The sequence below is a fragment of the Shewanella abyssi genome (assembly GCF_023284025.1).
Classification (GTDB): domain Bacteria; phylum Pseudomonadota; class Gammaproteobacteria; order Enterobacterales; family Shewanellaceae; genus Shewanella; species Shewanella abyssi.
In genome coordinates this window covers 57,672-167,866 of record NZ_JAKIKR010000003.1, presented here as the reverse complement: position 1 = coordinate 167,866, position 110,195 = coordinate 57,672, and the positions used below count along the sequence as shown (strand labels likewise).

Genomic DNA, 110,195 nt, shown 5'->3' with positions numbered 1-110,195 from the left:
TCTGTAATCGTTAAGCCGCTGCCAGGCTGTTGCTGGATCAAGTTCGTCCAATCCGCATGAGAACGTTTAGCCATATTAACTCCTGATGTAATAGTCAGTTGTTAAGATAGAACTTCAAAGCGGTAAGCTGAAGATGTACTTGGCCGGACGGTTACGGTGTATTCACTTATTCATAAATAAAAAAGTGTTATAAATAATAGTGTTATTTGAATTTTTTGATATGAGTCGACTCACCTAAGCGGAGAAGAGCCGAAAAAGTATCTGAATTTACCTGAAAAGCTCTAATTCGCTCCGACCCCTTTATCTTGATGTTAATCAAGAGTATCTCTTCGATTTGACGTTTAAATAGGTGTCATTTGTTTTTGCTTTTCTCCGTAAACTCTGAGGTTGCAGACTCTATTTGCTTGTTTCAATTAGGGTCTAAGTGAGCAAATGAACATATTCGTTTAGACCCTGTAATCACTTCTGGTTAAATAGCTAACGATTGGTAACAGACTCATAGGCAACTCGTTTAGCGTAATTAAGCGCATCCACAGCTGAAACGTTTATATCTGGTTTAATTCCGGTCTTTTCCCAATTCTGTTTGTTTATACTAATAACCGGTTTTGAAAGCGATATTCTGAAAATAAGTTCAGGGGTGACGGGCTGTACACCAACATAATATCCAGCACCTGCAGTCGTCTCACCAACAATTTCTGCTCTATTATTGGCCTGCATGACCCCCGCAAAAAACTCCGTTGCACTGGCTGATTGACCACTTGTTAGAATCCATATTGGGTAATCTTGTTGAAAGCGTTCATGTTTGGGATTGTTGCTATTTATTACGGAATATAATTGCTGGCCCTTTTGGTCTAACACTTCCCACAATGGCGTTTTATTTGGTAAAAAATAACCGAGTAAATACTGCACTAAATCTGGTGAGCCACCAATGGTATCGCGCAGATCGATAATCATGCCGTCACTTTGCTTTAAAAAGTTAAACGCTGCATCTGCGGTTTCTTTGGCTTTTTCATCAGAATGAAATTTATTGAATTTTAGATAACCAATATTGCCATCTAGGTAGCTAACTTGCTCAAACGCAAAGTTGTAGGTGAGCTTTCCTGTTTTGTGTTTAAGAATGTGAGTCACTTTTTTATTGGGCTTAATAGTGAACATGCTTAAGTGAGCGTCACCAGTAATATTCCGAATTTCTTTGCCAATAATTTCAGCAAAATCTTCGAGAGAATATATTGAGGCATATTGTCCTTGCTCGAACCTTGAAACCACAAATTGTTTGGTACTTGCCACAACTTCTGGTTCGATATAGTGCTGTTGCATAACAGAGAAGGTGTCATCAATTAACGTCCTTATTGCACTTTCAGAGAGGTGAGCTTGTGCAACGCTATGAGCTGGCAGCAGTAAACATAAACAGAGAAGACAGATGAAAGTGAGTGACATAATGAGTTTTGTTTTTAATCGATATCGCATAATAGACCTAAAATAATATTTGTGAGTTTGCGGGCTATCGAGATAGATCCCGCCAATTGAATAAGTCACAAGGAATTAAATTAAGGCGTTAATAAACTTATAGAGTAGGCTGCTTTCCTTCCAGCCGGACAATCTCAACTTGTCGCAAGCAACCTTTAAAAACCAGTCAATGTTGATCGGTACCGTTATTAAATAATCATCAGCATTTAAGAATCGAGCAAAGTGTTGTTCAATTTCGCCCCAGCGGGCAAATTGGCTGCTGTTTTGAAACTGACTTGCAGATGAAGTCGGTTGAGATAATGGACTTGCGTTAAGCGCGGATTCTTCACTGTCGGAAATCAAACTATATGTGTTGTGTTGAAGGCTTTGAGAGGAAACAGAAGTGAAAGAAAAAAGATTAATGGTTAGGCAATACAGCAGGCAACACGTCAGTATTGATGCAGAAAAGATGCTGAGCTTAGTCGTTGCTTTACTGTTGTCGCGATCCATCAGTCCGAAGTAATATCCTTATTATTAGGTGCTTCATTGTGTCAATTAATCCGACGAAATGCCAATTTTATTTAGATTTCTGGGTTTCAATTTCCTACTAGGTTAAATCATAAACCATAAACTGGGTCAGAGTAAAATTTAGCTGCGTTTATAATTCTGTGTCATTTCAAATAATATCAAAAGGCAGGAATGACACATGACTTAACCTTTTGGTTAAGCCTTTCAACCATATTTAGATTAGTTTTTATATGGAAATGGCTATTAACCTGAAGTTGACGAAATTATCTGCCAACTCACTTTGGTCGGATAAGCGGCACCTGTTACCAGGTGCCGCTCTCCTAAGAACCGTACGTGCAACTTTCACTGCATACGGCTCAAGCCTCCACTAAGGCGTACTACGTTACCCGGTAACCACTGGGGTTACCTTTGCAATACTAACTTGAAGCTTTGATACTTTCTGCTCTATGACTTTCCAATCGATGGATTGTCATTGAGGAAAGCAAGGAGAGGCACTAACTTCAGTTGAAGTCATCATTTGCGTTTCTCCATTAACAAAGTTCTTCTAATTTTCTTGCAACGGGAGACCAGCTGGAAGTGGGCTCACTTTCGTGACAGACACAAGTCTGTATCTGCATCATTACAATGCAGCTTTGGCTTTCTCCAGCCTCCTTTACCTGCACCACTATCGGCTATCTTCACAGATAACTTTCCCAACGGGAGCGATTCAGGCTTACCGTGTTCCGTATGAAGCGTAATGTCAGTTTAGATGCCCACTCTAGTGCGGAGAGCTTTATGACCACGAAAGAGCATTGCCCAATCTCTTTCCAGCTCTCGTTGCCTTTTTTGGCCACAGCGTATAAACCACTTCCGCTGCTTCTCATATAACGCACCTTACGTGGATTCACATATGTTCATCATACTGACTCCCTAGCACTTACCCGACTTGTGGTTATCAGGAAGAACGTCCTCTCACGATTCTGTTCCCGTCCAATGGACTTCGTTACATTGTCAGACTCGCTACTTTATTCAGAGTCTTAGGGTCATCTGATGATACAGATGGTTCACTCTTATCGTGGTGAACAACGCTTCATACGACTTCACGTCGCACGGGCATAAATGAGTTTGACGCTTCGATGAACTTGCTAGCAGCTTGTGCGCTGAGTGGCGTGTAAGCTTCTAAATCAGGGATGATTTAGCAGAGCCATCAGGGAAGATTTTACGGCGGCTTGCAAAGACACTAGCGCATTGGCTGCAGATCGTTGACCCTTACTCCAAATACAAAGCAAAGGTCGCTAGACTCCAGTCCAGAAGCGTTACTGGTGTGACGAATTGAATTAGCTATAAGTTGTTTCGGGGCATAAATGCTTTAGCATCTGACCTAAGTGGTTCCAATGACCTGCGGTGGTGCTGCATAAGAATGGGGGAGCGCCATAAGCTTTGTTTTATTAAAAAAATTAAGGCGCTACTTGATAGATCTAGCGTACTCGCTATTCTTTGCTGGAGAACGGGTCACTATCCTGAAAACACCGAGAATATTGAACATAGGTAATCCATTGAAAATAGATAAACTACCCATGAAGATAAAGCGTTCAGCCAGCAGAACCGTTGTCATTTTGCTCTGCTTTTTCACACTTGCTTGTAGTGATGTTCAACAGCAGAGTCAATCCACCGAGTCTGAGCCATCTAAGAAGCAATGCAATAACGCGTGGTTTGAAAAGGTTGAGCAACAAGTTATTACTGGCGATGGCCAAGGTCACGGCCCAGATTTAGGCTCGATAGAGTGGCGCTCAGTGGTGGAGTTTAAGTTAGGCGTTAGAGGCGATGAGTCATTACCTGCTGTCGATTCAGATCCTTGGTGCGCTTATATAGACCAGCATTTTATTAGGTAGCCTAAATTTTGGCAGCCGGGATAGCAGATTAGCGAGATAGTTTGCTGCTTTGCATAAGCTACAATTTCTCCGGCGTTTTGGCCCGTTATTAAATGTATTGTGATCGAGCGGGGGGATTTTGACTTAATACCTGTCACTCCAGCCGTGACATTGACCTTAGATCCCGATTAGAATCTCCAGCAACTTGCGTTATAGAGCAGCCCTTATGATCCAAAAAATAATTCCGACTAATATCATTACTGGCTTTCTTGGTGTCGGTAAGACCTCATTTATTAAAAGTTTGCTGAGTCAAAAACCGGTTGATGAAGTGTGGGCGGTGTTGGTCAATGAATTTGGTGAGATTGGTATTGATGCCGGCCTTTTAGGTAGCGAAACGCAGCAGATACAGATTAAAGAGGTGGCGGGGGGTTGTATGTGCTGCGCTGCTGGGTTACCTATGCAGGTAGCGATTAACCAGTTAATCGCTAAAGCCAAACCCGATAGGTTACTTATCGAACCAACGGGGCTCGGTCATCCTCAAGAGGTGCTTAAGGTGCTCACTCAAACGCATTATCAGCAAGTGTTAGCGATGAAAACATGCATCACCTTAGTGGATGCTAGAAAGCTCAACGACAGTCGCTATACCGAGCATGAGATTTTTAATCAGCAGTTACAAGTGGCAGATCTGGTATTGGCGAGCAAAGCGGATTGTTATGATGAGCCACTTATCGACACATTATCGGACTATATAGCTGCAGTCGATAATGGTGCTTTTGATCATACTCCAGCGAGCAACACAAACCATGACTCAATTAAAAAGAGTCTACGCAAGCATGTCGCTATTGAGCCATGGAGTACTCGACAGGTTAAGCAGTTAATGCCATCAATATTGGCACTGCTTAATCAGCCTCATGTACCGGTAGCAGAGCCGCGGCGACCGCAAAGTGTAAGCATATCTCCCGTCACCATAAAACAGCCAACACGGCTTTTAGATGCTAATTATAGCCCGCTGTTTTCCAAAGAGGTTAAGCCACAGCAAATAGAATTTGATGAACACGGCATTATGTGCAAAACCAAACATGCGGATGGATTTTACAGTTGTGGCTGGGTGTTTGATTTAAGTTATGAGTTCGACTTTGATAAGTTGTTGCACTTAATAAAAGGTTTAGAGGTTATGCGCCTAAAAGCGGTGATGATCACCGAAGAGGGCATTGCTGGGTTTAATGCTGTGGAGTCAGAATTGTCAATCGTTGAACTAGACGATGCGCTGGATTCAAGAATTGAATTGCTATCAATGTCAAAAATTGACCGTGAGGTTATCGAACAGGCACTCGTATCCACTTGTTCACGTCTTGGGTAACAAGGACCTCTGGATATTGCTTTTACTGGCAATGGCTATATCTGCTCAAGTGAAGTGCGTAAATGCTCTTATCAGCGAGGGTAAATGGGTATTAACTTGTTAATTTATTGTTTTATGAGAATTAGCTGTAAAAATAACCATCAAAAATGTAGAGTGCGAAAAGGAATCGTTATCGATGAATAGCATTGCCATTTTTTTGGGTGATGGCAAGTTTACGATATGAAGTTTTATAAAACAGGATGTTAAAAATGAAATTATTTCCCAAAGCAATATTGATAACGGCATTGTCTGTTTCAATGTTTACGCTAAGTCCGTTATCAGCCTCTGAATTTGGCGATACTTACAAAGCCTACACCGCCGCGGTCGCTGCAGATAACAGTGCTGATATTGAGTTATATGCAGTTAAAGCTTATGAGTTAGGAAAAGCTAAGTTTGGAGCCGATAGCCTTGATACCGCTGTGCTAGCGCTAAATGCGGGAAGTGCATTACTTGATAATACTCCTAAAAATACTTATGCCGAAGAAAGTGCAGCAAAGGCGAAGAAGCTCAAGTTGCAGGCATTTGAGTTGTATCAAGCCGCGCTAGTGATTTATAGCAAAAGTTATGCTGATGATGCGGTTGAGCTGATTGACCCTTTGATGGGGTTAGCTGATTCCAGCAGTAAACAGGACGCCAGAGAGTACTTGGATGATGCGTTAGATATTGCAGAAAAGTCAGACAATGCAATGCTTGTGGCTGATACACAGATGGCCTATTTTAAAATGCTATCAGCTAGCCGCTATTACACCCGCACCGTACGTAATCATGGGCTAGATGCCTATGAAACTTACCAGACGTTACTGCCCGAAAACTCAATGAAACGGGTATTGGCTGCGTTTACCGTGGGTTCGATTGAGTATGCGGAGAAACATTTCGATAAAGCGGAAACAGCATTACTCTATGTGATAAAACAGTTTGAAGCTTTGGAGTTTGATCACCCTTACTTGCTCGCGGCACATGCCAAATTGGTTGAGATTTATGAAATTCAAGGCGAAAGTGACAAGTCAACTCAGCACTGTATGGCTATTGGTAGTATGACGCCTTGGTCTGACGCACAAGAGCAAACGCCACTATTTAGAGTTCATCCTGTGTATCCGATGTCATACTTGCAGAGAAGAAAGGAGGGCTGGAGTCAAGTTAGCTTTACTGTTAATGAAATGGGCTTTGTGGTTAATCCGGTCATTCTCGCTTCAAAAGGTGGCTCAGGTTTTAACAAGGCGTCACTTGAAGCGTTAAAGAAGTGGCGTTACGCGCCTAAGTTTGTCGATGGAAAAGCTGTTTCTGCGGACTCGACGGTGCAGTTAGATTACACGATGCAGTAATTACAAATCGTGTAAAAAAATGAGGTGACTCAAAAAGAGCACCTCATTTTTTACAGATAACTATTTAACTAGATAACTAGGTTAGATACACGTTCAAACTACAGGCACCATGTGCACCAACCACCAGTGCTTGTTCAATATCCGCCGTCTTTGAAGGCCCTGCGATATAGGTTCCAAACTCGCCAGGTGCTAATGTGATTAAATTAGCCGCTTGATGCATATTGGCGACAATGCTTTTAGCCTCGATGACCAGCAATAGATTCTCACAAATGAAGGGGGTCACTCGGTGGCCAAGGTTTTTGTTATTCACCCAGATAGCACCATTTTCTGCCACTCCTACATCGCCAGGGATCACGGCATAGTCGATGTCTCTTAGCTCGTGAGCTGTCGCAGTGACTTCTCGGTTACCTTTAATGCCGTCAACCATAGAGATAACTTGCATACCTTGCGCGATATGCTTATCGATGGTGGCTTGCAAGTTAGCGAGCCCACCATCACGGTGCAGCGTACCTGCAACCGTAGTTAGATTCGCCTCGAACTGACCGACTAAATCATCTATGCGTGGTGCAATATCAAAACATGGCATAGGTTGTGGTTCAATCGCTACACTTTTTAGCGCATTAAAAATTTCTTGTTTGCTAGACATGCTATTAACCTCTGTTTTTCTTAAACCAAGCTTCAAAACTGGAGTTTGGTGCTACGGGTAGCTCGCGATATTTACCCCATGCGCCAGAGAAAGGCTTCAATAAACTGCCGGGGAGCATTCTTAACGCGGTTCTGGCTATTGCCATTGAGCAGTTGAGTGCCGTTTCGCTGGCCATAAACTTACCGACTAATGGCATGTAATTGGATTTACCGTAGGGCAATTTACCTGCTTCAGCTTTGAGTCTTCTATGGTGGTGGATAATCTTGTCTAACGGCACTTTTGTTGGGCAAACGTAAGAACAACTACCACACAAGGTACATGCCCAGGCGATAGAGTTGGTGTCATCATGTTGAGCCCCAACCGCGATACCGATAGGGCCTGGGATGGTGTAGTTGTAGCTATAGCCACCTGAACGGCGGTAAACCGGGCAAGTATTTAAACAACCACCACAGCGAATACATTTTAGTGATTCAGCAAGGATCTTATCTTTTAGCATGTCGGTACGGCCATTATCGACAATAATCACATGCATCTCACCACCGTCCTGCGGACCGCGGTAGAAAGAGCTGTAGGTAGTGATAGGTTGGCCGGTGGCGTTTCTTGCTAAGGTGCGTAGCAATACCGCAGCACTATCAAGATCGGGCACGACTTTATCAATTCCCATTGAGTGCAACTGCAACTTAGGTAAGTTTGCGCCCATATCGGCATTGCCTTCGTTGGTGCACACCACGACGGCGCCTTTGTCAGCAATCGCCATATTCACACCGGTCATTGCCGCATCGGCAGACAGAAACTGTTCACGCAGATGGCGACGAGCGGCACGGGTTAAGTAGAGTGGATCAGAGGCGCCAGCATCAGTGCCAAGCTTTTCATGGAATAAGTCACCCACTTCCTCTTTCTTCATATGGATAGCCGGTACCACAATGTGCGATGGTGGCATCTTGGCAAGCTGAATAATGCGCTCGCCTAAGTCGGTATCAATAACTTCTATACCACGCTCTTCCAAATAGGGATTCATGTGGCACTCTTCGGTGAGCATCGACTTAGATTTTACTATCTTCTTTACCTGATGCTTTGCCAAGATCTCATGCACAATGCGGTTATGCTCTGCGCCATCTTTAGCCCAGTGCACGCTAATATTATTCTTAATACAGTTTTGTTCAAACTTTTCTAAATAATCGGCCAAATGGCTTAGCGTATGCAGTTTCATCTCTGAGCCAATTTGGCGTAACTGTTCCCATTCTGGAATGCTTCCAGCGGCACGGTCGCGTTTTTCGCGCAGTGCCCATAGTGCTTTCGAGTGCCAATCAACGCGAGATTCATCTCTACAGAATATCTCCGCTTTATGGGCATGAACGTTGGATGTTGAAGTCGACATATCTGCTCCTAAAGTGCTGCGTTAATGATTTGCGCTATGTGGCGAGTTTCTATCGGTAATTTTTGGCGTCTGACCATACCGTCGATATGCAGTAAGCAAGAGGGATCGAATCCAACGGCATATTTGGCACCCGTTGCGGCGTGGGCTTGTGCTTTGTCTTTACCCATTTTGGCCGATACTGCACCTTCATCAACGGCAAAGGTGCCCCCAAATCCACAGCATTCGTCCGGTTTATCGGGATAGACAATATCGATTTCAGGAATAGCAGCAAGCACAGCTTCAAACTTGTTCATCCGTGGTCCCATCTGCTCGCTTGGCGTGGCCAAATCTAGCATGCGAATACCATGACAACTCATCTGTAGGCTGATTTTGTGCGGGAATGGCTTACTAAAAGCTGGGATCGGTGCAACGTCGTGTAAAAACTCAGTCAACTCATATAATTTTTCAATTACGGCTTGCGCTTCTGGGCTATCGTCGAACTCGTGAAAATTCTCTTTAGCGGCCACTAAGCATGATGCAGCAGGGCAGACGATGGCATCGCATTCAACACCCTTAAAGGCATTGAGCAGTTTTAATGTGGTTTTCTTGGCTTCGTTAAAACAGCCTGAGTTAGTCATTGGTTGGCCACAGCAGGTTTGACCTGCAGGCAAGATGACTTGGTGACCGAGCTTCTCTAGTAGTTCAAGTGTAGCGATCCCGACTTCTGGGACCATTTGATTGACTAGACACGGAATGAAAAGCGCTATCTTCATTGTGCATTCTCTTCTATTTGCTGACATTATTAGTGATTTAAGAGCCGTAAAAAGTCTGCAAGAAGCGGACGTTAATATAGACTCAATATTCGCTTTATATTTTTCTCACCGGCACAATATAGGCTTATAACCTTGTAAAAAGTAGTGCTAATTTAGCAAATAAGATTAACTATTTTTGCAAAAATGAAAATAGTGTAGGTACCTGTATAATAAGGCTATATTGAGTTAAAGCTCTAATCTTGAATAGGTAATGGATTAAAAGTGAATAGGGGGTAGGGGGCTTATATGTTGATGAAAAAGAAAACAATTCGGGGTAAAGGTTACCCCGAATTTTATAGGGTGTGCTTAACTATTTGCGAGCTGAGTGAGTCTGTATTAAACGCTCTCGAGCTGAAAGTATCCAAATTAGCATTGCTGGTGCTGACTCATTTACACATTCTAGCGACTACACTCCTCCAGCAGATAAGCAAGGTGACGATACGACACACCGCTATGCTGAGTTAAACCCACTTCGCACATACGGTTAGCGTAATAGCCCTCTTGCACATCAACTGGAATAAGTTTTTTGATGTTACGCAGTGCGCTGGCGTTAATTTCAGGTTTATAAAGCCCTTTCTCACCGGCATAGCCACAACAATCGACTCCCGCAGGTCGAATGACTTGGCTACTACATGCCTCGGCAATCGCTTCCATCTTAGCTTCAATCTTCATCTTACGAGCGCTGCAACCTAAATGAAGCGCAACTGCTGGTTTTTTACGGGTAATTGTTAGCTTATCGAGCAATTTATCATGGATGAAATCGACCATATCGACAATTTCAACCTTGTCAGCTAACGATGTGTCATCTGCAAGTGTACGGTAGGTACAAGACAAGGCATCGATAATGACTGGCAGCTTGCCGTCTTGGGACATGGCTGCAACCGCTGCTATGAGCTCTTTGCGTTTAGCGTCGGCATTGTTAAAGTCACCTTTTGATTCCCACATTTGGCCGCAACATAAGTCGCGGGTTTTCTCTGGGGTAATGACGTTATAGCCAGAACGCTCAAGTAAGGTGACCACGACCTCTGGCAGGGTTCTATTGTCAGGGTCTTTCGGGGTCGGACCAAAGGTACGTCCGCCACAGGCTGGGAAGTAGACCACGGTTTCCTGCCCAGGTATGGGTGCCGATAATTTAGGTAACTTGCCGCCTTTAGGGAAGTCAGGGTTCCAGTAAGGCACTTCTTTGCTCACCACTCTACCCGCTTTCATAATGGCGCCTGTGATACCACTGCCGGTGATTTTATGAAGGGTGCTGAGAGCATCGAACCCGGTGCTGATGACTTGGTTCACGACGCCAAAATGGTTAGCTTGGAAGTCGAGTACCTTTTGCTCCGTGGTACTGATGTATGGCGTTCTAAGCTTACGCACTAGCTGGCCCATACTGGTGTCTACTGGGCAAGCTATGGTACACAGCTGACAAGCGACGCAAGTATCGACCACATCGTATTTTGCTGCTGCACGCATCTCGCTCGGAGCTTGTTTGTCGCCAGATTGCTCAAGGCGTTCAATTTCACGCAGGGTCGCAATACGTTGGCGTGGTGACATGCTTAAGGCTGATGTTGGGCAGGTCTTCTCGCAGAAACCACACTCAATACACTTATCGATAAAGTCATCAACGACAGGGCATGGCTTAATGTTCTTAACGTGAACTTGGCTGTCGTCGTTGAGAATAACGCCCGGATTTAACAGGCCTTCTGGGTCAAATATGTGTTTAATGCGCTTCATTAAGGTGTAGGCATCGCTGCCCCATTCCATCTCAACAAACGGTGCCACAGCACGTCCGGTGCCGTGTTCAGCCTTCATTGAACCATCGTACTTGTTGATCACCATCTCGGCGACATCTTGCATAAAGGCATGGAAGCGCTCGATATCTGCCTGAGTGTTGAATGTTGGCGTGATAATGAAGTGGAAGTTACCCGCTAACGCATGGCCATAGATAACGCCTTCTGGGTAGTTATGCTTAGTAAATAGTTCAGTCAGGTCGTTGGCCGCTTCAGCAAGATGTTTAAGCTCAAAGGCGACATCTTCAATAATAACCGTGGTACCTTTAGGGCGCTCACCACCAATAATCGGGAATAGTCCCGAACGCATTGCCCAGTATTGACTAAATACTGCAGGGTCATCACTGAAGGCAATAGGACGCTCCGTTTCAATGTGAGCTAACTTGGCAATAACATCCTGAGTATAGCCTTCAAGAGTGTCTTTATCGTTAGCACGAGACTCAATCAACAGTATCGATGCGCCTTCAGGAAGCTCGGATAGCCACAGTGGCATCCCCGCTTTACCTGTTACCGCTTTGATTGATGCCCAGTCGAGTAACTCGGCTGCAGCAACACTGTTACCGACCAAAGGCGGGATCGACTTTGCAGCATCTTCCATATTGAAAAATACTGCCATGGCTGAGGCCTTAAAGCGTGCTTCATCAACAGTGTTGTAGGTGACCTCTTCAACAAAGGCTAATGTGCCTTCAGCGCCCACAATGAGGTGGTTGATAAGCTCAAACGGATCGTTAAAGTCAACCAATGCATTAAGGCTATAACCGGTGGTGTTCTTGATGGAAAACTTCTTGCGAATGCGATCGGCGAGGGTTTGATTACTCAGGGTCATCTCCGCCAGGTCGAGCAATGACTTGATAAGCTCAGGATGTGATTGAGTAAACGCGGCTTTTGAAGTTTCACAACCGGTATCGAGCTCAGTGCCATCGGCAAATAATAGCTTTGCCGAGGCGATGGTTTGATAGCTGTTTTGCGCTGTACCGCAGCACATACCAGAGGCGTTGTTGGATACGATGCCGCCAATCATTGCAGCGGCAAGTGTGGCCGGATCTGGACCGATTTTTTTATTGAACGGTTTTAAGGCAGCGTTGGCATCAGCGCCAATGACAGCAGTGCCTAAGGTAATTTGGCTGGCATCATCGCTGACGATTAAGGTTCTAAAACCATCGTGGCCTAAGATAAGCAGAATACCTTCTCCAATTGCTTGCCCTGACAGGCTAGTGCCTGCCGCTCTAAATGTGACTGGCGCGCCATAGGTACGGGCGATAGCAAGCGTGCGTTTTGCTTGCTCTAAGGTATCGGCATGAACGACTATTTCTGGCACGATACGGAAATAACTTGCGTCAGTGGACCAAGCAAAGCGGCGCACAGGATCGTTAGTGGCGGCATCTTCACCAATTTGCTTACGTAAATCTCTTAATAAAGCTTCATAATTGACCGACATTGATTTATCTCTAAACACTTGCTTGAGCGAATAAAGCCGCAGCAGACGCGGCTTTTCGATATTATTATTCTATTTTCTCTTGCGAACCGTTAACTTTAGCTGAGATTAAAAGCCATCCCAAATTGCGGCGATGGTGCCTGCGACTAAAGCATAGCCCAGCGCAGCCGGCATAGAGGCCAAGCTTGACCTGTTATCTGCAGAGTTTAGGACGGAATCACCATAGGTGCAGAGATCCACTGTCAAGGGTATTGCTGTTAAATCACAGGGAATGGGGAATGAGTCAAGGTCAGCAGCAATACCGTTGACCTTGGCTTTAGCGACCGCGAGCGTTAAAAGAGTTTGCTACCCCAACCTAATTTAGACCGCAATACGTGGAAGTAGTTGTGTCCCTTAGGGTGGATAAGTCTTAGGGTATCTGGGCTGCGTTTAATGATAATCTCATCGCCAGGCAGGACTGACAGATTGACGTGGCCGTCACAACTGACCTCTAAATTATCGCCATTGTGAGGCGATACAACCAGCTTAATGATGCTACAGGAATCGACCACAATCGGTCTGCAAGAAAGCGTGTGTGGGAACATAGGGACTAAGATAATAGCTTCCAGATTGGGGGTGAGAATAGCCCCTCCCGCAGATAACGAGTATGCTGTAGAGCCAGTAGGTGTTGATACGATCATCCCATCGGCGCGTTGGCTATACATAAATTGTTCGTCGATATAGACTTCAAACTCAATCATGTGAGCGATTTTACCGGGGTGGAGAACCGCCTCATTAACCGCAGTGTTGCACGACTTTAACTCGCCATGACGATGAACTTCTGCTTCGAGTAAAAAACGCTGTTCAGTATTAAACTCCCCCTCCAGTACTTTCGAGAGCGCTTCTTCAAAAGAATCAGGGGGTAAATCAGTCAGGAACCCCAAGTTACCGCGGTTGACGCCGATGACTGCGATATCAAATCTCGCCAGTACTCGGGCAGCACCCAGCATATTACCGTCACCGCCGACCACAATGGCTAAATCACATTGGGCACCAATTTCTAATAGATCGACCGAACGCGTATGTGAGCCAATGTCGGCGGCAACACGCTCCTCAACCAAGACGCTATAGTCTTGCATTGTTAACCAGTGGTGCAATCTCTTTAGGGTGAGATTGGTTCCATCATGGTTAGGTTTACCAATAAGTCCGATAGTGTGAAAGCTATTGCTCATATTTGTGTCAGATCCGGCATTAGGCCTTGAAACCTTAAAATTGATCCCCATAATATGCCCAGAGCATGCAGAAACAAAGCATTTTTAGCTGGAGCAAAAATGAGCAACGAAACAAATAAAGCACAAGATAACCAAATTGACGAGCAAGTTGAAACAATTGTTGAGGGCGAGTTACTAAGCGAAGCTAGTGACGAAGTCTCTTTAATGGATGAACTGACTCAAGCAAACTTTCGCGTTGAAGAGTTAGAGAAAGCGTTGCAAGAAGCACAATCAACAGTGGCCTCACAAAAAGACTCAGTGATCCGAGCTGCAGCCGAAGTCGACAATATTCGCCGCCGCGCCGCCATTGATGTTGAAAAAGCACGTAAGTTTGCACTTGAAAAATTTGCTAACGAGCTACTTCCTGTATTAGACAATATGGAGCGTGCGCTTCAAGGTTCTGACGCAGAAGCTGAAGCGACCAAAGCGATTTATCAAGGTGTTGAACTCACTGCAAAGAGCTTTGTGAGTGCGGTTGAGAAATTTGGACTGACGCAAGTTGATCCACAAGGTGAAACCTTTAATCCTGAACTTCATCAGGCTATCGGTATGCAGCCAAGCACAGATTTCCCTGCCAATACGGTAATGATGGTAATGCAGAAAGGTTATACCCTTAACGAGCGTCTACTACGCCCGGCAATGGTGATGGTTTCTCAGGGTTAATTCTGATAGTTATACTTTGAAACAAGCTTTTAAACTAAAAAGGACTGCCAATGCAGTCCTTTTTTATATGGGTAAGATAATTGTTTTAGCTAGATTTACCTTAGGCTAGATAGTCTTCAATCTGCCTTTGAATACCCGCGGCATCAAGTCCAAGCTCACTGATGATCTCATCTGGTGCGCCGTGCTTAATAAATTCATCGGGCAGGCCAATCTGCAATACCGGTTTTGGCAGCTTGAGTGTTTGCAGTAACTCAAGTACGCCAGAGCCAGCACCGCCCATAATGGCGTTCTCTTCAACTGTGACTAATACGTCATGGCTTTGAGCCAACTCTTTGACCAAATCCACATCCAGCGGTTTAACAAAACGCATGTCAGCAACGGTGGCATCGAGTGCTTCAGCGGCGACCAAGCTATTGGCGAGTGTGGTACCAAAGTTGAGGATGGCAACCTTTTGGCCACGGCGCTTTATTAAGCCTTTACCAATGGGCACAGCCGTCATGGTTTCAACTTGTTTTGCGCCAGTGGCGCTGCCACGAGGGTAGCGCACTGCTGTCGGCCCCGCTTTATAGCAATAACCGGTGTAGAGCATCTGTCGACATTCATTCTCATCAGACGGCGTCATAATCACCATATTGGGCACTGCTCGCATAAAGCTCAAGTCGAATGCACCTTGGTGAGTAGGGCCATCGGCGCCAACGATACCGCCGCGATCGATTGCAAACACAACCGGCAGCTTTTGCAGCGCCACATCATGAATGAGTTGATCGTAACCACGTTGTAAGAACGTTGAATAGATAGCAACAACAGGCGCGAAACCTTCACAGGCAAAGCCTGCGGCCAATGTCACTGCATGTTGCTCGGCGATGGCTGCATCAAAATACTGATTCGGGAAACGCTGTGAAAACTCAACCATACCCGAGCCTTCGCGCATGGCAGGGGTGATAGCAAGTAGCTTTTCATCTTTGTCAGCGATATCACAAAGCCATTTACCGAACACCTGTGAAAAGGTTGGGTCACTGGGTTTGCTTTTTGGTTTTTCAAAGGTCGATGGATCAAACTTTGGCACCGCATGCCAGCCGATAGGATCTTTCTCTGCCGGCTCATAACCACGACCTTTTTTAGTCATGATATGTAAAATCTGTGGCCCTCTGAGATTACGCATATTACGCAGGGTCTCAACCAATGCATCAACATCATGGCCATCAATAGGACCAATATAGTTAAAGCCTAGCTCTTCAAACATGGTGCCGGGAACAACCATGCCTTTAAGATGTTCTTCGGTGCGTTTAGCCATCTCTTTAATAACAGGCATGCCTTCGAGCACTTTTTTACTGCTTTCACGAATGGTGGTGTAGAACCGACCCGACATAAGCTGCGCAAGGTGGTTGTTGAGTGCGCCAACGTTTTCAGAGATAGACATCTCATTATCATTGAGGATCACCAACATATCCTTGTGCAGATCACCTGCATGGTTCATGGCTTCAAACACCATGCCACCGGTCATGGCGCCATCTCCAATAACAGAAACCACTTTACGACCCGCTTGCTCTTTATCAGCAGCAACTGCCATCGCGAGTGCTGCACTGACAGAGGTACCTGAATGGCCTACGCTGAAGGTGTCATATTCACTCTCTTCACGCCAAGGGAAGGGGTGGATGCCCCCTTTTTGGCGGATGGTGTGCATTCTTTCACGGCGACCCGTCAAAATTTTATGGGGGTAAGCCTGGTGGCCAACATCCCAAATTAATCGGTCAAATGGCGTGTTATAGACATAGTGAATCGCCACCGTCAGCTCGACGGTGCCTAGTCCTGAGGCGAAATGGCCACTTGATTTACCCACTGACTTCAAAAGGAAACCTCTAAGTTCATTTGCCAGTTGTGGCAAAACGGCTTGAGGGAGCTGTCTTAGCTCATCAGGGGTGTTTGCCTGTGCAAGCACAGGAAATTGAGAAATATCAAAACTCATATCGAGATTCTTTGTCTCTTTATTAAACTCTTCGCTCAATGATATAACGGGCGAATTCGGCAATTAACTGGCTATTGTATGGTAATTTAGCCAGCGCTGATAGTGCGTCCTCAATCAAACTGCTAGCAGTTTTTTGGGCGCCCTCTAAACCAAGCAACTTGGGATAAGTGCTCTTATTTGAATCTGTGTCAGAACCTTGAGGCTTTCCAAGCTCTTCGGTACTGGCAATAATATCTAATACATCGTCTTGCACTTGAAATGCGAGGCCTATAGCATCGGCAAAATCAAGCAATGCCTGTCGCTCTTCATCATTAATTTTTGCGGCGATAATGGCAAATTCAACGGCGCAACGGATCAATGCGCCTGTTTTAAGCTTATGCAGCTGAATAAGCGTTGCCAGCTCAATCTGTTTATCAGTGGCAGTTAAATCCATCGCTTGGCCACCACACATGCCACTATACCCAGAGGCGTTCGCTAAGGCTTTAACCATGGCTAAATTCTGTGATGGGGTAATGTTTTCAATAGGTTCACTGATGATTTCAAACGCAAGAGCTTGCAGCGCATCACCCGCTAAAATAGCCGTTGCTTCATCATAGGCAATATGTACCGTTGGCTGACCACGACGCAGTGCGTCATCATCCATCGCGGGTAGATCGTCATGAATGAGAGAGTAAGCATGAACACATTCGATTGCCGCTGCACAGGAATCTAGGGTTTCAAGCTTAACCTTTAGCATATCGCCGATAGCGTAAACGAGGAATGGCCTAATACGCTTGCCACCAATTAACGCGCCATGTTTCATTGCCGCTTTTAATTGGGGATCGATATCCGCTAGTGCATCTATGTGAGATGAAAGTTGAAGATTAATGCGCTCTTGGTATAGGGCAAGTGACTCTGCTAACAATTACTCACCCTCTATGTCATAAGGCTTCAAGGTGTCGACACCCTCATCTGTCATTAGCACAGCCACTTTCTGCTGTGCGTTTTCAAGTTTACTTTGGCTATTTCTGACCAGCTTAATTCCACGTTCGAACTGTTTTAACGCATCATCGAGGGACACGTCGCCGTGCTCTAGGTCTGCAACGATTTTTTCTAACTCGGAAAGTGATTCTTCAAAAGAGAGGTTTTCAGGTTTTTTTGCCACGATGATCATTCCTAGAATTAAGCGATACACAAAGTATATCAGCAGGGCACAAGGGTCAAATTAAGCCGTTGAGTATTTGCACAAAAGCACGCTTTCGAGCATAAATTATCCACTCGACTCGTTATAGCGACAGGTTATTTATGCTGTTGGGCTCTATTTTAACGGAAATAGCATAACAATTGCGGGAAATATCACTCAAGAGATCTTAACTTTGGTCGCTATATTAGGTGTAATTATGAAAATGTGTGTGCTATTTAGCCGTTTGCTTAGTAGATGCTTGCTGTCACGAAGACGGCGTAATATTGTCGCTAGGTTTCTAGTAGACTAGCGTTTGAGTATTTAACCTAAATTCAGGTTAAATAATGTGGGCAGCATGCGATTGCCGTTGTTTAGCGATATAGATGGGTATTTGAGGAGCGGTTTTGGATTTAGCAACCCTAATAGGACTGATTGGCGCATTTGCGTTTGTTATCATGGCGATGGCAAGTGGCGGCGGGATCGGTATTTTCATCAATGTTCCTTCAATCTTAATTGTCATGATAGGTTCATTATTTGTGGTGATGATGAAATATAACCTTAAGCAATTTCTTGGCTCTGCCAAAATTGCCGCCAAAGCGTTTATTTTCAAAATTGATAAACCTGAAGAGCTTATTGAACAGTCGATCACTATGGCCGATGCGGCACGTAAAGGTGGTTTCTTGGCGTTGGAAGAGGCCGAAATTAACAACAGCTTTATGCAAAAAGCCATTGATATGTTGGTTGATGGCCACGACGGTGATGTGGTGAGAAGCGCATTAGAAAAAGATATCGCATTGACCGAACAGCGCCACAAAACCGGTATCGGTATTTTTAAATCGATAGGTGATGTTGCACCAGCAATGGGCATGATAGGTACGCTGATTGGACTTGTGGGCATGTTGTCAAATATGGATGATCCAAAATCTATCGGTCCAGCAATGGCGGTCGCCTTACTTACGACGCTTTATGGCGCCGTGGTGGCTAACATGGTAGCGATACCGATTGCTGATAAGCTATCGCTTCGAATGAATGAAGAGATGCTTAACCGTAACTTGATTATGGACGCCGTATTAGCCATTCAAGACGGTCAAAATCCCCGTGTTATCGAAGGCTTCCTTAAGAATTATCTCTCTGAAAAATCTCGTAGCATAAATACCATGGACGGGGCTTAGTTCCATGGCCAAAAAAGTCAAATGTGACTGTCCGCCAGCCGGAGCCCCGCTTTGGCTAGCAACTTTTGCTGACTTAATGTCCTTGCTTATGTGTTTCTTCGTCTTGCTGTTGGCTTTTTCTGAAATGGATGTGATGAAATTTAAGCAGATTGCGGGTTCGATGAAGTATGCATTTGGTGTACAAAATAAAGTTGAAGTGAAAGATATTCCCAAAGGGACCTCGGTCATAGCATTAGAATTTAGACCGGGTCGGCCTGAATCGACGCCAATCGAAATTATCAATCAGCAAACCAACGAGATGACCGAGCCCATGCTAGAGTTTCAAGCGGGCGAAGATGATAGTGCCGGTGGTGTGCAGCAGCAGCGTGGCGAGCAACGTGGAGGCGAATCATCGTCTACGGCACAAGAGCAAGAAGATGCCAAGGCGCAAGCAAAGTCAGCCGCCGACGCACAAAGCGAAGCGACAAAAGCAGCAGCTGCAGCGCAAGATAAAATTAATCAGCAAGTTAAAAAGATGGCTCAAGAACTCAATAAAGAGATCGTTGATGGCGCCATTGAAATTGAGTCGCTAGGGCAACAGATCATTATTCGAATTCGTGAAAAAGGCGCTTTTGCTTCAGGTTCAGGCTTTTTGCAGCCGCGCTTTAAGCCAATCGTTAGGCGTGTGGGTGAGCTGCTAAAAGATGTGCCCGGTATTGTGACGGTGTCGGGGCATACGGATGATTGGAATATCTCTAATGAGTTGTATAGCTCAAACTGGGATCTTTCGAGTAAACGTGCGGTCGCGGTCGCCCACGAGATGATAAAAGTGAACGGCTTTGACCAGCTAAGGCTAAAAGTGGTGGGCATGGCTTCATCTGCGCCGTTAGTTAAAAATAACTCTCAGGCTAATAGAGCGCGTAATCGCCGGGTTGAAATTGCCATCGAGCAAGGTAAGCCTAAAGAGTCTGATGAGATCCAAGTTTCGCAGTAAACTTAGGATATTAGCTAATTTAGTCGTTAAATGGGTAAGCAGCTTAAGGTGCTTACCCGTTTTTCTTTACCTTGTCCTTAATGAAAATTTTGCCCCCAACTCCTCTTATGACAGCGTCTTATCAAGTGTGTACTCACTATTTTTACTTTTTGTCATGACAATGCGTATATGGCTATACGCAATTGTGGCTAGATATTGTTATAATCGACAAATTGCTGTTTAAACTTGTCCCCGCGGAAGATCAATGAAATTTATCGTAAAACTGTTTCCTGAAATCATGATGAAAAGCAAGCCGGTAAGAGTTCGTTTTACCAAAATGCTTGAAACCAACATTCGTAATGTACTTAAAAAAGTAGATGAGTCAGCCAAAGTACAACGCCAATGGGACAAGATCATGGTTATGGTGCCAGATGATAGACCCGATCTGGTTGAAGCCTTTGCTGAACGTTTAGGCTGCATCCCTGGTATTGCACATGTGTTGCAAGTGAAAGTGAGCACCTTTGAATCTGTTGATGATATCTATCAGCAAACATTGGCCGTCTATAAAGACGAGCTTGCTGGCAAGACATTCTGCGTGCGGGTAAAGCGTGTCGGTAAGCATGACTTTAACTCAATTGAAGTCGAACGTTATGTCGGCGGTGGACTCAACCAGTTTACCGAAGCCGCTGGCGTACGCTTGAAAAACCCTGATATGACGGTAAATCTCGAGATTGATAACGAGCAACTTTACCTTGTTGATAAGCGTATCCCTGGCCTTGGTGGTTATCCAATGGCAACGCAAGAAGATGTGTTGTCACTAATCTCTGGTGGCTTTGACTCCGGTGTTTCTAGTTATCAATTCATCAAGCGTGGTTCTCGTACTCATTATTGCTTCTTTAACTTAGGTGGCGATCAACACGAAATTGGCGTTAAGCAAGTGGCTTACCATTTGTGGCAAAAATATGGTGAATCACATAAGGTTAAGTTTATCTCGGTGCCGTTTGATCCTGTCGTACAGGAGATTTTGGAGCGAGTCGACAACGGACAAATGGGCGTTGTACTTAAACGCATGATGATGAGAGCAGCCGCTCGAGTCGCTGCGAAAATGGGGATCCAGGCATTAGTCACGGGCGAAGCGATGGGGCAGGTGTCTAGCCAAACGCTAACCAACCTGAATGTTATTGACCGTTGCACTGAGCAATTAATTTTACGACCACTTATTGCCATGGATAAACAAGATATCATTGATATCAGCCGTAGAATTGGTACCGAAGATTTCGCTAAAACGATCCCTGAGTATTGCGGCGTGATTTCGAATAAGCCAACAGTGAAAGCGGTATTGGCAAAAATTGAAGCTGAAGAAGCTAAGTTCTCAGAAGACTTGCTAGATAGAGTGATTGCAGATGCTGTTGTGATGGACATTAGAGAGATAGCGGCTCAAATGAATACCAAAATAACCGAAGCTGAAACGGTTGCTGCCATCAATGCCGATGAAATTATTATTGATGTGCGCGCACCAGAAGAGGAAGAGAAAGATCCGCTGGCAATTGAGGGTATCGAAATCCAAACCATACCTTTTTATAAGTTAGCGACACAATTTGCCGATCTTAATAAAGAGAAGACCTATTTATTGTATTGCGACCGTGGCGTGATGAGTAAGCTTCAGGCGCTATATCTACAAGAGCAAGGCTACAGTAATGTTAAGGTTTATCGTCCTTAACCATAGCGGCTAGATTGTTCCACGAAAAAAAGCGACTTAAATAGTCGCTTTTTTTGTGGTGATAAATTGAAAGTTTTTCAATAGACGTAAAAAAACCACCTTTGAGCGGTGGTTTTTTATATATTAACAGCAAGACTGAGGCTAGGCTCCGTCTATGGCATGTACTTTAAAGTGCGATTAAAGCGCCAGAGAGCCGCATGCTGCGCTTATTACGGTGTAACCGCTAACTATATCAAGTCAGACGTTAAGGCGTAATAAAGGTATTAGTCAGCTAGCTGAACAGAAGCCGTTTCTTTATCTTGTTGCTTTTGCTCATCGGCAACCAGCATAGTGCTTAACTCTGTCGTTAGCTGTAGCTGCATTAACTCCATGCTTTCTGCAAGGTTAGCCGTTAATGTTGCTTCAAGGTCAGTGGTATCGAGCGTGACTTCATCTGCGCTAACAGTGGCAGAAGCTGATAGAAGAGCGAGAACAAAGACAGATTTTAGGTTTAACATGTTCGATAGCCTCCAGGCTAAAAATTTGGGTTGTTAGACACTCCCCAATTACGTCGTAGAGGTTGTCCAACGAGTATCATTTCGTTGGTGCAAAATTTAACCAAAATCGCTGGCCTTTACAAACGATAAAATGTAACAATACTCATTAGAAAAACTAATCAAAAAGCGGGATCTTGATCACTATGGCTAGACGACTACCCCCCCTTAATGCTGTCAAAGCATTTGAGGCAGCAGCAAGGCATTTGAGCTTTACCCGGGCGGCGGAGGAACTGTTTGTTACTCAGGCGGCAGTAAGTCATCAAATTAAGGCATTAGAAGAGTATTTAGGGTTAAAGTTATTTAGACGTAAAAATCGTTCTTTGTTGTTAACAGAAGAGGGACAAGGATACTTTCTTGATATCAAAGATATCTTTACACAACTCGCCGACGCGACCGAACGTTTACTTGCCAGAAGTGCCATCGGCTCCTTGACTGTAGCCACTTCGCCGAGTTTTGCGATTCAATGGTTAGTGCCTCGGCTCGCAAAGTTTACCGAGAAGAATCCCGATATTGATGTGCGAATTAAGGCCGTTGATAATGAGGATGGCTCGCTAACCGATGACGTTGATGTTGCCATCTATTATGGGCTTGGACACTGGAGTGGAGTGCGGGCAGATAAACTGCGTAATGAGGTGTTAATTCCGGTGTGTTCACCGATGTTACTTAACGGCCCTAAGCCATTAGAAAAGCCCAGTGATTTGAAAAATCATACTCTGTTACATGATTCTAACCGCCAATATTGGCAAGCTTGGTTTAGACAATGTGGAATTACTGATATTAATGTGAATCAAGGCCCCATATTTAGTCACTCTTCACTGGTATTGCAAGCAGCCGCTCATGGGCAAGGTGTGGCGCTAGGCTACAGTGTATTGGCAAGGCCAGACATAAAAGCAGGGCGTTTGGTGTGTCCTTTCCCTGAGGTTCTAGTCAGTAAAAATGCATATTATCTAGTTTGCCAACAAAACCATGCAGAAATCGGTAAAGTCGCAGCCTTCAGAGAGTGGATGTTGGATATGTTTGAAGAGGAGACTCGCAGTGAGCTCCTTAGCGGATAGTTTGAAACAAGCTTATTTAGCGGGCACTCTTACTGAAACGGTGGCTGACATCGCTATTGAGGCTCTCGCATTTGATGCCAGCCAATATCTGCTTGAGCCTTTTAGTATAGAAAGTGACAGTCATTGCGATACCCTCATCGTATTTGCTCACGGTGCTGGCGCTAACATGCATCATGAATTTATGACCACCATGGCAAACGGCCTAGCGCTCGGTAATGCACAAGATCTACGTATTGTACGCTTCAATTTTCCCTACATGCGCGCCAATGCCATTGATGGTAAACGGCGTCCGCCAGACAGAGCGCCCAAACTGATCGCTGATTATGCGTTGCAACTGAGTATTTTAAAGCGCCAGTTTACGCCTCGCAAAATCTATTTGGTGGGTAAGTCGATGGGAGGGCGTATGTCGGCCATTCTGGCTGAAAGCCTCGCTGTTGATGGTGTCGTCTGTTTAGGTTACCCATTTATTCCGTTAAAGGGGGGGGAGCCGCGTTTAGAGCCTATCGAAAAATGCAGCGCACCTTTATTGGTCATCCAAGGTGAAAGAGATAAATTTGGTCACAAAGGCTTGGTTGAGACTTGGCCAGTGATGGACAAGGTACAATTGCATTGGTTAACAGATGGCGATCATAGTTTTAAACCAAGGAAGTCGTCAGGCACCACACTTGGCGCTAACCTAGCGCAAGCTATCTCAGTTATCCAAGCGTTTATTAAACAATAATGCTTTGAGGTGGCAGTAAACTTAATTTTTTTCTCGGCTTTGATGCCGATGAGAATTTGGAGGCTAAATGCGTAATGGTTTTTTATTATTGGCAGCGTTGAGTGGTTTTATGTCGGTTGCGCTGGGCGCTTTTGCTGCCCACGGTCTTAAGAGTGTGACGACCACAGAGATGATCGCTATTTTTAATCTTGGTGTGGAGTATCAGTTCTACCATACGTTTGCGTTAATCGCAGTGGCTTTTGCGGGTCATTGGCTTAAATCGCGTCTGCTTGATTGGGCGGGTTACCTATTTATTGTTGGTACTATGCTATTTTCTGGCTCTTTGTACCTCTATGCATTATTGGGCACAAAGTGGACCGGCCCTATTACGCCATTAGGCGGCGTTTGTTTACTACTCGGGTGGCTACTGATTGCCGTTGCAGTGTGGCGCAATAGAGTTAAAGAGCTCGACTAAACTAGGCATTAACTGCACAGGTAGTACACTAGTGAGCAGTAAAAGTGTAAAATGGCGGGCAGCAATTTTGTTGGCCGCTATTTTTATTTGTTATCTTCAGGAAATTCAATGATAAACCTATTTTTATTTTGCCGTGCTGGTTATGAGAAAGATTGCGCGGCAGAGATCCAAGAGCACGCAGCAGCGCATGATATTGGTGGTTTTGTGAAAACAAACACCAACGACGCTTATGTTATATTTCAGTGCTTCCAAGCTGGCGATGCTGAAATACTGGCGAAGAAGATCAGTTTGGATTCATTAATTTTTGCTAGACAGATGTTTGCTGCAAAAGCACTGTTGAAGGGATTACCTGAGCAAGACCGTATTTCACCGATTGTAGAGGCCCTAGCTGGCATCCAATACGCGGGTGAGTTACGGGTTGAAACACCTGATACTAACGAAGCAAAAGAGCTGTCTAACTTCTGCCGTAAGTTTACCGTGCCATTAAGACAGGCCTTAAGAAAGTCGGGTACCTTACTGGATAAAGAAAACCCTAAGCGGCCAATTATTCATGTCTGTTTTGTAGGGCCAGGACAAGCTTATGTGGGTCTGTCACTTAGTAATAATAGCTCTCCTTACTTTATGGGGATCCCGCGTCTTAGAGTTCCTGCCGATGCGCCAAGCCGTTCTACTTTAAAGCTGGATGAAGCTTTTATTCACTTTATCCCTAAAGAAGAGCACGAGACACGTCTTAGCAGTGGTATGAGAGCGGTTGATCTCGGGGCTTGCCCTGGTGGTTGGACTTATCAGCTTGTAAGGCGTGGTATGTTCGTTGCTGCTGTTGATAATGGCGCAATGGATGAAAAGTTAATGGAAACAGGCCAGGTAAAGCATTACCAAGCTGATGGTTTCCGTTTTGAACCACCAAGAAAAAATATCACTTGGTTGGTCTGCGATATGATTGAGAAACCAGCGAGAGTGGCTGAGCTTATTGAAGCTTGGGCGATTAACGGTTGGTTTAAGGAAGCAATATTTAACTTAAAGCTACCAATGAAGACACGTTATAAAGAGGTGTCGACGATATTGGCCACTATGGAAGAGATTTTGAAAGAGAATGGTATTAAAGACTTTAGCATTGCGGCTAAACACCTTTATCATGACCGTGACGAAGTCACCGTGCATTTGTGCTTAAAGCCGACTTAATCTTGCTAACTCAATCTTAGTTAAGTCAGCTTAATAAAAAAGGCCTCAGGTGTTAAACACTTGGGGCCTTTTTAGTGCGCGATGCGCATGAAAAGTCTATTTATGAAAGACGTTCGATAACCGCTTGTGTGAAGTCAGTAGTACCGTGAGTACCACCCAAATCGCGAGTCGTACGATCGCCTTCTGCAATCACTGCAGTGATTGCGCTACGGATAAGCTCAGCTTTGTCGCTCATGCCTAAGTACTCAAGCATTTGGATAGACGCCAGCACAACCGATGTTGGGTTAGCAAGGTTTTTACCAGCAATATCTGGCGCACTGCCGTGTACTGCTTCGAAGATTGCTGCGTCTTTACCAATGTTGGCACCGGGTGCCATACCAAGACCACCGACAAGACCGGCACAAAGATCTGACAAGATATCACCAAACAAGTTGGTGGTAACAATAACGTCAAAAATTTCAGGGTTCATGACCAGCTTCATGCAAGTTGCGTCAACAATCATCTCTTCAGTGATGATGTCTGGGTAGCGCAGGCTAACTTCGCGCGCCACTTTCAAAAACAGACCTGAAGTTGACTTCATGATGTTAGCTTTATGAACGATAGTAACCTTTTTACGGTTCTCTTTACGCGCTAACTCATAAGCAAAAGTGGCAATTTGTTCTGCACCTTGGCGAGTAATAATACTGGTGGCTGCAGCAGTTTCACCGTCATCAGAAACCGTTTGTCCTAAACCTGAATACATACCTTCGGTGTTTTCACGAACAGTAATGATATCGATGTTGTCATAACGTGCTTGAGTCCCCTTAAAAGACAGCACCGGGCGAACGTTAGCGTATAGGCCAAATTGCTTACGCAGGCTGACGTTAATAGAGGTAAAACCTTCACCAACGGGAGTCGTTAGTGGGCCTTTTAGGGTAATTCGGTTTTTTTCAATCAAATCGAGTGTGCGTTGAGGTACTAGTTCACCGTGCTTTTCGAGCGCAACGAGACCGGCATCTGCAAATTCATACTCAAAATCACAACCCGCTTTATCGAGGATTTTTATTGCTGAGTCGATAATGCTTGGGCCAATCCCATCACCAGGGATCACGGTTATAGTTCTTTTTGTCATTGATAGTCCTACCACGGTTAGGCGTTACTGCAATTGTCCGACCATGTCTTGGGACACGGAAAGTGACTTGGAATTCTTTTCTTTTTGTTCGACGTATTTTAAACACTTTTACACAACTTTCACAGGAAATAGTGAGCAATCTCACGTTTTTTTATGTAGGGTAACTTGCATAAATCAATGCTAATCACGATGATTGATCATCAAAGGTTAAAAAAGTCTACTTTAGTCTAATAACGATATAATAATGAGGAAGACATTGAAGTCATTACCGAGTAAATCATTGCTGTTATTTACAGCGAGTTTATTGCCTGCTAGTTTATTTGCTGCAACCTCACCCATTACCACCGATGATATTATGGGATTTGAATCGCTCAGCAAGCCCGTTATCTCTGATAGCGGTAAAGTGCTGGCAGTGTCAGTCTCACCAGATAGAGGCGATAGCCACGGCCTTGTTAAAAACCTCACTACAAAAAAAGAGTTTAGTGTAAAAGGCGGAACTAAGCCAAAAGTGAGTCACGATGGTCGTTACGTCGCCTTTGCTGATAAAGTCCCTTTATTGGCGTCTGAGATGGCATCTGCTAAGGAAAAGAAGCAGTTAAAACCGGGCATGGTGTTAGTTGACACCAGCACTGGCAGTGAACTTCGTTATGAACGGGTTAAATCATTTGAATTTAACGACACTGGTTCGCATATCGCCATTCGCTATGAAGCGGAAGATAAGAAAAAAGAGACTAAAGCCAAAGATAAGGCTGAAACGAGTAAAAAAGACAGTAAGGTCGATGATTACGATAAAGGCACTACGCTTGAACTGGTATCACTCAACAATCTGAAATCAACAACGTTTAGAGACGTAACAGGGTTTACTTTTGATAAGTCAGGTAAACACTTCGCGTTAGCTATAAATAATATAGCAACAGATAAGCACGAATTAAGGCTGGTTACATTGGCTGACAATACAGCCAAAATTGTACACAGTTTGCAACAACAGCTTGGCTCGTTAGCATTGAGCGATGATGGAAAGTATTTGGGCTTCACCTATGGTGATGCTCAGCAAGCGCCTTTTGGGCGTGAATATTTATTGTCTCTTTTCAATATTGAATCTGGAACAATAACGTTAACAGCAAAATCGAACGATTGGACGTTGAATCGATACGCAAAATTGCGTTTCTCTGATGACAGTCAGCGCTTGTTCTTTGGACGTGTGCCACAAGTTAGCCAACAAATTGAATTGGCAAAAGTAGAGAAAGAAGCCGATCTCTATAATCAAAATATTATCATTGCTGCAAGGGCGTTACGCGTTTGGCACGGTGATGATCCACGTATTAAGCCTCATGAAGTTAAGCAGTATAAGAAAGAACTGAAACGTACATACCTTGCTGTGCTACACGTGGCTGGAAATAACTTGGTTCAGCTTGCAGATCTTCAAGTACCTGACATGAAAGTGGCACAACAAACACGTTATGCACTGGCAAGCTCAGATCTTCCTTATCGAAAGATGATCACTTGGGCTGGCTTTTATCGCGATTTTTACCTAGTTGATCTGAATACCGGCCGCAAAACGCCGCTATTAACCCAGCAAAGTAGCGGTGCGGAACCGGTATTGTCGCCAAAGGAAAAGTTTGTCGCTTACTACTTACACGGAAACGTTTTCTTGTATGAAGTCGCAAAAGGTAGACGGACCAATATCACGAAAAACTTAAGTGTTTCCTTTGCCGATGAAGATCACGATTATCCTTCCAACGCTCCTGGATACGGATTTGGTCCTTGGGTAGCTGATGATTCTGGGCTGTTGTTTTATGATAAATACGATATCTGGCAATTGAACACACTCTCTTTTGACACCTTTAATTTAACCGCGGGTAAAGGGCGTAAAGAGGGGATTCAATATCGTATAGAAGGCTTAGTTAACGATAAAGATTATCCAAGTGTTTTAGCCAATAATGAAAAGGTTCTACTGCAAGGTTATAGTGATATCACCAAAGGTGATGGCTTTTATCAAGCACAGGTCGGTACTGCGGGTGTGACTAAGATTATTGCTGGCGATTACAAATTAAAGGTATTGGCACGTAGTAAAGATGCTGAGACGATGGTGTTTTCTAAAGAGCAATATGATCTATTTCCTGACCTTTATACTGCTGATTATCTATCACCACAAAAGGCGAACCGTCAAACCGATCTTGATGAGCAAAGGCGTGGGTTTAACTGGGGTAAGTCTGAGTTAGTCCATTGGACCAATGGTGATGGAAAGCCGCTTGATGGGGTGTTGATTAAGCCGACTAATTACGTTGAAGGTCAGCGTTACCCTGTGCTGGTTTATTATTATCGCTTTATGAGTGATAGATTGCACGCTTTCCCGCAAATGAAGCTTAATCATCGTCCGAACTTTGCTTGGTTCGCTGATAATGGTTACGTCGTATTTCTGCCTGATATTCGTTTTGAAGTGGGATATCCAGGGGACAGCTCTGTACAAGCATTAACCTCAGGTGTGCAGCACCTGATTGATATCGGTGTTGCTGATCCACAGGGTGTTGGGATCCAAGGCCATTCATGGGCTGGTTACCAAACTGCTTTTGCAGTGACTAAAACTAATATCTTTAAAGCTGCAGTTTCAGGCGCTCCCGTCTCGAATATGACAAGTGCTTATAGTGGTATACGTCATGGCAGTGGTTTAGCAAGACAGTTCCAGTATGAAACAGGTCAAAGTCGCATTGGTGAAAGCTTATTTAAGTCACCTCAGAAGTACATTGAGAATTCGCCTGTGTTTTACGTTGAGCGAATTCAAACGCCAATGATGATCATGTTTGGCGATAAAGATGATGCGGTACCTTGGGAGCAAGGTGTTGAGATGTATTTGGCGATGCGCCGCGCCGGAAAAGATGTGGTGTTCCTCCAGTATCAAGATGAACCACATCATCTTAAAAAATACCCAAATAAACTAGATTACAGTATTCGGATGATGGAATATTTCGATCATTATCTAAAAGGCAAGCCTGCGCCAGAATGGCTAACGCAAGGCGAAGCTTACACTGAGTATAAAAAAGCTGATTAGTGAATAAGCGTGAATAATAATGCCGAGGTAGTTAACTATCTCGGCATTTTTTATGGATATTCATCATCGTTATCTCGTAATGACTTAATGGTGGTCGATTGATCTTGAATATATGTCCTGTTTAAAAATGAATCAACTACTTGTGGGTTAAGTAAAGCCTGATATATTGATTGGGCAAATCTGCATAAGAGAGTGCCCAGATGTCACTCTAAACTACAGGGAAGTAACGATGAAAAATATCACATTGGTCGGTCTTATACTCTGCGCCTCAGGACTGTTAGCGCTGTCTTTTAATGCAAACTCAGGCTTAAAATATCTGGAAGGAGAGCCTGATTGGGAGAGTATCACAGCACAAAATGCGGAGTTGGAAAAACAGCAACTTGAGCTACTGATGAAGCAACTTGAGGAAGAGGAGAGAAGGAAAGAGGAAGAGCGAGAGAGAGACTCAAAAGGCTAACCCGCAGCTCTTCTTTATAACGGTTCTGCCGTGAAAAAAGCAGCTTATTAGCTGCTTTTTGCTTTTCGGTTAACGGCTAGCCATACTGGTTTTCAAAGTAACTTTCGATAATGAGCACTGCAGACATCGCATCGACCTGTCCCTTGGTTAACGCTTTATAACCGCCCATTTCAAACAGTCTTGCTTTGGCATCAGCCGTGGTTAATCGCTCGTCTTGATTTACAACTTTTATACCAAAACGACCATTTAGCCGATTGCCAAATTTCTTTGCTCTAAGGGTGATTTCTTGCTCTGTGCCATCCATATTGAGTGGCAAGCCTACGACAATAAGGTCGGGTTGCCATTCTGTGATGATGTTGCCAATCTCTTCCCACTTAGGAATACCGTCAATGGCTTTGATTGACATTAATGGACGTGCGCTTGCTGTTAGCTCTTGGCCAATCGCAATACCGATACTTTTGGTACCGTAATCAAACCCCAGTACTGTTCGAGAACTCATAGTTAAGCATGTCCTGCTAAATTAGATAGTTGCCAGATATCAAAGCCTAAAGACTCTGCCGCTTGTTGCCAACGCTGCTGGTGTTCTATATCAAACAACAGCGCTGGTGTGGCAGGGACAGATAACCAGGTATTATCAGCCAGTTCTTGCTCTAACTGCCCTCGGCTCCAACCAGCATAACCCAGTGCGATGAGAAACTTATCGGGTGCTTTATCTGAACCTAAACAGCTGAGTACATCTTGTGAGGTGGTTAACATCAGTGAATCGGTAATACTGTCACTGTTGCTCCAACAGTCTTGGTTGGTATGCAGTACAAAGCCGCGCTCAGGGTTTACCGGTCCGCCAACCAGCACCTCTTTTCCTAGCGATGTCACCGGTTGGGGCTCTTCTGCTAGCTCCATCTGCTGGAGTAACTCATCAACCACTATGCCGCTAGGTCTATTAATCATAATCCCCATAGCACCTTTTTCATCGTGCTCACATATATAGATAAGTGAGCGCTCGAAAAAAGTGTCTTTTAATGAAGGCATCGCAATGAGTAAATTGTTTTGTAAGCTATCCATAAAACGTCCTTTGTACTATAGCGTCTATCCGCCGGCGAGCTTGACCGTGTAACCGAGCTTTTCAATAATGGTTTTAAGCTGTTCTCTATTATCAGTCTGAACTTCAACACAAAAGTCTTTAACTGTGCCGCCACAACCGCATTGCTTCTTTAATTTTTGAGCAAGCGCTTTAAGCTCTTTCTCTGGCAGGCCTAGGCCTTTAATGACAGAAACACCTTTGCCTTTTCGGCCCTTACTGTCTTTATGGATCCTGACAATACCATCACCTAAGGGGGCGTTTTTAGGCGCTTTTTCTTCAGAGATTCTGCCACAATCGGTGCTATAAACTAATGAGACATTAGGATCGGATTTCATAAGTATGATTAGTGATTTGTTGATTGTGCTAGTTTAACAAAGATGACGTTGAAGCGGGAGTGGTAAAAGGAGTCTTAGCCAATAACGAGTTTAAAAAGCTCGTTATTGGTAGCGTACTTATTTACTCTTGCCTATAAATACAGTGCTAGTTCTATCAACAATGCGCCAAAGGTTAAACTCGCAATGACGGCTAAGTATCTGTGAAGCTGTGGTAAGGCGACAGCACATGACGTCAACACAAAGCCGATGGCAGTTCCTGCAAACGGCGTAACTGGAGCGCTTATTATGGCCATTACCATCCAAGTTAATATCGTTATGGGTAACATTAACATTGAATGCTGACGGAGCTTATCAAGGAAAGGGGCTGTACTTTCAGCTCGTTCAACAGCTTTTTCTGGGGTTAACAAAAACATAATACTCGCAATCGCGACAGCAGCAATAAACCAAAGCATAATAGAACTCGATAAAGTAATTGATAATCATTATCATTAACTTGATTACTTAAGTCAAGCTGAACAGGGGGAGTATTTTTAAAAATTGAGTTGTAGATTAATAGATTGCTATGTAAGCTTTGTTAAAACAGTGTCGAACGTCGTTAGACGTGGATGGAGATAACATGAATAAGATATTGGTCATTATCGCTGCATTAGCGCTTAGTGCTTGTAGCTCACTTAAAACCAGCTCTGACTATGATCCTAGCGTAAATTTTACAGATGTTAAAACCTATGCTTGGGTAGAGAAAAAGACGCCCAATGCTGCATATCATCTTGATGGCTTAATGGATCAACGCATACGTGCGGCGGTAGATGCTCAACTGCAGCTTAAAGGGCTGAGTATGGTTAGCGCAGATAAAGCGGATGTACTGGTGAACTACCTCACTAAAGTCGACAAGAAGATCAATGTCGATTCGTTCAATACTAACTATGGTTATAACCCCTATTATTATGGTGCCGGCTGGAGCAGAGGCGGAATGGGGATGGGGATGGGTCACACTCAAACGACTGTTCGCGAATATGAAGTTGGAACACTTATTGTGGACTTGGTTGATGCTAAGTCGGCTAAGTTGATGTGGCGCGGTTCAGTGGCAGATACTGTACGCGATAAAGATACTCCAGAAGAGAGAGTGGAAGTTGTTAATGCCGCCATTAGTGCATTATTGCAAAACTACCCCCCGAAACCTGAAAAATAAAAGACTCAGAAACAAACGGCCGCTAGGCCGTTTTTTTATGGCTATTTTTTATATTTACGTTAGAAACAAGTGTAATTGACTCCAGTCTACTAGCATTTCCAGTTATCAGCAGAGCGAACACTCTGAAAATCGCTATTGTTATCAAATTGAAACCTGTTAGGTTGAATATTAAGCGCCATTTTTTTTGTTGTCCTATGCTGAGACTTGTTATCGACTAAGTACGTTGATTTATCGAGATGCTGAATTTGGCATCTCTGTTTGGAGGGGATCTGTTTTATGGAAGCACAATTAGTTGAAATAAAAGATTTTGTGTCTTTTACATTGGCCATTATTGCCTTGTTTATTGGTAAGGCAATTATCTCTCGTTATGAGTTATTACGTAAATACAGTATTCCTGAGCCTGTTGTGGGAGGCTTTGCATGTGCGACAGCGGTTGGTGTTTTGTATTACGCGTTTGATATTCAAATTGAATTTAACCTAGCGGTTAGAGATACCTTATTGCTCTACTTTTTTGCCGGCATTGGCTTGAAAGCGGATTTAGCCACGCTGTTAAAGGGCGGTAAACCGCTACTCATCTTAATAGCACTCGCGAGTGTATTTATCTTTCTGCAGAACTTTACTGGCGTTACGGTCGCCACGCTGTTTGGTTTAGATCCCAAAGCGGGCTTGATGTCAGGTTCTATCGCGCTCATCGGTGGTGTCGGTACCGCAATGGCTTGGACGCCCACTTTTGTTGAAGAGCTAGGCATTGTTAACGCAAGTGAGCTAGGGATAGCATCAAATACTCTAGGGCTTATTTCAGCTTGTGTTATTGGTGGGCCAATTGCCGCTTATTTAATGAAGCGTCACCAAATTAAAGCCAACAATAACGAAGATCTCGATATTGGTGCGAGCCACCAAAGTAACACTGCACATATGAAGGTGGATTACTTTGGCGTATTGCGTGCTTGGCTCTGGCTTAACGTGACCCTGATTATCGGTTATTTCATCGATCTTGCGATGCAGGAAGCCGGACTTAAACTGCCGATGTTTGTCGCGTGTTTACTTGCCGGGATAATTATTGGCAATGTAGGTCGCGCAATATTGAATCGACGTAAGCAAAAAGACCGAACCTACATTGAAGATGCTTCACGTGGTTTATCTTTAATCCAAGATATTTGCCTTGGTATGTTTTTAACCATGGCGTTGATGAGTCTAAAAATCTGGGAGCTTGAAGGCAGTTTATTATACATATCGGTGATTATGGCGTTGCAAGTGTTCCTTTCTGTGGTATTTACCATATTTGTCGTATTTCGTTTTATGGGCAAAGACTATGAAGCGGCAGTGATCTGTTCCGGTTTTGGCGGGGTAACGCTGGGCTCTACAGCAACCGCCATTGTAAATATGACGGCGGTAAGCCAACAGTACGGTGCAGCCCACAGAGCATTTATTATTGTGCCGTTAGTCTGTGGTTTCTTTATCGACATAATCAACGCAATGATTATTAATCTGTTTGTCTATTTCTAACTTGGTGTTACGCGATAAGGGAGCTTTTGCTCCCTTTTTTGTTTTTAAATGAACCTTTTCTAAATACCTGTCGTCTTTATACTAAATGATAGATGGAGTGACACCGAACTTATGCAGCAAGCGCAAGTTGAGTTGTGGGTAATGGAAGCTCAAGCTGGGAGTAAGAAAGCGTTCTCGGCGTTATGTCAGCATTTTTATCCTCGTGCGATAGGGTTTGCTATCAAAATAGCGGGTGATATGAATTTGGCACAGGATGCAGTTCAAGATGCTTTGTTAAAGCTATCCAAAACCATTTATAAGCTTGAAGATCCTGCCACCATTAATGCATGGGTGTTTAAGCTGGTACGTTGGCAAGTGTTGGACCATTTAAAGACCCAAAACCGTTACCAAAGCTTAGATGATTTAAAGGCTAATGAGTGCGAGATTGTTGAGGCTGAACATGGCGATGAAACAAAGGATCTTCAACAGGTGTTAATTATGCTCCCCCCTATAGAAGGACAGGTGTTATATCTGTTCTATTTGGAGCAATTTAGTATAGCGAAAATTTCAAAAATTTTAGAGATCCCCGAAGGCACTGTTAAGTCGCGTTTATTTAGAGCAAGAAAGTTGTTTAAACAGTATTTAGAACAGGAGAAATAGTATGGATATTGATAAAAAAATCCGTGAAGAACTCGCGAGAGAGCAACAGGAACTTAGACAAAATCAAAGGCCTGATGCCTCTTTATTTAGCATGTTAGGCGACGCCTATAAGGGACGGCTAGGCGGTTGGATGGTACTGATGAGTATTATTGCGGTGCTATTAAGTGGCTTAATGCTGTGGTCAGGCTATCAATTCTTTTTTGTGGTTGAAAGCGTGCATGAGCTTATCCGTTGGGGAGTGACCTTGTTGCTAAGCAGTATGATGCAGATTGCGGTCAAGATGTGGACGTTTAACGAGGTTAATCGCAATGCTCTGCAACGGGAAATTAAAAGACTGGAGCTCGCTATTACAATTCAAGGGTCGCGTCAAGATGTGGACGTTTAACGAGGTTAATCGCAATGCTCTGCAACGGGAAATTAAAAGACTGGAGCTTGCTATTACAATTCAAGGGTCGCGATAAGATGTGGACGTTTAACGAGGTTAATCGCAATGCTCTGCAACGGGAAATTAAAAGACTGGAGCTCGCTATTACAATTCAAGGGTCGCGATAAAATGTGGACGTTTAACGAGGTTAATCGCAATGCACTGCAACGGGAAATTAAAAGACTGGAGCTTGCTATTACAATTAAAGGGTCGCAATAGCCTTGGCTAGGGTTCGCTCTGTTGAAACCCTAACGGCTATAAAAGCTCTTTAACGATAAGCTTAAGCAGGTATGTTTCACGCTCTATCGACATGCCTTTTTTAGGACTGTTAGCTATCGTATGCTCATTGTGAGCAATGGCTTGATGAATATTAATCCACAGAGGGCGCATGCCGTTTTGGATCTCATGTTCCTCAAGTCGAGTTTCGCCTAGTTCTGGATGAATGGTGCAAACATAGCAATAGGACTCCATATGCACTAAATCAAAGCCATCCTTGTACCAAGGCCTGAACTCTTCATAGCAGCCGAATTCAGTTAAGATATCGATATGCTGTGCACCCGTTTCCTCTTCGAGCTCTCTGACTAGCCCTTGGCGAAGATCTTCACCCTCATCAACGCCGCCGCCCGGTATGCTGTAATCATGATAACGCTCTGTGTATAGCATTAAGATATTGTCGCCATCAAGAATAATACCGCGCGCGGCTTGGCGATGAAATCGCTTACCCTCAAGAGATGAAAGTTCAGGGTGAATGGTGGATTTTAATAGCTGCATAGATCACTTTGAGTTAGGTTGCTAATACCAATCGTATTAATGTTCGGTAATCGGTAATTGTTAAAATGGACTGGTTACTGTGTTTTTGAATCTTATTTTTGCAAAAGAGTGCAGATGATACCCCGATAAACGATGACTGTAATCTTTAGTGTCATATCAAGTCGTTTCAGTTTTGAGACCGTAGCGCTTGATAGCTTTTTATTATCTGCGCCATCTCACTATTTAGGACTTCATCTTGATGCAGCTTTTTTAATAAACCTGCTTGAATACGTTGATAGTGAGCTAAGGTTTTTTGCAGGTAGCGTTGATCAATTCGGCGAGTTAAATCCCACATTTCATCACCAACTAACGTAACCACTCTTTGGGATTGAGTCGATACATGTAGCACTTCGTAAAAGCGCTGGTTCTCTTCAATAAGCTGTTCGGCGATTAAGCCTAGTTTAAGTGTTGCTAAGGCTTTACGCACCTCAAAGATGTGGTGCACAGGGCAAAGGATAAATTCAAGTGTATGCTGCGGATGCTTTGCCAGTATCGCTTGTACTAGTTCAATTAACAGCTCACCACCCACGCCAGCGATAATGACTAGCTGGATTTGCTCTTTCTCTGCTAAAGGCAACAGCGCCACATCAATGCAGTGAACTTGCCAACGCTTTCCACCATCGTTAACGGCAGGATAAAAGCGTTCAAGCTTGGCTGACACCTGTTGCATTAAATCGGGCACCACATCGACAAAGTGGACTGTGTCAGCGCTATTTTTATCTAATAATTTAGCACCTAGTAAGCCATGGTCGCAGCAGCAATCCCAAATATGGTCATAGCGACTGTGCACCATGGTGGCTATCTTGTTAAGTCGCAGGCTTATCTTCATCTGTTTGAATGGTGTTAGCTTTAAATAATGGGAAAGCATTCTAATCTATCTAGCAGTGATAAAGCTTATAAAGATAGACAATCACAACATGGTTTCATTTTGAACTCTTATCACCTGTTGTTTAGCCATTGAATTAACTGGATATAACTTTTCTGGATTGAGTGCCATATTTAGCATAGCGTTGGCTACACAGGTGCCTGAGATGGGTTGATAATGTTTTAACCGCCCGATAAACAGCGGCGAAACAAGATTGAACACAGATTGACCGAATGATTCAAGCGGGCGACGTTGAGAACGCTGTCCTAAAAGCAGACTCGGTTGGAATAAAATCAATTTAGCGATAGCTTCATCAGCTTGCTCGCTAGAGTCCAAAATAGACGCTAATGCTAATTCGGTTTCACCTTTGATTCGATTATAGAAAGTACTTGATTGAGGATCCGCACCAAGTGCTGTAACAACAAGGTTAGTTTTGGCTTGGCATAATTGAACAAAGTCGATAACTGCGGTTTTATCCACTGCAATAAACGCTTGTTGGCTGCCCGCTTGTTTGATGGTGGTGCCTAAGCAGCAAAAAGCGTGGTCTATCTTTTCGTCCAGCGTAATCGTGGGTAATTGCACTAATTGGCAGCTGACGAATATGACTTCAGTGGCGAGTGATGCTGCATAGGGAGCTTGGCGACGACCGAATACAAAAATCTTGTTGTAGGCCGCTGAATCGATCAGCTTTTGCAGTAGTTGCTGACCAATTAAACCGGTTGCGCCAATGATTGCAGTATTCATCAAGTATCGACTCTATCGTAAATCGTTAGCTTGCAGTGTAGCTGTGAACGGGCTGGATTTAAATCCTTTAATCTTATTTGCATGAGTGCGTCTTATGAGAGTGCATACTAAATGGAGACGAGATCAGCCCTTAAATGTGGATTAAACTGAGGTTAATCCACATCTGCTTTTGCTGGTGTAGAGTTAAATCACCTTAAAGATGTTTTAATTTAGCATTTGCTCTATTGCAGTCAGTCTGGCTATTTCAACAATAGTTCGGCTGGCTTTTTCCATTGATTCGAGACAGACATACTCATGCTTACCATGGAAATTATGTCCGCCAGTGAAGAGGTTTGGACAGGGCAATCCCATGTATGACAGGCGTGAACCATCAGTACCGCCACGGATAGGCTTGATGATGGGTTCAATATCGAGGTTCTTCATCGCTTGCTCAGCAATATCGATAATATGTGGGTGCGGTACTATTTGTTGCTTCATGTTGAGATAGGAGTCTTGTAGCTCTATTGAGAGCTGCCCTATTGGTAAGTCTAGGCTATATTTTTCGACTTTCTCGACCAACCAACGTTTTCTCTGTTCAAAAAGGGTTAAATCAAAGTCGCGGATGATATAGGTTAAGGTCGCTTTTTCGGTTACCCCTTCCATGCCGATAAGATGGAAAAATCCATCATAATCGCAACTAAACTCAGGCGTATCTTTTAATGGCATTTTGGCATGAAAGCGAGCGGCCATTGTTTGGGCATTGATCATCACCCCAAATGCGGTGCCAGGGTGACAATTATTACCCGTTGCGGTGATCACAGCGGTAGCGGCATTAAAGTTCTCATATTCAAGTTCACCAACCTGACCGCCATCGATGGTATAGGCCCATTTTGCGCCAAAGCCTTCGACATCAAAATGGTCAGCACCACGGCCAATCTCTTCATCAGGGGTAAAACAAAGTCTTATTCTACCGTGAGGGATCTCTGGGTGAGTGATGAGGTGATGTAACGCTGTGATTATTTCAGCGATGCCTGCTTTATCGTCACCGCCTAGCAATGTGGTGCCATCAGTGGTGATGAGCGTCTGGCCAATATACTGATTAAGGCTATCAAACTGGCTCGGAGAGAGGACTTCTTCTAGCCCCAGCGCAATATCTTTACCATTATAATTTTCGATGATTTGTGGTGAAACTGCATCACCACTGTAATCAGGTGCTGTATCTAAATGAGCGATAAACCCAATACAAGGTACGTTATCAATAGTTGCCGCTACCGTCGCGGTTAAGTAGCCCTTATCTGAAAGTTGCACTTCATCGAAGCCTAAGCTGACTAGCTCCTGGCGTAGATATTGGGCAAACACAAATTGGTTATGAGTACTTGGAACACTGTGGTGTTGGCCGTCAGACTGAGTGTTAAAACTGACATATTTGAGGAAACGCTCACGTAGATGTTGTTTCATATTCAAGTTTTCTAATAACGAAAAGTGGCCAGAGTCTAACAAGGCACAAAACGAATTCATTAGATATTGATCAAGTTTTGTTGAATTCAGAACTAATTTTACAGGCCGATGGTACTAATAAGGTTAATTTTCAGGTGATGACGTATGTTTAATTTTCCGCTAGATTATTGTTTTTGTTACTGAGTATAGCGTTGAAGCATAGCCATTATCTCATATTAAGCTTAATCATATTTTTTGCAGAATTTCATTGAACTAGTAACACATTACTGTCCATTGCTATTATATTGCCCTTTAGCTGTTTCAAAACTAAAGAAAAGGGCTGTGATGGATATTAGCTGGTGGCAGTTGGCAAGTTTTATGATTATTTTGGTGGTTCCCGTGGCTATCGAACGTTATTTCGAGCTTGGGCTAAGTAAAGACATGCTAAGTGCTGTGGCGCGTATGTTGGTTCAGCTGGTCCTCGTGGGTGTTTATCTGCAATACCTGTTTGAACTGAATAGTTTGTCGGTCAATCTATTATGGTTATCACTGATGTTACTTATTGGTGCCAGCGCCATTGTGAGCAAGGCGAAATTGTCGCGAAAGTTACTCTATTTTCCCGTTTTAGCGGGTTTGTCATTGGGCTTATTTCCGGTGCTTTGGTTGATGATTGTTTACCTGTTAGCGCCTGAACCCCTTTATAGCGCGCAATATTTAATTCCGGCAGCGGGTATGCTGTTAGGTAATTGCTTGAGCGGCAATATTGTTGCTTTGCAGCGTTTGTTTGGTGCTTTTGAAGATAGAAAAGCTGAATATGAGGGGGCATTGGCATTGGGGGCCACTTCTTACCAAGCTGCACGACCTTTTGTCCAATCAGCAATGCAGCAATCTTTCGCGCCAATACTAGCGTCAATGGCGACAACGGGGTTGGTGACGCTGCCAGGGATGATGACTGGGCAGATCCTTGGCGGCGTAGACCCGCTTATTGCTATTAAGTACCAAATCGTTATTTTGGTCGCTATTTTTGTCACCCTGACGGTATCTGTATCGAGTTCCCTGTTATTGACTATCAAAGCAGCCATAACTGCTACTGGACGAGTAAAACACCCTCACTAAGCTAAGCAAAGATGCTTAATATAGTGGCCGCTTACCGTTTTTCAAAGCAAGCTAATATGGAGTGGTCTGCTTTTGCTGGTGGCCGGGTTATCGCTATTAAAAACAAGTGGAGCTTTAGTGAAGGGTTTTAACTAGGCTGCTGAATATCTGAACACAAAAAGTGGTTTAAACAGCCTAACTACTTATCAATCAAGTATAAAATCTATCTTTTACAGCACTATTTCCATATCCAGTTCAATATCAGTGCAACCTTTTTTACAACGGATCCCTGCAACGGTTTCGTCCCGGCCTTTTACTGGTAACTTCATCTCTAATGCTTGCTTGCAAGTCTGACAAAGTACAGTATTTCCCTTGAACACGCGCTTAATCAGGTTCTTTTGCTCATGAAAGGATTTGGCTGTGGTGTCGTTTATTACTGAGAAATCCATCTTTGCCATCGGGTGTCACCTTAAGTGTTCTGTTGATAGTGCTTATTAATGATGAGTATATCTAGGCAATTAGTAATGTGAAAGCTAAAGATACTATTCCTGTCGCCTCTGCATAGCTATTTCTAGGAATGATTCCTATTTCATTATACTAATCTGATAGTTAACCACAAATCTTACGTTTTAGGCTGTAGTTTTTGTCTGTTATATAAAATGATGGCTAGTCATCTATTCTGAATTTTGGCTTTTAAACAATGCTTTACTTCATTGTATGCAATATGCCAAGTGTATTATCTGATTTTTCCGGATGACTCCCAATACGGATTGTAAGATGGTGCGTAATGAGTAATATAGGCGGTAATTTTTGATTGATCTGTAGAGCAAAAGAATAATAATGAACGCTCATAGTACCAAGAATGAATATCTTCCAAGCCTGATAAAAACCTCAGCAATCAGTGCAAAACGCTATGCGACTATTTTGACTATGTTGCTAAGTGAATCGTCGTTAAAGTCGGTTTTACATGCGATTGTACGTCTTATCGAAGAGAAAAATTTTGGTAGTAAAGGCTCCATCTTATTACTCAGTGCTGACGGAAAACGGCTACTAAAAGGGGCTGCACCGAGTATTGCAGATAGTTACAATAGCGCTATTCATGGTATTGAAATAGGCCCAAAAGTAGGCTCTTGTGGTGCGGCTGCTTTTTTGGGGCAAAGGGTCATTGTTGAAGATATAGCAACCCATGAAAACTGGACTCTCTTTAGAGAGCTATCACTGGCGGTGGGTTTAAAATCCTGTTGGTCTGAACCTATTTTCGGTGCAGAAGGTGACGTCTTGGGTACATTTGCGATGTACTACGATGAAGTGAAAAGCCCTCGGGCAGATGACTTAGCATTGATCTCAGAGGCGGCTTTATTAGCCGGTCTAGCGATTGAGCGAGATCGCTCATCAAGATTCCAACGTTTATGTGGTGGAATATTCAGTCAAATGCCTTTAGCGCTGTTGATCACCGATGCGAAGGGGACTGTGCTTGATGCGAATCCCTCTTTTTTCGATATTATGCGTTCTAGCAAATCCGAGCTTGCTGCGTTTGAACCTCATCATGTTTTTGGACAATCCCCATCAATTGACTTAGCGCGTTTATTTGAACAAATAAAAAGTGGTCATGGCTGGCAAGGGGAGTTAATTGGCCGCCGTGCAGATAACGAGTCATTTAATGCCGATGTTAATGTCACAGTATTTAAAGAAGCAGATGACTCTGAGTATTCATATGCGTGGATTTTTGCTGATATTACTGAGAGAAAAACAGCCGCTGACATTATCCATCATCAAGCTAAATTTGACCCTTTGACTGAACTGGCTAATCGACCGCATCTCTTTGAGAAGATAGAGCAACAAATTAATTTGTCCAAATTAGGCTCCAGCGCTGGTTTTAGTTTTATCTTGATGGATTTAGATAATTTTAAACAGATAAATGACAGCTTAGGTCATGAGTTGGGCGATCAAGTGCTCACTCAAGTGGCGGATCGAATCAAAAGCTGCCTTGGTGAGCAAGATATTTTGGGGCGTTTGGGTGGCGATGAGTTTGCCCTCATTATCCCTGACGAAGTGCGCCCTGAAGTGATTTCTAATATCGCTATGCAGTTAAATGAAGTCGTTTCAAAAGAGTACCAGTTGCACAGCCATCAACGAGTATTCACCCAATTGAGTGCCGGCATTGCTTGTTTCCCGCAAGATGCTGGTAACTTAGAGCAACTGTTGAACTGTGCCGATCAAGCGCTGTTTTCTGCTAAGAAGAGTGGCCGCAATCAGTTTCATTTCTTTACTGAGCAGATGCAATTAGATGCTGAGAGAACTGCCGAGCTTTATAATGCACTTAAACTTGCGCTTGACAACAATGCATTTGAACTACATTACCAACCAATAGTGTGTGCCAAGCAACATAAAATTCTGCATGTCGAAGCGCTTGTCCGTTGGCGACATGAAGGCAAGTTAGTTAGGCCTGATGAGTTTATTCCAGCTGCAGAAGCAAGTGGATTAATCATCGAACTTGGCCGTTGGGTACGCTTTGAGGCGATGAAAACTTTGCTTGAACTAGAAGCGCTAGGCTTGGATATAGGGATGTCAATTAACGTATCGACATTTGAGTTTTGCTCCCATGATCTACAAGGTAGTTTGATCAGTTCAATCGTTGATATGGGTAATGAAATATGCCCAAATGGTTTCCCATTCCACAAATTAACCTTGGAGATCACCGAGTCTTTGTTGATGAACGAGCAGGTGCACTTAATCAAATCCTTAAGCCAGTTGCAAGAACTTGGAATTCGAATTGCCATTGATGACTTCGGTACCGGCTATTCATCACTATCCTACTTAAGTGACTTTCCCGTCGAAATTATTAAGATCGATAAAAGCTTTATTCGTGACGTAAATGACAAGAAACAGGCAACTCTGGTGACGGCGATTGTTGCGTTGAGTAGGGCATTGAACTTAAAGGTTACGGTCGAAGGCGTTGAAAGCCATCTGCAACTGGCTTTTGTCAATGAGAAAGAGGTCGACTTTATCCAAGGATACTTCTTTCATAAACCACTAGAAAAACAAACGTTGTTTGAAGTATTGGCTCAGTCTCCTGACACAAACTAAGGGGCATGAGATCATGACTTCGTTGTGCAGCGAGGCAAGCTGTATTTAATCGCTATATATGGCAAGCCATTTTCCCATGTGAACGTTAACGATGACTTACCTCAAATGAAGCCCTGTAACTTTATTGTCTATCCTGCCACAGGGGGAGTTCAGGTTGATGTTAATACAAGCTGAATATTGATGAGCTGCTTCACTTTCATCAAAGCTGTTTTTTAATTCCAATCACGATAGAATAACTTATTAGCGGATAAGCGCGTGTCGCTTATTGATGAGATCTATCTAAAACTTCTTTAGGTAGGCGTTGAATCGAAGAGGCGAATGTGTGAGTGACGGTAATAATGAATTAGGCTTGGCAGCTGCGCCTGCGGAAGTTAAATTGGCGGTGGATCTTATCGTGCTCCTCGAATCAAATAATATTGCACCTGAAGTTGCCTTGGCAGCGTTAAAAATCGTGAGTTCAGATCTCGAAAATAAGCTAAAACCAAAAACTTGATGATATTTATTTTACCTCTTTATTTATAATCCGCGGCTTATGAGAACGTTATGACTATTTCTGTATTAGATATTATTGCCATTATGATCTTTGTTTTTAGTTGGGTAGGCTATGCTCGTTTTGCTAAAGGTAAAGCGAAAACCACCAATTGTATTGCCCGTTGTTTGCATCAGCATCGTATTCACTGGATGTATGAGCTCATCAGCCGCGAGATCAGAGTGGGTGAAGCTGCGTTACTAGCCAACCTTGAACGCAACATCTCATTTTTTGCTTCTACGACCATGTTAGTGCTTGCGGGTGTATTAACCCTCTTTGCTCAGGTGGAACGCTTAGAAGCGGTTATTGCAACCATCCCCTATGCTGCGGATCCCAATCATGCTCTGGTGCAAGTTAAATTGGGAGTGTTAACCTTTATCTTCATCATGGCTTTTTTCCAATTTACTTGGTCGATGCGCCAATATGGATTCCTTAATGTGATGATTGGTGCAGCGCCTTATGATGAAGAGGGGCGTAATGAAAACCTGCGTAGCTATGCAAAACAGATGGCTGTGGTGCAAGACCAAGCCGCTCACTCCTACAATTACGGCTTGCGCTGTTACTATTTTTCCATGGCAGCGCTTTGTTGGTTCTTTCATCCGTTACTGCTTATTGCTGCCAGTATATTTGTCGTCGTGACCTTGTATCGACGTGAATTCAAATCAAAAGCAGTTATTGCGATAACTGCAGGCCAAGAGATCCTGAAAGCGGAGCGTAAGATTAAGTATTCATCGTAATTGGTGTTGCCTGTAGCTGTGCTTCATCTAGCCGTTGCCCAAGTTGAACGTTACTCGGGAGGAGGTTAGACAGCTTGAGTAGTGCGGCAACATTGTCGATGCGTTATGTTTTTCATGGTAACTCGACCTAAATACGGTTCAGCCTGGGCGATGGTTATTTACCAGCTTGTTAATCGTCACTTTCTCATTTTTCTCGGATGTATTACCATTGCCGCCTTTTTGAGTATTCGATTATCAATATTAGGAAGGGCAGTAGATTTTGCAAACATTGGCACAGTTAACTTCAGGCGAACTAAAAGGCACTAAACGACTAACCCTGGCAGAGAACTTAAACGTATTTCCTGAGGCTATTTTTTCACTTGCAGAGACCTTAGAGGTGTTAGACCTTTCGGATAACCTGTTAACTGAACTTCCCAGTGATTTTGCACGTTTACAGCAACTAAAGCTGTTGTTCCTGACCAACAATCAGTTTGAACAGATCCCAGCAGCCATAGCGGCTTGTCCTCGTTTAGAGATGATAAGTTTTAAGTCCAACAAGCTTAAAGCTGTGGCGGCAGGTACATTGCCGCGACAAACTCGCTGGTTAATTTTGACAGATAATCAGATTGAATCGTTACCTGAGGATATGGGATCCTTACATCGATTACAAAAATTGGCACTCGCGGGCAATAAGCTTAGTGCTTTGCCTGTAAGCATGGCCAATTGCAGCAATTTAGAACTAGCACGACTATCCGCCAATAACTTTTCTCAGTTGCCTGATTGGCTATTTCAATTGCCAAAGCTTGCGTGGTTAGCACTTGATGGCAATCCGCTGAGTAGAGAGGGCGTGAGCACAGCGATAAGCTCTGAGCCACCAGTGCAGCAGATGCAATCCGTTGCATTAACAGCTATAGAGCTCGGTCAAGTGATTGGCCAAGGGGCGTCCGGCGTCATTTATAGCGGAAAATGGTTGAAGCAACCCGAGTCACTTTACGGTTCCAGTCGCAATATTGCCGTGAAGCTGTTTAAAGGTGAGGTGACCAGTGATGGTTACCCAGGTGATGAGCTGACGTGTTGTTTACAAGCCGGAAAACATCACAATTTGATTAAAGTGGTTGCTCAAATTAATCAAGCTGAGCAACTTGGGCTGGTGATGGAGCTCATTCCTAGTTCATTTTCTAACCTAGGCTTACCGCCATCGCTGGATACTTGCACTAGAGACACTTTTGTCAAAGGCGAAGAGCTTGGCTTACCACAAGTGTTATCTGTGCTGACTCAAATGGCTGATACCATGACTCATTTACACCGAAATGGCGTAAGTCATGGTGATGTGTATGCGCATAACACGATGATAAATCATCAAGGATCGATGCTCTTCGGTGATTTTGGTGCCTCGTCCAACTTAAATAAGTTGCCTGAGTTACAAAAAGAGGCGATGGAGAGTGTCGAAATTAGGGCGTTTGCTTGCCTTATTGAAGATCTGGTTGAAAACAGATTAGCGCAGCAAGATGACCAGTATCATTTGACTGCTGAATTGAAGCTGCTCAGCCAAGATTGTCTACAGACTGATTTGTCACTTCGGCCACGTTTTAGTGACATTTTCGCATCGCTTAATGCCCTCCAAAATAAGCTGACAGCTACAGTCGTTAGTGATTAGCTAGAGGAGCAAACTGTTTACTCCATAGACTGAATATCGTCTATGGAGTTGCGTCAGAATATATCCCACTATCTATCTCTATCTCTATCTTAATCTCTTCTTTGTTTGTGATGAGCCGTTTTTGAGCTGCTGCGGACCTGTTGTGGGCTCTTCACTTGCTGATGGCTCTTTACTGGTTGATGACTCTTAACCTGTTGATGACTCTTAGCGGGCTGACGGCTCTTCACCTGCTGGTGGCTCTTAGCCTGTTGATGACTCTTAGCGGGCTGAGGCTGACGGCTCTTCACCTGTTGATGGCTCTTTACCTGCTGATGACTCTTAGCGGGCTGACGGCTCTTTACCTGCTGATGGCTCTTAGCTGGCTGATGGCTCTTTACCGGTCTGCCGTTGGCATAGTGAGTATTACGCTGGGCGGGTTGTTGCTTCAGCTTATTGGTAAATTGCATTTCACGGCTTTTATTTACCTGAGCCGTTTTCTGACTTCTAACCACCTTACTGTGAGCTCGGCTCGGGCTATGACTGTTGTATTTGTGTCTCAAGGCAGTATTACTATAAGCCACACCGCGTCTGTGCTGTGGTTTGTGTGCCCAACGCTTGGCGCCGTGACTGGTGACAATCCGGCCATGATGGCGATAGTGGTGTGAATTCTTATGGTGCACCACCACTACACGGTGGTTGTGCCAGCTAAACGCGCTGAAATAGTAGTTAAAACTAATGTGAACGCCGCTATGCCAGTAAAAATGACCATAGCTGGGTCTGACATAACCAGGATACATTGCCCAGTAAACAGGAGGGTAGTTATACCAATACCAATTGCCATAGACGACCCTCGGGTCATAATAGGGCACGTACACCACCTCCTTTGTAACCGGTTCAATAACAATCTGGTTATTGATACGAGTTACCTGCATATTTTCCATATCATCAAGGTTACTAGCATTATCTGCTTGCAAACGCAGTGTTTGAATACTGGCTAGCACCTGAGCCTCATTTTGTAAAAATGCATCGCCGAGTCCTTGAGTCCATTGCAGATCTTCACTCAATTTTTGTAACACGTTAGGAAAAGCGACTAAGGCGGTCACACTCGGATCCCATTGCATCGCTTCAGCTTTGCTGACTTGATTTTCAGTACTCAGTTGCTGATGTTTTTGTTGCCAGCGCTGGGCTTCTACCACTTCTAGAGGGTAGGTCGAGGCAATCAAAATATGGGTGAGCAAACTGTCGGGATAGAGTGCAATTGGCGCTAGCATCTGTGCTAACTCGCCCTCACTCAGTTGAGTTTGTTCCGCACTATTAAAATCTTCTGCGTAGCTGCTCGTTGGCGTTAGCCATTGCAAAATGATAACCAGAGACAAGCAACAGCATTGTTTGAAAATATTCATCTGCTTTCCTATCGATAATTGACGATAGGGTCATTATAGGAAGGCGAAGATGAACAGAAGCTGAAAGCTGAAAAACACAGATTATGGGGTGACGCTTCTATAACCTAGTTGCTTGGGTATAGATTTTTAGTATTTAAAATTAATAGTAAAACAGGCACCACCCAATAGAGGGGATTGAGCAATCGATAGCTCTCCATGGTAGCTGTCGACCAAGTCACGCACTATGGCGAGTCCGATCCCGTGACCCACTTTGTAGGAGTCGGCCCTTATGCCGCGCTCGAATATTTGAGCTTTTAAAGTTTCATCGACGCCGTTACCGTCATCTTCCACTTGCAGCACTAATGTCTCAGCATTTTGAGTGACAGTTAGCAATACCTTGCTTGAGGCCGCTTTACAGGCGTTATCTAGCAGGTTGCCTAGGATCTCAGCAAGGTCTGACTCATCCCCTTTGAAAATGGCGTCACGGTCAACATTTTGCTCAATCGTTATCAGTGGTTGGCAGTATATTTTTGGCAAATTCCGAACCAGTTTATCTGAAATACTGACGACGGGAATACCCAGATGCCAAGCGCTACCAGCGGCTGATTGCGCACGTTTCAGTTGGTGACCAATAATACGGTTAATGTGGCTGACTTGTTCTAACGATTCAGGGCTTAAATCCGCCTGACTTTGGATCACCGCCAGCGGCGTTTTAAGGCTATGGGCCAGATCGGCTAATGCATTGCGATAACGCTTACGCTGGTTTTGTTCGGTGCTGAGCAAGGTGTTGAGTTGCTGGGCTACCGCTTGCAGCTCAGTTGGGTAGTCATCATTAAGTTGATTTGCTTTGCCATTTTCAATGGCGCTCAGTTCGGTCTCTAAGCTCGAAAGAGGCTTTAAGGTCCACCATAGCCACGTCATTTGTATCACTAGTAATAAGCCCATAAGGATCATTAACCAGCGCCAAAGTTGCTGAGTAAATTGGTCTACCTGTAATTGAAACTCCGTTTGATCTTTAATGATATGAATTGTGATCGGGAATTGACTATTGAGATGCTTATCATCATCTGTTGTCCCTGGCAGCTCAAAACTCACACTGAAACTGTATATTAGATTTGGTTGACCATTGAGGGTGATTTCACTGAATTGACCTTGACCTTTTTTCGGCGTTGGCAGCTGATTCGGCAGTTCGATACCCAGCAATGAGTCTGAGCGCCAAACAATTTTTTGTGTGTCCGTTGAGTTGCTATTGAGGTTATTAAGCTGTGTTTGTGGATTTACAACAAACTTAGCATCAAACTCGTTATTACTCTTACCCGTAAGGACGGCAGCATTTGGCGTTGTTATCGTAGCGTAGAGTCCAGATTGAATAACATTAAACTGGTTTTCGAGTAGAACCTCTGGCATTGCAATACCGCTAGCATTAACTTCCGTAACAGCCAAAACGGCATAAACATAGGCTTTGAGTTCATTCATTGATGCGCTTTTTACCTGTTGCTTAAAAGCATCATTGAGAGTGAAACCAATTAGCGGCATCAATATTAAGATAAGCAGCAGCGCACTCACAATAAGTCTAGCTTTGAGTGAGTGCAGGGCTTTTGGCAAAGACCTCATTGAGAGCTTCACTATGATGGTTTTTCTGGTTTTACCAGCGCTTCAAGCTTAGCAAGGCGATACCCTTGCCCCCGCAATGTTTCAATCAGGCCGAGTTTATTGTCTGAGTCGAGCTTTTTGCGTAACCGTCGAATGAAGACCTCAATAACATTGGAGTCGAGATCAAAATCTTGATCATAGATATGCTCAGTGAGTACTGTTTTTGATTTTACTTCGCCAATATGCAGCATTAAGTACTCAAAAAGCTTGTATTCCGAACCACTGAGGTTAATGGTTTCGCCATTTTTAGTCAGTTCTAAGCTGCTGGTGTTGAGTGAAAAAGGACCATTGCAAATGACAGGGCTGGCTTTTCCTGCGCTGCGACGAATGAGGGCTTTAAGCCGCGCAATCAACTCCTGTGGATGGAAAGGTTTAGTGAGGTAATCGTCTGCTCCCGCATCCAACCCCTCTACTTTATCTTGCCAGCTATCGCGAGCGGTTAAGATCAGAATAGGAAACTCAATGGCGAGTTCTCGAAGTTGAGTGATAAGGGCGATACCGTCTATTTTTGGCAAACCTACATCAATAATTGCCGCATCGTAGTTGTACTCTTTTCCTTGAAAAAGCCCAATCTCACCGTCATCAGCGGTATCAACCGTATAGTTTGCCGCGAGCAAATGTTGCTTTAGATTATTTTGCAGTGCGAGATCATCTTCAACCAGTAACAGTCTCATATTCGTTCCTTGTTTGTTGCAGTTAGTTACGGCGAACACTGCCGGTTTTTGCATCGACATTGACGTAAAAAACCACTCCATCTTTTGAAAGTAGTTTGATTCGATAACCAGGATTACCGTTAACACGAGCAGACTTAACGTTGAGGATTTTCCCTGGATATTTTCTTTTAACTAATTGGGCAGCTTGTTGTGGACTACTCACTTTAAGTGACTTGGCGCGATTATTTGTTGCCATCGCCATAGAGGCTATCGAGATACTGGCGTAATGCCCGCCAGCATAGGCGGGTAATGAGCCGAGCATCAGTAGCGGTATTAATATCAACAGTAAAATAGCTTTCATTAAGAGCACCAAAGGGTTGAAGTGTTACCAGTTTAAAAGATCCAGCTAGATTAGTCATCACTCCTGCATCGAGAGGGGATAGGAATAAGTTAGGTATAACGTTTTAAAGATGAACCCAAGCTGAATACAGACAATGGTTGTTGAGTCAGCTAAGTGGCAATTATGGATGTTCAGCTTGTGTTCATTTAGGTTAGACTTTAATGACCTCAACCAAATGAAACGCTTGAGGTGATGATGAGATTACTTACAACTACATCTAAAACTAGAACCCAGACCAAATCACTACAACTGTTATCTTTGCTTTGTGCATGTTTGCTGCCGCTAACTGCTTTAGCGCAGGACGCTAAGCAAATCCACAGCGTATCTGCGGGTTATATACAAGACAAGGTTCAAGCAGTTGATACCGGGCAAAATGCAACGCTATCAGCAGATCAAAGCGAGTTACTCTCTGCTCAACGTTTGCAGGTTAGTCCTAGTTCGCTAGGTCCTAAAACCAGAGACCAAGTCATCCAGTCTCATATCGATAAAGCCCAGAAGGCATTGGTGAAACAACAAATGTCAGCTTCGCCGGCATTATTCGCCAATGGCATCTATCGAGATTTTTATATTTACGATGCTTATAGTCGTTTGTTTGTTGATAATGACCTCGATGGTTTTTATCAAACCTTTAGTGTGACATTCGATGCGGATGTTAGCGGTATATACATTAATGAAAGGGCTGAGGTATTTGCAGAGCTTTACCTCAGTCGCAACGGCGGTCCTTGGGAGCACTATTACACCACCGATGTATTTAGTATTTTCGGTGATGCGACCGATGATGATTTTGAGGTGTTAACAAACTTGGATGTCGGCTTTGCTACCGATCATTACGATGTACTTATTGATCTCTATGAGTACGGCTACGGCGATATTGTGGCAACAGTCAGTTCAAACGAATTTGACAGCCTGTATGCCTTACCGTTAGAAAGTGCCAATTGGGACAGTGATTATATTGAATATGAGGACGATTATGCAGGAAGCTTCTCTTTGTGGGCATTGTTTGCGCTATCGATGGCAGCTTTGCTTCGAAGAAAACGATATAACCGTCTCACTATGACGATAGTGAGCTAATGAAACCTTGCCCAAACATAACCAGTTCAGCACAAAAATACATCAGTAACCCTCAAGGTATATCTGTACTCGCTAAAGGGTAATTTGCTGCGACGGCAGGTCACCCTACTAAAGACTTATCAGATTATGGTTGGTTTATTATCAGTGTAGCGGTTTTCAGTATCGAGGTATTTGTTTAGTTGTTGTTCATCTCTCATGTATCGAGTAAAAAACATCCACGTCGTTACATTTTTAATATGTGACAGAGCTCACCTATCCTATTGCTGCATATGAATTTTGTTATAATTTACTTTGTAAGCTTTTGATTTAAAACCTAACGAAAACAATCACAAACGAATCGGCTTTGTAGTAGTTGTTTAAATGCCTGTTGTAATGGTAATGGTTATCATCTCGCCGCATAATACTTAAGTGGGGTTACTGGATGAAACATTTTCGTTATTCAATGTTAGCAATTGCGTGCGCATCGACATACTTACCGACAATAATTTACGCGGCTGAAACCGCTGAAGCGAATAGTAACATTGAACGGATCACCGTCTATGGCAGACAAAATCAAGTGGTGATGAACTCGGGGTTAGCAACCAAGTCCGATATGTCACTAATGGAAACGCCAGCTGCGGTGGTTATTGTTGATGAAGAACTTATTCAGGCGCAAGGGGTGAGTAACCTCCAGGATTTAGTGCGCAACATCAGCGGCGTTACTCAAGCGGGTAATAACTATGGTATCGGTGACAACTTAGTGATCCGAGGCTTGGGCGCTAATTATACTTACGATGGTATGTATGGTGGTGCAGGACTTGGTAATACTTTTAATCCCACACGTTCGTTGACAAATGTTGAGTCTGTAGAGGTCTTAAAAGGTCCAGCAACAGGCCTTTATGGCATGGGGAGTGCGGGTGGCGTAATTAACCTTATTGAGAAAAAGCCGCAATTTGAGTCCTTAAATGAGTTCACCGCTGAAGTTGGTCAATGGGACACCTATTCATTCGCTGTTGATAGTAGCGGTGGGATCACCGATAACCTAGCCTACCGAGTTGTGGCTAAAAGTGGTCGCAGTGATGGCTACCGTGAGATTGGTACTGATAGAGATGAAATTTACACTTCATTGAAATATATCGTCAGCGATAGCCAAGAGTTAATGTTATCAGCAAGCTACATTAAAGATGCAATTGCAGTTGATTCAATTGGTCACCCGATCCGTATCTTTAACGCTGGATCTGTAGGCGGTAAGGGGGCGGGAGACGTTAGTTGGGAAGATCTGATTAATGACCCGAATAACGCAGGGCTTCAACTAACTGATGCACAACGGCAACAGCTAGCAGATTCGCTTTCAAGTAGTGATGGGCAAACACCCTACGCTTTTGGTAATGCCGGGATTATCTCGCCAATGGCGAAAGATAATGAAGGTGAAGAGTTACGTTTTAAGTTAACCCACAATATCTATTTCAACGATAATCTGTTTTTGAATCAGCAGCTGCAGTACCGTGATTACACCTCAGGTTTTGCTCGTCAAACGGGTGCATATAATTATGTTTATTGGGATCGACGCGACAAGATAAATGAAGAACCACGTGCTCCATTAGTTGAAGATGGTGTGTTATATCCATTTGCTGCGCGTCGACAGGAGTACCGTAAAGTCGCAGCGGAAGAAACATCTTGGCAGTACTTTGCCGATCTGCGCTATGACTTTCAAATAGGCAACATTGATAATGAGTTACTGGTTAATGCTAACTTTGAAGATAGAAATATAGCGTTTAAGCAATACTCTATTTACGATGCTGACAAAGTGATTAAGAACAAAGCGGGTGAGGTTATTTACCAAGGTGCTTTGCCTTATATTTACGATATCCGTAACCCTAATTGGGCTGAAGGTAGCTTTGAAGATCATGATCCATTGATGACCAGTAACTACAACAAAAAGGTCAATGCTTGGGGCGTAGGTCTGCAGCACGTTGGTTATTTAGGATATGGTTTCACCACTCGTATTGGTGTTGCATTTAATGAGATAAAGCAGTCTTATCAACATTTAGGTGTAGACCCACGCTATTCAGCCAGTAAGGCTGAGCCTAGAGCGGAAGCTGATACGACGGATAATGGCGTGACATACAATTTAGGGGTGACTTACATGCCTACAGAAGATCTGTCTTTCTTTGTCAATCACTCAAAGGGTCGTACCGCCTATAGCATCCTCGGCGGTATTGAAGGGACGGGTGAGGATAGAGCCGATTCTGAATCTGTAAGTGATGATTTGGGTATTAGATACAAAGCGTTTGAAGATCAAATGCTGGCGTCATTGGTATTCTTTAAAAGTGCACGAACGAACTTAGCATACTCAAACCCTGATTATGAAGAGGGGGTATCTGCACCAGGCGTCGCTAAAAGTTTCTATAATGGTAAAGAGGAAACCACCGGCGTAGAGCTTGATCTAAATGCACATATCAGTGAGCAATGGATGGTTAACGTTAACGGCGTTTACCAAGATGCACGTGATAAAAAAGATCCTAACAGAAGTCGCTATGATACCCGCCAAAAAGGGGTTCCTTATGTCACCGCAAGCGCATGGGTTACTTATGGTGCAGATTGGTTCTCATTAGAAAGCCCGCTAAATATCAGTTTGGGTGCTAAATACGTTGATGACCGCAGCACCAACTCTGATTCTTTCGGGATCCCAGATGGTTATGTGCCGAGCTACACCGTAGTTGATTCTGCAATTAGCTATGATGTAGAGCATTGGAAAGTGCAGCTTAATGTTAATAACCTCTTCAATGAGGACTATTACAGCAAAGCGATGTTCTTAGGCGGCATGCCAGGGGAGGAGCGTAACGCTAAGCTGTCGTTGACTTACCGCTTGTAGCGCTAAGATCATTATTGAAATGCAGCCTTTTGGCTGCATTTTTGTTTTATAGCTCTTCTCCTCAGTATCTTTATAACCCTTCGCAGAAGGCGTTGTGCAAGCCCACTTCGTTGTCGCGCTAACTTAAAAGGGAATAACCATTTCTATGTTATTGCGCCTAGAATGAACTCACACAATGTCTCTTAAACGAGCATTTTCAAGTAGGATGGGTATATGTTAGCTTAACCTTTCAATAACCACTTGAAATGGAAAGCATCGTGATGACAATATTTTCGAAAAGCCCAATCGCAGTTAGCTTATGCCTTTTGCTCGCAGGGCCATTGAGTGCCAATACTGTTGCTGCGACTTTGAGTGACTCGGTTGATAAAGCGATGCCAAAACTGGAGCAGCTATATCTGCATCTGCATCAAAATCCAGAGCTGTCTTACCAAGAAAAATCCACCAGTGCGCGTATGGCAACAGAACTCGCTGCATTGGGTTTTAAAGTGACTGAGCAGTTTGGTGGTTATGGCGTTGTGGGGATCTATAAAAATGGTGCCGGGCCGACTGTCATGATAAGAGCCGATACCGATGGGCTACCCATCATAGAAGAGACGGGAAAGTCCTACGCTTCGACAGTGACAACGACTGACGCCAGTAATAACACGGTCGGCATTATGCACGGCTGTGGGCATGATATTCATATGACCAGTTTGGTTGGCACTGCACAGCAGTTGGTGGCCAATAAAGCGGACTGGCAAGGCACCTTAATGATGGTTGCACAACCCGCAGAAGAGGTGGGCGGCGGTGCTAAAGCGATGCTGAAACAGGGGCTTTTTACCCAGTTTCCTACACCCGATTATATTATTGACTTACATGTTAGCGCAGGCATCCCTGCTGGAAAGGTTGGAATTGCGCCAGGTTATGCGTTAGCAAATGTCGACTCGGTGGATATTAAAGTCAAAGGTAAGGGCGGGCACGGCGCGTATCCCCATGCAACCAAAGATCCCGTTGTGCTGGCCTCTCGAATGGTACTGGCACTGCAAACTATATCGAGTCGCGAGATCTCACCGCTTGAGCCAAATGTCATTACGGTTGGGTCGATTCATGGTGGCTCAAAGCACAATATTATTTCAGATGAAGTGAAGCTACAGTTAACACTGCGCTCCTACAACCCCGATGTGCGTTTGCAACAAATCGAAGCGCTTAAGCGACTCACAAAAGGGATTGCGATTAGTGCGGGCTTGCCTGATGAGCTTATGCCTGAAGTCTACGTCCACGAAGAGGAAAGAATTCCTTCAACGTATAACGATCCCACTTTAGCGGCGAATGTACAGGCGAGCATTGAGCAGGAGATTGGTGCTGAAAATGTGCTCAAATCTGAGCCTGTGATGGCAGGAGAAGATTTTGGTTTATATGGTCTTACCGCTGAAAAACGTCCTATCACTATCTTTTGGCTTGGCGCTGTTGACCCTGACACGTATCAAGTCAGCTTGGATAAAGGAGAGACATTACCCTCATTGCACTCGAGTCAATTCGCCCCCGATTATCCACTGACTATTAGCACCGGTGTTCGCGCGATGAGCCGCAGTGCGATGAACCTGTTTAAGCAAAAATAAGCGTTAGCGAGTACCTTGTAGTTTATTCTCAACTTTAGTCAGTAACGCCATGGTTTCAGGCTTTAGATCTACAAGGTCTTTTTGAGTCACAATCGCCACTGAACGCTGAATGTTTTTATAAGCTTTCGAGTAGTTATGCTCTAGTATCGCCAGTTCTGCCAAGTTATTTAAGCCAAGGACTTGGCCTGGTTGATAACCGACCATTTGATGATAATCGACAGACAGCTGGTATTGCTGGTTGGCGGCTGCATAGCGGCCCAGCCGCTCGTTAACATTGCCAGCCCAGGCAGCAACATAAGCCAGGTAGAGCCAGTCTTGTGAATTTGCTGCATTGCTACGGCTTTGAGATAAAATGGGTAGCGCGCGGACTAATTCACCCTGCTCAATATAGCTTTTTGCTAATGTGAGTCCTAACCGAGCGGACTCGCGGCGGTTGCCTGCGAGTTCAGCTTGAGTTAGCGCAGTAGATAGTACTTTTTCTGCATCTACAAATTGTTGCTGTTTGAGTAGCATTTCAGCCCATTGTCTTTGGGCGAGAAAATTGTCAGCGTCAGATATTAATAACCGTTTCAGTGTTTCACTGGCAGCGGTAGCTTCACGGTATTGCAGCTGTTTTAAAGCCAAGATTAGCAATGGATTGTCAAAATAGCTGCGACTATTAATATTATTAACGTTGCCCTTAGATTGGGTTCTGTTATTAATAAGCTTAGCTAAATCAATATATAAGGATTCAATATCCTCGGCTTGCATGCTGCCACTTTGTTGCTGGCTCGGGCCGTAAAAATTGTATGCTAGTTGGTAGCGGTTATCATTTTTAGTAATAACGGATCCCACCACTAAAGATGCCCCAGAAAAGGTGAGTAACTTGCTAACCCGTAGTGGGCGCGTATCTTCAATATAACTGGAGTTTTGCAGTAAAAAGCTAATGACATCTTCAACTTGCAGAACAGGAAATGAATTGGAATTATACAGTTGAGCAATAATACTTTCTTGATGGGCGTATTGCTGCCAAAGAGGGGTTGCTGTATCTAATTCGATTTTTACAGGCAGTACAATTATGGCGCCTTTATCTAAAGCCACTTGCTTATTGCTGGGATAAAAAACGAAGCTTAAAACTGCAGCTATCACTAAAGTAGCCACCAAGAGTGGAATTCCTAGCTTACGCTTTTTTAGTGGTGCTTGATTTACAATCATAAATGCCTTTTATTGATTTTATCGCTGTGTCTAGATAGTAAGTTATTGAGTATATCGTTTTAATTAAACAGCTTTAATCTAATGTAATGCAATTTGATTTATATGTCTCTTAGCTTAAATCATTAAAAGCCACCGTATTAATGCCAAGTTTAATTCAAACTATCTAATTTGAGCGCAACTCATCCCGAGTGTAGTCAGTCATGTTCGGTGATATTCCTCAAGAGTCGTAAAAATCGTCACCGGTGTTTTATGTAAAGTAGAGCAGGATAGTTAAGCTGTTGGAAGTTAACTATCCAAAAGGAAATCTTAAGTATTCCAAGGGTTCAGCGGTAACTTATTAGCGTTATTACTGGTTTTGCTCTTTGAATCATGTTGGTCAGTGCGTTTTTTTGCTGGCGCTTTACTTGCGCTGCGTTTAGGTTCGCGCTTGATGCTATCTTTGTTGTTTTCCGTCATTGTTTTGAACTTAGGCTTGAAGTTCAATACTGACACTGGCACCTCTTTGCGAGGCGCAAAGCCGTCAATCTCTCTGCGCTCGATGAGCTGACCAAGTCGACTTTCAATCATGCATAAGTTTTTGAAGTCATCTTTTGAAACCAGAGATACCGCTTCGCCATTGGCACCCGCTCGGCCTGTACGTCCAATACGATGAATATAATCATCGGCTGGGTAGGGCAAGTCATAGTTAATCACCAAGGGTAATTCATCGATATCTAGGCCACGGGCTGCTACGCCAGTGGCGACCAATAAGCCAATTTTGCCGCTTTTAAAGTCAGCCAATATCTTCTCTCGAACCTCTTGGCTTCTGCCACCGTGGATACATTCGGCGGCAATGTCGCGTTTTTCGAGTTGGCTAACGAGCTTCGCAGCGCCTTGCTTGGTTTCGATAAAGATCAGTGCTTGCTGCCAACCGTTTTCTTTAATTAAGTGGCTTAACAGGGCGGACTTCTTATCTTTATCTACTGTGGTTAGCCATTGCTCAATTTTTGGTTTGGAATCTGTATTGGCGATAACCGAAATTTCAACGGGTCTATCGACCGTGGTTTTGGCCAGTGCTTTAACTTGATGTGACAAGGTCGCCGAAAACAGTAGGCTTTGTCTGTCTGTAGGCAACTTGTCCATGATCTTATCGATATCTTCGATAAAGCCCATATCGAGCATTCTATCGGCTTCATCGAGAACCAAAATTTCTAGCTCATCAAAATGAATTGCTCGCTGGGTATACATATCCAGTAATCGACCGGGAGTCGCAACGAGTATGTCTACGCCCTCTAGCAAGCCTTGACGCTGTGGCTCGGCGTCTACGCCGCCATACATCGCCATCGAAGTCAGGTTTAAGTGTTTTCCGTACTGAGTTATATTGGATTCAACCTGCACTGCTAGCTCACGGGTAGGGGTTAGAATTAACGCCCTAATACGTTTTTTACGCTGAGTTTCCGATTGACTGAGTAATTGCAAAATAGGCAGTACAAAGCTGGCTGTTTTACCAGTACCCGTTTGGGCTGCGGCCATTAGATTTCGGCCACTTAAGATCACCGGAATACTCTTAGCTTGGATTGGGGTTGGGGTGGTGTAACCTTGTTCAGTTACAGCGGTAACGATTGGATTGCTTAATCCAAGCTTTGAAAACGGCATGGTGAGTCTCAGTTATCAGTTGGTGATGTTGCTATTGCGGTTAAAGGCGGTGTGTTATCACGGTCGCCAGCTTAGATTATAACAGTATGTCGCTACTCTCGGGTGATATTGTTATCTCAAAAAGGTCACTATTTCATGGTGACCTTACCGCCAACGAATTTATAGGCAGGGGCGCCACGGACTAAGGTATCTCGGGCAAAAACTTGGCCGCATTTAGGGCATGTGCAGGGGACGTTTGTATAGTCGGCCACAATACGTTCTTTAAAGCATTTTATTAGTGCGCCTTTGCCACCCTTTCGGTATTTATAAAGTAACTCTCGACACTTAGCGCAGAATATTTCAACGGTTTGTGTTGGTCCTTTCTTATTTGGTTTTGCCATTCGCCATCTTTGCTGATTAACCTTGCAAGTGATTTTGCCACATAGAATGATAAACGCAGCTATTTATTCGTTTTTATAGGGGCTCAAACTAATTTCAAATGAGTGTTTAACAATTCTGCAACCCAGTTTATGATGGTGTATCGGAGCGTTATTACTACAGGATCGTAATGAAAAAAATAATAAAAATAACAACCGTTGCTTTGCTCTCTATCATATTCATCGCAGCCGTAGGCGTTTACCTATTGCTGTTTATGAGCTTGCCAAAGCTCGATGCTGCCATAGACAGTGATGCTGTCAGCGATAATGTCACTATTGAAAGAGACCGTTTAGGCACTGCGGTGGTGACTGCCAGTAATCGACAAGACGCGGCATACGGCTTAGGTTATGCCCATGGGCAAGACCGATTTTTTCAAATGGATCTGTTAAGGCGTAACTCTGCGGGAGAGCTAGCTGAAATCTTTGGTGAAAAAGCACTTGAGTTGGATAAGAGTCGCCGTTTTCATCAGTTAAGAAAGCGCGCCAATAATATTTTAACAACCCTGCCCAAGGCGCACCTAAAGAGCCTACAAACTTATGCGCGAGGGGTGAATGATGCCATTGCGGCTCAATCGGTTAATGCTTTTGAATATCTTGTGACTGGCGCAAAGCCACGTCCATGGGTGCCCGCTGATAGTTTACTGGTTATCTACAGTATGTATCTAGATCTGCAGGGTAACACCATTAAGCGAGACTTGACCCTCACTTACATACAGTCGATATTTGGCGATGAGATGGTCGCTTTCATCCTGCAACCTAGTCAATATCAGGCGCCATTAGATGGCAGTCTAATCAGCTTGACGCCGCCATCTATCCCTCAGCTGTCACCATTATATATCAGTCAGGCAGTACCAAAAGAGATAGCCGAACCACTGGATATCGGCAGTAACAACTGGGCCGTAACGGGTGAACTAACTAAGAATGGCAATGCCATGTTATCTGATGACATGCATCTGTCTTTTGCTGTGCCTATCATTTGGTACCGCGCTCAGCTTAATTATCAACATAATGGTGACGATGTCAGTATTACTGGAGTGTCACTGCCAGGTGCTCCGGCAATTGTGGTGGGCAGTAATGGCCATGTGGCATGGGGGTTTACTAATGCCTATATTGATACCGCTGATTGGATTGAAATTAGTGATAATACTGCGCTGACCGTTGAGAATGAAGAGATAATGTTGCCGAATTCATCAGTTGACTATAAAATTCTGATGTCTAAATTTGGGCCTGTAAAGGGTACTTTATCGAAGCGCTATGCACTCTCCTGGGTGGGACATCAGGATTACGCTGTTGATATGTCATTAGTCGAGCTTGATAGCATTAAAAATGTGCAACAAGGCATTGCCATTGCCAGCAATATCGGCATACCGGTGCAAAATATGATGTTAGTGGATACCGCCGGTAATGCAGCTTGGAAGCCTGCAGGAGCTTTCCCATCACGAACCAATCCAAGTGACGTAGCAATCGCAGAATCGGACTACCAAGCCGATAACTGGCTTATTGACCAAAATGATTTACCTGAAGTTATTAACCCTGACACCAATCGATTATGGTCAGGCAACTCGCGTGTGGTTTCAACCAAGCAACATAAAGCGTTAGGTGATGGCGGTTATGCTTTGGGTGCCCGTAGTACTCAAATTCGAGACCGACTCTTTGCCGGTAATGACTTTACGGTCGATGATTTTTATCAATTACAATTAGATAATGAAGCACGATTCTTGCTACCTTGGCAGCAACAGTTAATCACGCTGTTAAATACTCAGCCAAAGCGTTTTGCTAAAGATATTGCCTATTTAAATAGTTGGCAAGCCTGCGCTTGTAGTGACTCTGTTGGATACACTTTAGTAAGACAATATAGGCAGCAGCTTATTGATAACACCTTCGCTCCGCTTGAAACTCAGTTGGCGCTGTTGTCTCAGAGTTTATCGCCAGTGAAACGCTATCTAGAGCCTGCAATGTGGCAATTAATCGATGCTCAACCAACATCTTGGTTATCGACAGAATTCTCAAACTGGTCAGCATATATGATCAATATGTATCAACAGAGCAAGCTGCAACTGTTGGCTAAACATAGTAAAAACGGCAATATGGATGACTTAGCGTGGGGGCGTGTTAATCAGCTCAAGATCCAACATCCATTTTCCAAGCAAATCCCGATATTAAGTAGATTACTCGATATGCCTACGGTTACTGGTTTTGGCGATAGCTATATGCCCGCTGTCCAAGGAGCTTCATTTGGAGCCTCTCAGCGATTTATCGTTCAGCCCGGTGATGAAGCCAATGGAGTATTAGCGATTCCTGGTGGTCAATCAGGCCACCCATTATCAAACTTTTACCGTGTTGGCTTTACCGAGTACGCCACGCAGCAACATACACCTCTATTGCCAAGCAAACTACTACACCGAATAGAGATCAGTCCAAAGTGAGTTAAAGGTTAGTGACATTTCAATGATGGAACAAAAATAGGCACATCGGTGTATATACCCATCCTACCTGAAGATGCAGGATTCAGTGGGAGTTTAATGGGCTTGAATCAAGGTCAGTTATTGCTACTGCATAACTGACGTTCACACCATCGCTAGTGCTTGCATTGATTGCAACTAATGGTTGCTCTCTTGGTAAAATCAATAACACAGAGTAAAGCCCATTCTTAATATAAAAAGCATACCCATCAGCGAAGGCGTTGTGCAAGCCCACTTCGTTGTTGCACTCACTTAAAAGGGAATAACCATTTCTACGTTAACGCGCCTAGAATTGAACTCGCACAAAGCCTCTGAAACGAGCCTATTCGAGTAGAATGGGTATATCTTTTTTGTTTCTGCGGTCATCAATGGAGTCAGATAAATTTAATAGCATTAAAAAATCAAAATAAAATGCTGATTATTTGTGCGATAATGGCATATATGGTGCTACATAAAGCCTCAATTGCATAATTATGCTGAATTCGCTTATATTCCGTTATGTTATATCTTATTCTGTTTTTGTGCCCGTTATGTTTAGCACTAAACATAGCGCTTTTTATTTGTTAACATCTGATACAAATAATTACACTTGCGAATAATTACTCAATGATTACGGTTAAATATATTGCCGTGGCCTTAGGGCTACTCAGCTTAACTGCATGTCAAAAGGACCTGACTTTTGAAATAGCTCTCGCAGCTGAGTCAACCCGTTATAGTGAATATACACAACAAGAGTCAGTTGCCTGTGATATTGGTATCTATGCCATCAATGAGATGGATTTTGGTGTTAAAATTGCGCCTGAATTGACCATTTTTACCGAAAACGAACAGTACACCATGAGGATCAAATCATGGGGAGATGACTGGGACTACCTCATTGGTAAAGACGGAGAGAAAGTCAGTAAGCAAGGCTTGTGTTTTAAAGAGATAAACCAAAAATCATTCGCTTGCGACGAAGTACTTTCAGCATTGAGAAATGAACAGTACAGATTGACACTCAATCGCTGTGAAAAACTGGATCAGTCACAACTTGATTGTGAGATTGATGTTGAACTCGCTCATGAAGGTATTCGATTTAAGAAAGAGGACAAGTTGACTCGTATTTAAGCGGGGTAACTTGATGATGTTGTTGCGATGATATCAACTTTCAATCGTTTTTTGAGAGCAACAACATGGTATGCTGTTTATTCGTTTCTCTCTTCATAAATCGTCACCTATAATAGCTTTTATGTCTTTATCAAACTTATCAATAACGTGCTAAAAATTATTCGTCCATTATTTGTTCTCATACTCTCCTTTGTTACTTATGTCACTATCGCTGAAGAAGCTCCTCTGCGGCAAAATAGTTGGGGGCAGTTCATTTTTGAAAATGATGCTTTCGGTGTGCGTGAACCAACCGACGACGGCTACAGTAACGGTGTGGGTTATGCGTGGGGAAAGGCGCCAATCGCCAGTTTTGAAGATATTGATATGCCAGATTGGGTGCGATGGAGTAGCGATTGGACCTATATTAATCAGGGGGGTAAAGGCAACTACACTCTCAGTTATGCCATCGTTCAGGGAATGTTTACCCCATCTGATCTAGAAACGGACCAATTAATCCTTGATGATAGGCCGTACGCTGGCGTGTTACTTTGGCAGGTTAAATTACGCCAGTTCGATAATAACATTGCCACCAGCTTAATGCTTGATGTCGGTGTCGTTGGCCCGGCTTCTTTAGCTGAGCAAACACAAAGTCTCATTCATGGTGTTATTGATGCAAAAAATCCACAAGGCTGGGAGCATCAACTAGAAAACGAAGCTGTATTTCGCATTGAGTCCGAATATTTACGTCGTTTCGCTCAGCTAACGTTATCGGACCAAATTGCAGCTGATCTGAGTTTCTATAGTCAGGCGGGTATTGGTAACTTGCGCAGCGACGCAGGCTTTGGATTAACCTTTAGAGTCGGTAGCGGACTTGATGAAACCTACGCCAGCATCAACCCTACGGCATCCCATAGCGCCAATCCCTACGGCTATATGTCTGATAGAGGGTTTAATTGGATGTTCTATATGTCAGCTTACGGTAGCTACGTATTCAATGACATCTCTATTGATGGCAACACCTTTAAAGATAGTCACTCAGTCGAGCTTATTCATGAACAAGGCCAGCTGAGCATGGGGTTTGCGATGCGTTGGGGCAGTTGGGGCATTCTATTTTCAACACTTCGTGGCAGTCAGCAACATGAGGGGCAAATCTCAGACACTAACTATGGTGCTGCTAGTATTAGTTATCATTATTAGTCTTTCTTTTGAATTGCCAGAGGGATTATCTTTTTACTAAATTAAAGCATAACAGAGGCTGGGCATACTCATATTTATGCCGCTAACATTATTCAGTCTTCATTTGTGAGAGGGAGTTCATTGGCTGTAATCGTGACTTTATAATATTGATTTCTTCCATTTTCTTTTGCTTGGTAAAGCGCCTTATCAGCCATTTCAGTGATCTGTTTTCCTGTGATGCAGCTGTCAGCATTGTCGGAGGCTGTTGGTATAGGGAAAACTTGGCAGACACCAAAGCTCACGCTGACATGATCAGCCACATCAGAGCTAGGGTGAGGCAAGGCTAAGGTTTGCAGTGAATCTAATATTTCTAACAGCTTACGCTCAAGTGCTGCGAAGGGAATATCACTGTAGATCATAATAAACTCTTCACCGCCAAAGCGTGCGCACATATCCTCTGCACGTTTAAAATGTTGCTCCAATAAAGTCGCCACCGCTTTCAACGTTTCATCACCCTTTACGTGACCTAATGTATCGTTATATTGTTTAAAATAATCTATATCCGCCAAGATCAAAGTGAAGCCAATATTTTGCCGCCTTAATAACTGAACCTGACTTTCTAGATGCAATTCAAACGCACGGCGGTTAGCAATTTGGGTTAATTCATCAACATAGACTTGCTGGCTCAACAACGTGTTTTGTCTCTGCACTGTGAGCATAAGTGCATTGAAATGAAAAGATATATTTCTTAGCTCAGCGATAATGTAGTTTTTAGGAAGTTGCTTATATCGCTGCCTTTTATCCATCGCTTTGACATTTTTTGCCAGACGTTGCACTGGGCGAATAATAAACCCAGCGAGCAGAAGGTAAACGGTGACTAATAGGACAATCATCGCAAAAACAAGGCTCAGCAGACCCATTCCCCATATTGAAGGCGGTTTGCTATTGGAATGATACACGGTGACTTTGATCGACGGCTCCCCCTTGGTATTTCTTATGATTCTTTGGCTGAATGGCACTATCTTGGTTAGTTTTATTTCGGCATCTAAATCTTTAATTCCCTCTATTTCACTTTTGCTGTCAATAGGTTCCATAGTCACGGGCGTTGCAGTGAAGAGAGATATTTCGTCGATAAACTCTTGGTCAATAAGTCGAATAAATACTAAAAAGCCATTGGAGGGTAGACTCTTATCAGAAACGAGTATGGGGGTTGAGCTATAAAATGCGGCTCCAGATAGGGTAGAGATAACACCCGTTTTAGGCATCACCTTAGTGCCGTTATAGGGGGTAGCGGTTAATATTTTATTTTCAGGATACTTGTCGAAGCGATATAAATCGAATCGGAGTTCTTGTTGAGTTTTATGGTGATAGCCTTTTGAATATAAGAGAGTAGATTGAGAATCGAATATAAACACAGCGTCTATTTCTAATCGAACGAATGTGTCATTGAGAAAGTTTTCATGCAAGTATTGCTGACTATGGGCGGAGCTTGGTTGTAGTACAAACTCATAGGTTTCATTCCACACCGCATAATCATAGTTAAGCGTAATCATCGGTTTATTCATGCGTTCGAGACCAAAAATTAGGCTACTGGTCTCTCGTTCAGATAGCTTTATCATGGTGTGTTCAAGCTGCGGTATTTGAACCCAAACACGATAACTAAAAACAACCGAAGTGAACACCACCACTATGAGTGCAAATACCCGAACTTGAAGTTGATTGAAGCTTAGTGCTTTCAATTGTTATTAGATGCCTATGTTGCTAGTACTTTTAATGCACTGTACTGGCGATTGTTTTATTTAATTGTAGCAGTGGCTAGATAATTCGTTTGTCTTAAGTTACGGAGTCAAAGTAATTGTAGGGCGCGTTATCAGGCTGATGAACAGAGGTGTTAAGTGATGTTTATCAGTGGTGATGTTTATGTGATAGTGCAGAGTCTTTGGCGGATAAAAGCCGCCAGCAATGGTTAGGGGTTTAACAACATTATAATATTGATACTCAGCAATGACTGAGCGTGTTTAATCGTTAACCTGTTGGATTTTTAGTGAGGTTGTTAATTTTGCAGGCGTTTTTTGGTGGTTGTGCTAGCCTTGAGATGTCAGCGTTATGTTAATGGGTCTGGCCAGTTGTTTACTTTGCTTGGTTAGTCTTTTTTGTTTGTAGGATATTGCGATACATGGAGGTTTTTGTGGGATTTTTATATCAAAGGGATTTGAGATTTTGGCTGAAGGCTGTCTTGGTTTTATTATCATTTTTTGCCAGTCTATTTGTAAACTCTGCATATGCAGGTGCTGATTCACTGGTTTATATTGAAGAACTCAAAGAGGGTGTCGATGATATTCAGGGCTTAAATGGGATCAGTGATGTGACCGTCAGCCCAGATGGGAAATTTGTCTATACCGCATCTCATTCCTCTGCAGCTGTCTCTGTGTTTGCTCGTAATGCTAACACAGGAGAGTTGACCTATAGCAGCACCACCAACGACATTGAGTTTGCTTTTAGTGTTGATGTCAGTCCCGATAATAACAGTGTCTATGTTGCATCACCCGGTGGTGAAGTCCATGCTTTCTCTCGAGATCAAGTCGATGGCTCGTTGACTTTTGTTAATTCACTTGCAGGTACAACGACCGCAGGTTTTGTCTCGGTTAGTGTCAGCCCTAATGGGAAATATGTTTATGGTGTCGGTGGCGCCCCGAGTGGTCTAGTGGTTTTTTCACGTGATCCCGAGACCAGTGCGCTGACATTAATCGAGGATTATATCGATAATGTTGATGCTGATCATTTAGGGCAGTTTTTTAATCCCACCCAGAGCCCAATCAAAAATATCGCTACCAGTGCTGATGGCCAATATCTCTATGTGACCTCAACAAAAGACCACGCGGTATCCTTGTTCAAGCAAGATGAGCTCACTGGCGAACTCAGCATGCAAGCTGGCTATGTCGATGGCGTGGATGGTTTTGAGGGCCTAACAAATGCCTCTTCAGTAAAAATAACGCCAGATGGAAAACACCTGTATGTGAGTGGACAAGGTGCATCTTCAATTGTCATCTTGGATATAGACAGCGTGACGGGTGAGCTCACTTACATCGGTAAAGTGACCAACGGTCTTGATGGGGTAGACTCTATCTCAGGTGCTCGCAGCCTCGCGATTAGCCCCGATGGGCGCTACGTGATAGCGAGTGCAATATCTTCAGACTCCATCACATCATTCTCTCGTGATGCAATAACTGGACTGTTAACTGTTGATACCGTTATTACCAATAGCGATGAAATACCTTTAGTCGCTCCTTCAGGTATGGCCACGGACCCATTGAATCGCCACCTCTATGTTACCAGTCAGAATTCTCACAGTTTATTCGTTTTTTCTTTGCCTACCCCTGCAGTAAAACTTGTCACTAGCAGCGCTATAGCGCAAGTTTCTGGCCCAGCGATTCTCTTAGATAGTCAGCTGGAAGTTGTTGATTCTGATAGCTTAGAGCTAGCTTATGGGACAGTGTCCATTAGCGAAGGTTTTATTGATACCGATGTGCTAGCAGTGCAAGGCCTACCCAGTATTGCAACAAACTATGATGCAGCAACGGGCGTACTCAGCTTAACAGGCAGTGCGCCGCTAGCGGATTACCAGACAGTACTAAGAAGTCTGACGTATCAGGCGGGGGCTGATAGCTCGCTGGCACCGGGAAACTCTTCAACTAGACTGGTTGGGATTGAGGTCTCGGATGGCGAAAATATCAGTGCTAGCGTTATTATTGATATTACAGTACAAAAGCCTAATGGCTTCAATGTGACCTTCGTTGATTGGGATAGCGCTGTACTTAGTTCCCAGCTAATAGCCCTTAACGGTGCAGCGATAGCACCAAATGCCCCCGTGAGACTTGGCTACGGTTTTATAGGCTGGGATGTGGAGTTTGATGATGTTACAGCAAACAAAACCGTTACTGCTCAATACAGTATTAATAGCTATGTCCTCAGTTTTTATAGCGCCGGAGGTTCGTTGATTGCTGATATCAGTTACAGTTTTGCAGCGGTCGTTAGTGCTCCAGCGAGTCCGACTCGCAGTGGTTATGCCTTTACGGGTTGGAGCCCGGTTATCCCAGGCACTATGCCTGCGAGCGATAGCACATTAACCGCCCAGTGGTCAGTCAATAGTTACACCCTGAGCTTTGATAGCGGCGAAGGCTCGCCAGTAACGGCGATTACCGCGGAGTTTGGCACAGCCATTAATGCTCCAGTAGCTCCAACTTGGGAAGGTTACAGCTTTGCTGGTTGGAGCCCGGTTATCCCAGACTCTATGCCTGCGAGCGATAGCACATTAACCGCCCAGTGGTCAGTCAATAGTTACACCTTGAGTTTTGACAGCGGCGAAGGCTCGCCAGTAACGGCGATCACCACAGTGTTTGGGGAGGACATTAATGCTCCAGCGGATCCAACTCGAACAGGTTACAGCTTTGGCGGTTGGAGCCCGGTTATCCCAGGCACTATGCCTGCGGCCAATAGCACATTAACCGCCCAGTGGTCAGTCAATAGTTACACGCTGAGCTTTGATAGCGGCGAAGGCTCGCCAGTAACGGCGATCACCACAGTGTTTGGGGAGGACATTAATGCTCCAGCGGATCCAACTCGAACAGGTTACAGTTTTGCCGGTTGGAGCCCGGTTATCCCAGACTCTATGCCTGCGAGCGATAGCACATTAACCGCCCAGTGGTCAGTCAATAGTTACACCTTGAGTTTTGACAGCGGCGAAGGCTCGCCAGTAACGGCGATCAGCGCTGAGTTTGGGGAAGTCATTAATGCTCCAGCGGATCCAACTTGGGAAGGATACAGCTTTGGCGGTTGGAGCCCGGTTATCCCAGGCTCTATGCCTGCGAGCGATAGCACATTAACCGCCCAGTGGTCAGTCAATAGTTACACCTTGAGTTTTGACAGCGGCGAAGGCTCGCCAGTAACGGCGATCACCGCTGAGTTTGGCGCCGCCATTGATGCTCCCGCAGCTCCAACTTGGGAAGGTTACAGCTTTGCTGGTTGGAGCCCGGTTATCCCAGGCACTATGCCTGCGAGCGATAGCACATTAACCGCCCAGTGGTCAGTCAATAGTTACACCCTGAGTTTTGACAGCGGCGAAGGCTCGCCAGTAACGGCGATTACCGCGGAGTTTGGCACAGCCATTAACGCTCCCGCAGCTCCAACTTGGGAAGGTTACAGCTTTAGCGATTGGAGCCCTGAAATTCCGGCGACGATGCCAGCACAGAATTTACTTGTTAAAGCTGTCTATGAGCAAGTGATGTTGGCCGTCACTGCTACGGTTGAGGGTGAGGCGACAATTAGCCCATCGACTCAGCAAGTGAGTTATGGAAGTGCAGCTATATTTGAACTTAGCTTAGTCAATGTTGATGACATCGTCCTGTTCTCGGGATCCTGCGGCGCAGCTCGCTCTGGTAGCCAAGTTGTGACTGCTGTGGTGAAAGAAAACTGCGTAGTCGCTGTGAATGTTTACCCGACTACTGATGTCGATAAGGAGTCTGATGCTGCATTGGCTAGCAATGATGTAAGCCGTTTCAGCTTTATCAATGGAGCGGGTGACAAGAGTCTCGTCAGCGGCAGCATCCTACGCTCTGGGATCATGTCTGAGCTGACGATGTCCGACATCGATGAGCTGTTAACGGAACAAGGTGATGCAAGCTATCTGTTCAGCGCTCGCCGTACTGGCCGTTATACTTTTGAGTTTGTTGACTCGGTGTCTGGCGAACTGGTGTCTGTGACCTTTGATGTACTACCCTATCTGGCCTTTACATCTAGCCAGCAGCCGACACAGCAGGATACAGAGACGTCGATTCGAGTTTGGTTGAGCGATGAGCCTATTGAATATCCAGTGACTTCGACCGTAATAAAAGAGGGGGTCAGTTCAACGTTACAAAAAGTAGAGCTTACAGCGGATGATCAATTGCTACGTCGTTATACTGTAACGACTTTAGCCTCCGAGGCACAAATTAGCCTGCAGCAGAGCGATATTAGTAATGCCTTGCTTGGCAGCCCAGCAGTACATAAATTGATTGTGCAGCAACAAGCTCCAGCTTTGTCATTAACGGTTAAAGCGACTCAAAATAGTACTGAAACTAAAGTGGTCAGCCAAACTGGCGGCTCAGTCGTTCTCTCTGTCATGGAGCTCAATGGTACAGAGGCTAGTTACAGTTGGTCGTCTTCGAACATCATTTTGCAAGCAATGGGGGAAACTGCCAGCTTTGATCCTTCGCTGTTAGCATTGGGGCGTTACATTATCACCATTGACGCAGAAACCTCTACTGGCCAGGTTGGGCAGTATGAGCTGGCGTTACACGTCATTGAGGATTGCCCCGTTGAAAGTTGTGAAGGTGCTGGATTGAGTGGGATCCCTGATTCAGAAAATAGTTTTTCAGCCACTCCGAACCGCTTGCCCCTTTGTCCTGATGTTGATATCGATAATCGAGTCGGCCAATGTCAGGTGTCAGGCTCTCAGATGATATATGCAGAAGTTCCAAATCTGTATCAGTTAAGTCTGGGAGTTTTGAGCGAAGAGCAGTCTTGGCGCACGGGCCAGTTCGGCCTAGCACTTACAGAGCAGACATTGGCAGATACAGGTTTTAGTCAGCAGGGATTAGTTGTGAACTTTGATGTGTTAGGGCTAGAGCGCCCAGGGGAGTCGGTACCCATTGCGATTCCGCTACTTGACGGAGTCACTATCCCCGCTGATGCCGTATGGCGGAAATACATTCAGCAACAGTGGCAAGACTTTGTAGTGGACAATAAGAACAGTATTAGTAGCGCCCCACGTGATGCCCTTGGTCAATGTCCTGGTGTATCGTCAGACGACTGGACAACAGGGCTGACAGAAGGTCATGGTTGTGTACGTTTAACTATCGAGGATGGCGGACCAAACGATGATGATGGCTTGGCAAATAGCGCGATTCGTGATCCTGGAGTACTAGCAATAATGGTAAATCAAGCTCCTATTGCAAATGCTGATATTGCAGAAACAGATGATAGAACGAGTCTCGTTATCGATGTATTGCTCAATGATACGGATATTGACGGTGATCCCTTGTCTGTCATAGCTGCCAGTGCAGACCAAGGCCAAGTCGTTGTTAATGACGATAATACAATAACTTATTTGCCTAAGAGTGGTTTTGACGGTGTTGATGTTATTAGTTATACCATTAGTGATGGTGAAGGTTTTACTGCTAATGGCGTAGTGAATGTGACAGTCAAAGCTTATCAAAAGGTTGAGGTTATTAATAAAAGTAGTGGCGGTAGTTTGGGGATATATACCCTATTGTTATTAGCCTTACTACTATGCAAAAAAGTGGCTGCATTTCCGTCTGATGCTGGGCGTTATGGACGCAAAAAAATAAAGCAAACAACAATGAGCCTTAAGCTAGTCATCCTCACCTTACTGGGAGTTAGCTGTACCTTTACCACTCAGGCAGAGGACTTCCAAGTCAGTTTATTAGTTGGTCATAGCAAGGTTGATGTATCAACCAATGACTTACAAAAGGACGTTAGTAACGGTGAAGTGAGCTACATTGATAAAAGCAGTACCAGTTGGAGTGCTGAAATGGCTTACTTATTGAGTGCTGACTGGCAGTTGACACTAGGTTATGTCGACTTTGGTGAAGGAGGGGCTCATATAACGGGGGATACCCTAGATACAGAAGCCTATCATGAAGAAGTGGCTAATGTGACGCCGCTATTTCCAGAAGGAGCAATGGCAGGGGCTCGGTATCGATTGCTGTCAAAGGCTGACTGGGATATTCAAGCCGAAGCTGGGGTATTGTACTGGCGTAGCGATATTAGTAGTCGCTCTGGTGATGAGGTATTGCGCAGTCGCAATGACGGCACCGATTGGTATGCAAGTTTGCAAACCAGTTATCAGTTTAGCCCACAATGGGCTGCCACGGCTCGGGTGAGATATTACAATTTACCCTATGAGATCGCTGAGTTCAGCATTGGCGCAACGTTTCGTTTTTAGCTAGAGTATTCGCCTTTAACAAAGCCAATAAGCTGACAGCTATTGGCTTTTTACTTTCAGGTTAACTGGTTTAGAGTCTGTGAATTACGGTGTGGAGATCTCAGGGGTTAAAAATAAAGCATAATCATCGAAACGGATTTCAGCAGTCTGTAGATGCTTAGTGGTGAATTTTGGCGAGTGAATGAGAACTTCTTTGCCGCTGGATAAGTCATACAAGTTTATTGCGATATCGACGGTATCCTTACTCGCTACTTTTGAGGTGAGAACGATCTTTAGCTGGTTAGCAATAATAATTTCGCTTTCTGTTTGATCTTCGCTCAGTATTTTTACATTCGATAACTCGGTACTATTTTCTGCAAATATGAAGTCGATCATAACCGGTTGTGCAGATGCGGGTATGACGATAAACGCTGCTAATATCATTGAGGTAGCGGCTAACAATGCCGCTACTTTTGCCTTGATTGACGGTAGAGCTTTGTTTACCGGAGGCTGAAAATCCACTATTTTCATTTCAAAAACAGAGGCTATTGACTTTACGGACTCCAAAGATGCAGTGCCTGTTTTTTCAATTCGCTGGATTGTTCTTAGGCTAAGCCCTGAGACATTTTCCAAGTGAGATTGGCTCCACGCTCTATTCTGTCTTTGCTCTTTTATAAGGTTGTAATTTACTTGCATGTCCATTTTTCGATTCCTGGTAATTAACTTGAATTTCACAGTCAATATGCGGAGGAATCGCCTGTTTGTATACGTTATCAGTATGACAGTTGTGCGACAAGCCTATGACTTGTATACATAACTGCATTCGAGTGATTTTTTACTTACACTTACTTTGTAGCAGCGAGAGGATTTGTCTTCTTTGTGTAAGTGAAAATGTAAAATAACTAAACTTAGTTTTACCGTATTTCTTATTTTTAATAATGATGTCATAGGGGATCATTCTAGAGACCTTGTAGCCTTCAAAATCGTCCCAAGAAAATTGTTGAATATTTTTGTTATCTTGATAGATAAACTCATTTTCTGTGAGCTTTATAACCTTGTACCCTTGTCGATATATTGCTACCAAATAATGAATCCCCCCAGCGGCTGCTGACAGTATGAAGTAGGAGTCAAACCATTCGTATTCTGCTGGGAAGAGATAAATCATGATGGCGACGACAACCCAGTAGACAATAACACTAACGGTCATGCCATAAAAATGAGCAAAAAAATATTGAAAGCGAGATTGAGTGAATTCCATTTGGCCCTACCTTTATATTGTTTAGTTTAAAAGCGCATTACTTCTATCTACTACAAGTTGATACGATAAATATCGATGTTAAAGCCGCTAAATACGCTAAATACGTTGGGCTCAATAAACTTAAATCTAGCTATGCCTATGATTTTTATAGAGGCTTTGTTGTCACGTTCAACCAGCGCATGAACCGCCACTAGGTTTAATGTGGTTTTAGCAAAACTGAGCACAACAAGTGTCGACTCTATAGCATAACCTGTTCCTTGTTACTGCTGAGCCAGGAGGTAATTAATGTGGAAGAGTTCAGCCCATATACAGCGTGATCATAAAATCGACCATTTAGATTTTCAGCTTGGGTGCTCACGCCCTCTAAGTTAAAACCTAGGCGTTCAGCCACTCTTCGGCTGGCACTATTTTCTGTTGCAGCCATAATTTCAATTTTCTCTAATCCTAGGTCGGTAAAGGCAATATTGATTAGCTTGCTGACGGATTTACTGACGATGCCTTTACCTTGGTATTCAGCGCTGAGCCAGTAGCCTATCTCAGCCTTTTTAAGTGGCTGGTTGATCGCGTTAAGACTCACATTGCCGACGACTTTATCTTCATAAACCATGGCGCAAACTAATGACTTTCCCTCAGCGTAATCGAGCAGAGACTTGGAGATAAAATGACTAAAGAAATCCTCGCTGTCAGCATGGGGCGGCCAAGATAGCCACTGGCTCAAGAGCGCTTTCTCCTTGGATACAATTTCAAAATACCTTTGAGAAAATGATTGCTCAACAAGCGCAAGTACCAAGCCTTTTTCTACTTCCAATGTAAACATGACTCTCCAGACTAAAATAAGTACTAGCTATTAGTTACTAATTATTAATTAGGGCAACCAATACCGATTATCTTTTTATCGTGACGATGAATTCAACCCTAGGGGTCTTCCGCTAAATGGCGTTTTGCTACATCAACCAAACTGGCTTCGTTGTCGATTGTTGTGAGTGTTGAGGCTTTACACATTCCCAGCAACATCTATGAGGTGCACAGCCCAGTACCTGTCCCAAGTTCAAGAAAACTACCCTGTATCTTACTTGCACACAAAGCAGATAGCAGTGATCCAGTATATTCACCCTTAAAGTTACGTAAATACTCTTGTGCGGTATTGGTTTATATTACGGTCTAAACCTAAACTTAAATCGCAGTCTAAACATTCACTTTATATGCCAAGTTATTAGCTTCATCACCTGTTATGCCGCGGAACCCCCAACAATGTTTAGGTTGCTCTTTGATGGTGATTTCAATATCGATTGGCAGGATGTTGGCTTGCGCTTCTATTTGTTTGAACAGTGACTTTATCAGGGCTTTTTTAGTAGCAACCGTTCGGCCTGCCATCATATTGATTTCGATAACAATGTAAGCATCTGAACGTCCACTTGGATAATAGAAGTCAGATTTATCCAATGGTATAAACCTATGCGCTCTCTTATCTTCAGGCATACCTAAAATCGTCTGCATGGATTGGTGGATGGCATTCGACAGTTCAGCTTTTATAGGGGATAAATTTTCTTTAATGCCGTATATGACAATCATGTGGATTCTACCTTAAAGAAATGATGTGGACTCTGGCTAAGCACTACTTTTTGTAGCCTTCAATGAGGCTAATATACTGATTTAACTGATTGGTAAATCCTTGCTTGTTGTGCTTAATCAGCAGTTGGCTATCAGCGCTTAATCGTTCAGGATGTTCAATCCTATCGAGCCAATGCAGGTATAACGTTTTTCTGCCACGATAAAAACTCTGGAAATACGGGTTAGCTATTTTAAATTCACTACCTTGCTTTTGATATACATCAACCCATACAAAGGCACCGTAAAGCTCAACATTGAACAGGCCGATAGCTGCTTCTTCCATTTCATTTTTATAAAGTAACACCTCGCTCTGGCCATCGTTATTAAGATCTTCTAGCACGACAGTGCGCAGCGGCGAACCATCATGATGAGGTGAGCTATGTTGTAACTCATAGCTGAATTGGTGAATCATTGATTGATCCGCCTCTACTGATAGGGATAACAAAATGGAAATGATTATAAAAGCTCTAGCCACAATGACTAACCAGATGACGTTATGTTTGAGAGAGGATCTTGGCTTGCATTTAAACTTGCTTTTTTTACCATCTTTAAGAGCCCTTTGCTATTTATCTAGTATCACTAACCAAGTTAACATCAACAAAGAGCAAATGTTAAGTGATTAATATTAATGATTATTAAATACAGCGTGGCGGTTAAGGTACGCTGCGCCATACATCAGGTGTTTGGCCACATCAACCGCATTACGGTCTTGCTTGTTTTCACAATGAGTTATCTAAATAACTGCCTTTAGCCCATTGGTTGAAGGCGCCTAATGCTGGGGAAGCCCAGATTTGGTAATTCATATCTCGCATGATATGCAGTGGAAGCTAAGCTTAGTGTGTAGCTCAAGGACGAGTAATTGTTTGACGATTTGGTAGTCGATAATATCAAAATGTCTCATGATTATTGACTTATACCATTCACGTAAAAGGAATTTACAATGATTAGGATATTGGTTTTACTGCTCACTTTCCCTATTTTCGCTTTTGCTCTCGATTATGTTGAATATCCAAGATTTGATAGCACTCAGTCGTACCGCAGGGGGGATGTCGTTGCGTATCACAACCACTTATGGGTATCCAAACTCCCAAGTGTTAACCATGAACCGGCTAAAAATTCTTGGCGGTGGGGCCAAGTAGCTCTGACCAACATAGATGAGTGGCGTTATGGCCAGTTATACTTTCTAGGTAATGCGGTGAGCCATCAAGAGAAATTCTATTTCGTCAGAAAGTTTGGGTTTACTAAACCAGAAATGAATAGAGGTGGCTATCAATGGGAGGAGTTTTCTCATCCTGCAATTGGATATGAACTGCCAGATATCGATTATAAGAGTGCGAACTTGGCTGTTGATGGTGTTGACTCTAATTTCAACGGTATCAGGGATGATTATGAAATATTTGTGGTAATGGAGCACACTGATCCTGTCTTACGCCATTTAGGCTTGCAGGCTGCACAACTTTATCGAAAGTTATTTGCTATAGCACGGGTCGATATCGATGAAACCTCTATTCAAGAGTTGGCATTACTTACTGACCAGCTTGTTTCTTTACGTGTTTGCAACCGCCAGAATATTAGAAGTGGGAATTGTTTCAATGGGTATCAGCATAAATATGTAAATACACCAGAGCGCTTTGAGATATTTTTAATGGCTCAAAAGTTGTTATATGAGGTGCTTGGCGACGACTATGAACCCCAAATACCCAGTGAGCCCTGCAAATATATTACAAACATTGGAGGTGAGTAAATATGAAATTTCTAATCCCCCCTGTGTCAGGCTGAAATCACCTAATAAGAGCGGGTTGAAGTGGAATTGTACTCAGTGTGAAAACACCTATCGAGATTCAAACTATATCAAACCCGGTCCGCTAAAAGTAAAATCTATGTACTAACCATTACTCTACACACCTCTAGAAGCTTATCTGCCTTGTGGCGTGCAAGCTTCTAAATCAGGGATGATTTAGCAGAGCCTATAGGGACGTCTATTTTTTGAAGTCAAGAGCCGGCGGCTTGCAAAGGCACTGGCATATAAGCGGCATAACATGAGGGCAAGTTCATGCAAACTCACACAAAAAAGCCACCAGAACCACTTAGTTAAATAAGCAGTGTTCGGTGGCTTTTTCTTAGCTTTTACTTAAAGCTTATCTTTTTCTAAAAATCGCTCAAGGCTGACTCTCAGTTTTTCCTCGAAACTGCCCTTAAGCCATTCTTTGTGTTGGCTTCCAGCGTAGTAATTGAGTCGGTAACTTAACGCCCTGTGAAGTTAAGCTATTAACGCGGTTAAGATACGCTGCGCCATACATCAGGTGCTTGGCTACATCGACGGCATTACGGTCCTGGTAGTTATCTAAGTAACTGCCTTTAGCCCACTGGTTGAATGCGCCGAGTGCCGGACCAGCCCAAATTTGATAATCCATTTCACGGCCGACTTCGCCAGAGTTTGACCAGCGGCTAGAAAGCCCCAGGTACCAGCGGAAGATGAGTGCCATCTTACGCTTAGGGTTACCTGCTGCGCGCTCAATTTGTTTAGGGTCACGCTCGTTAAAGTGGGCGACTGTGCCAGCCCAGATCTCATCAAGAGATGAGCGGAACACTTGCTTCTCTAATTTCTCGCGCTCATCTTTGGGGATGGCTTCGATAGAGTCATAACGGGTGTAGAGTTCATACAGCTTGTTGGCTCGCATAGGGAAAAGCGTACCACGCTTAACTACCTGCAGCTTGACGCCCATCTCGAACATGTCGGCAGCGGGGGCCATGGTCACATCGGCCATCTCAGTGTTTGCCAGTAGCTTGCGGGTGTGCTCACTTGCCCCCGCTTCTACGCAAGCTTGGTTGACTGAACCCGTAACAATGTAAGCCGCGCCCATGTTAAAGGTCGCTAGTGCCGCATCGGGAGTACCAACGCCGCCGCCACAGCCAACACGGATAGGTGTTGGGTACTGATACTTCTCTTGGATCTCTTCTTTAAGCGCTAAAATAGTCGGTAACAAGGTCACTAATGGACGGTTATCGGTATGACCGCCTGAGTCCGCTTCAGCTGTGATGTCATCAGACATAGGCACTGTGAGTGCCAGTTCCATCTGTTCGCTAGTGATTGAACCATCATCGACCAATTTTTGCAGCATTTTGGCTGGCGCTGGCATCATGAATTTTTCAGCCACTTCAGTACGGCTGACTTTGGCAATCACCTTGTTAGCGATAACCACATTGCCATGGCTATCTCGGCTAAGACCTGCGGCACGGTAATAGACGATTTGTGGTGTCAGGCCTAAAAAGGCAGATGCTTCAACGGTGCGCACTTTATGCTTTAAAAATAGCTCAACGCTGCCACGCTCTAACGCTGGCTCACTTGGGCTATGAATAAGGTTAAACATGTAAGGGCCGTTCGGCAGTGCTTTCTGAATACGGTTGATTGCAGCTTCCACACGGCTAGGGATAAGACCTGCTGCGCCAAACGAGCATAGAATGCCTGCTTGTCCAAGTGCGATAACTAACTCTTCAGATGAGATACCGTTAGCCATTGCGCCAGCGTAGTAAGCATACTTTACGCCGTGTACGCGACGAAAATTGCTGTCACCTAGGCTCTCAGTACCAAGGGCAGGAGTGAATGCTGCGACAGGCAGTGCGTTGCTGTTGGCCGCGTGCTCGGAGACTAGATCGGCAGTTTGGGCAATGCCAAAGCCTTTATCACTATGATTGACCACATAGCAGCCACGGCTGAAATCTTTAAGCTGTTGTTCCATAACGGTGGCATCAAAGCTGATATTGGACTCATTTACTGCCCATGGCCACGGAGATAGCATTTCGTTTGTTGTGGTAGGATTCATTATATTTAAGACCCTTAATAATTTATTCTTTTAGTTCAGTGTGAGACTGTTTATGACCGTGCCTTTGCAAGACGTCATCAACTCATCCATGAGGACTTTGCTGAAACATCCATGTTTCAGAAACTTGCACGGCACCAGGTTATAAACAGCCTAAAGTAGCTCTAATCGCTACTCTCTTAATTAATACTCAATTCTTTTAATGACTAAAGCGCTCTCCTTTAGTCATTAACTAAGCAAAAAAGCGTAGCTTTTAGGCTTCTTCGATAGAGATAGCAATATCAAACACTTGGTATATACGCAGGCCATCTTTACTTAGGCTGGCATTACCGGTGATGACTTTCTTACCATCGACATCTTCGATGGAAGTGATGCTGACATCCATAGACATCTGCTTATTTAATGGGTTGATCTGACCACGGTACTTCCATTTGATGTTCGACAAAATTTGACCGAACTTTGGATTTTTAAAGCCGGCACCCAAATCTTTGCTAATCGCATAAGTTTGCATGGTTTCAATAATCGCTTCAACACCTAGTGAGCCAGGCATCACTGGATCTTGATGGAAGTGGAACTGGAAGAACCAATCGCTTGGGTCAATCGTACGCTCAGCGTATAGATAACCTAAACCATCAGTGCCGCCATTATCAACAATCTCGACAGTGTCGATAAAGTTAAGCTGGCCACCGGCCAAACGGTAATGCGGTTGGCTTGCAGGAGCATTGAAGTGACGAGCGCCCTTGTCCAGTAGATTGACCCTAGTGTCAGCGGCAATGCCTTTAGCAACGTGCCAAGGCTGAGTGACTTTACCCTTATCCAGACCGAGCTGATCTTTCAGAGCGTCACCTTTAAAGTAACCGAATACCGCGTTGCCGCGATAGAAGGGTTCACCATCGGTACTGAGCTCGAAGCTGAAGCTTTGGATGATGTTGGTGCCGGCCATTACAGTAGAGAGTAAGCGCGAGTCATTGCGAATGGTTTTACCACGAAGATCGACATCACGCAGTAGCTCGCCGCTGCCATCTAGGTTTCGGAAAAACAGCTCAAGACCTGGGAAACCTAATGTGGTGCCCATGTAACCTGAAATGAAACCGTTAGGTTGCAAGGATATCTCCATCAATATCGAGTATGGCATGGTCGAAGCGTGGTTATTCTTGTCGAAATACCATGCGTCGCTTGGCACTTCGTACTCAGCGATACACGATGAAGGCTTTTTAAATTCGCCGCGTTTACCGTTGACTTCAATGACGCGCGTGGTCACTTGTAGATCGCCGCAGGGAGTACGTGGTGGGATCATACCGCGGTAGATTGAAAACTCTGGGCCGAAGCAGTTTTCAATGTTACCAGTGGCAAACTCAAACATGTGATACGGCGTAAACGGCACTGTATCAGGCACACGGTTTGGATAATCCGGCGTGATAGGCGCTTCTACGTGTGAAATAGGGATAACGCCTTTGTTGGGCTCTTTGCTCAAATCAGGGATTTGTGCCATCAGAGGGGCGTTAATCGATGCCGGCTGGTAAGCTTTAGGAGACGTTGCAGTTGCTTGAGAACTCGTAGACTCATTACTGAGAGACGCCGCAGGCGCTAGCGGGTAGCGAACACACTCCTCTTCCTCTTTGATCATCACGCCTAAGTTTTGGAAATCAACCACGGCCTTGCCGTTTAGCAAAATATCGATATTGGCTTTGGCATAGGGGCGAGGACTAAAACCAATTTCAGTTATTTCCATGCGGTAAGTGAGCATGCCTGATTGTGGCAATACCTGTCCACGACATCGCACTTGTTGCGATGCATTTTCAAGGGGTTGGAAACGACCGTTTTGTGTTTGAGTGTGCATGCCTAAGTGCAGCATGTAGAACTGCAATAGTTGACCACAACCTTCGGCCATCAGTGAGCCAGCCATCACTTGGTCACCTTGGAAATGACAAGGGAAGTACCAATGGTTAGCCTCAAGTTGCTTTTGGCCTTCGATAAGACCTAGGCCCCATGTGCCGCCATTGCGATCAAGCTTACTCACTTGTTCGATCATCAAGAACTTCTCTGATGCGAAACAAAGTGATGGCTGCGGCGCCCCTTTGTGGCTTGGACCAAAACAGCCTTCGATATCGGCAGTTAGTAGCTTATGGATATCACCATAGCTAAAGCTGGTTTTAGGGCAATCTAGTAGCGGGTTGAAGGTCTTCTTCACCACTAAGTAGCGGGCTTTGATCTCATCTTCAGTGTGAATAACGCCTTTGCCGTCAGCCAGCTCTTCATCGGTGAAGAAGCCTGCACAACCACCGTCCATCTTAAGGATCATGGTATCGCCAACAAAACACTCGTAAGAGAAGAAGAACAACAGTGTTTCGCCGTTACGGGCATAGTTGTTGATTTTAATATCATAACGCAGGGTGTCGCCGCCACGTGGCAAGTCGCCAAGGAAGGTGAGGGTACAATCAAGTAGGCGATAAACACGCTCACCCTTGTTTTCAAAGTCGATGCCTAAATAGCTGATCAACATCAAGTCACATTGACCAGATTCTACCGCAACGGCCCATGGGATCTGACCATCGACTAAGTAAGGCGCATCCACGGGGATGTCATATTCAGTGGTCATTGAACAAGGCTTGTACTCGTTCATGGTGGCATTAAGTTTGGTTACGCGTGATACCAATAGGTAATCGGTGGTGGGTAGGCGAACGCGACGGGAATAGCTATCGATGATGGCGTAATCACTGCCAAATACATTGCCAATATCACCTTCAGCATATTCCACAAGATCGGCGTAGTTCCAAATACAAGGCTTAAGCGCAGGGGTCGGAGCAATATAAGGCGCTACGTTGCCATGATCCGGCGCAATAACCGCGACGTTAGCCACGCTTGCAGGCTCTGTAGCTATAACGGCTGGGGCGGTTAACACCGGCGCTGCCGCTTGGTCGGATGCTTGTGCGGTTGCTTGGCCGGTCACTTGTGCCAGTTGCTGCTTTAACAGTGCGTCGGCAACTTGCATTCCCGCAGAACGACTTTTCAGAAAGGCGTGATGCGCTTGATGCGTCAGTTGCTGATTCTGTTGGAATGCGGTTAAGTCAGCTGCAGATCCATCAATTGCGGTGACAGTATTGCTTGCTGCTGGGTTCACTAGAGTCGGTTTAACTTGAGTCGTCATAGATAAAGTGCCTAATGCTTGAGCCGAAACCGCAGCCGTTACTTGAACGGGGGCAGTTGCTGTACTCATAGGTAAGGTAGATTGCTGAGCTGTCTGTTGCGCTCTGGCAATAATAGGTTTGATTGGCAGCTGGCTTACGCTAGAAGCGCTGCCGCTGGCAAATTTGTGCTGAATCGAGGTTAATTCCGCTAACGGCGCATCATAAATATGCTGGTAAATGTCGCGACCACCCAAGGTCACTTGTTTTACCAGCTGATGTTTGGCGTCAGATTTAAGCTCACTAGCCAAACGTAAACCCAGCGCTTGCTGCTCGATATCGCTCTGGCTTAGCAGCAACTGAGAAACTTGATCCTCACTCACGTTGGTCACTAAGGCTTTGCTATTGGAGGCTTTCGTTCGCGATACATTTAATAATCCATGCAGCAAACTTGCCATACCGGCGGCGGCAAAGCAGTGGCCAACACGGCTATCGGCGCTGGTGGCAATTGCGTTAGGGAACGCTTCGCTAAGCAAGTGGCTTGCCGTCTCGGTGGTTAAGCTGCCTGGCGCAATGTTGGTTTCAAGCACATTAACACTGCTGCTATCGGTTGCGGCTTGGCTTAAAAGGGTATCGGTGACCTTAGATAATTGCTGCGCATGACCAAAAGCTAATGCATCAATTTGACCGTAGGCGCGACCGGAGGTGCTTTCATCTTTGACCAAGACAATCGCGCCAGCACCTTCACCCACATTCCAACTGTTCTGGCTTGGGGCTGGGCTATTGGGTGTCATCGCCACTGGGGCGATACTGTTCTTTAAGATCACTTGCTCAAAACTGCCAGACAAGTCCACAGCAGCAATGACCACGGCATCAAGGTTATCTTCAGCAATCAGGTTTTGCGCGACATCAATACAGCGGCTTACCGACTGCTCCGCTGCCGATATGGTAAAGGCTGGACCATTAAAGTCCCACAGCGATGACACGCGAGATGCCATGATGTTGCCAATAAAGCTGGTGTACTGATTCAGTTTTGCAGCATCAAGTACGCTATCCATCGCAATGGCTTCGAGTGCTTGATACTCATCTGCCGTTAAGTTCACGCCAATACCAGCAAGGCTTTGCTGCAGCTGAGTGTGTAAGTTAACGCGGCCACGGAACTGATGCAGTTCAAGCTCGGTTTCCATTGCCACTAATACAGCCACTTTTTGGCCAGGTTTTAGCTTGGCATCACGAATGGCTTCATCGGTGATCCGCATCAACATCAGTTGCTGTGAGATCAAGCGATCATCTTCATTAGGTGGCAGTTTAAAGCGTAAGAAATCCAGCTCGAAATTATCAATATAAGCGCCTTTGGGCGCTGCGTTGAGGCCAAACTGAGCCAATAGTTCTGGGTGTTTTTCCAAACCCTTCCAACGCTTGGTTGGCAGGGCAATAAAGGCATCGCTATTATTAGCAATCGCCGCATCCAGCTGATTAATATTGCTCAGTGGACCAAAGTGCGAGCTTAGACCCACAATTTTAAGCGGCGCTGGTGCTGCTAAACCTGCAAGAGCTGCTTTTAGCTTGGGAGCGTCAGCGGAGGTTGGCGTATACGATTCAAGTAACAGGTGGGCGTTGCAACCACCAAAACCAAATACAGACACACCGGCATGACGGGTTTTAACCCCTGCCGTGGTATTGCTGGCTTTGTCTGGCCAACCTTGGACCAAGCGAGGCAGCGTTGCTTTTCCAAATAGCTTATTAGGCGATGCAATAGCATCGCTAATGTTAATGCTTGGCGGCAATAAGCCCTCTTTCATGGCAAAGATCATCTTCATGATCCCGGGCATTCCCGCCGCGGTGAGCAAATGGCCTAGGTTGGATTTTGCTGAACCGATAAGCGGCGCGCTCGACCCTTGCAGCTTGTCTTCAAAAAAGGTCTCCATTGAGGTGAGCTCAATTTTGTCTCCTAGCGGCGTACCAGTGGCATGACATTCAATCACTTCAATGTCTTTTGGCTCTATATCACTGGCGGCATAGGCACGCTCGAACGCTTTTACCTGACCTTTAGGGTTCGGGCTCAGTACAAACTGGCCTTTACCGTCATTCGATAAACCCACACCACTGACAACGGCGTAGATTTTGTCGTTGTCACGCTCGGCATCCTCAAGACGCTTAAGCACTAATACGCCCGCACCTTCACCGGCGAACAAGCCTTTGCTATCACCATCAAATGGCACGGATACGCCGTGATCTGGGTAGGCATGGAAGATTGAAAACCCCATATTGATGAAGAAGGGATCTGCGCCCGATACTGCGCCCGCGAGCATCACATCCGCTTTGCCCGTGCTTAAGTAATCACAGGCAAGTTTGAGTGAGTAAACTGAACTGGCACAGGCGGCATCAAGGCTGAGCTGGGTGCTGCCAAGGCCTAATGCATCGGCAACCACTTTAGAGGCGTTGTGGGCAATCGCGCCGTTAGCACTCTCAAGCGTTGCTTCGTTATTGGCTCGCGCAGTGGCAGCATTGGTTGGGCTGAGCTTAAAGTTGTTGCTGGCCAATTTATCTTGCAGCGCTTTTTCTACTGCGCTGTGATAAATAGGCAAAAACAGGTCGTTTGAACGCTCTGTCGGAAAAGACAGTGCGCCCATGATAACGCCAGTGCGGCCGAGTAATTCATTGTTATCAAGTGAAATGCCAGCATCTTCGAGGGCTTTACGACTGGTGTCGAGTGCCCATAAAAAACTATGGTCTAAACCTTCTAAGCTATCGGCGGATAGTTTGTAGCCGGCTGAGTCAAAGCTGAAGTTTTCAATGTAGCCGCCTTTATCACAATAAAAACGGTCTGACTGACCTTGCACACCTTGGTAGTCAGCGCTGCTAGCGCCTAACTTTTTGTCGGTCAAGGTGCTGCGAGAATCTCGCTTGTCGAGTAGGTTCTGCCAAAACTGCTGCGGGCTGTTAGCATCTGGGTACAGAGTGGCTAAACCGACGATGGCAATCTTGCTTTGCTTACTCGACGTATTGGGCTTACTCGAAACGTGGTTAGAAGTGTTGTCTGTTACAGACATTAGACTTCCCCTTTGAGTGATGTAGTGTCATAGGACGAAGCGATAGCGTTGCTGCTATCTTGTTGGCCTTGGCCAGACTTGCTATTGGGTCGCTGTTTATTCAATAAGGTGGTGCGGGCTATCTCGCGCGCGAGTCCATCAATAAGCGGTGTGACTGACAGTGGCACGCCATGGCTAATGAGTTGCCCTAGTGCTTTTAGTAAGTTGACCGCATCGCTGCTGCCTTTTGCATTCATTGGCACTGTGCAGCAAGGTGCGTTTTCAAGTAGCGCTGCCGCGTTTTTATCCTGACTATCTTGCTTAGCAATTTTGTCGATTAAGGTGCAGTTTTGTCTGTCTGCCCCAAGCTCAACAAATAGCTTTGCACCTTGACGTTGGGCGCTATGGATAAGCGCGGTAAAGTCCAAGGTATGGCAAAAGGTGTCGGCAATCGATTGGGCGACAACTTGGCTATCGAGTTGATTGCCTAACTTATTAATCGCTTGATGGCGTGGTTCACCACAGAGGTTTGCAGCACTTAAGAATTTAATCCCATTTGGTAGCTCGTCTCGAAGCGGTTGCTGATAGAAGCTAACCACATTGCTATGCTCCTCCATTGCGGGTGGAGTATGCATGGCGGTGACTCGATTAGCAGCAATGCCACGTTTACCCAGTGCAGACAGTAGCGCTCTACACTGGCTTTCGCAGCCAGCGATGACGCAGGTATCACCTTGAATAATCGCAAGGTAAGCGCGCGGGTAATCGACTAGCAAGGCTTTGATAGGCGTTGCAGGGCTGCGGACTACAAAACTGTTCCAGACAATGTCGGGCTCATTATTGCTCAGTTGCCATGCTTGTCTAACGGCGGTCAATTTACCTGAAATCGCAGTGGTAAAGAGGGGATCCGTTTGGGTTTTACTGATCAAGTCATGGGAATTTTTCCACACCCCAAGACTGGCCCACATTGACGCTTCACCCATAGAGTAGCCCAGTGCAAAGTTTGGGCTAACCTTAAATTCTTCGGTTAATAGTTGCGTCAGAATATAACTGCTGCCAACACCTGCAATGGCTAAGTCTCCTAAGTCCATCGCGGCTGCACGCTTGGGATCTAAATGGTAGATCTGCTCAGCTTGCAGCATAGATTTTAGATCGCCTTCACGTTCAAGTTTGGCGTATAGCGCTGGAAAGTATTGATGCAGTTCACTTAACATGTCGGCGTAAACAGTACCGACACCGGGGTAGACAAAGGCGAGGCCCGCTTCGGCTTGATTGCCCAAAGCATGAGCGGTGAAGTAACTGCCGCTTGGGGTTTTATACTGGGTCTGCTCCGCAATGGTTTTAGCCACGGCCGCCTTTAATGCACTCAGTTCAAGCTGCATAGCCTCAACTGAGTTGGCATTGAGCACGGCACAAAGCTGAGCTTTAGTGCTCTTTGTTGTGCTCTTTGTTTTGTACTGCCTTAAATTGCTGACCATCGCTTGCAGCACGCTGATATCACTATTTTCAGAGTGCCCACAGCGTTCAGAGTGTCCAGCTTTCAGTGATTCAAGCTCTGCCGCTAACGCGCTGATCGCTTGGCTAAGCTCTGCTTGGTTGTCACCGCAAAGGATAAACTGCAAACGCTGATGATTAAGCAAAGATTTAGCCGCGATAAAGCCGGTGCCTTGGGCTATCACAAAGCTCACCGATTGCGGACCATTATTAAAGCTAATCGCCGCGACGCGGGCTTGATGATACTCGGTAAACCAATAATGGCTTCTGGCTTGTTTTGGGCTTAATGCCACGCCGTCATTGAGCTCGTCTCGATAGTGTGTGCGACTGGCAAGCTGGCTAATAAGTTGATGCATGGCAGCGAACTGCGCCTTGCTATCAAGGTCATTGTGTTGCTCAAGCTTGCTTAAATGTGCGCTTTCACGCTTTGCCTGGGCGAGTGCACGAGTCAAGCTGCTATCTGCACTGTTGTTGCTGTTGATGCTTGTTCGCTGCATGGCAGTGAGCTGTGCATGAGGATGTATTCTAAGCTGGGCAGCTTTCAACGCGGGCATCATTAACAGAGCATGATCGCGTGTGGTTAGCTGTACCAACTTACCCTCTTCAATAGCGCTAATCGTCCGGTCTAACTGCTTTTCAAAACTGGCATCTTTAAAGTCATCAACGGTTATTTTTACAATACTGTCGACTAACGATACATCTTGTGCTGAACCTAGCTCCTGACGGTTAAGTTCTGGCAACAATGCCGCCAGCTCGTCATTGTTTAACTCTATTGCTGGCAACACCAAAAGTGCGATGCGTAGTGGCATCGCAATTTTGTCTGCGGCAGCCTCAGTCGCTGGGCTTAGTGGTTGAGTTATCACTATTTAGCCTCGCCAAATGTGCTGTCACTAAGAAGCTCGCTGTCACTGGCAAGAGCTGAGTGGGCGATAAACGCATCATTCAGACTCTTACTAATGGTCACTTTTGCCGCGGTCATCTTAGCGCTTAGCTCACCATTTTCATGGTACAGAGCAACGTTAGCCGCTAGCGAACGTGAGCTGGTTTTAACGACATCTAACTTAATAAAGCCGCGCTCACCAAATGCCATTGGACTGTTGACCACAAACTCACCAATTGATGAGGGGAGGCTAGCAGCGCCATGTTTAAGCCTTGCCCAAACTAACATCGCTTGCAGTAACAAGTCTTCAGCAAAGGGCTGGCAGCCACCAACATGCGATTGTGCAACAAACTGACCGCAGTCATTAGCATCAACCGCAGCGATTTTCACTGTGGTGATTAAACTGTTGTCGTCAAATTGCGTTACCGTGTCAATGCCCTGCAAACGTGGTCCATGGAACAGTGTACCGTTTGCATACAGGGTTGCTGCCGATGTTACCGCTTGGCTTGCATCTAACGCATACATAGCTGGCGTTAGCGGCACCGCGCGGACCGATGCAGTGTCAAAGTCGCTGTCACTACTGGCCATTAATGTCGCTTTATATTGCGGGCGACCTTGGCTGCTGATGAGGGCGCTAAGCGTCTTGCCGTCATCTGCTGGCGTTAACGCTAGCGTCATCTCTTGCGGCTCTAAGTCGTCAAATACAATGCCTTTTAGTAATTTGTAATCAATCACTTTTACGCAAGTACCTAACATTTCACTTGCCGCTTCGCGCATCCATTGGATAGCACACACTGTCGGCAGCACAGGGTTACCGCCAATGCGGTGGTCTTGGATAAAGACCAATGCATTGGGGTTAAGGCGACGAGTCAATGTGACTGCGGTTAGCTGACCGTGTCCGATATTTTTTGCATCATGCTGCGAGCGCGATGCAGTTTGCACCTCACCCGCATTAAGCTTTTTTACAGATGCAGCTCCAGTCGCAGCGTCAGCGCCTTGCATAGAGGTACCAACTAACAACTGTGCCCCAGTCTCACTCAGTAGCTGAGTGGCAAACAGTTCTGCGCCGGCTTGCAAAGGAATGACATATACACCGCGGTCGGTGAACATCTTCTTCAATGCAGCGGTGACCATGCCGCCATCCCAAGGGCCCCAGTTAAAGCTCATGACTTTAGCTTGTGGGTTGCGCGCAGTGAACTGCAGTGCCGCCTTGTTAAGGATGTCGTTAGACATGGCGTAATCACTTTGGCCAGTGTTACCGTAAAAACCAGCAGCCGATGAGAACATCGCTAGCAGTTTGATGTTACTCGGCTCAAGTGCTGCAAGCAGTGCCTTAAGGCCATTAACCTTGGTGCCGTAAACGCGTGCTAGCTCTGCCAGTGTTTTGTCTTGAATGTGCTTATCAGCGAGTACACCTGCGCCGTGAATTAGACCGGTGATTTCGCTTGAACGGCCTTTTAGTGCTGTGTTAATTGCAGTGGTATCGGTCACATCCATGCTGACGTATTCAGCCGATGCGCCGACGCTAGCAAAGGCGTCCAATGCAGCGTTAATCTCAATGCTGCTCTGAACAGGCCACACTAGGGCATCAACTTGCTTTGGCGTTGGCTTTTGGCCCGTTGCGATAATATGCGCAATGGCGGCAGATTTAAGCTCGCTGGTTTGCTTACCCGCAGCCCAGCTTGGCAATGCTTGTAATTCACTACGACCGGCTAAGATAAAGTGAGACTGAGTACGACGGGCTAGGGCAAGTGCACATTCGAACGTGACGCCTTTAGCGCCCCCGGTCACCAGTATTTTATCTGAACTGTTTAGCTCTGCTTTAGCCGATTTATTGCTCGCCTCGCCTGCTATTAGAGTTACGCGGCTAATATCACCGTGCTTATCTGTTGCGATACCAACTTCAGGTAACTGGGTATTGGCATCAAAAAGCTCGCTGGTAATAGCATCTGCGAAGTGTGTTGCATCAACATCGGCGGCGATATCTAATGCGCGGCAAAAAACAGTAGGCCATTCGTGACCGAGTGTTTTAGTTAACCCCGCTAACGCGGCTTGGTTAAGCTCTGCTGTTTGTAACGCTTGAGTATTGAGGTAGCCAAAGCCGCCATCAATACGACTGACTGTCACGAAACAACGACGGGCATTGTTATCGACAGTGAGTTTTGGCTGTAACAGTTTTGCCCATAAGAACGCTTGGCTCAGGTGGTTAAAGCTTTGCTCATTTAGGTTAACAGCGTCACCTTGATTACTATCACTGGCTTCTGGCTGTAGGTGAATGAATCCACCGATTGCACCGAGTTGTTGCTCGATTTGTGCAATGACAGCGTTAATGCCGGCTTCGTCAGCCGATGTTGCTTGAAAGCTTGCTACATCGCTTGAAAGCGGTGAATGAGCATTGCCTTCGGCGAGTCGAACAACAGCCACTTTTAGCCCTTGTTTAACCAGTTTCTCTGCTAGTACACCTGCGTTGTGGCCATCATCTGTGATCACTACGTTTGTGTCTGCGGCGAAACAGTTTTCTAGTTTGTCCGCCGCACTAAGCTTTTTTAGCGCCACCTCGCTGTGAGGTGGTAGTTCAACACTTGGCTCAGCAGAGACTGCACTTGTTTGACTCGCTGCAGCTGCACTTGTTGAAAGCTTAGAGCCTTCAGCGGCAGTAGTAGAAAGTCCAGAGCCATCAGCTGCACTTGTAGAAAGCTTAGAGTTCATATAGCTAACGATTTCGCCTAAGGTGCGACACTCCGCTAGATCTTCAGGGTTAAGTTCAGGTAAGCCTGGAAGCTCATCTTGTACCGTGCCTAAAATTTCAACGCGCTTGATAGAGTCGATACCAAGGTCTGCTTCCATATCCATGCTCAGTTCAAGCATCTCAGTCGGGTAGCCAGTCTTGTCTGCAACTACTGACATCATGGTTGCTTGTACCTTCTCGGCACTAAGACCAGTAGAGAGTGAGCCCTCAGCGGCACTTGTAGAAAGTTTAGAGACATCAGCCAGTTTAGAGTTCATGTAAGCTACGATTTCGCCAAGAGTACGACACTCAGCTAGATCTTCAGGGTTGAGTTCAGGTAAGCCTGGAAGCTCATCTTGTACCGTCCCTAAAATTTCAACGCGCTTGATAGAGTCGATACCAAGGTCAGCTTCCATATCCATGCTCAGTTCAAGCATTTCAGTCGGGTAGCCGGTCTTGTCTGCGACCACTGACATCATGGTTGCTTGTACCTTCTCAGCAGAGAGTGAGCCCTCAGCGGCTTGTAAAGGTAAAGAGTCCGTGACGCTTGTGCTTGGTGCTGTAGAATTTCCAGCAGGTAACTTGCTGTTCATGTAAGCCACGATTTCGCCTAACGTGCGACACTCAGCTAGATCTTCAGGGTTGAGTTCAGGTAAGCCTGGAAGCTCATCTTGTACCGTGCCTAAAATTTCAACACGTTTGATAGAGTCGATACCAAGGTCAGCTTCCATATCCATGCTCAGTTCAAGCATCTCAGTTGGGTAACCGGTCTTCTCAGCGACAACAGACATCATGGTCGCCTGTACCTTCTCGGCACTAAGACCAGTAGAGAGTGAGCCCTCAGCGGCTTGTGAAGGTAAAGAGTCTTCAGCGGCACTTGTAGATAGTTGAGAGCCAGCAGCCAGCTTAGAGTTCATGTAAGCCACGATTTCGCCAAGTGTACGGCACTCTGCTAAATCTTCAGGGTTGAGTTCAGGCAAGCTTGGTAGCTCATCCTGCACAGTACCTAAGATCTCAACACGCTTGATAGAATCGATACCTAAATCGGCTTCCATATCCATTTCAAGCTCGAGCATCTCGGTAGGGTAGCCGGTTTTGTCTGCGACCACTGACATCATGGTTGCTTGTACCTTCTCTGCAGAAAGAGTCGCGCTCAAGGCTGTCTCAGCAGAGAGCGAGCCCTCAGCGGCACTTGTATTAGCAGAGCCATCAGCCAGTTTAGAGTTCATGTAAGCCACGATTTCACCAAGTGTACGACACTCAGCTAAATCTTCAGGGTTGAGTTCAGGCAAGCTTGGTAGCTCATCTTGCACTGTACCTAAGATCTCAACACGCTTGATAGAATCGATACCAAGATCGGCTTCCATATCCATTTCAAGCTCGAGCATCTCGGTTGGGTAACCGGTCTTTTCAGCGACAACAGACATCATGGTCGCTTGTACTTTTTCAGCAGAGAGTGAGCCCTCAGCGGCTTGTAAAGGGGCCGCAGCTGCACTATTAATAGTAGAGTCCGTGACGCTTGTGCTTGGTGCTGTAGAATTTCCATCAGCCAGTTTAGAGTTCATATAGCTAACGATTTCACCAAGTGTACGACACTCAGCTAAATCTTCTGGGTTGAGTTCAGGTAAGCTTGGTAGCTCATCCTGCACTGTACCCAAGATCTCAACACGTTTGATAGAATCGATACCTAAATCGGCTTCCATATCCATTTCAAGTTCAAGCATCTCGGTTGGGTAACCGGTCTTTTCTGCCACAACTTCAAGCATGGTCGCTTGTACCTTCTCTGCAGAAAGAGTCGCGCTCAAACCAATTGTTACTGTAGGAGCTACTGGTGTAGCAACAACTGGCGCTGCAACAGGTTCGATACGGGCAGCAGGTGCTGCTTGGCGATGAACTGGCGTGGCTGTAACGTGTGGCGCACTCACTACTGGAGCAAGTACCGGAGCGGCTATTGGCGCTACTCTTGACACAATAGTTGGCGCAACAACGGGTGCTGCTAGTGCTGGCGCAAGGTTATGAGCAACAGGAGTATGAACTGGACTCACAACTGCAGTGCCATTAAGCATGTTAAGCGCGGCATTATTATTGCCTGCTTGCATCTCTAAGAATTGAGTATGGCTTTGTACTGTTTGAGCTTGTAGTTGATGGAACTGCTCCATCGAACGTTGCAAGCTTTCAGGCAAGGCAACACCCGCACCTGCAAGTTTAGTTTGCTCAGTCATTAAGCTGGTAAACGTCTCACCATATTGCTGTGGAATACTGAGGAATTGCTGATGAAGCTGCGCAGTTTGTTGCTGCGCGGCAAAGAACTGCGACAATGCATCAGTGCTAACACTGACTGTTGTTGGCTGAACTTTGGCTGGTTGTGCGGCTGCACTCGGAACGATTTGGCCGTTAGGCACTACATGCTCATTAGACATTGGTACTGCAATCTCCACGATCTTCTCTACTTCTTTTTCAATAACGGTTTGCACTTCGACGATTTTTTCAACTTCAACCACTTTTTCTACAATCTTCTCGATGATTTTCTCTTCGATGATGGTGGTGCTTTTAACGGTGCCAGTCTCTAACGACTTGGCCATTTTTGCGCGAGTCGCAGGGCTAATATGGTTAGCGGCGTTCAGGGTGATATTCATCGGCGAGCGTTTTGCAGGCGCGGCGATATCAGCCTGATATGGGTCGATATTGTCAAGTTGTACACCGGCAACGGCGAGCTGCACAGCGGCTTGCTTAAGCTGTAGATCACTGTCGCCCTTAGGGCTTGGGTTGATTGAGATAATACAAAGTTCGTTTAACTTGTCGCTCAACGTACCCTGAACTAGCTTTTGCAAAATGTTCTTCGGACCAAATTCAACAAATACTCGAGCGCCAGCGTCAAACATCGCTTCTAACTGCGCAGTGAAACGCACTGATTGCAGCATATGTTTCTTGAACGAGGCCTTAACCTTGGCAGCAGTACTGTCGTATAGTGCGCCAGTTGCATTTGAATATAACGCTCGGCTTGGCTTGGTAAACTTGGCGCCATCAATTGCTTTAGCGAAAGGCGCTTGAGCGTGACCGACAAGTTCGGTGTGGAAAGCACCAGAGACTGGCAAGTTAATCGCTTTGTAACCCAATGCGCTTAACGCTTTAGCGGCGTCGCCCGTTGTAACTGTTGGACCCGCAATGACCGATTGTGTTGGTGCGTTATAGTTAGCAACTTTAACACCCTCGAATTTAGCGATAGTGCTTTCAAGCGTGCTCAAGTCATCCGCTTTATGGATGATGGCAAACATGGCGCCAGTGTCAGCTTCAACACCGTCTTTAGCTGCGGCTTTGGTTGCCATGGCATCGCCACGGGCAAAGGCCAGTTTGTAGTAGTCATCGGCTGAAATAACGCCGGCAGCACATAGTGCGCTTAGCTCACCAAAGCTGTGACCCGCCACCATATCGGCATTAAAGCCTGCAGCGGTAAACAGTGCATATTGGCCCATTGAAATAGCGCCGATTGCGCTTTGCGCATTAGCAGTGTTAGTCAATACGGCTTCTTGTGTCTTCACATCATCTTTATTAAACACAGGTTTTGGAAACAAGATTTGCGATAGTGGTGTTTTGTCGTTGGCGGCAAACACTTTATCTGCAGTCACTAGCTGCTGACGCATCTCTGGGTAGTAACAAGCAAGATCGCGTCCCATGTTGAGATACTGCGAGCCTTGACCGGCAAACAATGCTGCGACTTTTCCAGACGCTTTGTTTGCAGCATCAACAATGGCGGTCGCGCGGTAGCTAATACCAGCCGGTAGTTGCCATTGAGTGTCGTCACTATTTGATAGCTTTGCGACGGCTTGCTTAATAAAGCTGGTCAATTCTGCGGCGTTATTGGCGACTAGACCGATACGCGGTGCGTTGGCGGCTAGCTCACGTACAGCGAAGTCTGCAGCGGCATCTTTAAGATTAAAGGCCGCTCCCGCACTTGCGGTTGCTAATGTATTTAATTCTTTGATGAGCGCATCTTTGCTTTGCGCACTGACAAGGAAGCTTTGCGCAACTTGGCGTTGGCGATATTTTGCTTTTTCGCTGTCGATACGGCTATGTTCCGGCTGGTACTCTTCCAGTACAAAGTGGAAGTTAGTACCACCAAAACCAAATGAGCTAATACCCGCACGGCGCGGCGTACCATCTACACGTGGTAACCAAGGGCGCGTTTCAGTATTGAGATAGAAAGGCGAGTTTTCGATATCAAGCTTTGGGCTCGGTTGGCTAACGTTAATCGTCGCCGGCAATACTTTATGATGTAGTGCTAAAGCGGCTTTAATCAGTCCCGCGGTACCCGCGGTTGATTTAGTGTGGCCAATTTGCGATTTAACTGAGCCAAGGGCAATGTGCTGCTTGGTGTCATCACCTTCACTGAAGACTGAACAGAGACCGGCAAATTCTGCCGCGTCACCTGCGGCAGTACCGGTACCGTGCGCTTCGATAAGGCCTAAGGTATGCGGTGCAAAGCCTGCATCGTCATAGGCACGGTTAAGTGCTTTTGCTTGACCTTCAGGGCGGGGTGCATAGATAGATTTAAACTTACCATCTGATGATGAACCCATGCCTTTAATGACCGAATAAATTCTGTCGCCATCGCGCTCAGCATCTTCAAGACGCTTCAATGCGATCATGCCGATACCTTCACCAATCATCATCCCTTTTGAGTCGATATCAAATGGCTGAATTGTTTCATTAGTGGTGAATGCTGGTGTCTTTGAGAAACTCATGTACATAGAGGGAGAGTTGTCGGTACAGACGCCGCCAGTGATCATCATCTCTGAGCGACCTTCGACAAGCTCGCTAAGGGCCATACGCATTGCGGCTAAAGAGCCTGCACATGCTGCATCAACCACACAGTTCATACCGCCAAAATCAAAACGGTTAGCAATACGACCGGCAATCACGTTACCGAGAGAACCTGGGAACGAGTTCTCTTCCCAATGTACATATTGGTCTTGGAACTTTTTGATCAGCATTTCGCTGTCTTCGTCGCTAATACCACTGTTGGCAAACACTTTTTTAAGCACAGGGTACTGCAGGCGTGCCGTTAAACTGTGGCTAATTTTTTGTCCGCCACCTACGCCAAGGGTAATACCGATTTTGTCTCTGTCGTAACCTTCAGGCAGGTTAGCATCGGCCAACACCTCTTTTGCCACAATCAAAGACAGTAGCTGCGACGAGTCAGTCAGTTCGAGGATATTTGGTGGCAGGCCAAACTCCATTGGGTTGAAATCGACATCGGGTAAAAAGCCGCCGCGCTTACAGTAGCTTTTATCTGGCGTGCTTTTGTTAGCATCAAAGTAATCTTCTTTCTGCCAATGAGTCGGTGGTAACTCGGTGATGGCATCAATCTTTTCGCTGATAAGATCCCAAAACTTGTTGAGGTAACGCGAGTTAGCAAAAATGCTCGCCATACCAACAATTGCCACAGGCATATCTTTTAAGCGTTTATTTAAGCGAATATCAGCTTGCGAGTCTTGTGCTTGCTCTGGTGCTGATGATTGTTCAGGTTTAGAGGTCTGGCTCATTATGAGTCTCCAGTGGATGCCCGGTTTTCAGGCGTCTTATTGTTTGTTTTGGGCTTGTCTTTTGAGGTGTGGCGATGTTGCGTCGCACCAGGAAAGCGCTGAATAAAACTGTGATAGTTACTGACAAGTAACTTTCGTAAGTGGAACGGCCCATGTTTAAGCACATAAGCCATGTATCTGTTGGTTGCTTGGGTATTACCATCTTGGTAGATGTCGAGGTAGATCCAGTCACTGTGAGGATCGACACCAAGCAGGATTGAACTCGGTTGTTGTTCGGTCAATTGTGGTGGAATAGTCAAAGAGACCACTTGAACCACACAGTCTGCATCTTGACTCGGCAGAGACAATGTCTGCGCTAGCGTTTCATAGTGCAAGGTATAGGTTTTAACATCACTGCCTTGGGTGATCGGTAGCTGATTAAAATAGCGCATCGGTACATGGGGGCTTTCAATATCACCGACACGGGAAACCCCGTAACGCTTTAAGCAGCGCGCGAGTCCTGAACGGGACACATTTGGGTTGATAAATTTCTGGGTTGCGGTCAGCAATCTATCCAGTGGCATTTTCAGCTGATATCTCAATCCGACGACAACATATTCCTGTAGCGGCGTTAGCGTGGTGTTGAGATTGTGCGGCGTGTTAGGGGTATTTTCGATTGAATCGCGCTTGCGCCACTTGCGCACAGTGACTTCACTGATATTCAGCACTTTTGAAAGTTGACCGACACTGAGATCTGATCTTTGGATAAATCGACGCATCTCTGGTGTGGTGGTGGCATTGCTGTGCCGTGTTTCAGTGGTACTTTGCGTACGCTTATTCGGATTACTGCTTGCCGAATCTACACTTTCATTCACTTGTGCTGCCATCAATTTAGCGGTTTCCGTTAATAATCTACTGGGACTTGATTACGTTTTTATGACTGGCAAACTTCGCGAGAGTTCACTGTTTATCGTAATTTAGCCGGTATAGTTTGACGAATCGATGAGCAGACTACCTCAGGTTTAGGGGCAATACAATCACCTGGGACTTAATAATCGCTGATACGACCAGATTCAGTGAACACTTGTAAGCTAAAGTGTTATTATGTGTAGTAAGTCGCGTGGGTAAGTTAAAGAGTGATCTAGGTCAAATGTTAGTGATGGGGTGATGTTAATAAGTGTGGTAGGTACGATAGTCGTGGTTTCTTAAAGAGTGATTGTATTTTATTAAGGTCTAAAAGTGTTGCATAAAAAATGCAACCCTCTTTCAAAGGTTGCATTTTAGGTTTCATACTTTATATCAATACTACATTGTTACTTTGATACCGAAGAATGCACGACGACCCACTAGATCATATAGTGCGTTATTAGTGTATCCAGGAGGAATTGCATCAAATAAGTTACGTACACCACCGTTAATCATAAAGTTTTCAGTGATATAGTAAGTCGCGCTCAAATCATGAGTTGTCATTGAACCGATGTGACCAGGTGATAAATCTTCTGGTGAACCACCATTTTTAGACACATCATAAGTTACAACACTGTCGATATAACGAGTATTCCAACTAACGCTTAGATCATCTAAACGATAATCCATACCGAAACGGAATTGTAGCTCAGGATCACCAACTTCGCCTTTTTCATCATTAATTTCGTCAGGACGGTTTTGGAACTCAAGATGCTCTAATTTAAGTAATTGGTTAGCAAGTAGGTTGAATCTGAACTCACCTGGCAAATCAAAAGTTGCAAGATCTAATGCATAAGCACCTTGAAATTCAATACCACTAGTGTAAATAGCGGAAGCATTTAGATAGCCAGAACGAACAAGTTCGATGTCATGAGTAGACGCGTTACGATCAACTTGGCTACAGAAGTCTGGATCTGGAGCACCAGTTGCATCAACACAGTTATCGGCAACAGTTTGTGATGTTACGGATATGATGGCGTCTTCAATTTCAATATCATAATAATCGACAGTGAATGAAAGGCTATCAGCGAATGTTGGTGTCCAGACTATACCACCTGTATATGAGGTAGATGACTCTGGTTTAAGATCTGGATTACCACCTGAGAGGGTGTCAACACTCACGTTATCATTTGCTTGGAACCCTGGTGGGATACCTAGTGCAGCACAGTTTGCTACGCGATCTGGATCGTCAAGTATGTTGTCTGCATCACATGGATCTGAAACTCGACCAAAACCAGGTGAACGAGGGCTAAACGCCTCTGCAATGTTTGGTGCACGTACTGCTTCTCCAATGGTACCGCGTAAAGAAACTTGCTCTATTGGAGCGTAGAACATACCAACTTTCCATGCTTCAGTCTTGCCTGCATGAGAGTAATCAGCTTTACGGTACGCACCATCTAAAGTAAATTCATGTGCAAATGGTAGGTCTTTAATTAATGGTAGGTTTATTTCAACGAAGTATTCAGTAACATCGTATTCACCGTACGAATCAGGTGTTGCTGCGTTGGTTAGGAAACCTGCTTTTGTGAATTCATCAGTCGTTGAACCTGATGTCTCCTCGCGGTATTCAAAACCGACTACCATAGCAACTGGACCACCTTGGAGCTCAAATAACTCTTCAGTGTCGCCGGCCAAAGTACCACCAATCACTTGTTGAGTGATTTTATCTTCACGAGTAACGTCAGCCGACACCCAGTCACGTGCTTCAGCAGATGCTTGGCCTAGACCGAATGGGTTGTAAGCTACACAATCTCCGCCGTTAACTGACGCAGGGTCTGTATAGTCATCGCCTTGGGCGCTAGGTACTTGTGAACGACATGCCGCTATACCTGTATCAGGGTCAATGACTGAGTCGAGAGCAGCAACAAAGTTATCCGGGATTAAATCGTTAAGTGTTTTACGACGGTTATTTGTTTCACCATATATATAATAAAGGTCATAATCTAAGACTGTTTCGCTTAGCTCAAAGCCACCTTTAAAACCACCAACGTAACGGAATAGTTCACGACGGTTTTCAGCTGAACGGTTGCCTAACTCATCGAAGAACTTAGCGAATGTTGCATCGGTCTGTCCGCCATCAAGTAGTGACTGACGTAAATCTTCATTCAAGAACGCGTTGTCTTGAACGTTGATGCTCACGTTACCAAAACGGAACGATGGTTGGAATTGTTGTTTAATATCTGATCTCACATATCTAAAATCAGTATAAAATTGGATATTATCAGTAAAGTCGAAGTTGAATGTCGAGCCGATGTTAATTCTGTCTACAGCTGGAATGTAGTTTTCATAGGCTTCACCGTCGAAACAAGTATCACAACCATCAGGAAATGAACCAAATGCAAAGCTATTGGTGCCATCACGTTCAGTTTGAGCAATAGGGTTACCATTTTGATCAAATGTAGAACGACCGATACCACCACCAAATGCATTAATAACACCGGTGTCATTGATCATTTCAGAATAAACTCGTGGAACACGAAGTCTGTCTGGGATCCCGTCTTCTTCACCTTCACTGTCTGGATTTGATATGGATCCCCAAGCGTCAAACTGACGGATCTCGGTAGACATAACTTCTTTGGTACGCTCATAACCTGCGAAGAATGTTACATTACCACGTCCATCAGCAACGTTTGCACCACCTAATACATCAAATGAGTGGTCTTGTGTGCCAACACCTTCAAGCGAACCACTTGTACGCGCATTGAACTCAAAGCCTTCAAAATTTTCTTTAAGAATAATGTTGATTACGCCTGATACAGCATCTGAACCGTAAATAGCCGATGCACCACCAGTCACAATTTCAATTCGTGAAACCATACTTGTTGGTATCGTTGATAAATCGACTTGAGCAGAACCTGGCTCACCAGCAACATGACGTTTACCGTTGACTAATACCAATGTTCTGTTTGCGCCGAGACGGCGTAAATCGGCTGAGCTAACACCCGCACTTTCGTTGCTGTTATTGTTACCAATAATGGTGTTTGTTGCACCAATAGAGGGTAACTCGGCCAAAACACTCGCTATGTCTGAATTACCAAATTTTGCTAGATCTTCTGCTGAAAGACTAACAATAGGAGCGGGTTGAGTGAGTTCGGTTTTTGCTATTCGTGATCCAGTTACTGCAACTCTTTCTATTTGTTCTTCTGCTGTAGTTTCTTCAGCGAAAGCAGGCATTGCCAACGAAGCTGTTAAGCCTACAGATATCGCAAGTTTTACTGAGCTTGCTAGTTTAGAATTCAAAAACATAATATTCCCTTAAATAAAGCGTTGATACAAATCGCAATTGAAGGTTAACGATTTGTGACGCCTCTGTAGTCCTTTGGTTGTATTTTGTCTTTTCAATCTGAATAATAATCACGTTTGCTTTAGTTTTATTAACTGCCCATATCGGAAGTCGTAGTTAGTTACACTGCCTTTTGTGGTTCTTGTGGTTTTTCACGCTGCTATATTTTGTTTTTTGACAATGAGCTTTAAATATTTTCATATACAATATTAAGTATACGTTAATGTAACTGGCTGCTTTTACAGAGTAATTTTAATGAAGGAATATTATTTTGGAAGCTATTTTTGTAGGTGGTGGTAATAGGGAATATTGTTGTACACAATGCTTTACATAGTTAAATGTATCGTAATGTATCGTTGAGCTTGAATATTCAACTAGTGATTTTTTTAAGCTCTTGAGCTCGATGTAACTACAGCTACTGACTTGATTGTTGCGATAAAGTTAAGAGCCCTATCTTCGTAGAAGACGAATAATTTATGTGTCAGTATTATGAGAGTGCGTAACTTAGAAAAAGTTCAATTAAAAAGCACAACCCCAAATCACGATATTTAATGAGTGGTATTTGGTGTGTTTTTTATCACTAAGGCATCAACTGCATTTCATCTCGAGTAGTGTTGAATATGCATAGTAAAAGTTGAATTGAAATACTGGATATTTCATGCCCATTTAAGGTATTGAATTATTCATAACATTTTCTTGTGGTTATCGTTCAATGAATGAATGAAGCAAGACAGATACCGATATTTTATTAATCTAATAGGATATCGTCGGCAGCGGCTTTGTTCGAGCTATTGTAAGCTAAAGTGTTATTATGTGTAGTAAGTCGCGTAGGTAAGTTAAAGAGTGATCTAGGTCAAAAAACGCACTTTGTTACAAGTTTATACTTGTCATTAACAGCTCCGGAAAATTGTCTTATTGAAAACACACTAGGTTTAATAATGTGACAAAGGAGGCCTATATGGCTGAGTTCAACACTGAGCAGATCCGCAATTTGGCTGTGCTCGGGCACACAGGATCAGGAAAGTCCTCGTTATTAGAAGCACTGCTGTTTCGTGCTAATGCGATAACCTTAAAAGGCAGGGTCGATAAGGGCACAAATCATGCTGATTTCACTGCCCAAGAAAAATCCCATCGCCACAGTTTAGAACCCTCCTTTCTCAATCTTGATTTCGCCAACCACCACATTAATCTTATCGATACCCCAGGTTTACCCGACTTCTTTGGCCGTGCGCTATTACCTTTGCCGGGCGTCGAATCGGTAGTTTTAGTGATCCATGCGGCTATGGGGATTGAGTCGGTGACTAAACGGGCGTTTGCAGCGGCGCGTAGCCAAGGCAAAGTCGTGTTGATTGCGATTAACCATATTGATGGTAATGAAGCGGGGCTGGCCGAATTACTGGGCAATATTCAGCAACAATTTGGCCATCGTTGTTTGCCGGTTAACTTACCGAACGTCGCTGCTGACCAAGTGGTTGATTGTTATCTGCATTGTGACGAACAAGCGCAAACGGCGTTCCATAGCGTGCAAGCTGCACGGGATGAACTGGTTGATACCGTGCTTGAAGAAGATGAGCAGTTGATGGAGTTGTACTTGGATCAGGGTGAGTCGCTAACGCCGGAGCAGTTGCACGCTCCTCTAGAAACAGCATTGCGTATGGGACATCTAGTGCCAGTATGCTTTACCAGTGCGGAGCAAGATATCGGTATTGAATCATTGCTAGAGCTGTTAGTGAAATTGCTGCCAAATCCGTTAGAAGCTAATCCACCGCAGTTTGTTAAGGGGTTTGCTAAAGATGCTGTGCCGATTGATGTTAGTCAAAGCCCGATAGACCATGTGCTAGCGCATGTTTTTAGAGTGTCTATCGATCCGTTTGTGGGCCGTATCGGGATTTTTCGCTTGTATCAAGGCACCATCAATATCGGCATGAAGCTATTTGTCGGCCAAGGTCGTAAGTTATTTAAAGTGAGCCACTTGGCTAAACTGCAGGGTGACAAGCTGATTGACGTTAGCCAGGCAATTCCCGGCGATATTTGTGCTATCGCCAAAATAGATGAACTTGAAGTGGGGGCTGTGCTGCACGATAGCCATGATGAAGATGAGTTCCATCTGCCAGAACTGGAGTTGCCACAACCTATTTTTGGTTTGGCAGTATCACCTAAGCGGCGTGGGGATGAGCAGAAAATATCCGAAGTGCTACACAAGTTAGTGGCGGAAGATCCCAGCCTTCAGATCAGTCGCAGTGACGCTCAGGGGCAGACTGTTTTACAAGGGCAGGGCGATCTTCACTTGCAAATAGCATTAGAAAAAGCGCAAACCTTGTTTAATGTGGATATGGAAACCGATACGCCAGCCGTGGCTTATCGAGAAACGATATTAGCAGAGGCGACAGCCCGTTTTAGGCACAAAAAACAGTCTGGTGGTTCTGGTCAGTTTGGTGAAGTTAAACTAAAAGTGGAACCACTTCCGCGCGGACAAGGCTTTGAATTTGTCAGTAAAGTGGTTGGCGGTACAGTACCGAGTCAATATATCCCTGCTGTTGAAAAAGGGGTTCGCGAAGCCATGTCAGCCGGTGCGCTGGGTGGGTTCCCGATGCAAGATATAAGAGTCACGGTATTAGACGGTAAACATCATAGTGTCGATTCAAAAGAGATAGCGTTTGTCATGGCGGGAAAGAAAGCCTTTATCGATGCAGTTGCACTGGCACAACCTGTGATTCTAGAGCCTATTGTCGATATGCAGATCTTGGTGGAGCAAGGCCATGTCGGGGAGATCACTGGCAACATGAGTGCTTCTCGCGGCATTATCTGTGGTACTCAAGCTCAGGCAAGTGGCATAGTAGAAGTTAGCGTTGAAGCGCCACTGGCTAATGTGGGAGACTACTCCACCAGACTTAAATCGATGACAGGCGGTGACGGTCAATTTTCGATGCATTTTAGCCGTTATGATGTTATTTCCGATAAGGCATTAAAAGAGTTAACGTTAGCGTTGGCCGAAACGGACTAATCAGCGCGTTATGTAACATGTTGGGGGTTGCCGGTTTTTTTGCGGTATGCCCCTCTGTTTTTTTGTGGCAAAAGAGGCCACAATAACCCTATTAATCATCGTTTTTGAGATCTCCTTGTCGTCACCTATATCTGAATCAAGCTGCGTAAAACTGTATTTTTGTCCGTTATCACCTGCCTTAATGGACAGTGATATCAAAGCGACGATCCGCTCGTGGTTACCCCAAGACGAAATCGATAAGGTTGACCGTTATATTCAGCAGTCCGCTAAAACCCAAGGTTTGATGGTGCGCGGCTATTTGCGCGCATTGTTATCAAACCATGGCCAATTTCAACCAGATGAGTGGCAGTTTGAATATGGTGACAAAGGCAAACCACGGTTAACGGCGGCGCAGTACGAGCGCAGCGGCATCGATTTTAATCTTAGCCACAGTGGTGATTGGCTATTGTTAGCTATCCATCAACAGCCATTGCTGAACAAAGCGCCATCGACAGTTGAACCGACAATTGAACTAGGCGTTGATATTGAGCGCTGCCGCAAGAGTACCAATATCCATTCAATACTTAATCACTATTTCTCCAAGCCAGAGACTGCAGCATTACTTGCCTTGCCTAGTGAGTTGCAGCGTGATCGCTTCTTTGATCTGTGGGCGCTGAAAGAGTCTTACATTAAGGCGAAAGGGCTGGGGTTGGCGTTGTCGCTTAAATCCTTTGGCTTTGATTTAACGACAATGGAGCAGAGCTTACTGACGCTTAAATCGAGCGAACAGTTACAACCTGAACTTTTAAGCTGCGGACTAATGCAGCAGATGGTTTTTAAGCAAGGAGTTAGCTTACAACTGTTTGATAAAGTTGAAACGGTTGATGTTAAAAGTGATGTTACAAATGATGTTACAACTGAGCTGCTGGTGGTAGAGGCGGCTCATTGGGATTGTGTTTTGGGACATCTAGATAAAGATTATCGATTTACTATTAGTGTTAGGGGATTAAGCTACCAAGACAAGTCAGTCGAGTATGACGCCGAAGTCGTCATTATAAATGCAGTGGTTCAAAGCACGAGTTAACCATAATTATTACAGGCTCAAAATGACTTATAAAAAGGGACGAAAATTGGGTCCCTTTTTATTTACTCTTTTTATAGTACTAAGCTGATAGAAAGTGCTACTTCAGCGGTTGGCTTAGAGAGATGATAACCGCACAGATAGGGGCACTTGAAATTGAAAAAATAAAACCGAGCATTGAGGGCTCGGTTTGATGGTTTAATCTGCTATTGAACGTTACTGTCTTGCCAAGCGTTGATTTTCGGCAGGGTGTTCAAAGTCACTACGATAGGGGTTGATATCTAACCCACCACGCCTGGTGTAACGGGCATAAACGGTTAATTTGGCGCATTGGCATAAACGTTTCAAGTCGACAAAGATACGCTCGACACATTGCTCGTGAAACTCATTGTGTTGTCTAAATGAGATCAAGTATCTAAGCAATTTTTCGCGATCGATTTTAGGCCCTTGATAACGGATCATGACCGTACCCCAATCAGGCTGAGAGGTGATCAAGCAATTTGATTTAAGTAGATTTGAGGTTAAGGTCTCGGCAACTATCGCTTTGTTATCAACACTGTCGATAAGGTAGTCTGGGTTAAAGCTGTAATCACTGACTTCAATATCTAAGTCATCGATACAGGTGCCTGGTAGCTCTACAATACGTTGATGGTGAAAGTTCTTTGGTTCAATCACTTTTACACTAACATCACCTTGTGCACAGTCCCGTAGGTCTTTGGTTAACGTCGACTCTACTGCCTGTACGTCATCAAATTGAGTCTGGTTAAAGCTGTTTAAATATAGCTTAAACGACTTCGATTCAATTAGGTTGGCACTGTTAAAGTCTAAGCTAAACTCCGCAATGGCGACCATAGGTTTGCCTTTAGCATTAAGCCATGAAAGCTCATATCCAGTCCAAATATCACAACCGTGAAACGGTAATTCATGGGTTAGGGCGATAGCATCACGGTTCAACTTGCGTGGCACGCCTTGCAGTAAAGACGCATCATACTGCTCTTGGTAGCCAGTCGACTTTCCTAATGTAAGTTGTGAAAGCTCGGGTGCGTCACTATAGGCATCATGATGTTGTGTCATCAATACGGTTTCCATGTCAAAATAGATCTTCATTATAACTTATTTTGGGATCGGCTAAGTGTCTTCTTTACCTGCTCTGGATATTTTTTTAAACGACTACCAACAAGCCTACTTAGACACGTTGGGAGAGTACCCGCGTTACTATGCGCAGCAACAGCCGTCCGAGTGTATTTTGGGTGACGTTGATGTTGAAACCGAAGATGCATTGCAATGGAAGTCAGTATTGCGTGAGGAGCCAGGCGTTTTCGAGAATGTTGAACATGCACTTGAGCTATCTTTGCATGCAGATCTCAGCGCATTTTATGGGGCACATTTTTCGGCGCCTTTGATGTTTGACTCACCTTGGGGAACGGGGGAGTTATTGCAGGCGTGGAGTCAGACTGATTTTGAGTATTTGCAGCAAAATATCATTGGCCACTTAATGATGAAAAAGAAGCTCAAACAAGATCCTACCTGGTTTATTGGTGTGTTTGATGATGAAGATAAAATGATCACTGTGAACAATACTGATGGCAGTGTTTGGATTGAAATTCCTGGGGAAACTCAGAGTGAAAAATTAGCAGATTCGTTAAATGGTTTTATCGCTGAGCTGAGAGCGCGAGTGACGCCACCGGTTAAGCAGGTGGAAGAGGATATGCCGGTACTGGACCATCCAGGCATTTGGCAGCGAATGAAAATGATGTGGCGTAACCTGCTTGGCAAATAGTGGCTAATGCATACAGACAGAAGCTTGAACTAAAAGTTTGAAAGTAAGAGGTCTAAATTGTTCTGCAATTTAGACCTTTTTTGTGAGTATGATTTAAAGATGATCCCAAGAGATGTTTGATACGATACGACAGGGTTCACAGCGAAAGTGAAACATATCTAACAGTGGCTCATCTAATAGCCACTCATCACTGCCGCACTTTGGACAGCAACGTTTTTTCTCATTGGCTAGGCTTTCACCGCCGACTCGATAGAGGTAGTAATAGGTTGGTATTTCAGTGAGGTACTCAACTCGACCGCGCAAGTCCCAGCCACGCCTAGACAGATCACTGTCATGGTTCGTCAGTTGCTCAAGTGCGGCAAACTCAGCTTTTGTGCCCGCCGCCATTTGCAGTTCATCACAAGCTTGCCATTCGGTTTGCCAGCGGATCAAGCGCTTATGATCGCCATTGGCTGTCGCGGGCAGTTGGTAAAGTGGGATAGGTTGCAGTGTATCGCCATTTCTTAGCGGTGAGCACATATGCACATAACTGGTATAAAGCAGCTGCCAACTCGGTGTCTCTTGGCTAGACACTTCTGAATTGATATCTTGGCCTATGTACTTCTCACGGGGAGCAAGCAATTTAGCGTCTGTTAATTCCGCTAAAGTCTGCTCAACCCAAGGGCTATTAAACCGTTTTGCAAGGCTACTTTTTTCAGGCATCAACAAGCGAGCTCTAAACTCACCATCATTGAAAGCCACGGCAAATTCTCGGCCCAGTATTTGTCCATTGGCACGATAAGCTTCTAACAGACCATTAATGGCTTTCTCTGCGGCCGTAATAGTGGTGTTATCAAAACACTCAAACCTTAATTCGATGACATGCATTATTTCTTTGCCTCATCAGCGTTAAGCAACGCAGATTCTAGTGCTGTTAATCTTTGGCATACTGCTTGATAGTCCGTTTTCAGTACTAATAGCTCACGCTCCAATTGTTCAATTTTTTGCTGCTGTTCAGTATTGACTGGAGACAGTTGAGCAGCTGGTACTGATGCGTTCAACTGGGCTTTTGTAGGAATGGCCGCTTTGTCGGTCGCATTCATTGATTTGTACTGTTGTAAGCCCTGGATAAGCGTTGGCATCGCAATGCTCATTCCTAGCTTTGTTTTAATTAATGCAAGAGTGGGGTTTTTCCCTTCATCGCTGAGCTGTTTGGCGGCGCAGAGTACTTGGTCTAGAGGGCTCATCGTTGGTTAAATTCCTTACTCATGAGTATATTTAGTTAGTTAACTGTAATGAACATAGTTAAAGTCATTATAAAACAACGCGTTAACTGTTGGCATGTTGTTTGCTTTATTTGTGATTATAAAATCAATATAAATACAGGAAGTTAATGTGAAGAATAATCTACTAAGTTTAGCGTTTTTTGGGATAGCAAGCATAGGGTTAACTGGTTGCGTGATCAATGTGGGTGATGATGAATCTGATTGGGACCACAACGGAAGTTGGGAAACAACACAAGAGAGTAACCGTGAAAACCTTGCGAGGATATCTTTAGGTATGTCAAGAGATCAGGTGACGACCTTAATGGGAACTGCTGATTTTAATGAAGCCTATATCCAACAAGATAAAGAGGTACATGTACTATTTTATCGTACACAAAGGATGAAGGGCGACGGTAAAACCACCAAAAATGAGTGCACTCCCGTTGTTATTAGTAATAATGCGGTTGTGGGTTGGGGCGAAAAGGCTTATAGCAAAATATAGATAACCTTTATATTATCGGTAAATCACTTTCTTAAAAGGGTGTCTAAATGGTCAATTAAATCTGACCATTGGGCATCTTCTGCTAATGCCTCCGCTAGAAAATGTTGTTGTGATACAGTCCAAAATTCAGCGTGATGAATAAGCTGCCCTTCGGCAATAGTATGTTTTTTTACGAACGATTCAATTGCTTTGCTATCGCTTTGTAAACCCAGCTGTTGAAATAGATGTTCGAGATCAAGAGGGGTGGTGTCCATCGTTTTTGCTCCGCCTATATCGTGTAGCTTCCAGTATGGTTGAAAATGGGCTCAGCCTCCATGTTATGTGCAGATAATTTTCGACAGTGAATGACTCATCTATAGCAGTTTTTTATCGATATTAAATAGAGCATAACGTGATATTTGATTATTAATTGCACTTTCCTATGGGCTTGTTACATTGGTGCTAATGTGATCTAGATCAAGGGAAATAACAATGGAAAATCAAACCATGGAAGCGTGCCGAGCCGTCTATTTAACAGCTGAAGATTTACGTATTGCTGCCTCTATTCTTTATAATGCTTATCACGATGATCCTTTTTTTATCGATGCGCTATATCACGATGATAAAGTTCAATATGAACAAAAACTGCGAGGCGCTATTCGTGAAGAGTTAAATGAGCTTTGGCAGCAAGAGCAGGGCTTGATAGGCATATTTGTCGGTGAACGATTAATAGGTGTGGCATGTATTGCAACTCAGCAAGTACCGTTAGGCGAAGCTCGTTACTGGCATTGGCGCTTAAAAATGTTGGTCAGTGCCGGCTGGCAATCAACTCAAGCTTGGATCAAAAAAGAACACCAAATTATTGAGCATTTGCCCAGTAATAATTGCGGTATTTTGCAGTTCATTGCGATATCAACAAATGAGCAAGGCAAAGGTTACGGTAGCCAATTGGTTAAAACAGTATTGAGCTGGTGTGATGAGCAACCAGAGCTTGATGGCGTAGGTGTATTTGTTAGCAACCCTGCAAATATTGTATTATTTTCGAATCATGGTTTTGACAAATTGGAAGATCTAGAGATAGGAAATGTGACCGGTGAGCTGATGTTTCATCGAGGCCAGGTGAATGACTAAACGCTTTAGTAACTTCGCTGAGTTCTATCCATTTTACCTTTCGCAGCACCAAAATAGAACATGCAGAGCACTACACTATATTGGTAGTTGTCTTGTTATCTTAGTGACAATTCTCACGTTCTATTCAGGGCAATGGTTGCTGCTATGTTCGCTCCCTGTGATTGGCTATAGCTTTGCTTGGATTGGACACCTTGTATTTGAAAAGAACAGACCAGCGACATTCAAATACCCCTTTTATAGCTTAATGGCTGATTGGGTTATGTTATTTGAAGCTTTCTTTGGAAAAAGAAGTAGAAATATCTGATTAGGATGTTCTTGTTGTGAGAGATCTCTTACTTTCGTGTGGGATATCGAATTGAAAGATTGTTGATATAAACATGGTATGTGTTTTTAGTTGTTTACAATCAACGGCTTGGGCGTTAACTGTGTGGTTGCAATAATGTTACGTCATTGATCGCTTGCTAAGTAGCTATCGATTTGGATTGATAGCTGTATAAACTTAACTTAAGAAATCAATAGGGGAGAGCATTAGTGCTGCCACCCATTGGTCATCGTCATTACCATTGTGATGACCAAATTTAAATATTTACTGAGTGGATTATTTTGGCCGCTAGTTTAAGGATAAATTAGCAACAATTGGGTATCAGTATTTTAGTCTTATCCAATAGTAGGTCGATAGTTAAGGGTAAACTTATTAAGTAGTTATATATTTGCAGGACGCAACTAGGACAACCTCAGGATGAGGATTTTAGCTTAGGATAAGCTAATAAATGGATTTTGTACGCTGAGTACAAGGAGTTAAAAGGACTTACAAGGAAGATGCAGGATGCATGTTAAGCATGGATGATGCAGGGAGCACATATATAGCGGGAAAGCTAAAAGAAGCGAGATCAGGGCGTACCGAAAGGTACGCCCTTTCTGTTATCTACAGCTGCATTTTGACAAGTTGCTCGATTGGGTGTGAGAGATCTCTTACAGCGTTGTGCGAAATAGGGCTAGTGAGTCACTATAAATGAAGCATTTTTTCTAATAAAGTGTTTTTAAAGAACATGTTACGTTATAAATGCAGTGTGACCAAAATGTGAGCGCATGTTAAATGTTCATTTTCGGTGCGTTTTTTATTGGATTTTAGCTTATTATTTAATTGTGCAAGGACGCATGGTGGCAAGGACTCGCAGATTAGGATGATCGAAAAGTGACGGAAGGATCCGCACTTAATATGGATAACTATCAGGGATGAGGCTTTCAAGGAGTGATAGCCTGAGCGACCAAGGAGCGGTTAAACAATCCAGGATGGAACGTTTTACTACCTAGGAAGGTAGGATGCTACGGATAGTTTTGAATGGACTCTCAAGGAAGATGTAGGACACGCTTAGGATGAGCAAGCTTGGTAAAAGGATTACCGAGTAACAGGGATGAGTATCGTAAGATACAAGGAAAGAAAGGGATACATGGACGACGCAGGGAGCACAGTTACGCATGGATGGTGCAAGGAGCATAAAATAGCAGGATGAGCTTACAAGGAAATAGGCGAAGGCGCGTCCCCTCTGGGGCCGCGCTTTTTCTTTGTTTGTTTTCTAGAAATAGTGGTCTGCATATGCGAAGCGAAAGCGTTTAGCTTGTTTGTGGATTTAGGATTGCTCATATACCCAGAAGCAAAATACTTAACTTCAATCAAATGCAGCTCACCTGCATTGTGCCTTAGCAAGCCGCCGTGAATATGTCCCTATAGGCTCTGCTAAATCATCCATGATTTAGAAGCTTGCACGCCCAACTACACGTGAGCCGCTTGCAAGTCAATCGTAGCGCCTGACTTGTTATTGGACAGGAGTTGGTTAGAGTATTGAGTCTAAATAACTTGGCATTGATTAGAAAAAATAACTTAGTTTAATCGGAAAGACTCCTTACCGAGCTATTGCCACCTTTGCCAGTTAGATTACTAAAAACTAATAAATAGGCACGTTGTCTAAATTTGCTTTGGAATTGGCAAGTATGAGTGAAAGCTGAAACTATAGAACATCTGTGATGGTCGACCACTACAAATCAAGTGCTTCGCCACTATAATGAATACGTATACCGAAAGAGTTATTTGTGAGCCCCTACGAATTTGTAGGTTAAC

Annotated in this window: 82 protein-coding genes; 38 read left to right on the top strand and 44 right to left on the bottom strand. The window is 44.5% G+C overall.

Going from position 1 to position 110,195, the window contains the following annotated elements; translation table 11 throughout:
* Positions 1 to 477 precede the first annotated feature (477 nt).
* A complete protein-coding gene (locus L2755_RS02955; protein ID WP_283102707.1) occupies positions 478 to 1,437 on the bottom strand; it encodes a S41 family peptidase in 960 nt (319 codons plus the stop codon).
* 105 nt (positions 1,438 to 1,542) lie between these two features.
* Positions 1,543 to 1,956 carry a hypothetical protein gene (locus L2755_RS02950; RefSeq protein ID WP_248979262.1) on the bottom strand — a complete coding sequence of 138 codons (414 nt, stop codon included), beginning with the start codon at positions 1,954 to 1,956 and terminating at the stop codon, positions 1,543 to 1,545.
* A gap of 1,553 nt (positions 1,957 to 3,509) precedes the next feature.
* Between L2755_RS02950 and L2755_RS02945 the strand changes: the two genes are divergently transcribed.
* From L2755_RS02945 to L2755_RS02935, 3 genes are all read left to right on the top strand, one after another.
* The gene (locus tag L2755_RS02945; protein ID WP_248979261.1) at positions 3,510 to 3,845 is read left to right on the top strand and encodes a hypothetical protein; all 336 of its coding nucleotides are present in this window, start codon (positions 3,510 to 3,512) and stop codon (positions 3,843 to 3,845) included.
* Between the two features lie 205 nt (positions 3,846 to 4,050).
* Positions 4,051 to 5,184 (top strand): CobW family GTP-binding protein, encoded by a 1,134-nt coding sequence (locus tag L2755_RS02940; protein WP_248979260.1) that lies wholly within the window; start codon positions 4,051 to 4,053, stop codon positions 5,182 to 5,184.
* Positions 5,185 to 5,432: 248 nt separating this feature from the next.
* Positions 5,433 to 6,545: a TonB family protein gene (locus tag L2755_RS02935; protein ID WP_428847771.1), complete on the top strand. Its 1,113-nt coding sequence runs from the start codon at positions 5,433 to 5,435 to the stop codon at positions 6,543 to 6,545.
* Between the two features lie 76 nt (positions 6,546 to 6,621).
* On the opposite strand, the gene L2755_RS02930 is transcribed toward L2755_RS02935, so the two are convergent.
* The 5 genes from L2755_RS02930 to nadK all read right to left on the bottom strand — a co-directional run bounded on the left by L2755_RS02930 (position 6,622) and on the right by nadK (position 13,787).
* Entirely contained in the window at positions 6,622 to 7,191 is a 570-nt protein-coding gene (locus L2755_RS02930; RefSeq protein WP_248979258.1) for a LutC/YkgG family protein, read from the bottom strand.
* A 4-nt stretch (positions 7,192 to 7,195) separates the two neighbouring features.
* On the bottom strand, positions 7,196 to 8,569 hold the full coding sequence (locus L2755_RS02925; protein WP_248979257.1) for a lactate utilization protein B: 1,374 nt from the start codon (positions 8,567 to 8,569) through the stop codon (positions 7,196 to 7,198).
* A gap of 8 nt (positions 8,570 to 8,577) precedes the next feature.
* Positions 8,578 to 9,321, bottom strand: coding sequence for a (Fe-S)-binding protein (locus tag L2755_RS02920; RefSeq protein WP_248979256.1), 744 nt, complete (start codon positions 9,319 to 9,321; stop codon positions 8,578 to 8,580).
* 438 nt (positions 9,322 to 9,759) lie between these two features.
* Positions 9,760 to 12,579: an FAD-binding and (Fe-S)-binding domain-containing protein gene (locus L2755_RS02915; protein WP_248979255.1), complete on the bottom strand. Its 2,820-nt coding sequence runs from the start codon at positions 12,577 to 12,579 to the stop codon at positions 9,760 to 9,762.
* Positions 12,580 to 12,908: 329 nt separating this feature from the next.
* Complete coding sequence (gene nadK, locus L2755_RS02910) at positions 12,909 to 13,787, bottom strand: NAD(+) kinase (RefSeq protein WP_248979254.1); 879 nt, start codon at positions 13,785 to 13,787, stop codon at positions 12,909 to 12,911.
* A gap of 99 nt (positions 13,788 to 13,886) precedes the next feature.
* On the opposite strand from nadK, the gene grpE reads away from it, so the two are divergent.
* The gene (gene grpE / locus L2755_RS02905) at positions 13,887 to 14,489 is read left to right on the top strand and encodes a nucleotide exchange factor GrpE (protein WP_248979253.1); all 603 of its coding nucleotides are present in this window, start codon (positions 13,887 to 13,889) and stop codon (positions 14,487 to 14,489) included.
* Between the two features lie 100 nt (positions 14,490 to 14,589).
* On the opposite strand, the gene dxs is transcribed toward grpE, so the two are convergent.
* Genes dxs through xseB form a run of 3 tightly spaced genes read right to left on the bottom strand, consistent with a single transcriptional unit; the run spans position 14,590 to position 17,599 of the window.
* Entirely contained in the window at positions 14,590 to 16,455 is a 1,866-nt protein-coding gene (dxs, locus tag L2755_RS02900) for a 1-deoxy-D-xylulose-5-phosphate synthase (RefSeq protein ID WP_248979252.1), read from the bottom strand.
* A 22-nt stretch (positions 16,456 to 16,477) separates the two neighbouring features.
* On the bottom strand, positions 16,478 to 17,359 hold the full coding sequence (ispA, locus tag L2755_RS02895) for a (2E,6E)-farnesyl diphosphate synthase (protein ID WP_248979251.1): 882 nt from the start codon (positions 17,357 to 17,359) through the stop codon (positions 16,478 to 16,480).
* Complete coding sequence (gene xseB, locus L2755_RS02890) at positions 17,360 to 17,599, bottom strand: exodeoxyribonuclease VII small subunit (RefSeq protein ID WP_202285901.1); 240 nt, start codon at positions 17,597 to 17,599, stop codon at positions 17,360 to 17,362.
* A 422-nt stretch (positions 17,600 to 18,021) separates the two neighbouring features.
* Between xseB and pomA the strand changes: the two genes are divergently transcribed.
* From pomA to thiI, 3 genes are all read left to right on the top strand, one after another.
* A complete protein-coding gene (gene pomA, locus L2755_RS02885) occupies positions 18,022 to 18,789 on the top strand; it encodes a flagellar motor protein PomA (protein ID WP_248979250.1) in 768 nt (255 codons plus the stop codon).
* 4 nt (positions 18,790 to 18,793) lie between these two features.
* Positions 18,794 to 19,762: a flagellar motor protein MotB gene (locus L2755_RS02880; protein ID WP_248979249.1), complete on the top strand. Its 969-nt coding sequence runs from the start codon at positions 18,794 to 18,796 to the stop codon at positions 19,760 to 19,762.
* 244 nt (positions 19,763 to 20,006) lie between these two features.
* Positions 20,007 to 21,461: a tRNA uracil 4-sulfurtransferase ThiI gene (thiI, locus tag L2755_RS02875; RefSeq protein WP_248979248.1), complete on the top strand. Its 1,455-nt coding sequence runs from the start codon at positions 20,007 to 20,009 to the stop codon at positions 21,459 to 21,461.
* 263 nt (positions 21,462 to 21,724) lie between these two features.
* Here the strand turns inward: thiI and L2755_RS02870 are convergent, their stop codons facing one another.
* On the bottom strand, positions 21,725 to 21,958 hold the full coding sequence (locus tag L2755_RS02870) for a hypothetical protein (RefSeq protein WP_248979247.1): 234 nt from the start codon (positions 21,956 to 21,958) through the stop codon (positions 21,725 to 21,727).
* 182 nt (positions 21,959 to 22,140) lie between these two features.
* Here L2755_RS02870 and L2755_RS02865 point away from each other — a divergent pair, with 182 nt between their 5' ends.
* From L2755_RS02865 to rlmM, 4 genes are all read left to right on the top strand, one after another.
* Complete coding sequence (locus L2755_RS02865) at positions 22,141 to 23,052, top strand: transcriptional regulator GcvA (protein WP_248979246.1); 912 nt, start codon at positions 22,141 to 22,143, stop codon at positions 23,050 to 23,052.
* A 40-nt stretch (positions 23,053 to 23,092) separates the two neighbouring features.
* Complete coding sequence (locus tag L2755_RS02860) at positions 23,093 to 23,773, top strand: alpha/beta family hydrolase (RefSeq protein WP_428847772.1); 681 nt, start codon at positions 23,093 to 23,095, stop codon at positions 23,771 to 23,773.
* 67 nt (positions 23,774 to 23,840) lie between these two features.
* On the top strand, positions 23,841 to 24,227 hold the full coding sequence (locus tag L2755_RS02855) for a DUF423 domain-containing protein (RefSeq protein WP_248979245.1): 387 nt from the start codon (positions 23,841 to 23,843) through the stop codon (positions 24,225 to 24,227).
* A 108-nt stretch (positions 24,228 to 24,335) separates the two neighbouring features.
* Complete coding sequence (gene rlmM / locus L2755_RS02850) at positions 24,336 to 25,409, top strand: 23S rRNA (cytidine(2498)-2'-O)-methyltransferase RlmM (RefSeq protein WP_248979244.1); 1,074 nt, start codon at positions 24,336 to 24,338, stop codon at positions 25,407 to 25,409.
* Between the two features lie 100 nt (positions 25,410 to 25,509).
* Here the strand turns inward: rlmM and L2755_RS02845 are convergent, their stop codons facing one another.
* Positions 25,510 to 26,520, bottom strand: coding sequence for an isocitrate dehydrogenase (locus L2755_RS02845; RefSeq protein WP_248979243.1), 1,011 nt, complete (start codon positions 26,518 to 26,520; stop codon positions 25,510 to 25,512).
* Between the two features lie 256 nt (positions 26,521 to 26,776).
* Here L2755_RS02845 and L2755_RS02840 point away from each other — a divergent pair, with 256 nt between their 5' ends.
* Together L2755_RS02840 and L2755_RS02835 are read left to right on the top strand one after the other, a co-directional pair.
* On the top strand, positions 26,777 to 29,569 hold the full coding sequence (locus L2755_RS02840; protein WP_248979242.1) for a S9 family peptidase: 2,793 nt from the start codon (positions 26,777 to 26,779) through the stop codon (positions 29,567 to 29,569).
* Between the two features lie 229 nt (positions 29,570 to 29,798).
* Positions 29,799 to 30,026, top strand: a complete 228-nt coding sequence (locus L2755_RS02835) for a hypothetical protein (protein WP_248979241.1) — start codon at positions 29,799 to 29,801, stop codon at positions 30,024 to 30,026.
* A gap of 76 nt (positions 30,027 to 30,102) precedes the next feature.
* Here the strand turns inward: L2755_RS02835 and ruvX are convergent, their stop codons facing one another.
* From ruvX to L2755_RS02815, 4 genes are all read right to left on the bottom strand, one after another.
* Positions 30,103 to 30,525, bottom strand: a complete 423-nt coding sequence (ruvX, locus tag L2755_RS02830) for a Holliday junction resolvase RuvX (protein ID WP_248979240.1) — start codon at positions 30,523 to 30,525, stop codon at positions 30,103 to 30,105.
* A 2-nt stretch (positions 30,526 to 30,527) separates the two neighbouring features.
* Entirely contained in the window at positions 30,528 to 31,088 is a 561-nt protein-coding gene (locus tag L2755_RS02825) for a YqgE/AlgH family protein (protein WP_248979239.1), read from the bottom strand.
* Between the two features lie 24 nt (positions 31,089 to 31,112).
* Positions 31,113 to 31,442 carry a stress response translation initiation inhibitor YciH gene (gene yciH / locus L2755_RS02820; protein WP_248979238.1) on the bottom strand — a complete coding sequence of 110 codons (330 nt, stop codon included), beginning with the start codon at positions 31,440 to 31,442 and terminating at the stop codon, positions 31,113 to 31,115.
* Positions 31,443 to 31,573: 131 nt separating this feature from the next.
* Positions 31,574 to 31,894, bottom strand: a complete 321-nt coding sequence (locus L2755_RS02815) for a hypothetical protein (protein WP_248979237.1) — start codon at positions 31,892 to 31,894, stop codon at positions 31,574 to 31,576.
* A 164-nt stretch (positions 31,895 to 32,058) separates the two neighbouring features.
* Between L2755_RS02815 and L2755_RS02810 the strand changes: the two genes are divergently transcribed.
* From L2755_RS02810 to L2755_RS22350, 6 genes are all read left to right on the top strand, one after another.
* Positions 32,059 to 32,631: a DUF4136 domain-containing protein gene (locus L2755_RS02810; protein WP_248979236.1), complete on the top strand. Its 573-nt coding sequence runs from the start codon at positions 32,059 to 32,061 to the stop codon at positions 32,629 to 32,631.
* Positions 32,632 to 32,907: 276 nt separating this feature from the next.
* Positions 32,908 to 34,137, top strand: a complete 1,230-nt coding sequence (gltS, locus tag L2755_RS02805; protein ID WP_248979235.1) for a sodium/glutamate symporter — start codon at positions 32,908 to 32,910, stop codon at positions 34,135 to 34,137.
* Between the two features lie 111 nt (positions 34,138 to 34,248).
* On the top strand, positions 34,249 to 34,776 hold the full coding sequence (locus L2755_RS02800) for an RNA polymerase sigma factor (RefSeq protein WP_248979234.1): 528 nt from the start codon (positions 34,249 to 34,251) through the stop codon (positions 34,774 to 34,776).
* 1 nt (position 34,777) lies between these two features.
* The gene (locus tag L2755_RS02795) at positions 34,778 to 35,161 is read left to right on the top strand and encodes a DUF6768 family protein (protein WP_248979233.1); all 384 of its coding nucleotides are present in this window, start codon (positions 34,778 to 34,780) and stop codon (positions 35,159 to 35,161) included.
* A complete protein-coding gene (locus L2755_RS22355) occupies positions 35,148 to 35,237 on the top strand; it encodes a hypothetical protein (RefSeq protein ID WP_428847770.1) in 90 nt (29 codons plus the stop codon). The genes L2755_RS02795 and L2755_RS22355 overlap by 14 nt, the downstream gene beginning before the upstream one ends.
* Positions 35,209 to 35,328 (top strand): DUF6768 family protein, encoded by a 120-nt coding sequence (locus L2755_RS22350; RefSeq protein ID WP_428847769.1) that lies wholly within the window; start codon positions 35,209 to 35,211, stop codon positions 35,326 to 35,328. The genes L2755_RS22355 and L2755_RS22350 overlap by 29 nt, the downstream gene beginning before the upstream one ends.
* A 127-nt stretch (positions 35,329 to 35,455) precedes the next feature.
* Here L2755_RS22350 and L2755_RS02790 read toward each other — a convergent pair whose 3' ends face one another.
* The 4 genes from L2755_RS02790 to pepT form a co-directional block, all read right to left on the bottom strand.
* A complete protein-coding gene (locus tag L2755_RS02790) occupies positions 35,456 to 35,971 on the bottom strand; it encodes an NUDIX hydrolase (protein WP_248979232.1) in 516 nt (171 codons plus the stop codon).
* A 166-nt stretch (positions 35,972 to 36,137) separates the two neighbouring features.
* Entirely contained in the window at positions 36,138 to 36,878 is a 741-nt protein-coding gene (locus tag L2755_RS02785) for a tRNA (adenine(22)-N(1))-methyltransferase (RefSeq protein WP_248979231.1), read from the bottom strand.
* A gap of 42 nt (positions 36,879 to 36,920) precedes the next feature.
* Entirely contained in the window at positions 36,921 to 37,619 is a 699-nt protein-coding gene (locus tag L2755_RS02780) for a Rossmann-fold NAD(P)-binding domain-containing protein (protein WP_248979230.1), read from the bottom strand.
* Between the two features lie 204 nt (positions 37,620 to 37,823).
* On the bottom strand, positions 37,824 to 39,056 hold the full coding sequence (pepT, locus tag L2755_RS02775; RefSeq protein WP_248979229.1) for a peptidase T: 1,233 nt from the start codon (positions 39,054 to 39,056) through the stop codon (positions 37,824 to 37,826).
* A gap of 324 nt (positions 39,057 to 39,380) precedes the next feature.
* On the opposite strand from pepT, the gene L2755_RS02770 reads away from it, so the two are divergent.
* Entirely contained in the window at positions 39,381 to 40,151 is a 771-nt protein-coding gene (locus L2755_RS02770) for an ABC transporter permease (protein ID WP_248979228.1), read from the top strand.
* Between the two features lie 209 nt (positions 40,152 to 40,360).
* Here the strand turns inward: L2755_RS02770 and L2755_RS02765 are convergent, their stop codons facing one another.
* Complete coding sequence (locus tag L2755_RS02765) at positions 40,361 to 40,588, bottom strand: hypothetical protein (RefSeq protein WP_248979227.1); 228 nt, start codon at positions 40,586 to 40,588, stop codon at positions 40,361 to 40,363.
* 382 nt (positions 40,589 to 40,970) lie between these two features.
* Between L2755_RS02765 and L2755_RS02760 the strand changes: the two genes are divergently transcribed.
* The 4 genes from L2755_RS02760 to L2755_RS02745 all read left to right on the top strand — a co-directional run bounded on the left by L2755_RS02760 (position 40,971) and on the right by L2755_RS02745 (position 46,119).
* Positions 40,971 to 43,217: a bifunctional diguanylate cyclase/phosphodiesterase gene (locus L2755_RS02760; protein ID WP_248979226.1), complete on the top strand. Its 2,247-nt coding sequence runs from the start codon at positions 40,971 to 40,973 to the stop codon at positions 43,215 to 43,217.
* Positions 43,218 to 43,539: 322 nt separating this feature from the next.
* Positions 43,540 to 43,710, top strand: a complete 171-nt coding sequence (rsmS, locus tag L2755_RS02755; RefSeq protein WP_248979225.1) for a pleiotropic regulatory protein RsmS — start codon at positions 43,540 to 43,542, stop codon at positions 43,708 to 43,710.
* A 50-nt stretch (positions 43,711 to 43,760) separates the two neighbouring features.
* Positions 43,761 to 44,483 carry a DUF599 domain-containing protein gene (locus L2755_RS02750; RefSeq protein ID WP_248979224.1) on the top strand — a complete coding sequence of 241 codons (723 nt, stop codon included), beginning with the start codon at positions 43,761 to 43,763 and terminating at the stop codon, positions 44,481 to 44,483.
* 259 nt (positions 44,484 to 44,742) lie between these two features.
* Complete coding sequence (locus L2755_RS02745; protein WP_248979223.1) at positions 44,743 to 46,119, top strand: protein kinase; 1,377 nt, start codon at positions 44,743 to 44,745, stop codon at positions 46,117 to 46,119.
* A gap of 89 nt (positions 46,120 to 46,208) precedes the next feature.
* Here the strand turns inward: L2755_RS02745 and L2755_RS02740 are convergent, their stop codons facing one another.
* The 4 genes from L2755_RS02740 to L2755_RS02725 all read right to left on the bottom strand — a co-directional run bounded on the left by L2755_RS02740 (position 46,209) and on the right by L2755_RS02725 (position 50,147).
* Positions 46,209 to 47,501, bottom strand: coding sequence for a DUF3300 domain-containing protein (locus L2755_RS02740; protein WP_248979222.1), 1,293 nt, complete (start codon positions 47,499 to 47,501; stop codon positions 46,209 to 46,211).
* Positions 47,502 to 47,627: 126 nt separating this feature from the next.
* Positions 47,628 to 49,094, bottom strand: a complete 1,467-nt coding sequence (locus tag L2755_RS02735; RefSeq protein ID WP_248979221.1) for an ATP-binding protein — start codon at positions 49,092 to 49,094, stop codon at positions 47,628 to 47,630.
* 11 nt (positions 49,095 to 49,105) lie between these two features.
* On the bottom strand, positions 49,106 to 49,807 hold the full coding sequence (locus L2755_RS02730) for a response regulator transcription factor (RefSeq protein ID WP_248979220.1): 702 nt from the start codon (positions 49,805 to 49,807) through the stop codon (positions 49,106 to 49,108).
* A gap of 22 nt (positions 49,808 to 49,829) precedes the next feature.
* The gene (locus tag L2755_RS02725; RefSeq protein ID WP_248979219.1) at positions 49,830 to 50,147 is read right to left on the bottom strand and encodes a PepSY domain-containing protein; all 318 of its coding nucleotides are present in this window, start codon (positions 50,145 to 50,147) and stop codon (positions 49,830 to 49,832) included.
* 234 nt (positions 50,148 to 50,381) lie between these two features.
* Between L2755_RS02725 and L2755_RS02720 the strand changes: the two genes are divergently transcribed.
* From L2755_RS02720 to L2755_RS02710, 3 genes are all read left to right on the top strand, one after another.
* Positions 50,382 to 51,257 (top strand): choice-of-anchor H family protein, encoded by an 876-nt coding sequence (locus L2755_RS02720; RefSeq protein ID WP_248979218.1) that lies wholly within the window; start codon positions 50,382 to 50,384, stop codon positions 51,255 to 51,257.
* A 421-nt stretch (positions 51,258 to 51,678) separates the two neighbouring features.
* Complete coding sequence (locus tag L2755_RS02715; protein WP_248979217.1) at positions 51,679 to 54,111, top strand: TonB-dependent receptor; 2,433 nt, start codon at positions 51,679 to 51,681, stop codon at positions 54,109 to 54,111.
* Positions 54,112 to 54,371: 260 nt separating this feature from the next.
* Entirely contained in the window at positions 54,372 to 55,709 is a 1,338-nt protein-coding gene (locus tag L2755_RS02710; protein ID WP_248979269.1) for a M20 metallopeptidase family protein, read from the top strand.
* Between the two features lie 3 nt (positions 55,710 to 55,712).
* On the opposite strand, the gene L2755_RS02705 is transcribed toward L2755_RS02710, so the two are convergent.
* The 3 genes from L2755_RS02705 to L2755_RS02695 form a co-directional block, all read right to left on the bottom strand.
* The gene (locus tag L2755_RS02705; RefSeq protein ID WP_248979216.1) at positions 55,713 to 56,903 is read right to left on the bottom strand and encodes a tetratricopeptide repeat protein; all 1,191 of its coding nucleotides are present in this window, start codon (positions 56,901 to 56,903) and stop codon (positions 55,713 to 55,715) included.
* Positions 56,904 to 57,209: 306 nt separating this feature from the next.
* Complete coding sequence (locus L2755_RS02700) at positions 57,210 to 58,538, bottom strand: DEAD/DEAH box helicase (protein WP_248979215.1); 1,329 nt, start codon at positions 58,536 to 58,538, stop codon at positions 57,210 to 57,212.
* 128 nt (positions 58,539 to 58,666) lie between these two features.
* The gene (locus L2755_RS02695) at positions 58,667 to 58,918 is read right to left on the bottom strand and encodes a hypothetical protein (RefSeq protein WP_248979214.1); all 252 of its coding nucleotides are present in this window, start codon (positions 58,916 to 58,918) and stop codon (positions 58,667 to 58,669) included.
* A 167-nt stretch (positions 58,919 to 59,085) separates the two neighbouring features.
* Between L2755_RS02695 and L2755_RS02690 the strand changes: the two genes are divergently transcribed.
* The 3 genes from L2755_RS02690 to L2755_RS02680 all read left to right on the top strand — a co-directional run bounded on the left by L2755_RS02690 (position 59,086) and on the right by L2755_RS02680 (position 63,699).
* On the top strand, positions 59,086 to 61,380 hold the full coding sequence (locus L2755_RS02690) for a penicillin acylase family protein (RefSeq protein ID WP_248979213.1): 2,295 nt from the start codon (positions 59,086 to 59,088) through the stop codon (positions 61,378 to 61,380).
* A gap of 642 nt (positions 61,381 to 62,022) precedes the next feature.
* Complete coding sequence (locus tag L2755_RS02685; RefSeq protein ID WP_248979212.1) at positions 62,023 to 62,523, top strand: hypothetical protein; 501 nt, start codon at positions 62,023 to 62,025, stop codon at positions 62,521 to 62,523.
* 147 nt (positions 62,524 to 62,670) lie between these two features.
* On the top strand, positions 62,671 to 63,699 hold the full coding sequence (locus L2755_RS02680; protein ID WP_248979211.1) for a lipid A deacylase LpxR family protein: 1,029 nt from the start codon (positions 62,671 to 62,673) through the stop codon (positions 63,697 to 63,699).
* 92 nt (positions 63,700 to 63,791) lie between these two features.
* Here L2755_RS02680 and L2755_RS02675 read toward each other — a convergent pair whose 3' ends face one another.
* Positions 63,792 to 65,417 (bottom strand): sensor domain-containing diguanylate cyclase, encoded by a 1,626-nt coding sequence (locus tag L2755_RS02675; RefSeq protein ID WP_248979210.1) that lies wholly within the window; start codon positions 65,415 to 65,417, stop codon positions 63,792 to 63,794.
* A 497-nt stretch (positions 65,418 to 65,914) separates the two neighbouring features.
* On the opposite strand from L2755_RS02675, the gene L2755_RS02670 reads away from it, so the two are divergent.
* On the top strand, positions 65,915 to 71,680 hold the full coding sequence (locus L2755_RS02670; protein ID WP_248979209.1) for an InlB B-repeat-containing protein: 5,766 nt from the start codon (positions 65,915 to 65,917) through the stop codon (positions 71,678 to 71,680).
* Between the two features lie 84 nt (positions 71,681 to 71,764).
* Here L2755_RS02670 and L2755_RS02665 read toward each other — a convergent pair whose 3' ends face one another.
* The 5 genes from L2755_RS02665 to L2755_RS02645 all read right to left on the bottom strand — a co-directional run bounded on the left by L2755_RS02665 (position 71,765) and on the right by L2755_RS02645 (position 74,940).
* Positions 71,765 to 72,361, bottom strand: coding sequence for a helix-turn-helix transcriptional regulator (locus tag L2755_RS02665; RefSeq protein WP_248979208.1), 597 nt, complete (start codon positions 72,359 to 72,361; stop codon positions 71,765 to 71,767).
* A gap of 133 nt (positions 72,362 to 72,494) precedes the next feature.
* Complete coding sequence (locus tag L2755_RS02660; RefSeq protein WP_248979207.1) at positions 72,495 to 72,917, bottom strand: hypothetical protein; 423 nt, start codon at positions 72,915 to 72,917, stop codon at positions 72,495 to 72,497.
* 238 nt (positions 72,918 to 73,155) lie between these two features.
* Positions 73,156 to 73,734 carry a GNAT family N-acetyltransferase gene (locus L2755_RS02655; RefSeq protein ID WP_248979206.1) on the bottom strand — a complete coding sequence of 193 codons (579 nt, stop codon included), beginning with the start codon at positions 73,732 to 73,734 and terminating at the stop codon, positions 73,156 to 73,158.
* A 368-nt stretch (positions 73,735 to 74,102) separates the two neighbouring features.
* Positions 74,103 to 74,489, bottom strand: coding sequence for a tautomerase family protein (locus L2755_RS02650; RefSeq protein WP_248979205.1), 387 nt, complete (start codon positions 74,487 to 74,489; stop codon positions 74,103 to 74,105).
* A 43-nt stretch (positions 74,490 to 74,532) separates the two neighbouring features.
* Positions 74,533 to 74,940, bottom strand: coding sequence for a hypothetical protein (locus tag L2755_RS02645; protein ID WP_248979204.1), 408 nt, complete (start codon positions 74,938 to 74,940; stop codon positions 74,533 to 74,535).
* A gap of 528 nt (positions 74,941 to 75,468) precedes the next feature.
* Between L2755_RS02645 and L2755_RS02640 the strand changes: the two genes are divergently transcribed.
* A complete protein-coding gene (locus tag L2755_RS02640; RefSeq protein WP_248979203.1) occupies positions 75,469 to 76,272 on the top strand; it encodes a hypothetical protein in 804 nt (267 codons plus the stop codon).
* A 451-nt stretch (positions 76,273 to 76,723) separates the two neighbouring features.
* Here L2755_RS02640 and pfaD read toward each other — a convergent pair whose 3' ends face one another.
* The 6 genes from pfaD to L2755_RS02610 form a co-directional block, all read right to left on the bottom strand.
* The gene (pfaD, locus tag L2755_RS02635; RefSeq protein ID WP_248979202.1) at positions 76,724 to 78,352 is read right to left on the bottom strand and encodes an eicosapentaenoate synthase subunit PfaD; all 1,629 of its coding nucleotides are present in this window, start codon (positions 78,350 to 78,352) and stop codon (positions 76,724 to 76,726) included.
* 250 nt (positions 78,353 to 78,602) lie between these two features.
* On the bottom strand, positions 78,603 to 84,527 hold the full coding sequence (locus L2755_RS02630; protein ID WP_248979201.1) for a beta-ketoacyl synthase N-terminal-like domain-containing protein: 5,925 nt from the start codon (positions 84,525 to 84,527) through the stop codon (positions 78,603 to 78,605).
* Positions 84,527 to 86,860, bottom strand: coding sequence for a PfaB family protein (locus L2755_RS02625; RefSeq protein WP_346348070.1), 2,334 nt, complete (start codon positions 86,858 to 86,860; stop codon positions 84,527 to 84,529). The genes L2755_RS02630 and L2755_RS02625 overlap by 1 nt, the downstream gene beginning before the upstream one ends.
* A complete protein-coding gene (locus L2755_RS02620) occupies positions 86,860 to 95,148 on the bottom strand; it encodes a type I polyketide synthase (RefSeq protein WP_248979200.1) in 8,289 nt (2,762 codons plus the stop codon). The genes L2755_RS02625 and L2755_RS02620 overlap by 1 nt, the downstream gene beginning before the upstream one ends.
* A complete protein-coding gene (locus L2755_RS02615) occupies positions 95,148 to 96,014 on the bottom strand; it encodes a transcriptional regulator (RefSeq protein WP_248979199.1) in 867 nt (288 codons plus the stop codon). Before L2755_RS02615 ends, L2755_RS02620 begins: the two co-directional genes overlap by 1 nt.
* Before the next feature lie 418 nt (positions 96,015 to 96,432).
* On the bottom strand, positions 96,433 to 99,339 hold the full coding sequence (locus L2755_RS02610; protein WP_248979198.1) for a TonB-dependent receptor domain-containing protein: 2,907 nt from the start codon (positions 99,337 to 99,339) through the stop codon (positions 96,433 to 96,435).
* 995 nt (positions 99,340 to 100,334) lie between these two features.
* Here L2755_RS02610 and fusA point away from each other — a divergent pair.
* Positions 100,335 to 102,380 (top strand): elongation factor G, encoded by a 2,046-nt coding sequence (gene fusA, locus L2755_RS02605; protein WP_248979197.1) that lies wholly within the window; start codon positions 100,335 to 100,337, stop codon positions 102,378 to 102,380.
* Positions 102,381 to 102,426: 46 nt separating this feature from the next.
* On the top strand, positions 102,427 to 103,443 hold the full coding sequence (locus L2755_RS02600) for a 4'-phosphopantetheinyl transferase family protein (RefSeq protein WP_248979196.1): 1,017 nt from the start codon (positions 102,427 to 102,429) through the stop codon (positions 103,441 to 103,443).
* 213 nt (positions 103,444 to 103,656) lie between these two features.
* Here the strand turns inward: L2755_RS02600 and queF are convergent, their stop codons facing one another.
* The gene (gene queF / locus L2755_RS02595; protein ID WP_248979268.1) at positions 103,657 to 104,514 is read right to left on the bottom strand and encodes an NADPH-dependent 7-cyano-7-deazaguanine reductase QueF; all 858 of its coding nucleotides are present in this window, start codon (positions 104,512 to 104,514) and stop codon (positions 103,657 to 103,659) included.
* A 58-nt stretch (positions 104,515 to 104,572) separates the two neighbouring features.
* Between queF and syd the strand changes: the two genes are divergently transcribed.
* Positions 104,573 to 105,220, top strand: a complete 648-nt coding sequence (syd, locus tag L2755_RS02590; protein WP_248979195.1) for a SecY-interacting protein — start codon at positions 104,573 to 104,575, stop codon at positions 105,218 to 105,220.
* Positions 105,221 to 105,313: 93 nt separating this feature from the next.
* Here the strand turns inward: syd and L2755_RS02585 are convergent, their stop codons facing one another.
* Together L2755_RS02585 and L2755_RS02580 are read right to left on the bottom strand one after the other, a co-directional pair.
* Entirely contained in the window at positions 105,314 to 106,087 is a 774-nt protein-coding gene (locus L2755_RS02585; protein WP_248979194.1) for a Zn-ribbon-containing protein, read from the bottom strand.
* Entirely contained in the window at positions 106,087 to 106,446 is a 360-nt protein-coding gene (locus L2755_RS02580; protein WP_248979193.1) for a hypothetical protein, read from the bottom strand. Before L2755_RS02580 ends, L2755_RS02585 begins: the two co-directional genes overlap by 1 nt.
* Positions 106,447 to 106,594: 148 nt before the next feature.
* Between L2755_RS02580 and L2755_RS02575 the strand changes: the two genes are divergently transcribed.
* A complete protein-coding gene (locus L2755_RS02575; protein WP_248979192.1) occupies positions 106,595 to 106,966 on the top strand; it encodes a DUF3192 domain-containing protein in 372 nt (123 codons plus the stop codon).
* A 23-nt stretch (positions 106,967 to 106,989) separates the two neighbouring features.
* Here the strand turns inward: L2755_RS02575 and L2755_RS02570 are convergent, their stop codons facing one another.
* The gene (locus L2755_RS02570) at positions 106,990 to 107,220 is read right to left on the bottom strand and encodes a DUF2789 family protein (protein ID WP_248979191.1); all 231 of its coding nucleotides are present in this window, start codon (positions 107,218 to 107,220) and stop codon (positions 106,990 to 106,992) included.
* Positions 107,221 to 107,437: 217 nt separating this feature from the next.
* Between L2755_RS02570 and L2755_RS02565 the strand changes: the two genes are divergently transcribed.
* Positions 107,438 to 108,076, top strand: a complete 639-nt coding sequence (locus L2755_RS02565; protein ID WP_248979190.1) for a GNAT family N-acetyltransferase — start codon at positions 107,438 to 107,440, stop codon at positions 108,074 to 108,076.
* Complete coding sequence (locus tag L2755_RS02560) at positions 108,069 to 108,380, top strand: Mpo1-like protein (protein ID WP_248979189.1); 312 nt, start codon at positions 108,069 to 108,071, stop codon at positions 108,378 to 108,380. The genes L2755_RS02565 and L2755_RS02560 overlap by 8 nt, the downstream gene beginning before the upstream one ends.
* Positions 108,381 to 110,195: the final 1,815 nt, after the last annotated feature.

What these genes read in the sequence shown, in the direction of transcription:
- L2755_RS02955 (WP_283102707.1), bottom strand. Translation starts at nt 1,437, where the DNA reads ATGTCACTCACTTTCATCTGTCTTCTCTGTTTATGTTTACTGCTGCCA.
- L2755_RS02950 (WP_248979262.1), bottom strand. Translation starts at nt 1,956, where the DNA reads ATGGATCGCGACAACAGTAAAGCAACGACTAAGCTCAGCATCTTTTCT.
- L2755_RS02940 (WP_248979260.1), top strand. Translation starts at nt 4,051, where the DNA reads ATGATCCAAAAAATAATTCCGACTAATATCATTACTGGCTTTCTTGGT.
- L2755_RS02935 (WP_428847771.1), top strand. Translation starts at nt 5,433, where the DNA reads ATGAAATTATTTCCCAAAGCAATATTGATAACGGCATTGTCTGTTTCA.
- L2755_RS02930 (WP_248979258.1), bottom strand. Translation starts at nt 7,191, where the DNA reads ATGTCTAGCAAACAAGAAATTTTTAATGCGCTAAAAAGTGTAGCGATT.
- L2755_RS02925 (WP_248979257.1), bottom strand. Translation starts at nt 8,569, where the DNA reads ATGTCGACTTCAACATCCAACGTTCATGCCCATAAAGCGGAGATATTC.
- L2755_RS02920 (WP_248979256.1), bottom strand. Translation starts at nt 9,321, where the DNA reads ATGAAGATAGCGCTTTTCATTCCGTGTCTAGTCAATCAAATGGTCCCA.
- L2755_RS02915 (WP_248979255.1), bottom strand. Translation starts at nt 12,579, where the DNA reads ATGTCGGTCAATTATGAAGCTTTATTAAGAGATTTACGTAAGCAAATT.
- nadK (WP_248979254.1), bottom strand. Translation starts at nt 13,787, where the DNA reads ATGAGCAATAGCTTTCACACTATCGGACTTATTGGTAAACCTAACCAT.
- grpE (WP_248979253.1), top strand. Translation starts at nt 13,887, where the DNA reads ATGAGCAACGAAACAAATAAAGCACAAGATAACCAAATTGACGAGCAA.
- dxs (WP_248979252.1), bottom strand. Translation starts at nt 16,455, where the DNA reads ATGAGTTTTGATATTTCTCAATTTCCTGTGCTTGCACAGGCAAACACC.
- L2755_RS02880 (WP_248979249.1), top strand. Translation starts at nt 18,794, where the DNA reads ATGGCCAAAAAAGTCAAATGTGACTGTCCGCCAGCCGGAGCCCCGCTT.
- thiI (WP_248979248.1), top strand. Translation starts at nt 20,007, where the DNA reads ATGAAATTTATCGTAAAACTGTTTCCTGAAATCATGATGAAAAGCAAG.
- L2755_RS02870 (WP_248979247.1), bottom strand. Translation starts at nt 21,958, where the DNA reads ATGTTAAACCTAAAATCTGTCTTTGTTCTCGCTCTTCTATCAGCTTCT.
- L2755_RS02865 (WP_248979246.1), top strand. Translation starts at nt 22,141, where the DNA reads ATGGCTAGACGACTACCCCCCCTTAATGCTGTCAAAGCATTTGAGGCA.
- L2755_RS02855 (WP_248979245.1), top strand. Translation starts at nt 23,841, where the DNA reads ATGCGTAATGGTTTTTTATTATTGGCAGCGTTGAGTGGTTTTATGTCG.
- rlmM (WP_248979244.1), top strand. Translation starts at nt 24,336, where the DNA reads ATGATAAACCTATTTTTATTTTGCCGTGCTGGTTATGAGAAAGATTGC.
- L2755_RS02845 (WP_248979243.1), bottom strand. Translation starts at nt 26,520, where the DNA reads ATGACAAAAAGAACTATAACCGTGATCCCTGGTGATGGGATTGGCCCA.
- L2755_RS02835 (WP_248979241.1), top strand. Translation starts at nt 29,799, where the DNA reads ATGAAAAATATCACATTGGTCGGTCTTATACTCTGCGCCTCAGGACTG.
- ruvX (WP_248979240.1), bottom strand. Translation starts at nt 30,525, where the DNA reads ATGAGTTCTCGAACAGTACTGGGGTTTGATTACGGTACCAAAAGTATC.
- L2755_RS02825 (WP_248979239.1), bottom strand. Translation starts at nt 31,088, where the DNA reads ATGGATAGCTTACAAAACAATTTACTCATTGCGATGCCTTCATTAAAA.
- yciH (WP_248979238.1), bottom strand. Translation starts at nt 31,442, where the DNA reads ATGAAATCCGATCCTAATGTCTCATTAGTTTATAGCACCGATTGTGGC.
- L2755_RS02815 (WP_248979237.1), bottom strand. Translation starts at nt 31,894, where the DNA reads ATGCTTTGGTTTATTGCTGCTGTCGCGATTGCGAGTATTATGTTTTTG.
- L2755_RS02810 (WP_248979236.1), top strand. Translation starts at nt 32,059, where the DNA reads ATGAATAAGATATTGGTCATTATCGCTGCATTAGCGCTTAGTGCTTGT.
- gltS (WP_248979235.1), top strand. Translation starts at nt 32,908, where the DNA reads ATGGAAGCACAATTAGTTGAAATAAAAGATTTTGTGTCTTTTACATTG.
- L2755_RS02800 (WP_248979234.1), top strand. Translation starts at nt 34,249, where the DNA reads ATGCAGCAAGCGCAAGTTGAGTTGTGGGTAATGGAAGCTCAAGCTGGG.
- L2755_RS02795 (WP_248979233.1), top strand. Translation starts at nt 34,778, where the DNA reads ATGGATATTGATAAAAAAATCCGTGAAGAACTCGCGAGAGAGCAACAG.
- L2755_RS22355 (WP_428847770.1), top strand. Translation starts at nt 35,148, where the DNA reads ATGTGGACGTTTAACGAGGTTAATCGCAATGCTCTGCAACGGGAAATT.
- L2755_RS02790 (WP_248979232.1), bottom strand. Translation starts at nt 35,971, where the DNA reads ATGCAGCTATTAAAATCCACCATTCACCCTGAACTTTCATCTCTTGAG.
- L2755_RS02785 (WP_248979231.1), bottom strand. Translation starts at nt 36,878, where the DNA reads ATGCTTTCCCATTATTTAAAGCTAACACCATTCAAACAGATGAAGATA.
- L2755_RS02780 (WP_248979230.1), bottom strand. Translation starts at nt 37,619, where the DNA reads ATGAATACTGCAATCATTGGCGCAACCGGTTTAATTGGTCAGCAACTA.
- pepT (WP_248979229.1), bottom strand. Translation starts at nt 39,056, where the DNA reads ATGAAACAACATCTACGTGAGCGTTTCCTCAAATATGTCAGTTTTAAC.
- L2755_RS02770 (WP_248979228.1), top strand. Translation starts at nt 39,381, where the DNA reads ATGGATATTAGCTGGTGGCAGTTGGCAAGTTTTATGATTATTTTGGTG.
- L2755_RS02765 (WP_248979227.1), bottom strand. Translation starts at nt 40,588, where the DNA reads ATGGCAAAGATGGATTTCTCAGTAATAAACGACACCACAGCCAAATCC.
- L2755_RS02760 (WP_248979226.1), top strand. Translation starts at nt 40,971, where the DNA reads ATGAACGCTCATAGTACCAAGAATGAATATCTTCCAAGCCTGATAAAA.
- L2755_RS02750 (WP_248979224.1), top strand. Translation starts at nt 43,761, where the DNA reads ATGACTATTTCTGTATTAGATATTATTGCCATTATGATCTTTGTTTTT.
- L2755_RS02740 (WP_248979222.1), bottom strand. Translation starts at nt 47,501, where the DNA reads ATGAATATTTTCAAACAATGCTGTTGCTTGTCTCTGGTTATCATTTTG.
- L2755_RS02735 (WP_248979221.1), bottom strand. Translation starts at nt 49,094, where the DNA reads ATGAGGTCTTTGCCAAAAGCCCTGCACTCACTCAAAGCTAGACTTATT.
- L2755_RS02730 (WP_248979220.1), bottom strand. Translation starts at nt 49,807, where the DNA reads ATGAGACTGTTACTGGTTGAAGATGATCTCGCACTGCAAAATAATCTA.
- L2755_RS02725 (WP_248979219.1), bottom strand. Translation starts at nt 50,147, where the DNA reads ATGAAAGCTATTTTACTGTTGATATTAATACCGCTACTGATGCTCGGC.
- L2755_RS02720 (WP_248979218.1), top strand. Translation starts at nt 50,382, where the DNA reads ATGAGATTACTTACAACTACATCTAAAACTAGAACCCAGACCAAATCA.
- L2755_RS02715 (WP_248979217.1), top strand. Translation starts at nt 51,679, where the DNA reads ATGAAACATTTTCGTTATTCAATGTTAGCAATTGCGTGCGCATCGACA.
- L2755_RS02710 (WP_248979269.1), top strand. Translation starts at nt 54,372, where the DNA reads ATGACAATATTTTCGAAAAGCCCAATCGCAGTTAGCTTATGCCTTTTG.
- L2755_RS02705 (WP_248979216.1), bottom strand. Translation starts at nt 56,903, where the DNA reads ATGATTGTAAATCAAGCACCACTAAAAAAGCGTAAGCTAGGAATTCCA.
- L2755_RS02700 (WP_248979215.1), bottom strand. Translation starts at nt 58,538, where the DNA reads ATGCCGTTTTCAAAGCTTGGATTAAGCAATCCAATCGTTACCGCTGTA.
- L2755_RS02695 (WP_248979214.1), bottom strand. Translation starts at nt 58,918, where the DNA reads ATGGCAAAACCAAATAAGAAAGGACCAACACAAACCGTTGAAATATTC.
- L2755_RS02690 (WP_248979213.1), top strand. Translation starts at nt 59,086, where the DNA reads ATGAAAAAAATAATAAAAATAACAACCGTTGCTTTGCTCTCTATCATA.
- L2755_RS02685 (WP_248979212.1), top strand. Translation starts at nt 62,023, where the DNA reads ATGATTACGGTTAAATATATTGCCGTGGCCTTAGGGCTACTCAGCTTA.
- L2755_RS02665 (WP_248979208.1), bottom strand. Translation starts at nt 72,361, where the DNA reads ATGGACATGCAAGTAAATTACAACCTTATAAAAGAGCAAAGACAGAAT.
- L2755_RS02660 (WP_248979207.1), bottom strand. Translation starts at nt 72,917, where the DNA reads ATGGAATTCACTCAATCTCGCTTTCAATATTTTTTTGCTCATTTTTAT.
- L2755_RS02655 (WP_248979206.1), bottom strand. Translation starts at nt 73,734, where the DNA reads ATGTTTACATTGGAAGTAGAAAAAGGCTTGGTACTTGCGCTTGTTGAG.
- L2755_RS02650 (WP_248979205.1), bottom strand. Translation starts at nt 74,489, where the DNA reads ATGATTGTCATATACGGCATTAAAGAAAATTTATCCCCTATAAAAGCT.
- L2755_RS02645 (WP_248979204.1), bottom strand. Translation starts at nt 74,940, where the DNA reads ATGATTCACCAATTCAGCTATGAGTTACAACATAGCTCACCTCATCAT.
- L2755_RS02640 (WP_248979203.1), top strand. Translation starts at nt 75,469, where the DNA reads ATGATTAGGATATTGGTTTTACTGCTCACTTTCCCTATTTTCGCTTTT.
- pfaD (WP_248979202.1), bottom strand. Translation starts at nt 78,352, where the DNA reads ATGAATCCTACCACAACAAACGAAATGCTATCTCCGTGGCCATGGGCA.
- L2755_RS02630 (WP_248979201.1), bottom strand. Translation starts at nt 84,527, where the DNA reads ATGTCTGTAACAGACAACACTTCTAACCACGTTTCGAGTAAGCCCAAT.
- L2755_RS02620 (WP_248979200.1), bottom strand. Translation starts at nt 95,148, where the DNA reads ATGAGCCAGACCTCTAAACCTGAACAATCATCAGCACCAGAGCAAGCA.
- L2755_RS02615 (WP_248979199.1), bottom strand. Translation starts at nt 96,014, where the DNA reads ATGGCAGCACAAGTGAATGAAAGTGTAGATTCGGCAAGCAGTAATCCG.
- L2755_RS02610 (WP_248979198.1), bottom strand. Translation starts at nt 99,339, where the DNA reads ATGTTTTTGAATTCTAAACTAGCAAGCTCAGTAAAACTTGCGATATCT.
- fusA (WP_248979197.1), top strand. Translation starts at nt 100,335, where the DNA reads ATGGCTGAGTTCAACACTGAGCAGATCCGCAATTTGGCTGTGCTCGGG.
- L2755_RS02600 (WP_248979196.1), top strand. Translation starts at nt 102,427, where the DNA reads ATGCCCCTCTGTTTTTTTGTGGCAAAAGAGGCCACAATAACCCTATTA.
- queF (WP_248979268.1), bottom strand. Translation starts at nt 104,514, where the DNA reads ATGACACAACATCATGATGCCTATAGTGACGCACCCGAGCTTTCACAA.
- L2755_RS02585 (WP_248979194.1), bottom strand. Translation starts at nt 106,087, where the DNA reads ATGCATGTCATCGAATTAAGGTTTGAGTGTTTTGATAACACCACTATT.
- L2755_RS02580 (WP_248979193.1), bottom strand. Translation starts at nt 106,446, where the DNA reads ATGAGCCCTCTAGACCAAGTACTCTGCGCCGCCAAACAGCTCAGCGAT.
- L2755_RS02570 (WP_248979191.1), bottom strand. Translation starts at nt 107,220, where the DNA reads ATGGACACCACCCCTCTTGATCTCGAACATCTATTTCAACAGCTGGGT.
- L2755_RS02565 (WP_248979190.1), top strand. Translation starts at nt 107,438, where the DNA reads ATGGAAAATCAAACCATGGAAGCGTGCCGAGCCGTCTATTTAACAGCT.
- L2755_RS02560 (WP_248979189.1), top strand. Translation starts at nt 108,069, where the DNA reads ATGACTAAACGCTTTAGTAACTTCGCTGAGTTCTATCCATTTTACCTT.